This is a genomic window from Streptomyces sp. BV286, from assembly GCF_019090165.1.
In the GTDB taxonomy this organism is placed as follows: domain Bacteria; phylum Actinomycetota; class Actinomycetes; order Streptomycetales; family Streptomycetaceae; genus Streptomyces.
Window position 1 is genome coordinate 170822 of record NZ_JAHRIB010000141.1, and the last position, 114413, is coordinate 285234.

Annotated in this window: 99 protein-coding genes and 1 pseudogene (2 of these 100 running past the window's edge); 45 read left to right on the forward strand and 55 right to left on the reverse strand. The window is 71.5% G+C overall.

Annotation, left to right across the window (positions count from 1 at the left end; genetic code table 11):
- From KUF83_RS20520 to KUF83_RS20550, 7 genes are all read right to left on the reverse strand, one after another.
- On the reverse strand, positions 1 to 642 hold the 5' portion of the coding sequence (locus KUF83_RS20520) for an SDR family NAD(P)-dependent oxidoreductase (protein WP_217456192.1). 360 nt of this gene lie to the left of the window's left edge; the window shows 642 of its 1002 coding nt (coding positions 1-642); its start codon is at positions 640 to 642; its stop codon lies off the left edge, out of view.
- Between the two features lie 86 nt (positions 643 to 728).
- The gene (locus KUF83_RS20525) at positions 729 to 2105 is read right to left on the reverse strand and encodes a hypothetical protein (RefSeq protein ID WP_217456193.1); all 1377 of its coding nucleotides are present in this window, start codon (positions 2103 to 2105) and stop codon (positions 729 to 731) included.
- On the reverse strand, positions 2102 to 3643 hold the full coding sequence (gene pelF / locus KUF83_RS20530) for a GT4 family glycosyltransferase PelF (RefSeq protein WP_217456194.1): 1542 nt from the start codon (positions 3641 to 3643) through the stop codon (positions 2102 to 2104). Before pelF ends, KUF83_RS20525 begins: the two co-directional genes overlap by 4 nt.
- 75 nt (positions 3644 to 3718) lie before the next feature.
- Positions 3719 to 5854: a hypothetical protein gene (locus KUF83_RS20535; protein WP_217456195.1), complete on the reverse strand. Its 2136-nt coding sequence runs from the start codon at positions 5852 to 5854 to the stop codon at positions 3719 to 3721.
- 780 nt (positions 5855 to 6634) lie between these two features.
- On the reverse strand, positions 6635 to 6838 hold the full coding sequence (locus KUF83_RS20540) for a hypothetical protein (RefSeq protein ID WP_374106110.1): 204 nt from the start codon (positions 6836 to 6838) through the stop codon (positions 6635 to 6637).
- Positions 6839 to 6890: 52 nt separating this feature from the next.
- A complete protein-coding gene (locus KUF83_RS20545; RefSeq protein WP_217456196.1) occupies positions 6891 to 7109 on the reverse strand; it encodes a hypothetical protein in 219 nt (72 codons plus the stop codon).
- A 79-nt stretch (positions 7110 to 7188) separates the two neighbouring features.
- Positions 7189 to 8829: a triacylglycerol lipase gene (locus tag KUF83_RS20550; protein ID WP_217456197.1), complete on the reverse strand. Its 1641-nt coding sequence runs from the start codon at positions 8827 to 8829 to the stop codon at positions 7189 to 7191.
- Positions 8830 to 9093: 264 nt separating this feature from the next.
- Between KUF83_RS20550 and KUF83_RS20555 the strand changes: the two genes are divergently transcribed.
- Positions 9094 to 9456 (forward strand): DUF952 domain-containing protein, encoded by a 363-nt coding sequence (locus KUF83_RS20555; protein ID WP_217456198.1) that lies wholly within the window; start codon positions 9094 to 9096, stop codon positions 9454 to 9456.
- Positions 9457 to 9580: 124 nt separating this feature from the next.
- Positions 9581 to 10552, forward strand: coding sequence for a pyridoxal-phosphate dependent enzyme (locus KUF83_RS20560; protein WP_217456199.1), 972 nt, complete (start codon positions 9581 to 9583; stop codon positions 10550 to 10552).
- A gap of 44 nt (positions 10553 to 10596) precedes the next feature.
- Here KUF83_RS20560 and KUF83_RS20565 read toward each other — a convergent pair whose 3' ends face one another.
- Entirely contained in the window at positions 10597 to 11427 is an 831-nt protein-coding gene (locus KUF83_RS20565; RefSeq protein WP_217456200.1) for a CPBP family intramembrane glutamic endopeptidase, read from the reverse strand.
- A gap of 118 nt (positions 11428 to 11545) precedes the next feature.
- Between KUF83_RS20565 and KUF83_RS20570 the strand changes: the two genes are divergently transcribed.
- A complete protein-coding gene (locus tag KUF83_RS20570; protein ID WP_217456201.1) occupies positions 11546 to 13072 on the forward strand; it encodes a CYTH and CHAD domain-containing protein in 1527 nt (508 codons plus the stop codon).
- A gap of 102 nt (positions 13073 to 13174) precedes the next feature.
- Here KUF83_RS20570 and KUF83_RS20575 read toward each other — a convergent pair whose 3' ends face one another.
- The 6 genes from KUF83_RS20575 to KUF83_RS20600 form a co-directional block, all read right to left on the reverse strand.
- Positions 13175 to 14290 (reverse strand): SGNH/GDSL hydrolase family protein, encoded by a 1116-nt coding sequence (locus tag KUF83_RS20575; RefSeq protein ID WP_217456202.1) that lies wholly within the window; start codon positions 14288 to 14290, stop codon positions 13175 to 13177.
- A 239-nt stretch (positions 14291 to 14529) separates the two neighbouring features.
- Positions 14530 to 17001, reverse strand: coding sequence for a CBM35 domain-containing protein (locus KUF83_RS20580; protein WP_217456203.1), 2472 nt, complete (start codon positions 16999 to 17001; stop codon positions 14530 to 14532).
- Between the two features lie 100 nt (positions 17002 to 17101).
- On the reverse strand, positions 17102 to 17926 hold the full coding sequence (locus KUF83_RS20585; protein WP_217456480.1) for a carbohydrate ABC transporter permease: 825 nt from the start codon (positions 17924 to 17926) through the stop codon (positions 17102 to 17104).
- A gap of 44 nt (positions 17927 to 17970) precedes the next feature.
- Positions 17971 to 18900 carry a carbohydrate ABC transporter permease gene (locus tag KUF83_RS20590; protein ID WP_217456204.1) on the reverse strand — a complete coding sequence of 310 codons (930 nt, stop codon included), beginning with the start codon at positions 18898 to 18900 and terminating at the stop codon, positions 17971 to 17973.
- A gap of 31 nt (positions 18901 to 18931) precedes the next feature.
- The gene (locus KUF83_RS20595; protein WP_217456205.1) at positions 18932 to 20269 is read right to left on the reverse strand and encodes an ABC transporter substrate-binding protein; all 1338 of its coding nucleotides are present in this window, start codon (positions 20267 to 20269) and stop codon (positions 18932 to 18934) included.
- A gap of 93 nt (positions 20270 to 20362) precedes the next feature.
- Entirely contained in the window at positions 20363 to 21409 is a 1047-nt protein-coding gene (locus KUF83_RS20600; RefSeq protein WP_217456206.1) for a LacI family DNA-binding transcriptional regulator, read from the reverse strand.
- 106 nt (positions 21410 to 21515) lie between these two features.
- Between KUF83_RS20600 and KUF83_RS20605 the strand changes: the two genes are divergently transcribed.
- The 5 genes from KUF83_RS20605 (at position 21516) to KUF83_RS20625 (ending at position 25421) form a co-directional block, all read left to right on the forward strand.
- Complete coding sequence (locus tag KUF83_RS20605) at positions 21516 to 23663, forward strand: glycoside hydrolase family 36 protein (RefSeq protein ID WP_217456207.1); 2148 nt, start codon at positions 21516 to 21518, stop codon at positions 23661 to 23663.
- Positions 23664 to 24055: 392 nt separating this feature from the next.
- The gene (gene rpmG, locus KUF83_RS20610) at positions 24056 to 24220 is read left to right on the forward strand and encodes a 50S ribosomal protein L33 (RefSeq protein ID WP_217456208.1); all 165 of its coding nucleotides are present in this window, start codon (positions 24056 to 24058) and stop codon (positions 24218 to 24220) included.
- 46 nt (positions 24221 to 24266) lie between these two features.
- Positions 24267 to 24527 (forward strand): type B 50S ribosomal protein L31, encoded by a 261-nt coding sequence (locus KUF83_RS20615; protein ID WP_217456209.1) that lies wholly within the window; start codon positions 24267 to 24269, stop codon positions 24525 to 24527.
- Positions 24528 to 24564: 37 nt separating this feature from the next.
- Complete coding sequence (gene ykgO / locus KUF83_RS20620) at positions 24565 to 24687, forward strand: type B 50S ribosomal protein L36 (RefSeq protein ID WP_217456210.1); 123 nt, start codon at positions 24565 to 24567, stop codon at positions 24685 to 24687.
- A 167-nt stretch (positions 24688 to 24854) separates the two neighbouring features.
- Complete coding sequence (locus KUF83_RS20625) at positions 24855 to 25421, forward strand: snapalysin family zinc-dependent metalloprotease (protein ID WP_217456211.1); 567 nt, start codon at positions 24855 to 24857, stop codon at positions 25419 to 25421.
- A 178-nt stretch (positions 25422 to 25599) separates the two neighbouring features.
- Here the strand turns inward: KUF83_RS20625 and KUF83_RS20630 are convergent, their stop codons facing one another.
- Both KUF83_RS20630 and KUF83_RS20635 read right to left on the reverse strand, forming a co-directional pair.
- Positions 25600 to 25842, reverse strand: coding sequence for a DUF6411 family protein (locus tag KUF83_RS20630; RefSeq protein ID WP_217456212.1), 243 nt, complete (start codon positions 25840 to 25842; stop codon positions 25600 to 25602).
- A gap of 159 nt (positions 25843 to 26001) precedes the next feature.
- On the reverse strand, positions 26002 to 26430 hold the full coding sequence (locus KUF83_RS20635) for an ATP-binding protein (protein WP_254644108.1): 429 nt from the start codon (positions 26428 to 26430) through the stop codon (positions 26002 to 26004).
- Positions 26431 to 26905: 475 nt separating this feature from the next.
- On the opposite strand from KUF83_RS20635, the gene KUF83_RS20640 reads away from it, so the two are divergent.
- Positions 26906 to 28534 carry a serine/threonine-protein kinase gene (locus KUF83_RS20640; RefSeq protein WP_217456214.1) on the forward strand — a complete coding sequence of 543 codons (1629 nt, stop codon included), beginning with the start codon at positions 26906 to 26908 and terminating at the stop codon, positions 28532 to 28534.
- Between the two features lie 109 nt (positions 28535 to 28643).
- On the opposite strand, the gene KUF83_RS20645 is transcribed toward KUF83_RS20640, so the two are convergent.
- The 5 genes and pseudogenes from KUF83_RS20645 to KUF83_RS20665 all read right to left on the reverse strand — a co-directional run bounded on the left by KUF83_RS20645 (position 28644) and on the right by KUF83_RS20665 (position 32206).
- Positions 28644 to 28883 carry a helix-turn-helix transcriptional regulator gene (locus tag KUF83_RS20645; protein ID WP_217456215.1) on the reverse strand — a complete coding sequence of 80 codons (240 nt, stop codon included), beginning with the start codon at positions 28881 to 28883 and terminating at the stop codon, positions 28644 to 28646.
- The gene (locus KUF83_RS20650) at positions 28883 to 29380 is read right to left on the reverse strand and encodes a DUF2975 domain-containing protein (RefSeq protein ID WP_217456216.1); all 498 of its coding nucleotides are present in this window, start codon (positions 29378 to 29380) and stop codon (positions 28883 to 28885) included. Before KUF83_RS20650 ends, KUF83_RS20645 begins: the two co-directional genes overlap by 1 nt.
- Before the next feature lie 95 nt (positions 29381 to 29475).
- Positions 29476 to 30153: a hypothetical protein gene (locus KUF83_RS20655; protein ID WP_217456217.1), complete on the reverse strand. Its 678-nt coding sequence runs from the start codon at positions 30151 to 30153 to the stop codon at positions 29476 to 29478.
- A 54-nt stretch (positions 30154 to 30207) separates the two neighbouring features.
- Positions 30208 to 31544 (reverse strand): annotated as a pseudogene (locus KUF83_RS20660) (MFS transporter).
- Complete coding sequence (locus KUF83_RS20665) at positions 31541 to 32206, reverse strand: transcriptional regulator (protein ID WP_217456218.1); 666 nt, start codon at positions 32204 to 32206, stop codon at positions 31541 to 31543. The pseudogene KUF83_RS20660 and the gene KUF83_RS20665 overlap by 4 nt, the downstream one beginning before the upstream one ends.
- Positions 32207 to 32367: 161 nt before the next feature.
- Between KUF83_RS20665 and KUF83_RS20670 the strand changes: the two genes are divergently transcribed.
- Positions 32368 to 32961, forward strand: a complete 594-nt coding sequence (locus KUF83_RS20670; protein WP_254644109.1) for an NUDIX domain-containing protein — start codon at positions 32368 to 32370, stop codon at positions 32959 to 32961.
- Between the two features lie 26 nt (positions 32962 to 32987).
- Here the strand turns inward: KUF83_RS20670 and KUF83_RS20675 are convergent, their stop codons facing one another.
- A complete protein-coding gene (locus tag KUF83_RS20675) occupies positions 32988 to 33947 on the reverse strand; it encodes a chlorophyllase (RefSeq protein ID WP_217456220.1) in 960 nt (319 codons plus the stop codon).
- A gap of 211 nt (positions 33948 to 34158) precedes the next feature.
- On the opposite strand from KUF83_RS20675, the gene KUF83_RS20680 reads away from it, so the two are divergent.
- Entirely contained in the window at positions 34159 to 34578 is a 420-nt protein-coding gene (locus KUF83_RS20680; RefSeq protein ID WP_217456221.1) for a helix-turn-helix domain-containing protein, read from the forward strand.
- Positions 34579 to 34702: 124 nt separating this feature from the next.
- Positions 34703 to 35119 (forward strand): VOC family protein, encoded by a 417-nt coding sequence (locus KUF83_RS20685; protein ID WP_217456222.1) that lies wholly within the window; start codon positions 34703 to 34705, stop codon positions 35117 to 35119.
- A 128-nt stretch (positions 35120 to 35247) separates the two neighbouring features.
- On the opposite strand, the gene ppk2 is transcribed toward KUF83_RS20685, so the two are convergent.
- On the reverse strand, positions 35248 to 36264 hold the full coding sequence (gene ppk2, locus KUF83_RS20690; RefSeq protein WP_308403073.1) for a polyphosphate kinase 2: 1017 nt from the start codon (positions 36262 to 36264) through the stop codon (positions 35248 to 35250).
- A 369-nt stretch (positions 36265 to 36633) separates the two neighbouring features.
- Here ppk2 and KUF83_RS20695 point away from each other — a divergent pair, with 369 nt between their 5' ends.
- The 4 genes from KUF83_RS20695 (at position 36634) to KUF83_RS20710 (ending at position 41867) form a co-directional block, all read left to right on the forward strand.
- Entirely contained in the window at positions 36634 to 37662 is a 1029-nt protein-coding gene (locus KUF83_RS20695; RefSeq protein WP_217456223.1) for a helix-turn-helix transcriptional regulator, read from the forward strand.
- A gap of 197 nt (positions 37663 to 37859) precedes the next feature.
- Positions 37860 to 39302 (forward strand): FG-GAP and VCBS repeat-containing protein, encoded by a 1443-nt coding sequence (locus tag KUF83_RS20700; protein WP_217456224.1) that lies wholly within the window; start codon positions 37860 to 37862, stop codon positions 39300 to 39302.
- Between the two features lie 142 nt (positions 39303 to 39444).
- Positions 39445 to 40230, forward strand: a complete 786-nt coding sequence (locus KUF83_RS20705; RefSeq protein ID WP_217456225.1) for a cyclase family protein — start codon at positions 39445 to 39447, stop codon at positions 40228 to 40230.
- The gene (locus KUF83_RS20710) at positions 40227 to 41867 is read left to right on the forward strand and encodes a thiamine pyrophosphate-binding protein (RefSeq protein WP_217456226.1); all 1641 of its coding nucleotides are present in this window, start codon (positions 40227 to 40229) and stop codon (positions 41865 to 41867) included. The genes KUF83_RS20705 and KUF83_RS20710 overlap by 4 nt, the downstream gene beginning before the upstream one ends.
- 78 nt (positions 41868 to 41945) lie before the next feature.
- Here KUF83_RS20710 and KUF83_RS20715 read toward each other — a convergent pair whose 3' ends face one another.
- Positions 41946 to 42845, reverse strand: coding sequence for an NAD(P)-dependent oxidoreductase (locus KUF83_RS20715; RefSeq protein ID WP_217456227.1), 900 nt, complete (start codon positions 42843 to 42845; stop codon positions 41946 to 41948).
- 165 nt (positions 42846 to 43010) lie between these two features.
- On the opposite strand from KUF83_RS20715, the gene KUF83_RS20720 reads away from it, so the two are divergent.
- Positions 43011 to 43616: a TetR/AcrR family transcriptional regulator gene (locus KUF83_RS20720; RefSeq protein ID WP_217456228.1), complete on the forward strand. Its 606-nt coding sequence runs from the start codon at positions 43011 to 43013 to the stop codon at positions 43614 to 43616.
- A gap of 114 nt (positions 43617 to 43730) precedes the next feature.
- Here KUF83_RS20720 and KUF83_RS20725 read toward each other — a convergent pair whose 3' ends face one another.
- Together KUF83_RS20725 and KUF83_RS20730 are read right to left on the reverse strand one after the other, a co-directional pair.
- A complete protein-coding gene (locus KUF83_RS20725; RefSeq protein ID WP_217456229.1) occupies positions 43731 to 44270 on the reverse strand; it encodes a hypothetical protein in 540 nt (179 codons plus the stop codon).
- A 23-nt stretch (positions 44271 to 44293) separates the two neighbouring features.
- Positions 44294 to 44557 carry a hypothetical protein gene (locus KUF83_RS20730; RefSeq protein WP_217456230.1) on the reverse strand — a complete coding sequence of 88 codons (264 nt, stop codon included), beginning with the start codon at positions 44555 to 44557 and terminating at the stop codon, positions 44294 to 44296.
- A 259-nt stretch (positions 44558 to 44816) separates the two neighbouring features.
- Here KUF83_RS20730 and KUF83_RS20735 point away from each other — a divergent pair, with 259 nt between their 5' ends.
- Positions 44817 to 45359: an MOSC domain-containing protein gene (locus KUF83_RS20735; RefSeq protein WP_217456231.1), complete on the forward strand. Its 543-nt coding sequence runs from the start codon at positions 44817 to 44819 to the stop codon at positions 45357 to 45359.
- An 85-nt stretch (positions 45360 to 45444) separates the two neighbouring features.
- Here the strand turns inward: KUF83_RS20735 and KUF83_RS20740 are convergent, their stop codons facing one another.
- From KUF83_RS20740 to KUF83_RS42040, 3 genes are all read right to left on the reverse strand, one after another.
- Positions 45445 to 45984, reverse strand: coding sequence for a GNAT family N-acetyltransferase (locus KUF83_RS20740; protein WP_308403075.1), 540 nt, complete (start codon positions 45982 to 45984; stop codon positions 45445 to 45447).
- Between the two features lie 194 nt (positions 45985 to 46178).
- On the reverse strand, positions 46179 to 46559 hold the full coding sequence (locus KUF83_RS20745; protein ID WP_217456233.1) for a VOC family protein: 381 nt from the start codon (positions 46557 to 46559) through the stop codon (positions 46179 to 46181).
- A 179-nt stretch (positions 46560 to 46738) separates the two neighbouring features.
- Positions 46739 to 47281, reverse strand: a complete 543-nt coding sequence (locus tag KUF83_RS42040) for a hypothetical protein (protein WP_254644110.1) — start codon at positions 47279 to 47281, stop codon at positions 46739 to 46741.
- A 200-nt stretch (positions 47282 to 47481) separates the two neighbouring features.
- Between KUF83_RS42040 and KUF83_RS20755 the strand changes: the two genes are divergently transcribed.
- Both KUF83_RS20755 and KUF83_RS20760 read left to right on the forward strand, forming a co-directional pair.
- A complete protein-coding gene (locus KUF83_RS20755; RefSeq protein WP_217456234.1) occupies positions 47482 to 49146 on the forward strand; it encodes an alkaline phosphatase in 1665 nt (554 codons plus the stop codon).
- Between the two features lie 214 nt (positions 49147 to 49360).
- A complete protein-coding gene (locus tag KUF83_RS20760; RefSeq protein WP_217456235.1) occupies positions 49361 to 50725 on the forward strand; it encodes a carbohydrate-binding protein in 1365 nt (454 codons plus the stop codon).
- Between the two features lie 100 nt (positions 50726 to 50825).
- On the opposite strand, the gene KUF83_RS20765 is transcribed toward KUF83_RS20760, so the two are convergent.
- From KUF83_RS20765 to KUF83_RS20790, 6 genes are all read right to left on the reverse strand, one after another.
- Positions 50826 to 51929: a serine hydrolase gene (locus KUF83_RS20765; RefSeq protein WP_217456236.1), complete on the reverse strand. Its 1104-nt coding sequence runs from the start codon at positions 51927 to 51929 to the stop codon at positions 50826 to 50828.
- Complete coding sequence (locus tag KUF83_RS20770) at positions 51926 to 52846, reverse strand: hypothetical protein (protein WP_217456237.1); 921 nt, start codon at positions 52844 to 52846, stop codon at positions 51926 to 51928. The genes KUF83_RS20765 and KUF83_RS20770 overlap by 4 nt, the downstream gene beginning before the upstream one ends.
- On the reverse strand, positions 52843 to 53835 hold the full coding sequence (locus KUF83_RS20775) for a hypothetical protein (protein ID WP_308403076.1): 993 nt from the start codon (positions 53833 to 53835) through the stop codon (positions 52843 to 52845). The genes KUF83_RS20770 and KUF83_RS20775 overlap by 4 nt, the downstream gene beginning before the upstream one ends.
- Entirely contained in the window at positions 53832 to 54542 is a 711-nt protein-coding gene (locus KUF83_RS20780; protein WP_217456238.1) for a hypothetical protein, read from the reverse strand. The genes KUF83_RS20775 and KUF83_RS20780 overlap by 4 nt, the downstream gene beginning before the upstream one ends.
- A gap of 12 nt (positions 54543 to 54554) precedes the next feature.
- A complete protein-coding gene (locus KUF83_RS20785) occupies positions 54555 to 54743 on the reverse strand; it encodes a hypothetical protein (protein ID WP_217456239.1) in 189 nt (62 codons plus the stop codon).
- 204 nt (positions 54744 to 54947) lie between these two features.
- On the reverse strand, positions 54948 to 57095 hold the full coding sequence (locus KUF83_RS20790; RefSeq protein WP_217456240.1) for a serine/threonine-protein kinase: 2148 nt from the start codon (positions 57093 to 57095) through the stop codon (positions 54948 to 54950).
- Between the two features lie 332 nt (positions 57096 to 57427).
- On the opposite strand from KUF83_RS20790, the gene KUF83_RS20795 reads away from it, so the two are divergent.
- Positions 57428 to 59548, forward strand: coding sequence for a SpoIIE family protein phosphatase (locus KUF83_RS20795; RefSeq protein ID WP_217456241.1), 2121 nt, complete (start codon positions 57428 to 57430; stop codon positions 59546 to 59548).
- 220 nt (positions 59549 to 59768) lie between these two features.
- Here KUF83_RS20795 and KUF83_RS20800 read toward each other — a convergent pair whose 3' ends face one another.
- Entirely contained in the window at positions 59769 to 61043 is a 1275-nt protein-coding gene (locus KUF83_RS20800; protein WP_217456242.1) for a cytochrome P450, read from the reverse strand.
- 264 nt (positions 61044 to 61307) lie between these two features.
- On the opposite strand from KUF83_RS20800, the gene KUF83_RS20805 reads away from it, so the two are divergent.
- Positions 61308 to 62342, forward strand: coding sequence for a hypothetical protein (locus KUF83_RS20805; RefSeq protein ID WP_217456243.1), 1035 nt, complete (start codon positions 61308 to 61310; stop codon positions 62340 to 62342).
- An 85-nt stretch (positions 62343 to 62427) separates the two neighbouring features.
- Entirely contained in the window at positions 62428 to 62853 is a 426-nt protein-coding gene (locus tag KUF83_RS20810) for a DUF6003 family protein (RefSeq protein ID WP_217456244.1), read from the forward strand.
- 49 nt (positions 62854 to 62902) lie between these two features.
- Here KUF83_RS20810 and KUF83_RS20815 read toward each other — a convergent pair whose 3' ends face one another.
- On the reverse strand, positions 62903 to 65206 hold the full coding sequence (locus KUF83_RS20815) for a PQQ-binding-like beta-propeller repeat protein (RefSeq protein WP_254644111.1): 2304 nt from the start codon (positions 65204 to 65206) through the stop codon (positions 62903 to 62905).
- Between the two features lie 517 nt (positions 65207 to 65723).
- Here KUF83_RS20815 and KUF83_RS20820 point away from each other — a divergent pair.
- The 6 genes from KUF83_RS20820 to KUF83_RS20845 all read left to right on the forward strand — a co-directional run bounded on the left by KUF83_RS20820 (position 65724) and on the right by KUF83_RS20845 (position 72003).
- On the forward strand, positions 65724 to 66227 hold the full coding sequence (locus tag KUF83_RS20820; protein ID WP_217456483.1) for a (2Fe-2S)-binding protein: 504 nt from the start codon (positions 65724 to 65726) through the stop codon (positions 66225 to 66227).
- A complete protein-coding gene (locus KUF83_RS20825) occupies positions 66224 to 67216 on the forward strand; it encodes a xanthine dehydrogenase family protein subunit M (protein WP_217456246.1) in 993 nt (330 codons plus the stop codon). Before KUF83_RS20820 ends, KUF83_RS20825 begins: the two co-directional genes overlap by 4 nt.
- Positions 67217 to 67239: 23 nt before the next feature.
- Positions 67240 to 69375, forward strand: coding sequence for a xanthine dehydrogenase family protein molybdopterin-binding subunit (locus KUF83_RS20830; protein ID WP_217456247.1), 2136 nt, complete (start codon positions 67240 to 67242; stop codon positions 69373 to 69375).
- 26 nt (positions 69376 to 69401) lie between these two features.
- Positions 69402 to 69863: a hypothetical protein gene (locus KUF83_RS20835; protein ID WP_254644112.1), complete on the forward strand. Its 462-nt coding sequence runs from the start codon at positions 69402 to 69404 to the stop codon at positions 69861 to 69863.
- 93 nt (positions 69864 to 69956) lie between these two features.
- Positions 69957 to 70856: a helix-turn-helix domain-containing protein gene (locus KUF83_RS20840; RefSeq protein WP_217456248.1), complete on the forward strand. Its 900-nt coding sequence runs from the start codon at positions 69957 to 69959 to the stop codon at positions 70854 to 70856.
- A gap of 175 nt (positions 70857 to 71031) precedes the next feature.
- Complete coding sequence (locus KUF83_RS20845; RefSeq protein ID WP_217456249.1) at positions 71032 to 72003, forward strand: hypothetical protein; 972 nt, start codon at positions 71032 to 71034, stop codon at positions 72001 to 72003.
- Here the strand turns inward: KUF83_RS20845 and KUF83_RS20850 are convergent.
- The 4 genes from KUF83_RS20850 to KUF83_RS20865 form a co-directional block, all read right to left on the reverse strand.
- Positions 71987 to 72130, reverse strand: a complete 144-nt coding sequence (locus KUF83_RS20850) for a hypothetical protein (RefSeq protein ID WP_302828539.1) — start codon at positions 72128 to 72130, stop codon at positions 71987 to 71989. The two genes, KUF83_RS20845 and KUF83_RS20850, sit on opposite strands and share 17 nt — an antisense overlap.
- A gap of 144 nt (positions 72131 to 72274) precedes the next feature.
- On the reverse strand, positions 72275 to 73594 hold the full coding sequence (locus KUF83_RS20855; protein ID WP_217456250.1) for an MFS transporter: 1320 nt from the start codon (positions 73592 to 73594) through the stop codon (positions 72275 to 72277).
- The gene (locus KUF83_RS20860; RefSeq protein ID WP_217456251.1) at positions 73591 to 75483 is read right to left on the reverse strand and encodes an ABC transporter permease subunit; all 1893 of its coding nucleotides are present in this window, start codon (positions 75481 to 75483) and stop codon (positions 73591 to 73593) included. Before KUF83_RS20860 ends, KUF83_RS20855 begins: the two co-directional genes overlap by 4 nt.
- Before the next feature lie 5 nt (positions 75484 to 75488).
- Positions 75489 to 76991, reverse strand: a complete 1503-nt coding sequence (locus KUF83_RS20865) for an ABC transporter substrate-binding protein (RefSeq protein WP_217456252.1) — start codon at positions 76989 to 76991, stop codon at positions 75489 to 75491.
- A gap of 317 nt (positions 76992 to 77308) precedes the next feature.
- On the opposite strand from KUF83_RS20865, the gene KUF83_RS20870 reads away from it, so the two are divergent.
- Positions 77309 to 77800, forward strand: coding sequence for a DUF5990 family protein (locus KUF83_RS20870; protein WP_254644113.1), 492 nt, complete (start codon positions 77309 to 77311; stop codon positions 77798 to 77800).
- A 42-nt stretch (positions 77801 to 77842) separates the two neighbouring features.
- On the opposite strand, the gene KUF83_RS20875 is transcribed toward KUF83_RS20870, so the two are convergent.
- Positions 77843 to 79324, reverse strand: a complete 1482-nt coding sequence (locus tag KUF83_RS20875; RefSeq protein WP_217456254.1) for a VCBS repeat-containing protein — start codon at positions 79322 to 79324, stop codon at positions 77843 to 77845.
- A 226-nt stretch (positions 79325 to 79550) separates the two neighbouring features.
- On the reverse strand, positions 79551 to 80393 hold the full coding sequence (locus tag KUF83_RS20880) for a class I SAM-dependent methyltransferase (protein ID WP_217456255.1): 843 nt from the start codon (positions 80391 to 80393) through the stop codon (positions 79551 to 79553).
- A 75-nt stretch (positions 80394 to 80468) separates the two neighbouring features.
- On the opposite strand from KUF83_RS20880, the gene KUF83_RS20885 reads away from it, so the two are divergent.
- The 4 genes from KUF83_RS20885 (at position 80469) to KUF83_RS20900 (ending at position 86138) form a co-directional block, all read left to right on the forward strand.
- Entirely contained in the window at positions 80469 to 80900 is a 432-nt protein-coding gene (locus KUF83_RS20885; protein WP_217456256.1) for a helix-turn-helix domain-containing protein, read from the forward strand.
- Positions 80901 to 81193: 293 nt separating this feature from the next.
- Positions 81194 to 81613, forward strand: a complete 420-nt coding sequence (locus KUF83_RS20890; RefSeq protein ID WP_217456257.1) for an STAS domain-containing protein — start codon at positions 81194 to 81196, stop codon at positions 81611 to 81613.
- A 383-nt stretch (positions 81614 to 81996) separates the two neighbouring features.
- Entirely contained in the window at positions 81997 to 83421 is a 1425-nt protein-coding gene (locus tag KUF83_RS20895) for an SWIM zinc finger family protein (protein ID WP_217456485.1), read from the forward strand.
- Positions 83418 to 86138: a DUF6493 family protein gene (locus KUF83_RS20900; RefSeq protein WP_217456258.1), complete on the forward strand. Its 2721-nt coding sequence runs from the start codon at positions 83418 to 83420 to the stop codon at positions 86136 to 86138. The genes KUF83_RS20895 and KUF83_RS20900 overlap by 4 nt, the downstream gene beginning before the upstream one ends.
- A 242-nt stretch (positions 86139 to 86380) precedes the next feature.
- On the opposite strand, the gene KUF83_RS20905 is transcribed toward KUF83_RS20900, so the two are convergent.
- Positions 86381 to 86854, reverse strand: coding sequence for a hypothetical protein (locus KUF83_RS20905; protein WP_217456259.1), 474 nt, complete (start codon positions 86852 to 86854; stop codon positions 86381 to 86383).
- A 379-nt stretch (positions 86855 to 87233) separates the two neighbouring features.
- On the opposite strand from KUF83_RS20905, the gene KUF83_RS20910 reads away from it, so the two are divergent.
- Both KUF83_RS20910 and KUF83_RS20915 read left to right on the forward strand, forming a co-directional pair.
- Positions 87234 to 88388 carry a hypothetical protein gene (locus tag KUF83_RS20910; RefSeq protein WP_254644114.1) on the forward strand — a complete coding sequence of 385 codons (1155 nt, stop codon included), beginning with the start codon at positions 87234 to 87236 and terminating at the stop codon, positions 88386 to 88388.
- Positions 88389 to 88432: 44 nt separating this feature from the next.
- Positions 88433 to 88807, forward strand: a complete 375-nt coding sequence (locus tag KUF83_RS20915; RefSeq protein ID WP_308403078.1) for a peptidase inhibitor family I36 protein — start codon at positions 88433 to 88435, stop codon at positions 88805 to 88807.
- 99 nt (positions 88808 to 88906) lie between these two features.
- Here KUF83_RS20915 and KUF83_RS20920 read toward each other — a convergent pair whose 3' ends face one another.
- Positions 88907 to 90670 (reverse strand): FAD-dependent oxidoreductase, encoded by a 1764-nt coding sequence (locus KUF83_RS20920; protein WP_217456260.1) that lies wholly within the window; start codon positions 90668 to 90670, stop codon positions 88907 to 88909.
- Between the two features lie 402 nt (positions 90671 to 91072).
- Between KUF83_RS20920 and KUF83_RS20925 the strand changes: the two genes are divergently transcribed.
- Together KUF83_RS20925 and KUF83_RS20930 are read left to right on the forward strand one after the other, a co-directional pair.
- Positions 91073 to 92080, forward strand: coding sequence for a polysaccharide lyase family 1 protein (locus KUF83_RS20925; protein ID WP_217456261.1), 1008 nt, complete (start codon positions 91073 to 91075; stop codon positions 92078 to 92080).
- Between the two features lie 197 nt (positions 92081 to 92277).
- Positions 92278 to 92916: a hypothetical protein gene (locus KUF83_RS20930; protein ID WP_217456262.1), complete on the forward strand. Its 639-nt coding sequence runs from the start codon at positions 92278 to 92280 to the stop codon at positions 92914 to 92916.
- Positions 92917 to 92998: 82 nt separating this feature from the next.
- On the opposite strand, the gene KUF83_RS20935 is transcribed toward KUF83_RS20930, so the two are convergent.
- Entirely contained in the window at positions 92999 to 94015 is a 1017-nt protein-coding gene (locus tag KUF83_RS20935) for a YafY family protein (protein ID WP_217456263.1), read from the reverse strand.
- Between the two features lie 106 nt (positions 94016 to 94121).
- On the opposite strand from KUF83_RS20935, the gene KUF83_RS20940 reads away from it, so the two are divergent.
- Positions 94122 to 94700, forward strand: coding sequence for a DinB family protein (locus KUF83_RS20940; protein ID WP_217456488.1), 579 nt, complete (start codon positions 94122 to 94124; stop codon positions 94698 to 94700).
- A gap of 14 nt (positions 94701 to 94714) precedes the next feature.
- Positions 94715 to 95824 (forward strand): winged helix DNA-binding domain-containing protein, encoded by a 1110-nt coding sequence (locus KUF83_RS20945; RefSeq protein WP_217456264.1) that lies wholly within the window; start codon positions 94715 to 94717, stop codon positions 95822 to 95824.
- 180 nt (positions 95825 to 96004) lie between these two features.
- On the opposite strand, the gene KUF83_RS20950 is transcribed toward KUF83_RS20945, so the two are convergent.
- The 4 genes from KUF83_RS20950 to KUF83_RS20965 all read right to left on the reverse strand — a co-directional run bounded on the left by KUF83_RS20950 (position 96005) and on the right by KUF83_RS20965 (position 99986).
- Positions 96005 to 96985, reverse strand: a complete 981-nt coding sequence (locus tag KUF83_RS20950; protein ID WP_217456265.1) for a threonine/serine dehydratase — start codon at positions 96983 to 96985, stop codon at positions 96005 to 96007.
- Between the two features lie 69 nt (positions 96986 to 97054).
- Complete coding sequence (locus KUF83_RS20955; RefSeq protein WP_217456266.1) at positions 97055 to 97837, reverse strand: alpha/beta fold hydrolase; 783 nt, start codon at positions 97835 to 97837, stop codon at positions 97055 to 97057.
- Positions 97838 to 98055: 218 nt separating this feature from the next.
- Positions 98056 to 99510, reverse strand: coding sequence for an argininosuccinate synthase (gene argG / locus KUF83_RS20960; RefSeq protein WP_217456267.1), 1455 nt, complete (start codon positions 99508 to 99510; stop codon positions 98056 to 98058).
- Positions 99511 to 99578: 68 nt separating this feature from the next.
- Positions 99579 to 99986, reverse strand: a complete 408-nt coding sequence (locus KUF83_RS20965) for a RidA family protein (RefSeq protein WP_217456268.1) — start codon at positions 99984 to 99986, stop codon at positions 99579 to 99581.
- A 143-nt stretch (positions 99987 to 100129) separates the two neighbouring features.
- Between KUF83_RS20965 and KUF83_RS20970 the strand changes: the two genes are divergently transcribed.
- On the forward strand, positions 100130 to 100510 hold the full coding sequence (locus KUF83_RS20970; RefSeq protein ID WP_217456269.1) for a helix-turn-helix domain-containing protein: 381 nt from the start codon (positions 100130 to 100132) through the stop codon (positions 100508 to 100510).
- A gap of 22 nt (positions 100511 to 100532) precedes the next feature.
- Here the strand turns inward: KUF83_RS20970 and KUF83_RS20975 are convergent, their stop codons facing one another.
- On the reverse strand, positions 100533 to 101708 hold the full coding sequence (locus tag KUF83_RS20975; protein ID WP_374106111.1) for a peptidoglycan DD-metalloendopeptidase family protein: 1176 nt from the start codon (positions 101706 to 101708) through the stop codon (positions 100533 to 100535).
- Between the two features lie 294 nt (positions 101709 to 102002).
- Positions 102003 to 102659, reverse strand: coding sequence for a TetR/AcrR family transcriptional regulator (locus KUF83_RS20980; protein ID WP_217456271.1), 657 nt, complete (start codon positions 102657 to 102659; stop codon positions 102003 to 102005).
- A 152-nt stretch (positions 102660 to 102811) separates the two neighbouring features.
- On the opposite strand from KUF83_RS20980, the gene KUF83_RS20985 reads away from it, so the two are divergent.
- From KUF83_RS20985 to KUF83_RS20995, 3 genes are all read left to right on the forward strand, one after another.
- On the forward strand, positions 102812 to 103843 hold the full coding sequence (locus KUF83_RS20985) for a medium chain dehydrogenase/reductase family protein (protein ID WP_217456272.1): 1032 nt from the start codon (positions 102812 to 102814) through the stop codon (positions 103841 to 103843).
- 97 nt (positions 103844 to 103940) lie between these two features.
- Complete coding sequence (locus tag KUF83_RS20990) at positions 103941 to 104582, forward strand: SRPBCC family protein (RefSeq protein WP_217456273.1); 642 nt, start codon at positions 103941 to 103943, stop codon at positions 104580 to 104582.
- Positions 104583 to 104675: 93 nt separating this feature from the next.
- The gene (locus KUF83_RS20995) at positions 104676 to 105650 is read left to right on the forward strand and encodes an STM4015 family protein (RefSeq protein ID WP_217456274.1); all 975 of its coding nucleotides are present in this window, start codon (positions 104676 to 104678) and stop codon (positions 105648 to 105650) included.
- A 98-nt stretch (positions 105651 to 105748) separates the two neighbouring features.
- Here KUF83_RS20995 and KUF83_RS21000 read toward each other — a convergent pair whose 3' ends face one another.
- Complete coding sequence (locus tag KUF83_RS21000; RefSeq protein ID WP_217456275.1) at positions 105749 to 106864, reverse strand: AI-2E family transporter; 1116 nt, start codon at positions 106862 to 106864, stop codon at positions 105749 to 105751.
- Positions 106865 to 107035: 171 nt separating this feature from the next.
- The gene (locus KUF83_RS21005) at positions 107036 to 110245 is read right to left on the reverse strand and encodes an alpha-L-rhamnosidase (protein ID WP_217456276.1); all 3210 of its coding nucleotides are present in this window, start codon (positions 110243 to 110245) and stop codon (positions 107036 to 107038) included.
- Between the two features lie 404 nt (positions 110246 to 110649).
- On the opposite strand from KUF83_RS21005, the gene KUF83_RS21010 reads away from it, so the two are divergent.
- Positions 110650 to 112050: a cytochrome P450 gene (locus tag KUF83_RS21010; protein WP_217456277.1), complete on the forward strand. Its 1401-nt coding sequence runs from the start codon at positions 110650 to 110652 to the stop codon at positions 112048 to 112050.
- Between the two features lie 142 nt (positions 112051 to 112192).
- On the opposite strand, the gene KUF83_RS21015 is transcribed toward KUF83_RS21010, so the two are convergent.
- A protein-coding gene (locus KUF83_RS21015; RefSeq protein ID WP_254644116.1) for a SpoIIE family protein phosphatase crosses the window boundary here: on the reverse strand, positions 112193 to 114413 show its 3' portion. 638 nt of this gene lie beyond the right edge of the window; the window shows 2221 of its 2859 coding nt (coding positions 639-2859); its start codon lies beyond the right edge, outside the window — the gene reads right to left on this strand; the stop codon is at positions 112193 to 112195.

Genomic DNA, 114413 nt, shown 5'->3' on the forward strand with positions numbered 1-114413 from the left:
GGTGGGACGCAGGTCGCCGAGGGTGAGGGTGTGCTCGCCGGCCGCTACCTGGCCGATGACGCTGGGGATGACCGCCCGCATCGACTGGCGCGGGCCGAAGGTGTTGAACGGCCGCAGCGTCACCACGGGGGTGCCGAAACTCGCGTAGTAGCTGTCGGCCAGCCGGTCGCCGCCCGCCTTCGAAGCGGCGTACGGGGACTGGGTGTTGATGGGGTGGTCCTCGGTGATCGGTACGGTCTGCGCGGTGCCGTAGGTCTCGCTCGTGGAGGTGTGGACCAGCCGGGGCGTACCGAGGGCGCGGACCGCTTCCAGCACGTTGAGGGTGCCGGTGACGTTGGTGTCCACGTAACTGTGCGGCGCCTGGTAGGAGTACGGGATCGCGATCAGCGCGGCCAGGTGGTAGACGCACTCGGCGTCCTCGACGAGCGCGCGGACGGAACCCGTGTCGCGGACGTCGCCGAGGACGATCTCGACCTGGTCGAGCACGTCCGGAGCCAGGGTCTCCAGCCAGCCGTAGGAGGAGAAGGAGTTGTACTGCGCCATGGCCCTCACCCGGTGGCCGGCGGCGACCAGCGCCTCGGTGAGGTGGGAGCCGATGAAGCCTTCGGCTCCGGTGACGGCGACAAGAGGTGCGGAGGTCAACTCGTGGTCCTTCCGGTCGGTTGCACGTGTGATGTCCGTGCGGCATGAAGGGCGGCCGCCGGTGCGGGCCGCCGTCGTGCGGGTGGTCAGACGTGGGGTGCGGGTCGTCCCAGCAGCCGCAGCGCGCACGCCACGAGACACAGCGCGGCCGCGCCACAGCTCAGCGACAGCACGGCGGCGCCGGGCGGGGGATGGAGCGTGGCCGCGATCGCCGCCCCGCCGCCGGCCGCCAGACACACCGCGGCCGGCGGCCAGGCCACCCCGAAGGCCTGCAGGAGCAGCGCGGTCCACAGCGTCGCCGCGAGCAGCAGCAGCGGAGCCGGTTCGGCGCCGGTGAGCAGCGCGGCGGGCAGCAGCGGCAGCAGATAGGCGAGCAGACAGAGGGCGAGGATGCCGGCCGACCGCAGCAGATAGGCGGCCGGTGTGGCGGTGGCCCGCAGCGCCGCCACCGACATCCCGCGGTACTTGTGGAGCAGCCACTCGGCCGGCCCCATGCTGACCGTCAGCACGATCACGGCGTACGGATGCTGCCGTCCCTCCAGCAGGACCAGCACACCGGCGGCCAGGCCGAACAGCCCGTACGGCAGCGACCGGACCAGCGCAGGGCGGACGCCGTCCGGGACGGGGGCGGCCGCCGACGTGGCCCGGAGCGCCCAGCCCGCCGCGGCGACCGCGCCCGCCAGTGACAGCAGCGGCAGTCCCACCCGCAGGGCCGTGCCCGGCTCCCACCACACGAGCGCCGCCGCACCGCCGATCACGGGGGTGAGCGCGGCCAGCAACAGCCGCTCCCGGGCCAGTACGAGGAGCACCCCCGCCGCCGCGAGATACAGGGACTGTGCCGCCGCCACGGCGACCGCGGTGCCGCCCGAGGCGAACAGCGACCCGGCGCCGGTCGCCGCGACGGCTCCCAGCGGCGCGCCGTGGAGCAGCGTGCGGCCCGCCTCGCGAAGGCCCGTGGCCATGCGCAGATAGGCCCGGTGCCCGAGGGCCTGCCCCCAGGCCCACGAGGCGAGCCCGGCCACGATCAGCACGTCGGTGTCGTGGCCGGCGTGCCACAGCCGTCCGGTGAGCAGGTAGGCGAGCCCCGGCAGGGCGAACAGCGCCCCGCGCAGCGCGCAGCGCACATGGTCGGGACGCCACGGGTCGGCGGGCGCGTCGGGTTCGGGAAAGGTGCGCGGCACCCGGTGGTACAGCGCGGAGGCGAGCGAGAACAGGTTCGGGTGCCCGTACCGCTCCTGGATGACCTCGCCGGTCAGGCCCTCCGATTCCAGCAGTGCGGCCACCTCGTAGGGGTGCACGGCCGGTCCGACGCGGTCGGCCAGTTCGGCGGCCAGGCGGTCGACCGCGTCCTGGGCCACGCCGTGGTCCGGCAGTCTCAGGGCGAGGGTGCGGTCGTCGGCGAGACGCAGGGCCAGCGTGTCGCGTCCCGTGCCGCCCGGTTCGAGGGCCATCGGTCCGCTCATCCGGCCAGGCTCCTCTGTCTCGGCTCCCAAACGCCGCCCTCCGTGGCCGGACGCATGGCCGGGAGGGCCGCCCACGGATCGCGCGGGGCGATCGGACCGAGCGCCGACAGTTCCAGGTAGATGTCCCGGAAGGTGTCGACGGTCTGCCGCAGCGTGAACTGCTCGACGACCCGCAGCCGGGCGGCCTCGCCCATCGCGCGGCGGCGTCCCGGATCGCCCAGCAGGCCCAGCGCGGCGGCGGCCATGGCGGCCGGATCGCGCGGCGGAACGACGAGTCCCGTGTCGCCGACCGCCTCCCGCACGCCGCCCACGTCAGTGGAGACGGTGGCCCGCCCGCAGGACATCGCCTCGATCAGGGTGAACGGGAACCCCTCGCTGATGCTGGAGAGCATCACGACGTTGCCCGCGGCGTAGGCGTCCCTGATGTCGTCGACCCGGCCCTCGAAGGAGACCGCGTCGCCGTGGCCCAGCTCGGCGGCCAGGGACTCGCACCGTTCCCGGTAGGACTCGCCTCCGCGGGGTGTGCCGCCGAACAACCGCAGCCGCGCGGCCGGGAGTTGACCGCGGACAAGGGCGAAGGCCCGGATGAGGGTCTCCAGGTCCTTGATCGGGTCGACGCGTCCGGCCCAGCTGAGCGTGGGCCGCTCCGGCTCGGAGCCGGCCGGCGGGAACGCGCCGGGATCCACCCCGTTGTAGACGGTCCGGATCGACTCCGGGTCGGCGCCGCCCTGTTCCTCCCACAGCCGGTTGTAGCGGTTGCCGGGGGTGATGAGGGAAGCCCGCCGATACGTTTCCTCAGCGAGCAGCCGGAAGAAGCCCAGGACGACGGCCTTGACCGGCCAGCGGTAGGGAGCGGTGCGGTAGCCGAGGTAGCGCTCGCGCAGATAGACACCGTGCTCGGTCAGCAGCAGGGGCACACCGTGCCGTTCGAGCGCCGCGAGGCCGGGCAGGACGGCCAGTCCGCCGCTCACCGCGTGCGCCACGCCCTGTTCGGGCGGTGGTGTGGCCAGTGGGCGCAGGGCGTGCTCCAGCAGGGCGGTGGCGGTGAGCGCGTCGTGCAGGGTCGGCCGGGCCTCGCGGACCGCCAGACCCGGCCGGTTCCACACGGCGGTGAGGATGCCGATCGCCCGGTCGCCGCGGAGGAAGGGGCTCAGCAGCCCGTCGGCCGCGGCCGACGCCATCGCGTACAGGGCCGTGCCGAACCTGTCCTCGGCACACGGGTCGAGCAGCGCGGTGAGGAACTGCTCGTAGGCGGCGGCCAGTTGGTTGCGGCGGCGGCCGCGCGCCGGGCGGCCCTCGGGTGCGGGCCCCCACATGGGGACCGACACGACACGGGAGACGTGGTCGGGTATCTCCCACACGAGGGGTTCGCGTCCCGTGCCGGTGACGGCGATGACGTCGAAGTCGATGTCGGGCATGCCGTCGACGAGTTGGTCGCACCAGACGCTCACGCCGCCGTGACTGTGCGGATAGGTGCCTTCGGTGAGCAGGGTGACGCGCGCCGCGCTGGGGCGTCGCGCGCCGTGGGGAACGTGCATCGGTGTGCTCCACGGCCGAGGTGGGTGGTTGTACCGGCCCCCGCCGCGGGCGGGGGCCGTCGGTCGGTGCGCCGTTCAGCTGTCCGGGCTGTGGGGCAGCTCCTCGCGCACGCCGGCCGGTACGCGGGTGCGTGGGGCGGTGCGGGTCGCGGACGCCTTCTCCGTGACGTCGACGGTCGCGGACAGCGACGGTGTCGCGGCCGGCGCGGTGAGCGTCAGCGGGGCGCCGGTCGAGGTGGTCCAGCCGGACACCTCACCGGCGTAGGCGTCGCCGAAGCCGGAGCCGTCGTTCGTGGTGCCCGTCGGCATGGTGGCCGGTACCGCGATCCCGGCGGGCGCCCGGACCGTCACCGTGTCGCCGACGCGGTAGGCGGTGACCTGGCCGTCGGCGACGGCGGCCTTCCACGCGGTACGCCGCCGCAGCTCGACCCCGATGTCCTTCATCGGCAGGTTCACCACGGGGGCGTTCGCCGTGAACAGGGCCGCGTACCCGTCGAGGATGCCGTCGAGGACCGGGTAGGCGATGCGGTCCTCGGCCAGGTTCGACTGGTGGATGAAGTGCGGCTTGGGGTCGTTGGCGAGTACGTGGCCGAGGCCGATCCTCGTCTCCAGCGGCACGATGTGGTCGGCGTAGCCCGTGGCGGTGTCGAGCGGAGCCGGCAGACAGGTGGAGGTGGCGGGGTTGTCCTCGCAGATGCCGCTGCCGCCCTGGGCCCGGCCGGTGTAGATCCAGTTGTACTCGTCGACCTGTTCCGCGGCCCGGCCGGCGTTGTAGAAGACGTTCATCGGATAGCGGGAGACCGTCGTGGCGGGGCCGATCCCGCGCTGCTCCGGTTCGCGGGAGTTGTCGGAGCCGAGCCACGCGATGCCGTTGTCGGCGAGGGCGGGCGCCAGGTTGGGGTTGTCGACGGGCTGCTGCGGCAGCACCTGCAGACCGGAGTGCTCACCGGTCACCAACTCCGAGTTGTCCAGGGGGAGTCCGGCCGCCTGGCCCCAGACGCGGTTGTCGGCGATCTCGCGGGAGATCGTCTCGCGGCTGACCCACCTGGTGCTGCCGTCGGTGTCGGTGGCGCACTTCCACGGCACCACGGTGGTGTTCTGCTCGCAGCCGAGGAACGGATGCGAGTAGGTGTGGTTGATCCACCGGAACTGCTCGCGGGCGGCGATGAACCGGTCGGTGAGGGGGTCCGCGCCGTTGTTGTCCTCGCGGTGCTCGACGCTGCCCGCGCCGTTGTAGGCGAGGTCCAGGGTGAAGTTCTGTCTGTCCTGCCAGTCGGTGGCGTGGTCGACGTCCGCGGGGGTCATCCGGATCGGGTTCGGCGTGCCCTCGCCCTGGGCGCAGTCCACGTCGCCGGGCGTGCAGTTGAGCTCCGTGTCCCAGCGGTCGTCACCGGCGAACACGTCGTCGACGTGCACCGCGAAGTAGTTGCGCGAGGCGCCGAGACGTACGCCGCCGGTCATCCACTCCACGATGCCGCGGGCCAGTAGACGGAACTGCTGCTGGTACCGGTTGTAGACGAAGGTGACGACGAGTTCGCGTCGCCCGTCGTGCCGGTACTCGCCCACCAGGGAGCCCCGCGACGACTGTCCGGGGGCGGCGGCGTCGACGTAGGGGACGAAGTCCGCCCCCGCGGCGGGCGTCGACAGATAGGCGTAACTCTCGCCCACGTCGGGCGAGTTGTCCTCGAAGGGGACGGAGCCCTCCAGGTAGCCGAACGGTCCCGCCCGGCCGGCCTCCGTGACCTGCGCCTGCACGCCGTCGAGGCTGCCGGCGTAGCCGCCGTCGACCGGGTACCGGAGCCCGGCCTCCGGACGCGCGTAGGTGTACGCGTCGACCTGCGGAATGGCGTACGTCTGCTCGTAGGCCACCAGGGCGGCCATCTCCGGGGAGCCGGCGGCGAACGGGTTGTCGTTGGGCAGGACGACGGCCTGGAACTTGGCGCGCGGTGCGCCGTCCACCGTGTCCGCGAGGAAGTCCGCGTCGATCACGGGCCGGCCGGAGTCCTGGAGGTCGACCTCGGTGTACGGCGTCCCGGCCGTGGTCAGTTCGGCGGCGATGGCGTCGGTGGCCGGGCCACCGTCGCTGACGACCAGGACCCGGAGGTCGATGCGGGGCGCGGCCGTGTCGGCGTGTGCCGGGACGGCCGGCAGGCCGAGCGCGGCGATGAGCGCGCCCACGGTGAGCGCCGTCGTACGTGTGGTCCGCTTCATGCGGTGAAAGTCCCCTCCCGGGCAGGGGTGAGCACTGCTCCGCGGAGCGGACGCACCCCCTCGCGTGACGCCGTCGCCCCCCTCAGACGTAGGTCGTCAACGCTTCGTCGCGTCACATAGTGAGGTCTGTGTGTAGTTTTCGTGCGCCTGCTGCGGAACATGACGGAAAAGAGCAGGCGTCGAACAGACGAAACCGGGGCCGTGGCGACCGTCCGCGTTCGTGGGGGCGCAGGCGGCGGGCCCGCCGCAACCGGTTGCGTGCCGGGCGCGACTTGAGCCGGAGGTATGCGGAGCGGCAGGGTCCGCCGTGCTGGACCGCCAGTGGTCTGGACCGTTTTCGACATCGGGCGGTTGATCGGTTTTCGGTCACCTGTGCCCGAGCGTTGGGCCCCCGGGACGGGCGGTGCGAGCGGACCCGCGGCCGGTTTCGGCGTACGTCGGGCGCGGAGCGCGCGGGTCCGGTTGTGCGGATCGGACCGCCGCCGATGTCGGCGTCGGCGCCGCACCCGGCCAGGGGGCACGAGTGGAAGCCGTTGTTCCCGTTGTGGCCGGAGTCGGGGCGACCTGCGGAGTGAGGGTCCGGCCCCGGCCGGCCGGAATGATGGAGTCCTGTATTTCAGGTCGGGTCGCCGCATCGTCGGCAGGGCCGGCCCTGCCTGCCGACGTGCACGACGACGAGGCGCCGGGAAGTCCGTGCGCCCGGCGCCCAGCCGTCGTGCGGCCTCGCGGACGACGCGGCGCCGATGGCCAATAAGGCATGTACCATGCCGAGTCGGGCCCTCAGCTCCGGTGGTCCTTCGCGGAGGGCCGCGTGACGCGGATCTTCGACTGGCCGTGCGGCAGTATCTCCCAGTCCTCCATGGGGCGCGCCGTCAGTCCGTGCTTCTGCGCCGGCGCGACGAGCGTCTCGGTGCGGTGGTGGAAGACCTCCCGCCGGATGAACCGCCGGCCTCCCCGCGGAGTGCCGCGCCCGATCTCCGGCATGCGGTGCTCGGGGCGCAGGCCGTGGCCGAGCAGGTGGTCGAGCCGGGTGCTCTCAGCGGCCGGGATGGTCCGGGTCGTCCTCGGCGCTCGGCAGGATGTTGGAGCCCTCCGCCCAGTGGTTCACCCAGCCGCAGTACGAGCAGGCGTACCTGTTGTTGAGCCCGCTCACCTGGGCACCGCACTGGCGGCAGTCCGTCGTGGTGATCTCCGCGCCGGTCGAAGCCACGACGGCGTCGCCGGACCCGCTCTCCAGAGGCCACTCCTGCGTCATGGAGGCAGGGTACCCACGGACCCCCGGTCCGCCGGAAGGGCCGTCGCACGCGCGATGTGCGACCGGTGTCGTCCGGTCCTCATGTGCCGGCAGGGGTGGACGTGATCGTGACGGCCATCGTGGCGGTGAAGCCGGTGCCACCGACGGCGAAGGTGAAGGTGCCGGGAGAGCCGGGGTCCGGCGTGGCCCGCTGGACCTGAGCGCCCTCGGTGGCGGCCGCCGCGGCCAGCCGGTCGCGGGTGACGTCCTGGGCCAGCAGCCGGGCGTCGGTGTGGAGGTACAGCTCGGGCCCGGCGGGGTCGGGGATGGCGTGCACGTAGTACTGCTTGGAGAAGACGACGTTGTCGGAGAAGCCGAGCGGGGACGTGTTGCGTTCGCCGACGTAGACGTCGAGCCGGAAGGCCATGCTGTCGTCCAGGTGGGCCGCCTCGGGCTTGCTGGTGGCGTCCACCCAGCCCTCCCAGACCAGCCGGCGCAGGGCTCCCGAGCCGGTCCGGGTGACCTCGGGCCAGCCGGACGTGTCGTCGCCCGCGGCCGACAGCGGCGCCCGGAGTTCCTCCGTCAGGACCGGCAGGGGGTCCGTGAAGTCGCCGCGGTGGAAGGGCCCGTAGCAGTTCTCCGCCTCACTGCTCTGGTGGAAGAGCTCGAAGTCGACGTACCGGGGCTTGATCTTGACGCCGAAGTAGAACTCGCTTCGGCCGAAGACGTCGTAGCCACGGGTGACCTCGGCTTCGTCCAGCCACAGCTGCACGTGGTGGGTGCCGTGGAAGAAGCGCATGGCGATCTCGTACGCCTCGCGGGACGTCACCAGGGAATCCCGGCCGCCATGGCACTTGTGAATGAACGTCCTGGGTGATCCGGGGAGTTGGGCCGAGGACTGTTTGACCAGCCCGTCACTGTGGTTGTACGCGAGGGTGCCCTCGTCGATGAAGGTGGAGAGGCGGTTGCCGAGGCTGGCGGCCTTGGCACCGTAGGTGCGGTAGTCGGTGCCCACCACGGTCAGGATGCGTTCGGCGGGGAAGGGAATGTCCCTGAAGTCCGTCCGGTCCGGGTCGAAGGCGTTCAGCTCCTGGGCCGCGGGGGACACCACGGGCAGGGCGGACAGCAGCCAGCCGGGCAGGAGTTGGAAGGAGATCCCCCGGTGCGGGGTTCCCAGGGTGACGATGCGGTGGATCAGCGCCTCGGGATCCTCACCCTGCGCGGCGATCCGGCTCAGCGCCGCACGCACGGCCAGACCGCCCATGCTGTGGGCGACGATGTCCACCCCGGGGAAGATCTCGCCCGCCGCCTCCGAGGCGTGCCGCATGATGCGGATCAGCTGGACGAGGCCCCGCCCGTACTCCTCCAGGGTGCGGGGCTGGAGATCGTAGTAGCGGTAGATCCACAGCGTGCCGCGCACGCCCTGGCCGAGCAGGCGCTCGGCCAGGGTGGGATCGACGACGACCGTGCCGGAGGTCAGTTCCTCGCCCCACACGGTGCTCGGGGCCGTGGCCTGAACGGGTTTGGGGTAGTAGCCCACCACGTTGGTCGCGTCCCGATAGGTGTAGCGCGGGGACTTCAGCGCCCGCAGGAGGAAGCCCTCGTAGATGTAGTTCTCGCCCCGGCGCTCGGGATAGACCGTGCCGTTGTTGAAGCCCTGATACGCGTCGCGTTGCTCGTCCTGGACGTCGGGGCCGCCGAAGCCCCGGACGAGGATCAGGGGGCGGGGACGGATTGCCATGATCGCCTCCATGAGGCCAGGCTCGTGCCCGGGCAGGTAGGGCGGACGCGATGACGTACGGTCCCGCCGGCGGTGCAGTCCCAGGTGCCTCACCTCCATTCTGGCCACGGATTCCCGATTCCGCAGAGCAGCGGGCGGCCTGGGCCGATGCTTCCGTTCCCGCAGGTCGCCGCCGGCTTCTTCCTGCCACGGGAACCTCCGCATGCGCATGGGGAGCCGTCCCTCGGGGGCCGCCGCGATCCCGGGCTGCGGTATAACCGGATCATGATCTATCACGTCGTGACGCTCGGTGACTGGAGCGCCCGTCCGGAGGCTCCGTACGAGCCCCCCTCCCTCGCGAAGGACGGTTTCGTGCACTGTGCTCCCGACGAGGCGACCACTCTGGCCGTCGTCAACGCCTTCTACCGGAGCGCGCCCCGTCCGCTGCTCGCCCTGCTCCTCGACGAGGCCCGACTCACCGCCGAGCTGCGGTTCGAGGCGGCGGACCCCGCTCCGCCGCCCGGGGTCGGCGCGGACGTCCTGTTCCCCCATCTGTTCGGTCCTGTCGACCGTGACGCGGTCGAGCGGGTCCTGGAGATCCAGTGGGACGACGACGGCCGGGCGGCAGGACTGAAACCCGTGAGCTGACGGCCGCCGGCCCGCAGCCGCACCAAGGCTTCCACGGCCTCCGCGTCTCGCAGTCCAGCGCGGCTCAAACCCCGGCCCGGCCGCCAGGGGGGCCGCATCCCGTCGACCTCACGGAGTCGCCGACATGTCCGACCTCGTCGTTCCGCTCTCGCTCGGCACGTGGCCCACGCCCGTGGAGCCGATGCCCCGCCTGGCAGCCGCCCTCGGCCTCGGCCCCGACGACCTCCTCGTCAAGAGGGACGACCTCACGGGCCTCGGCGGCGGTGGCAACAAGATCCGCAAACTGGAGTGGACGCTCGCCCAGGCACTCGCGGACGGCGCCGACACACTCGTCACCACGGGCGCGCCACAGAGCAACCACGCCCGGCTCACCGCCGCGGCCGCCGCCCGCCTCGGCCTGCGCGCCGTGCTGGTGTTCCCCGGCGAACGAGGAGCGGCCCGGTCCGGCAACCTCGCTCTGGACGCGCTGCTCGGTGCCGAGATCGTCTTCAGCGGAGTGACGGGACAGCGGGCGCTCGCGGATGCCGCCTCGCAGGCATGCGACCGGCTGCGGTCCGAGGGGGCGCGCCCGGCCCTCATCCCGTTCGGCGGCTCCAGCGCGTTGGCGGCCCGCGGTTACGTGCGCTGCGGCGAGGAGCTGGTGTCGCAGGTACCCGGCCTGCGCACCGCGGTTGTCGCGCTCGGCTCGGGTGCCACCATGGCCGGTCTCGTCGCCTCCCTGGGCGCCGAGCGCACCCTCGGTGTCGATGTGGGGGCCGTGGACGACCCCCACCGCCGTGTCGTCGAGTTCGCCGCGCCGCTCGCGCCGGACGTCAGCGCCGACGGTCTGCGGGTCGACCGCGACCACATCGGCAGCGGCTACGCGAGCCTGCCCAGCAGCGTCGAGGAGGCGCTGACACTCAGCGCCCGACTGGAAGGCATCGTCCTCGATCCCACGTACACCGGGCGGGCGATGGCCGGTCTCGTCGCGGCGGCTCGGCGGGGCGAGATCGTCCCCGGGGACAGGACCGTCTTCGTGCACACGGGCGGGCTCCCCGGCCTGTTCGGGCACGCCACCGCTCTCGAATTCGCCGACAGCATCCAGAAGTCGGACTGAGCGGACGCGGCCCAACGGCCACAACGCGGCCGCCCTCCGGGCCGCTAGGGCTGCGGAGTGTGCCAGTCCAGACGGTCACGGTACAGGTGCACCATCACCGTCCAGCCCACGGCGAAGGGCAGGCCGCCCAGGGCGACCACGCCGAAGACCGCCGCCCCTGAGACCTCGAAGACCGCGCCCTCGCCGTCGAGGAGCTGCGCGACGGTCTGGAAGCCGAGATGGAACCCCACCCCGGCCGCGATGTCGCCGGTCGCCACGCGGAAGACGCCCAGCACGAGCGCGAACGTGAAGAACACGAAGAGCCGGTCCGGGGTGGGGGCCACACCGAGCAGGAACCCGAAGAGGGTGAAGAGCACGGCCTGCCCGGCGACCGCCTGCCAAGGAGGCAGCACGGTCAGGAGGTTGCGCTGGAGGTAGCCGCGGAAGACGAGTTCCTCGGGCAGCGCCTCGTACAGGAACACCAGCAGGACGAACAGGGCGGCGACCCCGGCGGTCTCCGCGACGGATGCCCGCGAAGCCACCTCGGCCCAGCCCAGCCACAGGCAGATCCCGATCCCGGCCGAGGCGGGCAGCATCCAGCAGGCCGCTCCCAGGAGCAGCCGCCGCCCGGCCACCCGCGGCGCGGGCAGACCGAGGTCGGCCCAGGGGCGGCGGTCCATCAACCGCCAGGCGGCCAGGACCGCGGGGACGACGAGCGCGGTGGTCAGCAGGGCCCGGGCCGCGTGCGTGGGACGGTCGTAGGCACGGCTGATCGGAGCCCCGTAGAAGACGAACCACCACAGGCCGACGGCGGCGGTGAACACCGTCAGGACACGCCACGGCATGGGTGGACGCGAGCCGTGCCCCGCCGCCGGAGGCACCCGCTCGTCGGCCATGGAACCCCCTTCGCGGCAGCGGCGCGCGTCGTTCGGGACCGTGGTCCCGCCCCACCCGGAAAGACCGGCAATGTCCGAGGACGTGTTTCGTTCGGCGGATCGTGTCTACCGGTAATACATGGTCCAGTCGATGCGAGAGACAGAACGAAAGTACGAGGTCCCTTCGTCCGCCGACACCTCCTGGCTGCCCGAGTTGGATCGCGTGGACGGTGTCTCGGCGGTCGTCGACCGGAGCCCCGAGGAACTGGACGCGGTCTACTACGACACCGAGGACCTGCGCCTGTCCGGCTCCTCGGCGGTACTGCGTCGCAGAACCGGTGGAGCCGACGCCGGGTGGCACCTCAAACTGCCGTTGCAGGGCGACAGCCGCGAGGAGATCCGGTCGCCGCTGACCGACACCGTCCCGGACGCCCTGCTCGACCTGGCCACGTCCCGCACCCGGGGAGCGGAGCTGACCCCGGTGGTCCGCATCCGGTCGACCCGTGAGGTGCGGCATCTCGTCGACGCGGACGGCGCGATGCGGGCCGAGCTGTGCGTCGACTCGGTCCTCGCCGAGTCCCTGCGCGAGAAGGGCCGGCGCGCCACGTGGAACGAGGTCGAGGTGGAGCTGGCCGAGGACGCCGACCCCGCCCTTCTGGACGCCGTGGAGAAGAAGCTGCGCAAGAAGGGGATCGCTCGTTCGCAGTCCCCGTCCAAGCTGGCCCGGGCCCTCGACGAGACCGCCGCCGCCCCGGCCCCGGCGTCCGCTGACCTGGATCCGGACCAGGCCGGCGCGCACGTCCTCGCGTATGTGCGGGAACAGGTCAGCAGCCTCGTGGCCCTCGACCCCGCCGTGCGACGGGACCGCCCCGACTCGGTGCACAGGATGCGGGTCGCCTGCCGCCGTCTGCGCAGCTGTCTGCAGTCCTACCGGTCCGTCCTCGACCGTGACGTCACCGACGCGATCCGGCGGGAGCTGAAGTGGCTGGCCGGTGAACTGGGCGCCGAACGGGATCAGGAAGTGCTGATGGAGCACCTCGGCAAGAGCATCGGGGCCCTGCCGGAGGAACTGGTCCTCGGTCCCGTCGCCGCGCGGCTGCGGGTGTGGAACGTCGTCCACAGCACGGAATCGCGCCGACGCACCCTCGACGCCCTCGGCACGGGCCGCTATCTCGCTCTGCTCGATTCCCTCGCCCTGCTGCTGGAGCGGCCGCCGCTGCGTACCAAGGCGGGCAAGGCCGCGGACCAGGTCATGGCCAAGGCCGTCCGCAAGGAGTACGCGCGGCTGACCGGGCGCATGACCGACGCCCTGGAGCTGTCGCCGGGCCCCGCGCGTGACGTGGCCCTTCACGAGGCGCGCAAGGAGGCGAAGAAGGTCCGCTACGCCGCGGAGGCGGCCCGCCCGGCCCTCGGCAAACCGGCCAAGCGCCTCGGCAAGCGGGTCAAGGCGGTGCAGAAGGTCCTCGGCGACCACCAGGACAGCGTGGTGGCGCGGGGAGCCCTCAGGGATCTGGCCGTGGCGGCCCAGACGGCGGGCGAGGCCGGCTTCACCTGGGGTCTGCTGTACGGCACGGAACAGGCACGTGCGGACACCAGGGAACGGGAGTTGCCCCCTGTGTGGGAGCGCGCCGCGGCCCCGGAAGTACGCGATTCGCTTCACCGGTGACCTGCGGCTGAGCCGCACCCGGGCCGCACCCGGGGCGGCTCTCCCAGCGGGTCGCACGGCGGGCCGTACGCGATACCGGGGACCCAGCGGCTCCGCCGAGCCCTACCAGCGCAGCGGCAGGGAGGCCAGGTGGTCGCCGAGCCGGCCGGCGATGATCCGGTGGTCGCGGAGCGAGGGATGCCAGTCGCAGCCCAGGTGGTCCAGGCCTGCGTCCGCGTAGTACCAGTGGCGCACCCGGTGGTCGCCCCGCCGGTTGCGCTCCTGGACGATCCGCCGGGTGGCCTGGACGAACACAGCGGTGTTGCCGAGGTCCGTGGCGCTGACCACGAGGAACGTCCGGGGGCCGTACGAGGCGCGCAGCCTGTCGAGGAAGCCGTGGTAGGCGCTCTCGTAGGCGGCGGTCAACTCGTCCTCGGTCGCCCAGCGTTCGCCCGCGTGGAGGGGGGTCGAGAAGTCGTTGATGCCCAGCCCGATCACGACGACCTGCGGCCGCCAGGAGTCCGGCCTGCGCCAGACGTCGCCGTCGACGTTCAGCAGGGCCCGGTCGTAGTACGTGCGGAAGTCGGTGCCCGCGCTGCCGCCGTTGTAGTTGCGGACCATGCCCCGTCCGGAGAACGCGTTGAGCTGGTGGTCGGCGTCGAGCTTCCGGGCGGTGAGGGCGCCGAAGGCGAGGTCGGCGCTGCTGTTCCGGTTGACCCCTCCGTTGCCCGAACAGTCGCGCGTGTCCGAGAGGTTGCCGTACCCGGCGGTGAAGGAATCGCCGATGAACTCGATCTGCCGGCCGCGCGCTCGGGGCGCGGCGAGGACCGCGCCTTCGGGAGCGGGCAGGAATCCGCCGAACCGCCCCACGGCCCAGGGGCTTTCCGTTCGCTTTACGAGCCGGACGGTGTGCACGCCGTCGGGGAGGTTCTCGATCCGGAAGGTGGTCCGGCCCGGGGTCACCAGCGTCGCGGCGCTCGCCCCGTCGATGTGCACGTCGTAGTCGTTGTCGGCGTCGTCGAGCACGATGCCCACACCGGTGCCGCGGAAGCGTCCCTCGAACTGGACGCCGGGCCAGGTGTATGCCACGGACCCGTCGGCGGCCCTGCTGACCCGCCCCACCGTGTGGAACCGGGCCCGGGTGCCGGATGCCCGGACGGGAGAAGCGGAGGCGGTGACGATGCCCGCCGCGGCGGCTGCGACCACGGTCCTTCGGGAGAGGTGCGGAGGTGTCTGCATGAAACCGTCCTTTACACCGTGTGGGAGCGCTCCCACTGAAGTGGGATCGAAGTTGCCCGTCACTCGCGACTCCGTCAACCCCTCGCGGCGACTTCTTCACACCGTGCGACACCGGGGGGGCCGACGCCGGACAGGGTCGCCACCGGCGCCGTCGCTCCCATTCGCACGACCGACGTGCCCCGAAACCGGTGAGGGGTGCTGCCGTCGCCGGCAACACCCCCCGATCGGCCCGTTGTTGCTCAGCCCACGATCCGGCCCAGCTCGATGCGGTCGATGTTCGGGGCCCACGCGTCCGCGTTGCCGAAGGTCACCTTGGTGGAGCCCTTCTTCAGGTCGACGGGGACGCCCAGGGTCCAGTAGTCGTCCCAGCCCCAGGTGTTCTTGAAGGTGGCCTTCCGGGGAGCGGAGTCACCCACGGTGATGTCCGCCGTCCGCGACATGATGTCGGTGTTGTAGGAGTGGCCGTTGTCGCGCCGGTCGTTGTGCGCGTAGTGCACGACCAGCATGTAGCGGCCGGACTTGGGTGCCTTCACCGTGAACTCGGCGGTGCTGGACGCGCTGTTGCCGAGCCAGCCGATGTAGGAGCCGGCGGAGGCGTGGGTGGAGTCCACGAGCTTGGCCCCGCCCGCGAGGGTGGCCGAGGCGCCCTCGTAGGAGAGCGTGCCGGTGGTCGAGCCGGCGCCGGAGACGTCGAGGGAGCGGACGCCGGCGTGCTTGGCGGTCACCTGCACGCGGTTGTTGCCCGCGACGAGATACAGCCGCTGAGGACGACCGGGGGCGGCCGTCACGCTCTCGCCGTGCAGGGTGAGCTTCACCGGGGCCGTGGCCTGCGGGACCACCGTGAAGTAGCCGTCACGCGGGGCGTAGACGTCGAAGACCGCCTTGTCGCCCGAGCGCAGCACGAGGGAGCCCGTGCCGGCGCCGGCCGAGGACGAGTAGTCGTACGACGGCTTCCCGCTGATGTCGGCGAGCGTGGCCTCGTACGAGGCGGCGGGCGCCGCTGAGGTACGCGCGGTCAGGTCGATGCGGTCGAGGGTGACCTCGGTGTCACCCTTGGCCAGCGTCAGCACGTGCTCGCCGGCCGGGAGTTCGACGGTGACGTCCTTCTTGGCGCGGTAGGTCCAGTTCTCGGTGGACGGATAGGACACCGTGACCGGGTCCTTGCCGTCGACCGAGAGCTTCTGCGTGGCGGGGGTCCCGGACTGGTTGCCGTACAGGATCGCCAGGTCGTACGTGCCGGACCTCGGAACCGTCACCTTGAAGTCGACCTTGCTGGTGGCCGCGTTGAGCGAACCGACGTCCTTCGTCCCGGAGGCCGCGTAGCCGTTGGCGTTGCTGACGGTGCCCTGGGTGTAGACCTTGCCGTCGGTGATCGCCGCGTCCTCCGCCTCGTACGAGGCGGACCAGGGGACGGAGGTGGCGGCCGGGGTGCCGGAGCCGCCCGGGGTGAGGACGACCCGGTAGGCGGACATCTTGTGCATGCCGCGCAGCGGGACGGTCACCGAACCGTCGGCCGCGACCTTGACCTTCGTGCGGGTCAGGACGCGCGGCGCCGGGTGCTGGCCCTCGTAGCCGGACCAGGCGGACTCGGCGACGGTCGCGGTGACCGTACGGCCGAAGACCGACCGGGAGACGTTCTCGACGACGACGTCGGAGTCACCCGCGGAACCGCCGAGCAGGACCTGGGCCTGACGCCGCTTCTTGTCGTACGAGGCCAGACCCTGAAGGGTGTCCACCGCGTTGGCCTGCGGCGGCGTCACCTTGACGGTGTTCCCGGTCAGACCCGCGTACCAACGGAAGAACCACCAGCCGCCGTTGGGGATGTTCGAGCGCACCACGTTGCCGTCGAGGTTGCCGGCCGCGTCCCAGTAGGCCTGGTTGGCGTACACCTTGTTCCGCTCGAACATCGCGACCCACTGCGCGAGTTGCCCAGGCACGGACAGGTCGCGGCGGTTGGCGTACTCGTCGATGTTGATCTTCAGCGGTGCGATGCCGAGGTTCTTCTCGATCGAGCGGTAGTTGTCGTAGTTCCCCTGGAAGTTCTTGAGGGAGCTGGAGTCCAGCTCGTGCCAGGTCATGATCTGGGGGAGGACGTTCTCACGCTTGGCGAAGGCGAGGAAGTCGGTCAACAGCCTTGTGTGGTAACCGGATTCGTTCGGGCCGGCGATCCTGGCGTCGGGATCGATCGCGCGGATCCGCTGGTACACCGTCTTCCAGTCCTTGAGGAACCGGTCACGGTTGGCCTCGTACTGCGCCTGGTCGGAGGTGCCGAGGTTGTACCAGATCTGGTCGGGCTCGTTGAAGGGGATGTAGACGAAGTGCTCGCTGTTCGGGTCGGCCGACACCTCCTTGACGATCTTGTCGACCTTGGGGAGGTAGTCCGCGATGCCGAGATCCTCGTACGGCCACTTCGCGTAGATGTCCTGCATCATCACGTTGATCTCGCCGCCGCCGTTGCGGAAGAACGACTTGGAGACCGTGAGCGCGTCGCCGTTGGGGTGCTGGGCGCCGCCCTCCGGCTTCTGCGAGATGCTGGTGATCTTCAGGGGTTCCAGCATGGCGTCACTGGGCACGCCGTCGTCGCTGAGCCCGTACAGCGTGCCGTTGGCGCCGCGCATCACCGGGCCTTCGGACGCGGTGAGGTCGACGCTGAGGCGCTGCGGGTCGGCGGCGGCGGTCGCGGTCCCCGCCACGGGGAGGGTGCCTGCCATGGCGGTGACTCCAAGTACGGCTGCGACAAGGGCGGTTCTCGTGCGGGACATGGGGCGCGATCCCGAACGGGTGGGGGTGCTCACGCTGTTGGACCTCCAGTCATTTGACGGCTCCACTGGTGATGCCGGACACGATCTTTCGCTGGGCCACCAGGAAGAGGGCGACCATGGGCAGGCTCATCACCACGACGTACGCGAAGACGAGATGCCAGTTGTTGAGGTAGAGCTGTGCGCTGGCGACCTTGTAGAGGTTGAGTGGCAGGGTCGCCCTCTCTCCGCCGCCGAGGACGAAGAAGGCATAGAAGATGTCGCTCCAGGCGTAGAGCATCACCATGATCGTCGCGGTGGCGATGACCGGTCTGAGGAGCGGCAGCACGATCCGCAGGAAGATCCGCAGCGGCTTCGCGCCGTCCATCCGCGCGGCTTCCTCCAGTTCCAGGGGGATGGCACGGATGAAGCCGGTCATGAAGAAGATCGACGTGGAGAGGTACATCCCGGTGTAGACGGCGATCATTCCGGGCCGCGTGCCCGCGAGGCCCAGTTGCCGCAGCTCCATCACGACGGTGATGACGGCCGGCGGCAGCAGCAGCCCGCTGATGCACAGTGCGTACGCCGCCGAGACCAGCTTCGACTTGCGGCGCGCGAAGACCCAGGCCGCGCCGGCCCCCAGGATCAGCACCAGGGCGACCGAAGGCACCACGACGAGCAGGGAGTTGAGGAAGCCGCGCAGCATCTCGCCCTGGCTGACGGCCTCTTCGTAGTTGCTGCCCGGCTGCCAGTGCCGCGGCAGGTCGAGGTTGGGGGTGATCGCTTCGGCCTGCGGCTTGGCGGAGGTGACGGCGACCAGCCACAGGGGGACGCCGACGGCGAGTCCGGCGAGCAGGACGACGAGGGCGGGACGGCCGTACCGCCAGGCGGGATGCACGGCGGACGCGCCACGCACGGCGGACGCGGAATGCACGGTGGCGCTCACAGCAGTTGCTCCCTTCGGCGCAGCCCGACGACCAGCGGTACGGCGACGGCGACCACGACCAGGAAGAGGACGAGGCTCATCGCGGAGGCCTGCGCGTACAGGCCCTGGCCGAAGATCCGGAACATGTAGATGTTGAAGACCTCGGTGGAGGCGGCCGGTCCGCCGCCCGTGGTGGCCTGCACGATGTCGAAGGTGTTCATCGAACCGATCAGTGCCGTGGTGACGTTGAAGGTGACAGCGGGCGCCAGCATCGGCCAGCGCACCGACCGGAAGGTCCGCCACGGCCCCGCGCCGTCGCACTTGGCGGCCTCCAGCATCTCGCCGGGGATTCCCTTGAGGCCCGCCAGATAGATCAGCATCGACAGCCCCATCCACTTCCAGCCGTGGATGACGGAGACCAGAACGAGCGTCCACGTCGTCGAGCCGAGCCAGGGAATGTCGGTGCCGAGAAGGCCGTTGACCGCGCCGTCCTGGTCCAGCAGGGCCTGGAAGACGTACCCGGTCGCGAGCGCCGAGATGAGCACCGGCAGGAAGAAGACGGCTCGGAAGAACCGGTTGAAGCGGCTGTCCGCCTCCAGCAGCAGGGCCAGCGCCAGCCCGAAGCCGTTCTGGAACACCGCTGCCAGCAGGGCGTACACCAGGGTCGTACGGATCGCCCGGAGCAGGGAACCGTCGTCCGCGATGGTCTTGAAGTTGTCGAGGCCCGTGAAGGCGATGTCCGGGTGGTACGAGGACCAGTTGGTGAACGGGTAGTAGAAGTTGAGCAGGTTCGGCACCAGGAAGAAGGCCGCGAAGACGGCGACCGCGGGGAGTGCGAACCACCAGGGGTGGTGGACGGCGGCGCGGGGCAGCCGTCCCACCTTCCTCGCCCGGCCCTTGGCGGGCGCCGGCTTCTGCGTGCGCGTGCGTATGGCAGTGTCCGCCATCGGAAATCCTTGCCCGTCGGGTCGGTCGGGTCTAGAAGCCGGGCGCGCCCTGGGCCTTGGCCACCTGCGCGAACTGGCTCTGGATCGCCTGCGCGACCTGCTGCGGGTTCTTCTTTCCGTAGATCATGTCGGCGAGGTACAGGTGGGTGTCGGGGGCGACGATCGCCTTGGCCTGGAAGACGCCGATGGCCGTGGGCAGCGCCTTGACCTGGGACATCGACGCCTGGGGGAGGCCGTCGGGGGTCGGCACGGACGGCTGGACGGACGGAATCTTCATCGCCTTGATGTAGTCGGCGTAGTCCGGCCCGAGCCAGAAGGCCAGGAACTGGCGGGCGGCGTTCTGCCGCTTCTCGTCTCCGGTCTTGAACGCGACCACGCCGTTGGTCTGGTCGGGGGAGTACATCCCGGTGGCGGAGGAGTTGGCGATCGGGAACCAGCCGATCTTCTTGTCGATCTGAGCCGTGGAGTACTTGGCCTGCAACTGGCTCTGGAACGAGGTGACATTCAGGACCATGCCGGACTCGCCCTTCCAGAGGGAGTCGGCCTGACCGGTGAAGGTGCCGGTCTTGTAGTTCTTCTGCGCGAGCCCCGCGTCGAGCAGCTTCTCCTTGTACTTCTTGATGGCGCCGACGACGACCGGGTCGGTCCACTTCTTCTTGTTCTGGTTGAGGTCCGCCCACCACTGCTTGTCGAGGTCGGTGAGCTGGACCTGCATCTGCCATTGCATGGGCCACTTGTCGCCGCCGGCCTCGTAGAAGGCGGCGGCGTCGGTCTTGTCGGTGACCGTGTGACCGAGCTTCAGCAGCTCGTCGTACGACTTCGGGAAGTCCTTCTCCGTGATCCCGGCCTTCTTGAAGACGTCCTTGTTGTAGTAGACGCCGAGCATGGCGGGGCTGGTGACGATCGCCGCGTACCGCTTGCCGTCGATGACACCGAGGGACTTCTCCGTGTCACCCAGCTTCGACACCCACTCCTCCCCGTCGAGGGTGAGCAGGTTCTGCTTCGGCTGGATGAACGGCAGCGTGGAGATGGACGGCTGCCAGAACATCAGGTCCGGCTTGTCGCCGGAGGCGAGCTTCGTCGGCACGTTCTGCTCGTACAGGTCCGGGATCGCCTGGGTCTCGACCTCGGCGCCCGTGGCCTTCTCGAAGGCGTCGACCACCTGCTTGGGGGCGTTGAGCGTGTTCTGCGCGGTCCACATGGTCAGCTTCACGCCGTCCAGGCGGGCGGCGGGGTCGACCTTGGCCTGCTTGGCACCCGAGCCGGAGTCCCCGGAACCGGAGTCGCCGACACTGGGGTCGCTGCATGCGGTGGCGGACAGGGCAGCGGCGCATATGAACGCCAGCGCGGGCAGGGCTCTTGTCTTCATGACGTGCCTTTCACGAACGGGCTCGGGCAGGGGCATCTGGAACGGTCCTGCTGAAGAAGTGCGGGCGGGCGCCTCGCGCGGAGGGCGCCGGACTCATGCGTGCTCGGGAGGTGGCCCCGAGCTCTCCCGCACCACCAGTTCCGGTACGGAGACGGGGTGCGGGGCGATCTGCGCGGACTCCTCCAGCACGCCGTGCAGCAGCCCGAACGCGGACCGCCCGAGGCCGGTGAAGTCCAGACGCACGGTCGTCAGCGACGGGGTCAGGAAGGCGGAGTGCGGTGCGTCGTCGAATCCCGCCACGCTCACGTCTCCGGGCACGGCCCGGCCCTTCTCGTGGAGGGCGCGGATCACCCCGAGCGCGAGATCGTCGTTGCCGCACAGGATCGCGGTGACGCCGGGATCGCCGGCGAGCCTGCGGCCCGCCGCGTGGCCGCCCGCCGGACCCCAGCTCCCCTGCACCGGGCGGGGCTGCGCAGCTCCGGCCTCCTTGAGCGCCTGCCGCCAGCCGGTGGTACGGGCACTGGTGCGCCGGGTGCTGGACGGGATGGCGACGTAGTGCACGGTCCGGTGGCCGAGGGAGAGGAGATGGCGGGTCGCTTCGTAGGCGGCCTCGCGGTCGTCCGTCCACACCCAGGGGCGGTCGCCGCCGGGCGGGCTCGCGGGTGTCTCCACCACGCCGACGACCGGCAGACCGGCGGGCACCGCGCCCAGGGCCCGTACGCCGGCCGGATCGTACGCGATCACGATCAGACCGCCGCCGGCGTCCGCCGACCGCTGCACCTGGGCGGTCACGTCCGCCTCGTCGGCTTCGTCGGCTGATTCGAGTACGCCGATCCCCACGGTGTACGAGGCGGCGCGAGCGGCCTCCTCGATGCCCTGGAGGACGGAGGCGTAGCCGTAGTGCGTGGTGTTGGAGGTCAGCACGGTCACGGCTCGGGTGCGTCCGCTGGCCAGGGCGAGCGCGGTGGAGTTGCGCCGGAACCCCAGTTCGTCGATGGCCGCGAGCACCCGCTCCCGGGTGGACGGCTTGACGCTGGGGTGGCCGTTGATCACCCGGGAGACGGTCTGGTACGAGACCCCGGCGGCGGTGGCGACATCTCGGATACTCACCGAGCGCCTTGTGTGACCGGTCACATTCATGCCAGGATTGTGACCGGTCACATGAGGCGCGTCAAGAGACCGTAATCATGAATTCACGCGGCAGACTCAGACCGCCGTCAGCGGCGGTCACCGGGAGGGGAAGACGTTGACCGTTACGTCGGACGCGGCGGGCACGGCCCCCAACGACTCGCACCAGAAGGTCACTTGGGGCCACCGGGCACTGGAGGCGGAGCTCGCCACCGGCCCCGACGGAACCCTGCGGCTGGTCCGGCTGGCCCACCCCGGCGACCCGGTGTCCCAGTCCGCCGAACCCGACGCGCCACTCCACCTCGTGGAGCTCACCGCCCTCGGCCACGGGAGCGGCTGGTCCGGGCCGCGCTTCACCGGCACGGCCCTCGGCGCCCGCCTGCGGTACCGCACCCACACCATCGAGGAGCGCGACGGCTGGACCCGTCTGACCGCCGAACTCCACGACGACAGGACCGGGTTGACGGCCTTCGTCGAGCTGTCCTCGCCCGTCGGCCTGCCCGTGCTGCGCTCCCGCGTGCGACTGCGCAACGACGGACACGAGGCGCTCGTGGTGCAGTCCGTCAGCAGCCTGCTGCTCGGCGCCCTGCCGGCGCCCGACCGGCTGGACGTCCACCGTGCCCGCAACGACTGGCTGGCGGAGTGCCGTTGGTACGCCGAGCCGCTGAGTGCCTCCGTCGCCGACATCAGTGTCGACGTCCACCAGCACGACAGCCGGGCCGCGCTCTCCCTGACCGGGCGCGGCAGTTGGTCCAGCGGCGGACATTTGCCGATGGGGGCCCTCACCGAACGCGACGGCGGCCGGACCTGGTTGTGGCAGGTGGAGTCCCCGGCGGGCTGGCGCTGGGACCTGGGCGAGCGTCACCACGGTACGTATCTCGCACTGAACGGACCCACGGACGCGGAGCACCAGTGGCGGGTCGAGTTGGAGCCCGGCGCCGAGTTCACCACCGTTTGGGGGGTCCTCGCCCTCGGCTCGGGACTCGACGACGCGTTCGGCGCCCTGACCTCGTACCGCCGTGCCGTGCGCCGCCCGCACCCCGACCACACCGCGCTGCCCGTCGTCTTCAACGACTACATGAACACGCTGATGGGCGACCCGACGACGGAGAAGCTGCTCCCGCTGATCGACGCCGCCGCCGAGGCCGGCTCGGAGTACTTCTGCATCGACTCCGGCTGGTACGACGACAGCACCGAGGGCTGGTGGGACAGCGTCGGCGAGTGGCTGCCGTCGTCACGCCGTTTCCCCGGAGGCGGCATCCACGCGGTCCTGGACCGGATCCGCGAGCGCGGCATGGTGCCCGGGCTGTGGCTGGAGCCCGAGGTCGTGGGAGTGCGCAGCCCGGTCGCGTCCGAGCTTCCGCCGGAGGCCTTCTTCCAGCGGGACGGTGTGCGGCTGAGCGAACAGGGCCGGCACCAGCTGGACCTGCGGCACCCGGCCGCCCGGGCGCACCTCGACAGGACGGTGGACCGGATCGTCGGCGACTGGGGGGTGGGCTACCTCAAGCTAGACTACAACATCCTCGTCGACCCCGGCACCTGCGGGCCCGGTGACATCGCCCCCGGGGCGGGCCTGCTGGGCCATGCCCAGGCGTATCTGGACTGGCTCTCGGAGGTGCTGGACCGGCATCCGGGCCTGGTGATCGAGAACTGTGCCTCCGGTGGGATGCGGATGGACGGGGCCACGCTGGCCGTCACCCAGCTCCAGTCCACCAGCGACCAGCAGGACCCCCTGCGCTGCCCGCCGATCGCCGCCGCCGCACCGACGGCGGTCCCGCCCGAGCAGGGTGCCGTCTGGGCCTACCCCCAGCCGGATTTCGACGACGACCTCATCGCGTTCACCCTCGGCGGGGCGATGCTCGGCCGGATTCACCTGTCGGGCCACCTGGACCGGATGCCGGAACACCGGCTCGCGCTCGTACGGGATGCCGTGGCCGTCTACAAGACGGTTCGCGGGGATCTGGCCGAGGCCCTGCCGTTCTGGCCGCTCGGCCTGCCGGGATGGGAGGACCAGTGGTCGGCGCTGGGCATGCGGGTGCCCGACGGCCGCACGTCGTACCTCTCGGTCTGGCGCCGCGGCGGGGAGAGCGGGGTCCGCCTTCCCGTCGGGCACCTGGCCGGACGCGAGGTGCACGCGGAGATCCTGCACCCGTCCCTGCCCGCGTCCCGCTCCGCGGCCTCGGCGCTCTGGGACGGGAGCGGCGTCCGGGTGTCGCTGCCCGGCACGCCCGGGGTGCTGTTGATCCGTCTGACGTCGACCGCGTAGCGGCGACGGCGGGGGAGCGGACGGGCCGTGGTGACGCCCGCCCGGCCCTCCTGCGCCGGGCCCTGGAGGGTCCGGCACAGGTGTGCGTCGACGCTGTCCGCCCGGTCCGCGACGAGATCCGGCGCCGCGTCGAGTCCCCGACCGCCGGGAGCGACGCCACGCGGGAGAGCCGACCGGCCGTCCGCTGCCGGACGAGCGAGCCGAACCGTCTTTCGTGGCTCCTGCATCCGCCCGTCCGGCACGTCTCCGGAGCCGTCTCCGGAGCCGGGTGCGTGCCGTGGCGGGAATACAGCCGCGGCAGGCCCTGTTGTACCGCACGTGAATGACATGACCCCTTCAAAAAATGGCCCATCGGCCGGATGGGTCCCAAGGGGGAGCGAGAGGAGAACCTCGTGGCTACCAGTGGTGCGCGTCCGGTGGTGACGTTGAGGTCCACGGCGGGGACCGGTGCGACTTACGTGACGCGCAAGAACCGTCTCAACGACCCGGACCCGCTGGTCCTGCGCAAGTACGACCAGGTGGCGGGTAAGCACGTCCCGTTCCGCGAGGAGCGATGAACGAAGTCGTCGCCCTCCGGTGGACGACCGCAAGGAAGGAAACCCCATGAAACTCGGCATTCATCCCGTCTCCCGCCCGGTCGTCTTCCGTGACCGTGCCGCGGACGCCACGTTCCTCATCCGCTCGACCGCCCGCTCGGCAGCGACGATCGAGTGGCGGGACGGCAACACCTATCCGCTGATCGACGTGGAGGTCTCGTCGGCCGGTCACCCCGTCTACACGGGGACCGCGCGGGTCGTCGACAGCGCGGGCCGCGTGGAGCGGTTCGAGCGGCGATACGGCCGCACCGCATCGGCTGCCCGGTGACGTTCGGCCGGTGCCCGAGCAGGAGGGGAGTGCAGGCATGAAGGTGCGCAAGTCGTTGCGCTCGCTGAAGTCCAGGCCCGGGGCGCAGGTGGTGCGCCGACGGGGCTCGGTCTTCGTGATCAACAAGAAGGACCCGCGTCACAAGGCCCGCCAGGGCTGACGCGTCTTGGGCGCAGTGCCGGGCCCGGCCACTTGAGAAGTGGCCGGGCCCGGTTCGCGTTCCACGTGCGGCCGGATTGACGGATTGACAACCGTGCCCGCTGGGCAGGGAGCCAGGGAATGTCATGTCATGTGCACGACTACCTTCCCCCCACAAGGAGGTCGACCATGCACGTCCGCAAGCTGACAAGTGGACTCACCGCCGCCCTGGCGGTGACCTTTTCCCTGATGGGCAGCCAGGCCGTGGCCGCTCCGGCGCCGGTCGCGGAACGCACGGCCGCCGCCCGGATCCTCACCTACGACGCCAGCGGTTCCGCGGAGTTCAGAACCGCGGTCGACCGGGGCGCGGCGATCTGGAACAACAGCGTCGACGCCGTCGAACTGCGCCCGGTCACGACCGGACAGCGCGCCAACATACGGGTCCTGGCGGACAACGGCTGGCCCCGCGCCCAGACCACCTCACTGGGCAACGGCACCGTCTACATGGGACGCCAGGCGGTGAATCAGGGGTACGACACGATCCGTATCTCGGCCCACGAGCTCGGGCACATCCTCGGTCTGCCGGACCGCAAGCCCGGTCCCTGCTCAAGTCTGATGTCCGGCTCCAGCGCGGGAACCGCGTGCACGAACCCCAACCCGAACGCGGCGGAGAAGGCCGAGGTCGAGGACAACTTCGGTGGCCTCCTCACGCGGACGGCCGGAGCGGCGCCGCTCGGCGTCGTGATCGTGGACTGACACGCGGAACTCCGGAACTCCGGAACTCCGGAACTCCGGAACTCCGGAACTCCGGAACACGGAAGCCGAAAGCCGGTGGAGCAGTCGTACGCCCCGGAACCCGTGTCGGGTTCCGGGGCGTACGGGCGGAAATCCAGGCCCTTCCGGGCGGCAGCCAGACGGCATGGCCTCGCCGTGGTCAGAAGGGCAGACGGCCACGGGTGCGACGGCCGGCCGAGCCGCTGCGGCCCACCGCACGGGAACTGGTGTGGAACGGCTTGCTGAGCCATCGGCCGAGAGGGCCGGGAGCCTTGCTGCCGGCTCGCGCACCGGCGCCGAGCGAGCGCTGAGTGCCGCGTTCGGGGTGACGTGAGATACGGGGGACGAGAAAGGCCAGTACGGCCAGCACGACACATACGGCAACGATGGCGACAACTATCACGGGCGGACTCCCTGTCGATCGGTCAGGTGAGTCACGAGTGCCCCGGCACGGCGCGTCCATGTGGACTTTGATGCCGACAGGCCGAGTCGACCGAGCCGTACGGGGACTCGTTGCCGTCAGCCGTCAGCCGTCCGGCTGTCGGCGCCGGGGTGTGGGTCGTCAGACGGTGTCCGGGTCGCCGAGGAGGGCGAGCCGCGCGGTGATGTGCTTGCCGACCGGCTCCCTCTGGACCTCGAAGCCCTCACAGATGGCCATGACGATCTCCAGGCCGTGCTGACCCACTCGTCCGGGGTCCGCGGCCCGGGCCACCGGCAGTACCGGATCGCTGTCCCAGACGACCACCTCGAGCGTGCCGCCGACGATCCGCAGATCCAGCAGGACAGGCCCCGGCGCGTACTTCAGCGCGTTGGTGACCAGCTCGCTCACCACCAGCTGGGTCAGGTCCACCGCGCGAGCCGTGACCGGCAGGCCGTGTACGGACTGGGCCCGCGCGAGGAAGTCGGCCGCGAGATGGCGGGCCTCCGCGATGCAGAACGAATCGCCTTCCAAAGCAACAGTGGTCTGTATGCGGCCACGCTGCGGCGCCATTCGGCCTCCGCCCCTGATCAATGATTCCATGCAGTCCACCCTCACCCTGTGCTTGGCCGCATCTACCCCCTCTTTCCACATGTACGCATCCGTCTTTCGCGGAAAGGACCGGACCAGGGCTTCAGGCCGCGGGCCTGGGAAAACGTGTCGGTGAGCCGCAACGGCCCGGGGCGGAGACGGAAGATCCTCCGTCTGGGCCGAGTTCTGGCATAGCCCCGGAAGTTGCGGGTAGTGGCCCCCTGTCGGCGGGAAAGCGGACGTGGAACCTGGGGAGGTCAAACGTCCGCTTTCCCGCCTCTTTGCGCTCCGGCCGTGTGGTGATCCGTGCCACGACCGCGGTGGTGACCCGTTCCATGGCAGGGGGAGCCGGTTCGACGGCCACCTCGTCGCCGGCGATTGCGGATCCGTTGAACGCAGGACATGACCCACTGCGTACTCCTGAGGACTGGGAGCCAGGGTTCGACGAGGGATGGGCATGGGCAACGCGGGCGCCGCTGCGAATGAGTTGGTTGCCGGAAGGTATCGGCTTCAGGAGGTCGTCCACCGTGAAGCGAACTGCGTCTGCTGGTACGGGGAGGACACCGAGTCCGCGCGTCCGCGGCTGCTGACGCAGACGCAGCTGCCGCCCGATCCGTCGGAGGAGTCGGCCGGGGCGGCCATCACACGGATCATGCGCGCCTCCGAGATCATGGCACTGCGCTGGCCGGGCAAGGCCGCGAACGTCATCGACGTGGTCGAGGAGTCCGGCAGCCTGTGGACGGTCGTCGAGTGGATCGACGGCATGCCCCTGGGCGAGTTCCTCGATCAGTACGGCGCACTCGAATGCGCGCGGGCCGCCCGCATCGGGCTCGACCTGCTCGACGTGCTGGAGGCCGCGCACAGCGAGGGCCTCGTACACGGCGAGCTGAGCCTCGGTCAGGTGTTCGTACGCGACCACGGCGGTGTGGTCGTCTCCGGCTACGGTCTGGCGGGCGTGGCTCCGCCGGCACGGATCTGCGCCCCGGCGTACGCTTCCCCGGAACAGGCCCGTGGCGAGTCCTACGGTTTTCCGGCAGACCTGTGGGCCCTGGGCGCGCTGCTCTACACGATGACCGAAGGGCGCCCGCCCTTCCGTGACCGCGGCAGGCCCGAGACGACCCTCAAGGCGATCGTGCGGTTGCCGCTGCGCAGCCCGCGGCGCGCCGGCCCGCTGGCCGACATCATTCAGGCACTGCTCCGCAAGGACGCCCGTGAACGGCCGACCGGCCCCGCGGTGCGAGAAGTCCTCAGAGACATCATCAGTGAGAACCCCGGAGCGGCTCGGGCGGCGAATCCGCAGTCGCGGCCGTCGGCGCGCGGACTCCTGGGCAGAGCCGGGGGCAGACAGAACCTCGGCCGTGCGGCGCTCGTCGGGGCCGCGGTCGTCGCTGCCGTCGCGGTGACGGTCACCGCCCTTGCCGTGACCGGCGACAGCTCCGACGACGACTCCTCCGTACCCGACGCGGCGCCCTCCCGCACGGGGCCCGTGATCCCCACCGGGGCGGCGAGCGAGGTGAGCACGCCGCCGCCCGGAAGGGAGACTGCCTCCGCGTCGCCCTCGCCCTCCCGCTCGTCCGCTCCCTCTCCCTCCCCTTCGCCCTCCGCCACGTCGACGCTCCCGCCCGGGTTCCGTGTCTCGAAGGCACCCGAGGGTTTCGCCGTGGCTCTCCCCAAGGGCTGGAAGCGGCTGAGCGCCGACCGTGCCGAGGACCGCTCCTACCGGGTGGTCCTCGGCGCCGCCGGCGACCCGCGGAATTTGACGGTCACCTACAGCACGCGCGTGGGCTCCGACCCGGTCGCCGTGTGGCGGGACACCGTCGAGCCCGCGCTGCTGCGGCAGGGGTCCGGGTACGACAGGCTGGGCGCCATCCGTGCGACGACCTACCAGGGCCGCAAGGCCGCCGACATGCAGTGGATCGAAGAGCCCGAGGGCACGCGGGTGCGCACGTTCGGACGCGGGTTCCTCATCGGGGGCGGCCAGGGCTTCTCGCTGCGCTGGACGACTCCGGAGGCCGACTATGACTCCCCGGCCAATCAGCAGGCGTTGAAGACCTTCCTTGCGACCTTCCGCGGCTCGGCGGGCTGATCGGGTCCGGGACGGGGAAGGGGCGGAACGGGCGGAGTCACGGACGCCGCCGTCGTAGCCGGGTGGCCTGGGGCGCGTCGGCCCCGCCCCTTGTCGTGGACGGCTGACGTCACTCGCCGCCGGGGTTCTCCGAGTCCTCTGCGTACGGGGCCTCCCAGCGCAGCAGGTCCCCCGGCTGGCACTCGAGCACCTCGCAGAGCGCGGCGAGCGTCGCGAAACGTACCGCCTTCGCGCGGCCGTTCTTGAGTACGGCCAGGTTGGCCGGCGTGATCCCCACGCGGTCCGCGAGCTCGCCCACGGACATCTTCCGCTTGGCCAGCATCACGTCGATGTCGACGGTGATCGGCATCAGATCACCTCTTCCAGCTCGGCCTGCAGCTGCGCCGCCTCGACGTCACGGGCGACGGCCTGGGCGAGCAGCATCCGCAGGACGAGCACGACGAGCGCGACCCCGAGGACCGCCACGACGGCCCCGCAGATCAGCAGGACCACGCCGGGGGCGACGGCCTCGCCCGGCGCGAGGAGGACCGCGAGCCCGAACAGCAGGAAGGCGGCCGCCACGACCGCGCCGATCACGATGTGCACGTACCGGAAGGCGGCGGGGGAGAAGACCGTCCCTCGCCGCACCATCGTCACCAGCCGCCACACGCAGACGAGGACGACCTGGGCCGTGACGACGCCCAGGACCGTGATGACGAGGAACGGGGTGCGCAGATACGCGTAGTCGCTGTTGAGCTCCCTCATGTCCGAGGCCAGCAGCGGCACCATCACCGTCTGGACGAACAGCGAACCAGCGATCAGCGCCACGAGTACGACGCGCAGCGCAAGCACTGTCAGCTTCCCCATCACCACTCCCTCGATCGACCAGCGATAGAAATCTATCGAGAATCGATAGGTGAGGCAAGGGGGTGGATCGCAAGGGTGGATCGCAAGGGGGTGGATCAACGGTGCGCGATGCGTTCCACCTCGCCGAGTCGTGCCGCGCCGAGGCGGCCGGCTTCCAGGGAGAGCAGCCACGGGAGCAGTTCCGGTGAGGCGGGCAGTTCGGTGTAGAAGCCGAGGCGCAGATCGGCGAGTTGCTCCTCGAAGAGCCAGCCGTCGACCGCGTCGCGGAGGTGACGGTCCGCCGACTCGGTACGGGTGTCGGCCCATACGGTCAGCCACGGCCCGAGGGTGCCGCCGCTGACCGCGACGGTCTCCAGCACGTCGGTGACGGGACCGGGGTACTCGTGCAGCGTCGCTCGCCACCAGCCGCGCCACACCTCCTCCAGGGCCTCCCGCTCGGGCCCCGGCCAGTCGCGCCACCGGGCGGCGACGAGCCGCGAGGCGACCAGGCCGTGATCGACGTGCAGCCGCCCGGTGACGAGGAGCCGCACGATCCTCGGTGTCAGCCGCCGGTACAGGGTGGGAAAGTCGTCCCAGTGGCCGGCGGACCGGGCCGCGACGGACGCCACCAGATCCTCCGGCACGAGATGCGGGGGCCCGGCCAGGACCGCGAGGTCGTCCTCGGGGTAGCAGTGGCCGCAACCACCCGCAGCGAACGGCTGATCGACGAGTGGTGCGAAAGCGGTGTCCAGCGCGTCGAGTGCGTACCGGAGTCGCTGGTGGGGATCGGTCATCGATACCTGCTGCTGAGGACCTCGTCCGGCCGGCCGGAGAAGAGCGCGACGCTATCAGGACCGTGGTGCTGCCCGGTCATCGGGATGCGCGTCAGCCTTCGCTCCGCCGCCGGAGGGCGCCCGCCCGCGGCTGCGGTCCATCTCCCGCCATTCCGGCCGCAAGCCGGTCAGGTTCGTGGTGAGGAAGTACGCGACCCCGCCGACCAGCAGCACCGGCACCGGTCCGGCCATGGCCACCGCCGCTCCGGCGATCAGCCCGCCCAGGGGGATGCCGGACCATGCCATGGCGTCACCGAGGGCGTTGACCCGGCCGAGCAGAGGGCGTGGCACCCTCTCGAAGAGGACGGCTCCGATGATCGGGTTGAGGAAGCCGGCGCCGAAACCGCTGACGGCGAAGACGGTCAGCACGGCACCCATCGGCGCGTCGGCGGCGAGGACCAGGAACCGTGGCGCCCCGGCGACCAGGAACCCGATGAAGAACACCGCCCGGCGCGCAGCCGGTGTGCGACCGCCGTCGCCAGCAGGCTCCCGCCGATCGCCGCGGCTCCCGCGACCGCGCTCATGAGACCGATCGCGGTCGGTCCGTTCCCGGATTCCCGGGCCCAGACGGGAACGAGCACCGCGGCGAACGCCGCGTCCAGCAGATTGGTGACGCCGACCATCATGATGAGGGCGAAAAGCAGTGGGTCGCCGCGCAGGAAGGCCCAACCCTCGCGGAACCGCTGCCAGTAACCCGGTCCCTCTCCGTCGCGCGACGAGGCGTCCTCGGCGGAACGGCCCACACCTCGGGGCAGCATCAGTGCGATGACCGCCGAACCGGCGGCGAAGCAGGCCGCGTTGACCAGCAGGCCCGTCAGAGGGCCGACCAGCGCGACCAGGGAGCCGCCTACCGCGGGGCCCGCGGTGGAGGCGAGCCTCTCGATCACGCCGGACAGGCCCGTTGCCCGTTCCAGCGGTACCCGGCTGTGGTCGGCCGCCTCCGGCACCATGACCTCCTTGGCGAGGTCACCGGGGCCCCGGGCCGCTCCGATCAGCGCCACCAGGACCAGCAGCAGGGGGAAGGAGAGCAGATCCAGACCGTGCAGAAGCGGAACGGCAGCGGCGGCGGACGCGCTGGCCAGGTCGGTGGTCCAAGAGATGACGCGCGGGCCCACCCGGTCCACCAGTGGCCCGGTGAGGGCCTTGACGACCACATAGGGAGTCATCTCGAAGAAGGCGACGAGCCCGGTCTGAGTGGCGCTGCCGGTCGTGACGAGCACGAACCAGGGCAGCGCGATGCCCGAGATCCGAGTGCCGGTCAGCGAGACCGTCATCGCCGTGAGTACGCCGACCAGCGGCCGTAACGACCGTCGGCCAGGTATGGCGTCCGTACTCGAGGCGGTCCCGCTCACGGTTTTTCCGGTGCCGCCGCCTCGTCGGTCTCCGCAGGGTCTGCCGACGGCGAGGGTGCATCGGGCTCGGGCAGCAGATGAGTGATCACAGAGAACCGCTCGGCGCCCTTGGGGGCCGACACCGCGGCCTCCGGCGTGTCCTGGCGGTACCGGCTGACGACTCCCCGCAACTCCTCGTAGAGGTCGGCAGCCTCCTCGGGGGTCAGTCGCAGGCCCCAGTCGCTGATGTCGAAGGTGTCCCGCCACACGCGGGGCATGGTCTGGAGCTCGTTGAGGGCCCGCTCCGTGCGCGCGGTGTAGGTGGCGGCTACGGACCTCAGATAGACCAGCGTCGTCTCCGGCTCGCGCTCGGCCAGGTCGCGGTCGTTGAACCATGTCTTGCGATGCACCGAACGCCACCAGCGCTCACGCGCGTTGCCGCGTTCCGTGTCCTCCTCGACGAGACCCGCGCCCGCCAGTTGGCGCAGGTGGTAGCTGGCGGTGCCGGAATTGATCTCCAGGCGCTCCGCGAGCCGGGTGGCCGTCGACGGGCCGTGCTTCCGCAGCAGTCCCACCAGCCGCACCCGCAGTGGATGCGCCAGAGCGCGCAGACCCTTCGCGTCCAGAACGACCGTGTCCTGCTGGGTATTTGGGCGCTGCGGCGCCGCGTCGGCTTCAGTCATACCGAGCACCCTAGACCGCAAAGAGTTCTTCGCAAAGAGTTGTTCGCGAAGAATTCTTTGCGGTTCTGTGGCTCGTCCTGTCGTGCTCCCGGCCCGTGGAAGCCGGGATGTCGCACCCTCCTGGCAGCATGAACACCGTGACGGGGACCGGGGGTTCAGAGTTGACCGACCAGCTTCTGCGGGGGCGCCTGGCGCGCCTGCTCGACGGTGTCCGCCCCTGGGACGAGCAGGAGCGGGCGCATCTCGCCACGGCCGCGGAATGGATCGCGGGCGGGGCTCCGCTGTACCGGACACGGAAACCCGACGTGCCCGCGGTCCACCTCGTGAGCTACTTCGTGGTCCTCGACGAGATCAGAGAAGAGCTCCTTCTGGTCGCGCACCGCAAAGCCGGTCTGTGGCTGCCCAGCGGCGGTCATGTCGAGCCGGCGGAGGATCCGTGGGACACGGTGGTGCGCGAGTGCCGGGAGGAGCTGCACATCGAGGCTGTTCCGTCCCGGGTCGCTGGGGCGGTGCCCTTCTTCCTGACCGTCACGCGGACGCGGGGGCAGGGCCGGCACACGGATGTGTCGTTGTGGTACGTCCTGCACGCGGACGTCGGCAGCGTCACGTCGTTCGACGAGGGCGAGTTCGAGACGGTCAAGTGGCTGTCCCTGCCGCAGGTCCTCGCCGAGCCCGGGGACACCCTCGATCCCCACATGCACCGGTTCACCCGCAAGCTCATGGCGGCCGGCGCATCCGGCGGCGCCCACACCTGAGCGGGTGCGTACGGCGTCTCCTCGGCCTACTTGGAGTCGACGCGTCCGAGCGGGTCGGGGCCGGTCGTCAACGCGTCACGCGCCGTCTGCCACGCGGCATCCCCGGGCCGGAGTGCCGAGCGGAGGTAGGCCCAGGCGAGCCGTGCGACCGCGGCCACCCGCTCGGGGTTCTCGTCCGTGGTCTCGGCGACGTCGTATCCAGCGACCCCGCCGAGCCCGTGCTCCGCGTCGAACAGGGTGAGCAGGGACTTGGGGCCCGTGGAGAGGGTGTACGGATCGGCATACCAGTCCGCGCCCGCGACCGTGAGGTGGGTGGCGGTGTCCTTGTCGCCGGCGACCACGAGCGCGGGCGTCGTCATCCTGGAGAAGTCCGTGGTCAGGAGGAAGGGGAGGCTCTCGGCCGCGGACCCGGTGAGGGCGTCGCCGCCTCGGCCGGGCGCGGCGAGCAGCACTCCGGCCTTGATCCTGGGCTCGGCCAGGTTCACCTCCGTGCCGTCGTCCGGATCGGTGAGCCGGGCGCCGAGCAGCAGGCTCGCGGTGTGCCCGCCCATGGAGTGCCCGGCGACGGCGACGCTGCCGTGGTCCAGGCGTCCGGAAAGCTGCGGAACCAGGGACTCGATCACGTCGAGCCGGTCGAGGATGCGCCTCATGTCCTCGGCTCGCGACCGCCAGAAAAGGGGTGCTCCGGGGGTGGCGGGATCCAGGCTCAGCGTCCTCGAACTCAGATGGGTGGGCTGGATCACGACAAAGCCGCGCGCCGCCCAGAAGTTGGCGAGGGGGGCGTAGCCGTGCAGCGAGGAGAGGTGGTTCGAGTAACCCTGTCCGTGCGAGAGGAGGACGACCGGCAGGTCGCTCCCGGTCACGGGCGCGGAGACCCGTATCTCCAGGTCCACGGCCCGGTCGGGAGCCGACAGCACCACCGGGCTGACGGAGAGAACGGGAGTGGGCGGGGTGAAAAGGTCGGCTGTACGGGTCGGTTCGCTCATGATGCGGTGTCCAATCGATGGCCTTCGCCGCACGCCGGATGTCTCGTCGGCCGGCGGCGGGTGAGGCGGGCGGGAGCGCCCGGTTTCGGTCGCGCCGAAAGCGGAGCGTTGTTCCGTTTACGTTACGGAACACGGTTCCGGTTTGTCAATCGCGCCGAACCCGTACGCCGGACCCGTCACCGGCGGTGGGCAGCCGTGGTGTGATGGCGCCGTGAGCCGCGCCGCAGAGGAGACCAACCGCCGCATGCTGCGGGCACGCGACGCGATGGACCGTGCCTACGCGCAGCCGCTCGACGTCCCCGCTCTCGCCCGGATCGCCCATGTGTCCCCGGCGCACTTCACGCGCACCTTCCGTGCCACCTTCGGCGAGACGCCGCACCGCTACCTGCAGCGCCGCCGCGTCGAGCGGGCGATGTTCCTGCTGCGGGAAACCGGCCGCAGTGTGACGGACATCTGCTTCGAAGTCGGCTTCGGCAGTCCGGGAACCTTCAGCCGGACGTTCAGCGACATCGTCGGCCGCTCGCCGCGGGCCTACCGGCAGGAAGCCGGTCGCTCGGCGGACCCGACCGGGCCGGCGTCCCGGGGCGTGCCGACGTGCTTCACGATGGCGTGGACGCGGCCGCGTGCCTGACCGTCCGCTCCTGGCGGCCGGTGCACTCACCGCCCCGGCGGCCCCGGCGGTCCCGGCCTTCGCGTTCGCCGACTGAGCAGTTTTGGATAAGTTTTCGTCCGGTCCCCTCGGTAGCGTGACGCACATGTTCACCGCAATCACGCACTCGCAGATCTACGTCCTCGACCAGGACGAGGCCCTCGACTTCTACGTCGGCAAGCTCGGCCTGGAGGTCAACGCCGACGTCGACCTCGGCTTCATGCGCTGGCTGACCGTCAGCGTCCCCGGCCACCCGGAGCGTCAGATCCTGCTGGAGAAGCCGGGACCCCCGGCGATGTCGGAGGAGACGGCACAGCAGGTTCGCGAACTGGTGACCAAGGGCGTCATGGGCGGCCACCTCATCCTCAGCACGGAGGACTGCCGCAAGACCTACGAGGCGCTGCTGAGCCGGGGCGTCGAGTTCACCGAGGAGCCCACCGAGCGCCCGTACGGCATCGACTGCGGCCTCCGCGACCCCTTCGGCAACAGCATCCGCCTCACCCAGCCGAAGGCTGAGGCCTGAGGCCGGACGACTGAGGCCTCTTCGGCGGCCTGCCGCCGAGCGCCCATCGGCCTGCACCCATCGGACCGCGGACTGCGGACCGAGTGGGACGGCGGCCGGGCCTCCGCGTACCGACGGCTTTGTGACGCTCAGGCCTTCTCTCCGGGGCCCGGCGCCTCCTCGGGGTGGCGGCCCGGACCGTCGCCGAGGGGCGACAGGGGCGTGGGGGAGAGGTCCGTCGGTTCCTCGCCGCTCTCCAGCAAGGTGTCGGCGGCACCGATGATCTGCGGATCGGCCGTCCCCACGGCCTCCTCGTCCTTCGCCGCGTAGTCGCAGCGCAGGAGCAGATGGCGCATGGCCTCGAGGCGGCCGCGACGCTTGTCGTTGCTCTTCACCACGGTCCACGGCGCATAGGGCGTGTCGGTCGTGCGGAACATGTCGACCTTCGCCTCGGTGTAGGCGTCCCACAGGTCGAGGGAGGCCAGGTCGGTGGGGGACAGTTTCCACTGCCGGACGGGGTCGACCTGGCGGATGGCGAACCGGGTGCGCTGCTCGGCGCGCGACACCGAGAACCAGAACTTGACCAGCACGATCCCGTCATCGGTGAGCATCTTCTCGAAGACGGGCGCCTGCTCGTGGAAGTGCCGGTACTGGGCCGGGGTGCAGAAGCCCATGACCCGCTCCACACCCGCCCGGTTGTACCAGGACCGGTCGAAGAAGACGATCTCACCTGCCCCCGGCAGATGGGGGACGTAGCGCTGGAAGTACCACTGCCCCGACTCCTTCTCGGTGGGCTTGTCCAGCGCCACCACGTGGGCTCCACGCGGGTTCAGGCGTTCGGTGAAACGCTTGATGGTGCCGCCCTTGCCCGCCGCGTCGCGTCCCTCGCACACCACGACGATCCGCTGGCCGGTCTCCCGCACCCACTTCTGCAGCTTCAGGAGTTCGATCTGCAGGATCCGCTTCTGCCGCTCGTACGCCTGCCGGCGAAGCTTCTTCTCGTACGGATAGTTCTCGCGCCAGGTGTCCAGCGGCTTGCCCTCGCCGTCCAAAAGGACAGGCTGCTCGGGCCGCTCCTCGTCCACCAGCAGTCCGGCGAGCAGACTCGCCTCGACGGCGGGGTCGGCACCGTTCGCGGCGGCCGACGCCTTCTGAGGATCAACCACAGGTGGTCCCTTCGTAGCCCGGCAGCCGCTCGCGCCGGTGGATCGGCGCACGGGTCCCGCCCCCGTCAGAATGGCATGCGAGCGCGCGCCCGGCGTCCTGGCCCGGTCACGGTCGTCCATCCTGTGGCTGCTCACCCGCCGGTTACCCCGATGCCATGAACAATCACGGCGGTCCGCCGACCTTCGGTGGCGCACGGCTCCGCCGGGGTGGCCGCCCTCGCCAGGGCAGTCGCGGCGCGTCCCCCTATGAGCCGAGCGGAATCGGCCATTACGTGCCCGGCTTCCGGACCTTGTGCAACTCCTGTCACGCCGAGCGGCTCTAATTCAGTAAGGGACGACCACCAGCTCGGGAACGTACATGGGGGAACCATGCTCAAGTTCCACTTCACGGACGCCGACATGGCCCGCATCCGGATGGCGGCAGGTCCGGACCCCCTGTGGGAGCTGCTGCTCAGCCTGCACCTGCTGAGGGGAACCGAGGGGTCGGTCGTGTTCGGCGCGTGGAGACGGCACGTCCGCAGCCGTCTGCCCGGCACCACCCGGCTGCTGTTCGACCTGGCACCGCCCCGTGGGTATTCAGCCGATTTCCTCACGCCGCTGCCCGACCGGGGCGAGTTGGAACCGGGGATCGACGCCGTCCTGTCGACCCCTCGCCGTCGGCTCAGACACGACGTCGCCCGGCTCGCCGCGGTCCGGCCCCTGGGGTCGCGAACCCTGTCGCTGGCCGAGGCGGGCTCCGACGCGATGCTCTGCCTCGGCGCGGCCCTGCGCGGCTACTTCGACGTGGCGTTGCGGCCGTACTGGGCGCAGGTGGGTTCCTCGATCGAGGCGGACCGTGCCGTCCGGGTCCGGTCGATCCTGGACGGGGGCACCGAGGGCATGCTGGCCGCGCTGCACCCTTCCCTGCGCTGGCAGCCCGGTGTCCTGACCGTGGCCAGCCCCCATGACCGCGACATTTACCTCGACGGGCGCGGCCTGCTGTTGCTGCCCTCCTTCTTCTGCTGGCGGGCCCCGATCACGCTGCGCGATCCGGAGCTTCCTCCGGTGATCGTCTATCCGGTGAGCCACGACCTCGGGTGGTCGCAGGCCGATGCCGGTCGGGTCCGCGACGCGCGGGAGGCGCTGAGCACCCTCCTGGGGAGGACCCGTGCCGACCTGCTGGCGGCCGTCGCCGACGGCGGCGGATCCACCAGTGAGCTGGCCCGGCGGCTGGCCGTCTCCCCGGCGTCGGTCTCCCAGCACGCCGCGGCGCTGCGCGACTCGTGCCTCATCGTCACGCACCGCCGCGGACAGAGTGTCCACCACAGTGCCACCGCGCTCGGGAGCGCGCTGCTGGACGGCCACCGGAGCATCCCGCAGCCGTCCCGCCCGTCACCGGCGCTCACGCGCCCGACGTGAAGACCCCCGCGCCCGTCCCGGGGATGCCCGCCCCCGCTTGATACGGGCCGCGGGACGACCATTCGACAATGCCACGCCCGCACCGGTTCTCCTGTGGATCACCTACGCAACCGCGTACAACCCTCGGCACGTGTGCGCGGTCGTAGGGTCAGGAGATGAGCCCTCCGGCCCATCCGCAGGCCTAGAGAAGGACTTTCGTGCGCCCCACCAGATTCGCACTGACCGCGGCTGTCGCGGCGGCCCTGGCAGGCAGTTCGCTGCTGGCCGCCCCCGTCGCCACCGCCGCTCCGGCCGGACTGGCCGACGACTTCAACGGCGACGGACACCGTGACCTCGTCCTCACCGGCGGCAGCCACGGCGACGACGGCCGGGTCACCGTGGTCTACGGCACGGCGGGCGGACCCGGCACGCGCACGCAGATCCTCCATCAGGACTCGCCGGGCATCCCGGGCGTGGTCGAGAGCGGCGACGCCTGGGGCTCCGCCGCGGCGACGGCCGACCTGGACCAGGACGGTTACGGGGATCTGATCGTGGCCTCGCCCGGCGAGAAGGTCGGCGAGGTGGACAAGCGCGGCGGACTCACCGTCGTCTGGGGCGGCAGCAGCGGCCTCGGCTCCGGCACCGTCTTCCACTCCCCGTACACCAACAGCGGTACGTACGGGGACTGGTTCGGACAGGCCCTGGCCACGGGGGACTTCGACGGGGACGGCGACCAGGACATCGCCTCCGCCAGCCAGAGCGACGCCGGCGCGGTGGTCCTGAACGGTCCCTTCACCCGCGGCGGAGAGCACAGCGGCCACGTGGCCCTCGGCGACGCGTACGGCTACCTGAGCGTCGAGCAACTGGCCGCGGGCGACGTCGACGGCACCGGTGCCACGGACCTCTACCTCATCGGCGACGACCTCGGAGACGACGACTCCAGCCATGTCTTCGGGTTCCTGCACCGCGGCGGAGCGTCGTTCACGCAGCGGGCCGGATCGGTGCGGGTCCCCGACGACGGCGGCGGTTCTGTCGACGGCACGGAGCGCACCGTCGTCGCGGACTTCGACAAGGACGGCTACGGCGACCTCGCCTTCGGCCGCGGCTACGAGAACACCGACCGAGGCCGCGGGTCGGTCGTCGTGCACTACGGAAGCGCGGGCGGCGCGGTACAGCGCGTCGAGACGCTCACCCAGGCCACGCCCGGCGTCCCGGGAACGGTCGAGGACGACGACGGGTTCGGCGCCGTGGTCAGCGCCGGTGACGTCAACGGCGACGGGTACGCGGATCTCGCCGTCGGGTCTCCCGGTGAGGCCCTCGGCACGGTCGACCAGGCGGGGGCGGTCACCGTGCTGCGCGGTGGCTCCGGCGGCCTGACCGGCACCGGAGCGGTCGCCTTCGACCAGGACTCCGCGGACGTGGCCGGAGCACCGGAGAGGGAGGACCGTTTCGGTTCTGCCGTCAAGCTCGCCGACTACACACAGGACGGCCGCGCGGAGCTGGCGGTCGACACCAACGAACAGCTCGACAACACCCGGTGGGGCATGGTGCACCTGCTCAAGGGCTCGGCGTCCGGCACCACCACGACCGGCGCCAAGCACTACACCGTCGTCACCCTCGGCCTGTCGTACCCCGACCTGGGCGGGCCCTTCGCGAAGTAGGAGGTCCGCGCGTACGCCGACGGCGGCCGCGGCGGTCCTCACCCGTGACGCGCCACCCGACACCGGCATCGGCGCATTCATCTGAGCGGCCGTCATGTCGGGCTGGCATGCTGTCAGTTCTTCCACCGTCCCAGGAGGCGCCATGCCCGAGCCGTCCGTCCTCGCCGCGCTGGTGTCCGGGCTGCGAGGAGGGTTCATCGAGGTCGTCGACCTCACGGCGCCGCTGTCGTCGTCGACCCCGGTCATCCAACTGCCGCCCGAGTTCGGCCAGACGGCGGTCTTCGAACTGGAGGAGATCAGCAGGTACGACGACCGCGGGCCGGCCTGGTACTGGAACAACTTCCGCAGCGGCGAGCACACCGGCACCCACTTCGACGCCCCGAACCACTGGGTGAGCGGCAAGGACCTCGACGATGTGGCTTCCGTGCCGGCGGGCCGCCTGATCGCGCCGGCCGCCGTACTGGACTTCACCGCGCAGGCGGCGCAGGACCCCGACTTCCTGGTGGAGGTCGAGCACGTGCGGGCCTGGGAGGCCGAGCACGGGCCGCTGCCCGACGGCGGCTGGCTGATGCTGCGTACCGGCTGGGACGCCCGCTCGCACTCGCAGGAGGAGTTCCTGAACGCGGACGGCGACGGCCCGCACACCCCCGGCCTGTCGGCGGAGTGTGCCCGCTGGGTCGCCGAGGAGTCCCCGGTGCTCGGCCTCGGCGTCGAGACGGTGGGCACCGACGCCGGACGCGGCCACTCCTTCGATCCGGCCTTTCCGTGCCACTCCTACCTGATGGGCAGCGACAAGTACGGGCTGACCCAGCTGCGGAACCTCGCGGTGCTGCCCCCGACCGGCAGTGTCGTCGTCGCCGGACCGCTTCCCATCGTCTCCGGCTCGGGGTCTCCCGCCCGGGTGCTCGCGCTGGTCGAACGCTCGTGAAGGTCGCGGAGGCCGTCGGCCGGGCGCTGTGCTCTGCCGGGGTCGGTCACGTCTTCGGCGTCGTCGGATCGGGCAACTTCCATCTGACCAACGCCATGGTCGCGGCGGGCGCGCGCTTCGTCGCCGCGCGCCATGAAGGCGGTGCGGCCACGATGGCCGACGCCTACGCGCGCACGAGCGGCACCCTGGCCGCCCTGAGCGTCCATCAGGGCCCGGGCCTGACGAACGCCATGACGGGTGTCGCCGAAGCGGCCAAGAGCCGCACTCCGCTGCTGGTGCTCGCCGCCGAGGTGACCGAGCCCCGGTCCAACTTCCACATCGACCAGGAGGCGCTGGCGCGAGCGGTGGGCGCGGTCCCGCTGCGGATCACCTCGGCCGAACTCGCGGTGGGGCAGGCCCGCGCCGCGGTGGAACGAGCCCTGCACGAGCGGCGCACCGTACTGCTCAACCTTCCCCTGGGCGTACAGGCCCTGGACCTGCCCGAAGGCTTCCCGGCGCAGGCCGGGCCGCCGTCGGAACGGCCGGCGGTCGAGCCGTCGGCGGACGACGTGGCGGCGCTGGTGCGGGTGCTCGAACGGGCGCGGCGGCCGGTGTTCGTCGCCGGCCGTGGATCACGTTCGCCGGGTGGACGGGCCGCTCTCGAAGCTCTCGCCGAACGCCACGGGGCGCTGCTGGCGACTTCGGCCGTGGCGCGTGGTCTGTTCCACGGCAGTCCGTGGTCGCTCGACGTGTCCGGAGGGTTCTCGTCGCCGCTGGCGGCCGAACTGATCGGGGCCGCGGACGTGATCGTCGGCTGGGGCTGCGCCCTGAACATGTGGACGACGCGGCACGGCCGCCTGATCGGTGCGGGCACGACCGTGGTGCAGGTCGACGACGACGCGTCGGCGCTCGGTGCGCATCGCGAGGCAGGGGTCGAGGTCACCGGTGACGTGGAACGCACCGCGCGGCGTGCGCTGGAGGCGGGCGGTGAGCCGCGGCAGGGCTACCGGACCGCCGGCACGGCTGAGGCCATCGCCGCGCGTGTGCGCTGGCGGGACGTCCCGTACGACGACATGAGCACCCGCGAGAGGATCGACCCGCGAACGCTGAGCATCGCGCTCGACGAGCTCCTTCCCGCGGAGCGTGTCATCGGCGTGGACTCGGGCAACTTCATGGGCTATCCGAGCATGTTCCTGTCGGTGCCGGACGAGAACGGCCTGTGCTTCACCCAGGCGTTCCAGTCGATCGGCCTGGGACTGGCGACCGCGATCGGCGCGGCCCTGGCGCGGCCGGACCGGCTCGCCGTGGCGGCGCTCGGGGACGGCGGAGCCATGATGGGCGCCGCGGAACTGGACACGGTGCGCAGGCTCGGACTGCCGATGGTCGTGATCGTCTACAACGACGACGCCTACGGCGCTGAGGTGCACCACTTCGGTCCGGACGGATATCCGCTCGCGACGGTCGAGTTCCCGCCGACGGACATCGCCGCGGTGGCCCGGGGCCACGGCTTCGAAGCGGTGACCGTGCGGACCCGGGCCGATCTGCGGGCCGTCGAGGACTGGCTCGCCGGGCCGCGGTCCGCGCCCCTGCTCATCGACGCGAAGGTCGTCGCGGACCGGGGAGCCTGGTGGCTGGAGGAGGCGTTCCGCGGGCATTGAGCAGGAGCACACGGCCGCACCCCCGCACCGGTTGTGCGGGGGTGCGGGGTGCGGCCGTGCAGGAACTTCGCGAGCCGTTCAGCTGTCGGGTGTGCCGGTCGGACGTGCGCCGCCGGTCCGGGCTTCCAGCGCGCGCAGTACGGCCACCATGTCCTCGCCACCGTGGCCCTGCTCGACGGTCTCGGCGAAGAGGGTGTGGCAGATGTCGAGGAGCGGGGAGGCGAGGCCCGCCTTGCGGGCGGCTTCGGCGATGAGCCGGTTGGTCTTCAGGACGTCCGCGGCGGCGGCCTGGACGGTGAAGTCGCGGGCGAGCAGTTTCGGCGCCTTCGTCCGGGACACGGCGCTGGCCATGGGGCTCGCCTCCAGCACCTCCCCGAGCAGACGCCGGTCGAGGCCGTGCCGGTCGGCGAAGTGGAACGCCTCGGCCAGCCCTGTCACCAGCGTGATCAGGAACAGGTTCACGGAGAGTTTCATCAGCAGCGCGTCCGGCACCGGCCCGCAGGTGAACGTCTGCCGGCACATGGGGGCGAGCAGGGGCCGTACGGCTTCCACGGCGGCGGAGTCACCCGACAGCATCCCCACCAGCTCGCCCTGTTCGGCCGGTACCCGCGAGCCGGAGACCGGGGCCTCCACGTACCGGCCGCCCATGGCTCTGATGTCGTCCTGAAGACCGGCGGAGTACTCGGGCGAGGTCGTGCCCATGTGGACGACGGTGTGATCCGCGACGTGTGCGGCGAAGTCGGGGGTGCCGCGTCGGAGGACCGTGTCGATCGCCCTCTCGTCAGCCAGCATGAGGATCACCGTGCCGGCTCTGTCGAAGACCTCGGCGGGGTTCGCCGCGACCTCGGCTCCGGCGGCACGCAGGGGCTCGCACCGGCCGGGGGTGCGGTTCCACACGACGAGGGGCGTCCCGGCGCGGCCGAGGTTGAGCGCCATGGGCTGTCCCATGACTCCGAGACCGACGAATCCCACGTACACGCTGTACCACCTTGCCCGGACTCGGACTCGGACCCGGACCAGGACTGGGCCGCGGTTGAGGTCGGTCGGGTGACCGACTATGACAGCGGTCATAGTAGCTGCCCCTATGACGGCGGTCATAGGGTGGTGTGGCGGGAAGTTCCCGGACGGCGGTGGAGGTCGAGGATGGCAGCGGCAGAGACGTCCGGGCACGGGCCGCGCGAACGGATGGTCTTCAGCGCGGCCCAGCTCATCCGGCGTGACGGGGTGACGTCCACGGGGATGCGCGAGGTCGCCACGTACGCGAAGGCGCCGCGGGGGTCCCTGCAGCATTACTTCCCCGGCGGCAAGGAACAGCTCGTCAACGAGGCCGTGGGCTGGGCGGGACGGTACGCGGGCAAACGCGTCGCCCGTTTTCTGGCCGCGCTGCCCGATCCGGCGCCGAGCGAACTGTTCGCGGCGATGGTGCGTCAGTGGACCGAGGAGTTCGAGACCGACGGGTTCGACCGTGGCTGTCCCGTGGTCGCTGCCACGGTCGACTGCGCGGAGTCCGTCGAGTCCACGCGGGAGGCCGTAGCTGCCGCGTTCGCCGCCTGGACCGGTCCGGTGGCCGGTGCGCTGACGGACATGGGCGTGCCCGAAGAGCGGGCCGCCGCGCTCGCCACGCTCATGATCAGTGCCCTGGAGGGGGCGATCCTCATCGCCCGGGCCGAGCGGGACGTGCGCGCGCTGACAACCGTTGCCGCAGAACTCGGTCCCGTCCTCGACGCGGCGGTGAGAACGAACGGCTGACCTTTGGGGAGGCGCCGCGGCCGACAAGGTGACCGACCATCGTGCCGTCCGCGAGGTTGCACAGGGGGAGCCGCGGATCCTCGCGAGTGCCGCCCCCGCCCCCCCCCGCGACCGCTACCGCTGCGGTAGCGGGCGCCGGGCCCGGTCGGCGGTCGTCAGGGCCGCGTCCATGGCGCGCAGCCGACGGTTCTGGCTGGTGCTGTTCGCGATGCTCCAGCCGAGGAAGACCACGGTGAACAGCGCGAAGCCGATGGTCTGGCGGGTTCCCGAGGTCAGGGCCGTCAGCACCGTCACGGAACAGAAGAGGGCAGCGAGGAAGACCAGCGCCGCCACACGGTGACGCGTACGGTGCAGGCGCTGGTCGACCAGGCCGCGCATGGCCTCGCGCTGTGCCGGGTCGACGGGAACGTCACCCTTGCGCAGTTTCCGGTCCAGCACGACGAGACTGTCCGTGCTGCCGGCGGCACGCTTCTCCTTGCGTCGTGCGACGAGGACGACGGCGATGCCTCCGGTCGACATGAGGGCCGTACGCGCCACGACCGAGGCCGCCGACGAGCCCGGGAACAGGAGCATGACCAAGGCGCTGGCGCACAGGATCGACAGCGCGAACTGCAGCCACAGGTGTTTGCCGAGAAAGGCGTTGACGCGTTCCATGCTCTGTCACTCCTGCCCTTCGGTCAGAGTCGGGTCCGCCGGCGGACCGCCGTGAGGCGCAAGGTCAGGGCGACGGCGAGGAGGACCCAGGCCACTGCGCTGTAGACCCAGTTGCCGGTTCCGCTCACGGCGCCGTAGGCGCTCCACACGGCCCACAGGGCCAGGACGGTGAACAGCGCGGTCCATGCGATGTCCAGGAGCCGGACGCGCAGTTGCCCGCGCTGCTTGGTGCCGCGTTCGAGGGTGCCCAGCTCGGACGGCTGCGGTGTGCTGTCTCGCGGTGTCACGACTCGTCTCCCTTTCCACCCGTGCCCGCACTTCCATGCGTGCTCGTACGGTGATTCCGCGCGTGCTTGTACGGTGATTCCGCGTACCCCGCGTTGTGTGCAGCAACCGGTCAAAGTGTCGACGGCAAACGGAAGTTCGGGCTCCGGGCCGCTCGGTGAGCCGTCCGACGCGGTACCACCGGGACGCGGGTCTCCCGGCACCGGCTTCCTGAGCCCGACAGGTTCGAGGAAGTACGGGGCAAGAGGAGTGGACATCGCGATGGCGCAGGTCACGGCTGTGAGCCGGAACAGGACGTATTCCTTCGGCAAGCCGAACCGTACGAGCATCACACTGATCGCCGGCCTCGGAGTCGAGGACGACGTCCATGCGGGGGAGACCATCAAGCACCAGTTCCGCATGACGTACGAACCGGATCTGCCCAACCTGCGCCAGGTGCACCTCATGCACGAGGAACTCTTCGACGAGCTGGCCGCCAAGGGTTTCACCGTCACCGCCGGTCAGCTCGGCGAGAACGTCTCCACGCGGGGGATCGACCTGCTCGGCCTGCCCACCGGCGCGCTGCTGCACCTCGGCGAGGAGGCTGTCGTCGAGGTGACGGGCCTGCGCAACCCGTGCTCGAAGATCGACATGTTCCAGCGGGGCCTGCTGAAGGAGGTCTTCGAACTCGACGCCACGACAGGTGACTTCGCGTTCAAGTCCGGGATCATGAGCGTGGTCCGGACAGGGGGAACCGTCCGGCCCGGTGACACTGTCGGCGTCGAACTTCCCACCGGGCCGCACCGCCCGCTGGAGCGTGTCTAGCACTCCTGCCGTGGACGGCGAAGGGGCCGGTGGCCCGCCGGGCGACGAACCCGGCGGGCCACCGGCCCCTCGTGGGCGCAGGGACCTACCGCTGCGTCAGATCCGCCTCGGTCGCCCGGAACCGGTGCAGGCCCTCCTCGGAAGCGACCCGTTGGAAACCGGCCTTCTCCAGCACGCGGACCGAGGACGGGTTGGACGGCTCCACGGAGGCGTGCACGGTGTGCACCTCTGCCGCGGTGAGCGCGAACTCCGTCAGGGCGCGGGTGGCCTCGGAGGCGTAACCGCGGCCGCGCCGGGTGGCCACGATCCCGTAGCCGATCTCGATCTCGCCGTCGGCGGGCGGCCAGAACAGGCCGATCGAGCCGACCACCAGCCCGCTCTCGCGCTCGACGACCTGCCGGTGACCGAACGCGCCGAGCCACTCCTGGTGCTCCGCGAAGAGACCGACGATCACCCGGTCGCCTTCCGCGGGGAAGTCCTCGGCCCAGTGGGGCAGTCGGCCGCTCCGCAGGACGGCATCGGCCTCGGCGGTGGACCACGACCTCAGGACGAGGCGGTCGGTGACGAGCTGATCCGCGTCGGTCGACGAGAAGGAGGATGAGGAGGAAGAGAGAGAAGAAGACACGTGACACTCCTGGTCGTTCGTGCGACCCGGCCCACGCTCAACGGCGCACGGACCGGACAAGGGCATGCGGAACACGGCCGACGGCAGCCATATTCATCAACCTCCCCTGTCACACGGTGATCACGAGACCTTCGCGCAGCCGACGCTAGTCATGACTCCACGGGCCCGGCAACCTCATTTCGCGCCCCCTCGGCTCAGGTGCGCACGAACAGACAGAAGGGGTGGCCCGCGGGGTCGAACAGGACCCGGACGTCGTCCTGGGGCTGTACGTCGGCCAGGGTCGCGCCCAGGGCGGTGGCGCGCGTGACCGCCGCCGGCAGGTCGTCCACCTGGATGTCCACATGAAGCATCATCTGCTGCTCCTCCGCAGTGGACGGCCACCGCGGACGGACGAATCGCGGCTCGGTCTGGAAGGACAGGCCCGCTCCGCCGCCCGGCGGGACGAGCCTCACCCAGTCGGGCTCGTCCTCCTCCGCGGGCCAGCCGAACAGGCCCTGGTAGAACGTCGCCAACTCCCGGGCATCCGGTGCGTCGAGCACCGTCGAGGACAGTGTGAAGTTCGGGGGCGTTTTCATGTCGTCACGACTACCCGCCCTGCCTCGGGTGACAACGGACGCGAACCGTCGACATCGCGAACGCCGGCCGCGAGCCGTCCGACCCACGACGCGCACTTCGCGCGGGCGTCACCCGGCGCACCGGACATCAGCACACAACGGCGCCGACACGCCGGGCTGTCACGGCCCGGGAAGCAGCATCACGCCCGCAGGGCGAGTCCCTGCTGCTCCAGCGTCTCCGACAGGATGCGGACGGCCTTCGGGCCGACGCCGTGGAGCGCCAGAAGTTCGGATTTCGTGTGCTGCGCCACCAGTTCGAGCGTGGTCAGACCCGCGCCGAGGAGCGCCTGCGTGGCCGGCCTGCCGATTCCGGCGGGCAGGTCGCCGTCGGGATCGCCGGCCGAGGACTCCGCGGCGGCGAGTGCCGCCGCGAGCCGCTTGGGGGCGCGGCTGGACCACGACGCGCGGACCAGGGCGTTGAGGTCCTTGCCGTCGATGTCGGCCAGCGGAACGCGGAAGCCGATCCGGGTGCCTGCCAGGACCAGGAGTTCGCCGGTCGGGTGCGCGGCCGCGGCGGCGGCGGCGGCCGCGTCGTGCGGCAGACGCAGCCGCACATGGCCGTCGTCGTCCATGGAGACGAAGCCTCTGCCCCGGACCGAGAAGGCGACCCTGCCGTAGCGGGCTCCCTCTTCGACCTCCGGGAGGGCGAGCGCGGACTTGCGCAGGTGGGCCAGGACAGTCATGGGCCGAGTCTTGCACGCGCTCACCGGCGCCCGCCCGGCGTTGAAGTGAGTCGCGCTGAGAGGCATGGACGCCTCCGGGCCCCCGCGCCTGCCGGAATTGTGCACTTTATCTGTTTAACATGCGGTGATCCACTTCCTGTGGCCCTGCCGCACGTAGCTCGTGGGTCCCCTTGTGCCATCAACCGCGAGAGGAGGCCGCCATGACCCCGGCAGGCCGTCGCAGAGCGCTGACGTCGGACACCTCTTCACGACACGACCCCGAATCGCGGGCCGCAGCACGGCATTTCGGGCGCCGACGCTTCCTCACGGTCACCGCAGCGGCCGCCGCCCTCGCCTTCAGTACCAACCTGCCGGCACGGGGGGCCTCGGGCGTGGCCGAACTCGACGCGGCGAGGATCCCCAGCGATCCGTTCACGCTCGGCATCGCCTCCGGAGACCCACTGCCGGGCTCCGTACTGCTGTGGACCCGGCTCGCGCCCGTCCCGTACGAGCCGGGCGGCGGCCTGCCCGAGCAGTACGTCGTCGTCGAGTGGGAGGTGGCCTCCGACGAGCGCTTCAGCCTGCCCGTCCGCAGCGGCACCACCATCGCCCATCCCGAGTACAACCACAGCCTGCACATCGAGGTCGACGGCCTCGAACCCGACCGTGTCTACTACTACCGCTTCAGGACCGGCGCCTGGATCAGCGAGACCGGCCGTACGCGCACGGCACCCGCCACCGCCTCCGCCGCCGCGAAGCTCACCTATGCGGCCGTGGCCTGCCAGGCCTACCACGACGGGTACTTCACGGTGCACCGCCATCTCGCCCAGGACGACGTGGACGTGGTCCTCCACCTCGGCGACTACCTCTACGAATACGCCGTGAACTCCGCGGGTGGCGCGCGCGACTACACGGACCGCAAGCTGCCCGACTTCTTCAACCGCGAGGTCATGACCCTCGATGACTACCGCCTGCGCTACGCCCTCTACAAGAGCGATCCGGACCTGCGGGCGGCCCACGCGAGACACCCCTTCGTCGTCACCTGGGACGACCACGAGACTGAGAACAACTACGCGGGCGACATCAGCGAGAACAACGACCCGCCGCAGGAGTTCCTGCTGCGGCGCGCCGCCGCCTACCGGGCGCACTGGGAGAACCAGCCCCTGCGCAGCGCGCAGATGCCCAGCGGCGCGGACATGCGGCTCTACCGACGGCTCCAGTGGGGCTCACTCGCGCAGTTCGACGTCCTGGACACCCGCCAGTACCGCTCGGACCAGGCGTACCGGGACACCAAACACGCACCCGGGCCCGAGTCGGACGACCCGGCGCGCACACTCACCGGGGCGGCGCAGGAAAGCTGGCTGATCGACGGCTGGGGTGCCTCGCAGGCCCTGTGGAACGTCATGGCGCAGCAGGTGTGCTTCTCGCAGCGCAAACTCGAACTCGGCGCCGAGGCGAAGATGTCCATGGACGCCTGGGACGGCTACCGGGCCTCGCGTCGCCGGGTCCTCGACGGAGCGAAGGCGGCCGGGGTCGAGAACCTGGTGGTCATGACGGGGGACGTGCACGTCGGCTACGCCTTCGACATCAAGGAGGACTTCGACGATCCGGCGTCAGCGACGCTGGGCACGGAGTTCGTGGCCACCTCGGTGGCCAGCGGCCGGGACGGTGTGGCCAGGCCCTCCAACTGGGACACGTACCTCAAGGCCAACCCGCACCTGAAGTTCTACGACGGGCGGCGCGGCTACGTGAGGGTCGCGCTGGACCGCCGGACGGCCCGGGCCGACTTCAGAACCGTCTCCGCCGTGACGACGCCGGGCGCACCGATCACGACGGCCGCGTCCTTCGTCACCGAGGCGGGCAACCCGGGCATCGAGCCCGTCTGACGAGGGCCGGCCTCCTCACCGGCCCCGTGCTTCCGGCCCGTCGAAGGACATCGGTACCCGGTGTTCCGGTGCGTCGGCATCCGGTACTGCGCCGGGCGGGCCCCTCAGGTCCTCCGAAGCGCGGAACCGGTAGGAAGTGGACATTTTCTGCACCCATGTCGGCAAGGTCTAGGTTCTCGACGCCTTCTGCCACCAACACCGAGGAGTCCCCCCGATGGCCCACAGACACCTGGGCAGAGCTGCCTGTGCCGCTCTCACCGCGCTCGGCACACTCGTCCTCACGGGGCTGCCGGGGGCCGCGGCCGTCGAGCCCCCGGCGCCCGCGCCGGCGCCCTCCTCGGCCGAGACCCTCGGTGCCGACAGACCGTCAGCGACGGTCCTGCGCGCGTTGCAGCGTGACCTGCGGCTGACGGGTGCACAGGCCAAGGCGCGACTGGTGAACGAGGCGGAGGCCGGCACACGGGCGGGTCGGCTCCAGAACGTCCTGGGCAAGCGCTTCGCGGGTGCCTGGGTGCACGGCACGACCTCGGCCGACCTGACCGTCGCGACCACCGATGCCGCGGACGTCTCCGCCATCACGGCAGGCGGAGCGAAGGCGGCGGTCGTCAAGAACGCGATGGGGGACCTGGAGGCCGCCAAGACGAAACTGGACGCCACCGCCGGCAGGGCCCTCGACACACCGGTTCGCTACGTCGACGTACGGACCAACCGGGTGACGGTGCAGGCGACGAGCAGCGCGGCCGCCGACACCCTCGTCGCGACCGCGGGGATCGACCGGGGGCTGGTCGACGTCAAGGTGTCGGAAGACCGCCCGCGCCCCCTGTACGACGTCCGCGGCGGTGACGCCTACTACATCGACGAACAGGCCCGCTGCTCCGTGGGCTTCTCCGTGACCAAGGGCGACCAGCAGGGCTTCGCCAGCGCCGGGCACTGCGGAAAGGCCGGGGCCAGGACCACCGGCTTCAACAAGATCGCCCAGGGCACCTTCCAGGCCTCGGTCTTCCCCGGCCAGGACATGTCGTGGGTGGGCGTCAACAGCGAGTGGACCGCCACCTCCGCGGTCAAGGGCGAGGGCGACCTGAACGTACAGGTCGCCGGTTCGGTGCAGGCCCTGGTGGGCGCGGCGGTCTGCCGGTCCGGGTCCACCACGGGCTGGCACTGCGGAACGATCGAGCAGCACAACACCAGCGTGAGCTACGCCGAAGGCGTCATCGACGGAGTGACGCGTACGACCGTGTGCGCGGAGCCGGGTGACTCCGGCGGCTCCTACATCTCGGGCACCCAGGCCCAGGGCGTCACGTCCGGGGGCTCGGGCGACTGCAAGAGCGGCGGAGTCACCTTCTACCAGCCCGTCAACCCGCTGCTCAGCGCCTTCGGTCTGACACTCAGGACCGCCCCGGCGCAGAGCGGCATGCCCGCCCCGGAGGACACCCGGACGAGTGGCTGGGCCGCCGGTCAGGTCTACGCGGTCGGAGCGCGCGTGACCTACGACGGTGTCACCTACCAGTGTGTGCAGGCGCATCAGGCGCAGGGAGTGTGGCAGCCCCGCCTCACGCCGGCCCTGTGGCAGCGGCTCTGACGGTCACGAGGTCGGTGCGGCGCGGGCACCTGCCCTCGGCCAGGACTCGCGCCGCTCCGTGGCAGCGGCCACCGTGCCCTTCACCGACCGGGCCGGCCCTTCACGCCTCGGCCAGCAGTGCGTACGCGGTCGTCACGAAGGTGTCGCGGGCACGGAAGCGGCGGGTGCACAGGGCGGCCAGTGCCGTTCCGGTGTCGGGCCGGAAGCCGAGGAAGGCCTGCTGACCGAGTGTCGCCCCGCAGTGGAAGTACAGGGGGCCGTGTCCGGAGGGGTGCTGGAACCAGGCCATCGTGTGCACGTGCCGGTGTCCCGGGCCGCGCCTCAGCACGGGCCGGCGTACCGCGCGCAGCGCCTCGGACAGCGGCCGGTCCGAGGGCTCCAGGTGGGCTTCGAGGAACGTGAGCAGGTCGTGCGGGGTGGCGCGGACGGCACCGGCCGACTGGAACCCGCCGACGGACAGCGGGGGTGTGGGCGTCGTGCCGTCCCTGCGATGTCCGACGGCGTCGGTGTCCGGCCCCCCGGGCCGAAGGGCGGTGCCGCTCAGGCGCAGGGGACCGAGTACACGGCCGGTGAGCAGGTCGTCCCAGGGGGTCGCGGTGGCCGCGGCCAGGGCGTGACCGAGCACGGCGACACCGAAGTTGGAGTAGTGCCAGCGGGTGCCGGGCCGGCGGCGCTGCCGTCGGCGCAGGAAGGCGTCGACCACTCGCTGCTCCGGGTAACCGGCATAGGGGTTGGTGCGCCAGGTCGGCAGGGCCCGCAGGAAGAAGTCGGCGGGCAGGGCCGGCAGCCTGGCCGTGTGGGTGACCAGGTGAGCGAGGGTGACGGGATCCAGGCCGGCCCTACGGGTCGGGTCCAGGCAGCCGGCGGCCGGCTCGCCCGCGGACAGGACACCGGTCTGTGTCAGGTGTGCCAGGAGCAGGCCGGTGAAGGTCTTGGAGGCCGAGCCGATCTCGTAGCGCAGCCGGTCGCGGGGAACGGGCGGGAGTGGTCCGGTGCCCCCGCAGCGCACGGTGCGGTGACCGCCACGGGAGAGGGCGAACACGACGTCCGGTGCGTCCACGGTACTGACGGCGTCGACGAGCCGGCGCCGCGTCGTCTCGTCGTCCGGTGGCGTCTTCGCCACCGGACGCCGGGGCGCGAGGCCGTCGTCGACTCCGCCGACGCCGAGCGGGTCACCCGGCCAGGGTTCGGGGCGCGCGGTCATGCCGGTGCGTGCGCCAGCCGCGCCAGGGCGCGGGACGTGGCCAGTACGGAGGCGAAGGCGGCGACCAGCGTCGGATGGTAGACCAGGTCGAACAGCTCGTCGGGGTCGCCCTGGGGCATCGTCCGCACAGCGGGCATCGCCCCGTCGGCCTGCTGGGCGGCGGCGAAGCCCTCCCAGGCCCGCTCGTCGAGGGTGGGGCTCGGCAGACAGGCGTCGACGACGAGCAGTTCGCCGAGCAGGTCCCAGCGCTCCAGGTCGAGCCAGTCGTCCAGCCAGGCCGGCAGCCAGGTGGCGAGATAGCCGGCGAGCCGGGGCGGCAGGCCGTCGGGATCCTCACCCCAGTCGGTGAGGTGGAAGACGGTGTGGGTGACGTCGTACGCGATGTGTCCCTCGACGGTCCAGGGTTCCGGGGTGCGGCCGAGCCATGTCCTGCCGACGACTTCGGCTTCCGGTGGCCGGGGCGGCAGCCCGAAACGCCGCTGGAACGCGGAGAGTCCGAGGCGGCGTACCGGCGGCATCTCGTACGCGGCGAAACCTTCCAGCCGCTGGTTGAGCAGGAGGGCCTGCTCGATCCCGGGGTGGCTGTAGCCCAGTTCCTTGAAGGGGAGATACACCTCGAACGGAATGGGGGAGAGGGGTTCCACCCGCTGGCCGTGGACCAGCATCCGGCCGCCGTCCAGCGTGTGACGCCAGGCGTGGTCGAGCAACTGCCGGGCCAGCTGGGCCTGTCGTGAGCCGGCCACTCCTTCGCGGAACAACACCTTGCAGACGAGGGCCAGTTCGCCCACCGGTTTGAAGCGTTCCAGGAATCCCACTTCCGGATCGACGTCCAACTCCAGCCGGAACCCGTCGCGGTGGGCGTGCAGCCACTCCAGGGCTCCGGTCCCGACGGTGTGGATGAGGCGGGTACTGGTCATCTCGACACTCCTTGCCGACCCTGTCCCGGGGGCGTCGCGTACGGGATCGCGCGCACCGTCTGCGTGGGCGCGCCGTCGCGGGTCTCGCGCATACGGCCTGTTGTCAGCACCGCGGCGAAGGCCGTCATCAGGGTCGAGTGGTAGCAGCCGACGAAGTCGTGCGTGGACGGCCGGCCGGCCGTTCCGGGGCCGACCTCCGGGACGGCGCCGGACGCGTCCTGTGCTCGTGCGAGTTCGGCCCAGGCCTCCCGCAGCGTCGCGACTGGCGGTGGGCCCGGCAGGCTGCTCGCCACGGCGAGCAGTTCGCAGCTCAGATCCCACTGCTCGTCCTCCAGGCAGGTGTCGAGCCAGGGTGGAAGCCAGTGCCGCAGGTAGTCCGCGATCCGCGGGGGAACGCCCTGTGGGGTCAGGCCCCAGTCGGTGAGGTGGAAGATCACATGGGTGAGCGTGTAGCCGGCGGACCGCTCGAACGTCCACGGCTCCGGCATCCCGCCCAACCAGGTGCGACCCAGTGCCTTCTCCATGTCGTCGTGTTCCGGGATGCCGCTGCGCCGCTCGGAGTTGAGGACGCTGAGCCGCCGGTTGGGTTCCTGCTCCGTCACCTGCCAGCCCCGGGTCCGGGCGATTGTCGCGGTGGCCTTCTCGTATCCGGTGTGGCGCAGCCCGGCCGACGCGAACGCCGCGTAGATCTCCAAGGGGTATGTCGCGAAGGGTTCGAGGCGGTGCAACTCCAGGAAGAGAGCGCCGTGTCCGGTCTGCTGCCATGCGAACGCCAACAGGTCGGAAGCGGTCTCGTGGAGCGGTTCGGCCGGGTCGGTGTGTCGGCGGACGCAGACGCACACCTGCGCCAGTTCGCCGAGCGGCTTCCAGGTGAGGTTCACGTTGCCCTGCTCGGCCAGGGCGTCGTCGCCGAGGGCGAAGTCCGCGCGGTGGGCGGACACCCAGGCCAACGCGGCCCCGCCGATCGTCCGGACGTCGGGCGCGCTCACACCCGCGCTCCGGTGCGCATCAGCTGCGCCGCCCGGACCTGCAGCGCCACGCGTGGATCGTCGCCGCCCATCTGCGCCACGAACTCGAGTCCGGTCTCCAGCCCCAGTGTTTCCGGCACCTCGTCGAGCAGGACCAGCCAGCGGCCCGCTCCGGCCGCCTGGAGCCAGTCGCGGCGGCGGACGGCCCGGACGAATCCCCGGGCGATGTCGACGGGGCGGCTGCGTGCCACCCGGGTCACCGCGCAGTCCCCGGCGGGGACCGCGAGCGGGGCCAGCACGGCGAGTTGATGGGTCAGCGTCTGCCAGGGGACGTCGTCGAGCCAGACCGTCCGTGGCTCCGCTTCGTGGCCCGGCGCGCCGTCGAGCGACGCGTCCAGCCGCAGAAGGGTCCGTCTCATGGCCCAGTGGCTCCATGCCGAGGTGGGGGAGGCGTCCGCGGGAGGCGGGTAGGCCTGCACGGCCCGGCTGAACACGGCGAGGTCGTCGGGTGCGGGAGGGGTGCGGCGCAGCACGCTCGGCAGGGCGGCATCGGCTCCCACCACGCGCACGGCGGCGAGGGCCAGACCGTCGGCCGCCTCGGCGCCGTCACCTCCCATGACGCTGCCGGCCAGCCGGAACGGGCCTCCGCTCCGGAGAGCGGAGACCAGTTCCGAGGTGAGGCCGTGCACCGCGCCCGCCAGGCGGGTCGAAGTGCCTGACTGCTCCATGTGACGCTCCCGTCAGCCCTTCTTCGGTCGGGGTGTCGGAGGCGACAGCAGGAGGTTGGTCGTCCCGGACGTCAGGGCGAGGGCCGCGCACTCGCGGCTGTCGCGGTAGGTGCCGTCGGCCTCGATCGGGTCGAGGGCCGCTTCGACATCCACGCCCTGCATGTCGGTGAGCTCGTCGGTCAGAAACTCGGTGGCAGACATACCACTATCCCCTTTACGAGAGAGGTGTTCTGTTCACCAGTACATGTGACCTGTTTGGGGCGACTTATTCATAAAGGTTGGATATGTCTGATTCGATACGGCCTTCAATCTTCTCCACGCGAGTAGTTGAACTCCCGAAGATTGAGGAGGCAACCGCGGTGCGGGCAGCGGCGGCAGCCCCGAAACGGCCGTTCTGACGGCAGGTCAGCGGACGTCGCGCACCGAGAAGATGCCCGGCCCGCTGACCCCGTACAGCACGTCGCCCACCAGCAGCGGCGGTGTCGAACTCGGCGTCAGCTCCTCGAAGGAACGGCCCTGGGTGTCGAACGACGGATCGGTCCGCCCGATCTCCTTGCCGGTGCGCGGATCGAGGGCGAGGATGCTGGTGTCCGGCATGTTGACGTACAACCGGCCGTCGTGGATGGCGGGTTCGCTGAAGACACGCAGGTCGCGCGAGCTGGTCCACAGCGGCTTCCCGCGCTTCAGGTCGAGCGCGAGCAAGGTCTCGTTGCCGTAGTCGAAGACGTACAGGACGTCGCCGTGCACCAGCGGCGGAGCCTCCGGTTCGACGCTCCACGGGAAGTCGACGCGACGGGTCTTGCCGCTGTCGAGGTCCTGGACGAAGAAGGCCGCGGAGCCGCCGGTGTCGCCCTCCCACTGCGCGTAGTACGCCGTGCTGTCGTGGATGGTGGCCAGCCACAGGTCGCCCTTGGGTGCTTTGACCGTGCTCAGCGTCCTGCCCGTGCGGGCGTCGACGCGGGCGATGCCGCCGGAGCCCCCGCGCAGATCGGCGTAGAGCGTTCCGTCGGGCCCCTCGTCGAACGGGCTCGACGAGGTGGAACTGAACTCGCGTCGCCACAACTCCTCACCCGTGCGCGGTTCGTACGCGGCGTAGCGTGCGTTGTGGGAGGGGCCGGGCTCGTCGAGTCGTACGAGGACGACGCCGCTCCGGTGGGCGAACGCGCCCACCGGACCGTCCAGATGCCACAGCCTCTTGCCGGTTGTGCCGTCGAAGGCGTCCAGGCCCTCGGTGCGGTCGGCGCTGTTCACGAAGACCACTCCGTCGTGGACGTCGGGCGGGCGCACCGAGAAACTGCTGACCTTCTTCTTGCTCATGGGCTTCGTCCAGTCCAGACGGCCCGTCACGGGACTCAACCGCATCAGCGCGACCTTTTCGGACGAGCAGAAGACGCCGAGCGCGTCCGGTGTGCACGCCGGGCCGATGGCGAACGGATCGTCCTTGCCGGCCTTCAGCTCGTTGTGCCACGGCTTCCAGCCGGACGGCACCGAACCGCCGGACGCGGCCCGCGGATCGGCCGCGCCGACCGAGCTCGCCGGAGTGTCACCCACCAGGGCCGCCGAGACCGTACCCGCGACGCCGAGGAGCATGACGACGGCGAGGGCGATCCACGTCTTCTTGCGGTGCCACCTGCGCCCGGTCCGCCCCACCGGCTCGACGGCCGCGGTCTGCGTCGGCGGCCGCACGGTCACCGGCGTCAGGGACGGGGCCGCACCGGACACTCCGTCAGGCAGCTCCCGCGGCAGCACGGCGAGCGCGTCGAGGACCTCGGCGGACGTCGGCCGCCCGCCGGGCTCCTTCTCCAGGCAGGCCGACACCAAGGGGCGCAAGGGCTCGGGCAGTTCACCCAGCTCGGGCTCGCTGTGCACGGTGTTGTACGCGGCGAGATAGGCGTTCTCCGCCTCGAAGGGGCTGCGCCCCGTGGCCGCGTACACGAGCACCGCACCGAGCGAGAACACGTCGACGGCGGAACCGACCTCGCGCGGGCTGCTGAACTGCTCCGGCGCCATGAACGGCGGCGAGCCCATCACCATGCCGGTCTGGGTACGGACATCGCTGCTGGCCGCGCGCGAGATGCCGAAGTCGATGACGCGCACCACCCCGTCGTCGCCCTCGCCCTCCAACAGCACGTTGCTGGGCTTGAGGTCCCGGTGGACGACCTCCGCGCGATGGATCTCCCGCAGTGCCTCGGCGAGTTCGGTGCCCAGGCGGCGCAGCGCGGGCCAGTCCAGCGGACCGGATTGGGCGACCTGCTCGGCGAGCGTGCGGCCCGCGACGAACGTGGTGGCCATCCAGGGCCGTTCCGCGTCCGGGTCGGCATCCACGACCGGAGCCGTGAACGCACCGCTGACCCGGCGGGCGGCCGCGATCTCCTGCCGGAACCTGGCCCGGAACTCGGCGTTGTCCGCGTACCTCGTGTGGACGACCTTGACGGCCACGGCCCGGCCCGAGACCGACCGGCCGAGGTAGACGACACCCATGCCGCCGCTGCCGATCCGCGACTCGATCCGGTAGCCGCCGACAGACCGCGGATCGTCCTCGCGCAGGGTCACCGCTTCTCCTTCACCGGTTCCGGCCTGGACGGCACAGGCCCGGACCGTTCTGGCATGGACCGCTCACTCTAGTGGCCGACCCGCCCCTCCATGGCCCGTGCCCCGGATCCGGTCGGCCCCGCGAGCGGTGTGCCCGGACGGCCGGGTGCCCCGTCCCGCGGAGAGTCTGCGGGCACCTTGCCCGCGCCGAGGGGTGGGCCGACCGCTCGGTATGGGCGTAACGTCCCGTATGGGTGCGGTCGTGTCCGACCGGCGGGGTCGCACCGTGCTCCGGGGGACCTGACGTCCGCCCGGGGCATCAGGGATCCGGCCCGCGTTGCGGGAGGTGCCTCGTGACCAGCACGGGTGATCCGGCCACCGACGCCGGCGAACTGGACGCCGCGTTCGCGGAGACCGTGCGCCGCACCGGCGCGTCCATCGGGGCCCTCTACCTGCTCGCACCGGACGAGCCGGTGCTGTGCCTGGACGTCCTGTGCGGTGCTCCGGCGGAGTTCGCCGCCCCGTGGGCTCGGGTGCCGCTGGCGGCACCGGCCCCGGTGGCCGACGCCGTCCGGCACGGCCGGATGGTGTGGCTGGGCAGCCAGGACGAGATCGTCCGCTCCTATCCGCGCACCGCGATGGCCCTTCCGTATCCGCTGGCGCTGGTTGCCGCACCGGTCATCGGCGTCCGGCTGTGGGGCGCCCTGCTGCTGATGTGGCCGGCGACCCGGCCGCCGTACATGACCGGGCGGGAGCGGGGCCACATCGAGTCCAGCTGCCGGCGCCTGGCCCGGCTGCTGGAGGAGGACGCCGGACGCGGCGGGGCTCCGGACCGTGGCGGCGGGCCGCGGGTCGTGCAGGCCGGGACCGGCCGTACGTCCGTGAGCCCGGCGTCGGCCGCCGCCGACTTCGTCGAGCGCCTGCCAGGCGGCAGCTGCGCCCTGGACCTGGAGGGACACTTCACCTACGTCGACTCCGGTGCCTGCCGCCTGCTGGGCCAGGACGCCGGACGGCTGCTGGGAACACTGCCGTGGCAGTCGCTGCGCTGGCTCGACGACCCGACCTACGAGGACCGGTACCGGGCCGCGGTGATCAGCCGCGAGCCCGTCTCCTTCACCGCGTGCCGGCCCCCGGACCAGTGGCTCGAGTTCCACCTCTACCCGGACGCCAGTGGCATCAGCGTCCGTATCGTTCCCAGCGGGGCGCAGCCGCCTCCCTCACCGGCGTCCCGCCGGTCCGCGAGCACCGTCATACCGGCCCGCGCGGGGCAGCTCTACCAGCTCACCCACCTGGCGGCCGCACTGACCGAGGTCGTCGGAGTCCAGGACGTCATCGATCTGGTCGCCGACCAGATCATGCCCGCCTTCGGTGCCCAGGGCCTGGTCCTGTCCACGGCCGACGCCGGACGGCTCAGGATCAACGGCCACCGGGGCTACGCCCCCCACACCATCGAGCGGCTCGACGGCCTGCCCCTCGACACCGACTTCACACCGGCCGGGCGGGCTCTCAGCAGCGGTATCCCCGCGTTCTTCTCCGACCCGGACGAGATGCGGCGCATCTATCCCGAGGCTCCGCAGATCAGCGGCAAACAGGCCTGGGCCTTCCTGCCGCTGATCATCTCCGGGCGGCCGGTCGGCTGCTGCGTGCTGTCGTACGACGACCCCCGCGAGTTCCCGGCCGAGGAACGCGCCGTCATGACGTCACTCGCCGGGCTCGTCGCCCAGGCCCTCGACCGCGCCCGCCTGTACGACGTCAAGCACGATCTGGCCCACGGTCTCCAGCAGGCACTGCTTCCCCGCACCCTCCCCGCGGTCACCGGTCTGCGGGTCGCCGCCCGCTATCTGCCCGCCACCCGCGGCATGGACATCGGCGGAGACTTCTACGACCTGATCCGGCTCGGTGACACCGCCGCCGCGGCGGTCATCGGGGACGTCCAGGGCCACGACGTGGCCGCCGCCGCCCTGATGGGCCAGGTCCGTACCGGCGTCCATGCCCACGCGACCCGCGGCGCGACCCCCGGCCAGATCCTCTCCGGAACCAACCGGCTCCTCACCTACCTCGGCCCCGACCTGTTCACCAGCTGCCTCTACGCGCACCTCGACTTCGCGCGGCGGCGAGTGACGCTGGCCAGCGCGGGTCATCCGCCGGCTCTCCTGCGCCTGCCCGACGGCGCCACGCGGCCGCTCGACGTCCCGCCCGGACCACTCCTGGGGGTCGACCCCGACGCCGAGTTCCCCGTGACCGAGATCCCGCTCACCGCCGGGCTGATGCTCCTCTTCTACACCGACGGCCTCGTCGAGACCCCGGGGACCGACATCGAGGACTCCATCGCCCGCCTCGCCCGGCATCTCTCCCAGGCGGACGACCGGGACCTCGACCGACTCATCGACGATCTGCTGGCACGGTCCGCCGCCGGCGAGCGGCGGACCGACGACATCGCGCTCCTCGTCCTGCACGACGACACGGGCCGCTGACCGCAGACGTGACGCGGCGATTCGGGGGCCGCCGTGACCGCCGGGCGCCGGATGAACCGAGGCCTGGTGAGGACCTGACCGGGACGGCCCCGCACCGGACCTGACCGGTTCCTGCCGTGGGAGAACGCGAACGGGCGACTGCCGCACACCTGTGTGGCAGCCGCCCGTCGACGGTCGCAGGCTCAGCCGTCCCGAAGGCGTCGCGAGCCCGGCCGCGTGTTCACGGAGCCGCCCGCTGCGGGTCCCGGGCGGACGTGGGCACCCGCACGGCGCCCATGACGAACCCACTGCGCACGCGGGCGGGCATGCGGGTCAGCGGGATGCGCAGATCCTGTACGGGCACGTCGTAGTCCAGCCGGGCCAGCCGTGGCGCGAGGGCCGCCAGCAGCGCGACCGTCACGTCCTCACCGGGGCACCGGTGACCGGCGGCGCGGTCCCCGCCGCCCTGCGGAACGAGTTCGTCGCGAAGCGGCGGCCGCCCCAGGAAGCGAGGCGGGTCGAAGGCGTACGGCTCCTCCCAGAGACCGGGATCGTGGTTCTGTCCGTACAGGTCGAGCAGCACCAGGGTGCCGGCCGGGATCGGTTCCTCCCGCCACCGCAGATCGGTGACGGCCCGGCCGCCGAGGAAGGGCGCGAAGGGGTAGAAGCGCCGCAGTTCGTGAGCGAAAGCGACGTCGTACGCAGGATCGCCCTCGCGCAGCCGTTCCCGGACCTCCGGACGGTGATGCAGCGCATGACCCGCGAAGGCGATGAACCAGCACACCGCGACCGTCGGACGGATGACGTTGAGGAGTTCGACCGCGGCGGTACGCGCGTCGAGGACCTGTCCGCCCGGGTCCCGGTGCCGGACGATCGCATCCAGTGCCGAGCCGGCCGGTGCGACGGCGGTGCCCTCCCGGATGTCCTCGACCAGCCGCTCCAGCCAGGCCTCGCTGTGCGCCCGCGCACGGCGCGCCCGCCAGTGCCGCGGCCCGGGCGAGGCGAATCCGTCGACCATGGCGACCATGTCGCGGGCCACCGCGGCGGTGTCGTCGAGGGGGACCCCGGCCCACCGGCAGACACCGCTGGTGAGGATCCGGCTCGCTTCGTCGAAGAGGACGACCCCGGGGCGGCCGGGCCAGGACCCGACGGTCTCGTCCCACACCGCGGCGACGGAATCGACGAGGCCGGCGACCGCTTCCGGGCCGGTGAGCTGGGAGAGGAACATGTCCTTTCGTACGCGGTGGGCCTGTCCGTCGAGCGTGTGCACGGCTCCGTGGCCGAACAGGGTGCTCAGCACCGGGCCCGGAAGCGCCGTCCGCCGCTCCACGTGACGTTCGTCGTAGAAGAACCGCACCGCTTGCGGGCCGCGCAGGGCGACGGCGTGGTGTCCCATCAGCCGGGCGCGCACGACGGGACCGTCGGTGCGCTGCCACCGGCCTGGCAGCCAGCCGTACCCCTGGGCCAGGAGGGCGGGTGAGCTGTCGATGATCGGTGCGCGGGGGCTCGGATTCATGCGCCCCGAGTGCCCTCGGGCTCGGGCCTCGAACGGGAAACTCGGCACGGACCGTCATGACCGGGCGGCCGGTGGAGGCGGGACCTGTCAACGGGGGGACAGCCGCACTCCGTTGTGCGGTCCGGACGACGACTGCCGGGTTCCGGCAACGAACCGCGCGTCGCAGGGCGCACTTCGCGCATTACGGTTCCCTGGCCACCACAGAAGAATGTGCGGGTGACTTCCGCGAAGACAGAGGTACCGCGTCCGAGGAACCGTGGACCAGTGATCGGCGCCGGAGCCGTCGCCGCGGTGTGCGCGCTGGTGGCGGCGTGGCTGCTGCTGATCACCACCCCCGCCGCGATCAACGAGGGGACAGCATTCGAGGCCGCGGTCAGGTGCGAGCCGGTCGGCGAGGCGTCCGACGAGGCGTCCGGCGACTGCCTGCGGACCGTCGGCGCGCGCGTCGACCGCACCGAACAGGTGGAGGGCCGCAAGACCCCCTCGTACCGGTTGTACGTCGACGAGCCGGACGGCACCACCGGCCGCACCACGCTCGGAGGCAGCCCGGCAAAGTCCCCGGCCGCCACCCCGGGAGCGAGGGTCGAGGTCACGTACTGGCGGGGGCAGATCCGGTACGTCGACTTCGAGGCGGGGCGCAAGTACACGCACGCGGATCCGCGGGACGACTACAAGCTCTTCGCCGCCTGGGGTCTCGCGGTCGGCCTGTACGGCACGGGATTCCTGTGGTGCTGGTACTGGCTGACGCGGCGCGCCCGCCTCGCGCGGAGGGCGCAGCCGTGGCAGCTCGTCCTGTTCTTCCTGGCTGCCACCTGCCTGGCCGTCGTCGGCGGATTCGCCCCGTGGGCCACCGACGACATGGGGGCGGCGCTCCTTCTGGTCGGGCAGGCGACCGCGGTCACCGTGGCCGTCTGCTCCGTGGCAGCCGTGTTTCTGTGGCGCCGTCAGGGCGGCGACGAGACCATCGACGTGCCACCTTCCGTGCCCGCGGAGGAGAAGCACTTCGCGGGGCAGATCCTGGGCGAGGTGCCCTATGCGGACCGCGGCACCCACCTGGTGGCCGGCGCCGGATACCTGGCGAGCACACCCGGACACGCGGGCATGGCCCACCGCCGGTCCGTGCCGGGCTCCCTGACCCCGATCCGCGTCCGCCACCCCTACTGGACGGACCCGTCCTCCCCCGCGTACGAGGGCCGGGCCTGGGTCCTGGAGTGCGAGGACGACGGCGTACCGGTCCTGATCGTCACCCATCGCAAGCACATGCCGTGGGTGGTGGGCGCCCTGGCCCCGCGGCCGTGACCGTGGCTCGTCAGGACGGCGGCGGTAAACCGGGTGCGGTGGGGTAAAGGGAGATCGATCAGTCCCCGTTGAGAAGGAGCCGAGGATGACCGACGACGCCTACCTGTTCCTGCTTGACGACCCGGCCGTCTCGCTCGGGGTGCCTCCGGCCGCCGTCGGTGAGCTCGCCTGTATGGAGACTCCGGCGGTACGGGCGTGGCTGGACGCGCAGGGGAGCACACCCACCGCGCCGGAACTGCGGTTGCTGCCGCCGGAGGAGACGGGCGCCGTCCCCGAGGGCGCGGAGCGGCTGCCGGTGCCGTTGAGCGACGAGGAGCTGAGCCGTGTGCGTCGGCGGCTCGTCCCGGAGTCGCCCGCCGGACTGGAAGAGGAGCTGCTGGCCTTTCGTGACTGCGCGGACGGCCGGGACGGCCTGATCGGACGGGCGCTGGCGGCGGGCGTGCCGCCGCACCGCATCGTGGAGCTGACCGGGGTGGACCCGGCCACGGTGACCGCGGCGGCCGGCGGCTGACGACGGGGAGCGCAGGCGCGGTACGGAGGGGCGCCGTGGAGGTCCCGCTTCAGGACTGCGGCATCGGGAGGGCGTACACCTTGTCGAAGTGCTGGGCGATCAGCGGCGCGGTTCCGGCTCCGCCGGGTTCCGTGCCCTCGGCGCAGGAGAGCTGCCAGTCGTTGATGCCGGTGTCCCGGCCGTCGGTGAAGTTCCAGAGCAGGTCGCCTGTCCGGCCGTCGATCGCGTAGAAGCCGTCCTTGTTGTGCGCCGCGGTGACGAACACCGTGCCGCCGCCCGTCACCAGGGAGTTGTCCAGGTCCAGCGGAGGGGTCTCGCGGAACCAGCGGCCGGAGCCGTCGGCGGCGTCGAACGCGGCGACGCCGTGCGGGCTCCTCGTCGTGCAGTACACGGTGCCGGCCGCGGCGGCGACGGAGGCGAATCCGCCCCACTTCTCCCTGGCCCGCCAGCGCGGCGAACCGGACTCCAGGTCCACGGCGAGGAGTTCGCTGTCAACGGCCAGGACGGTCCGGTCGAGCACCACCGGGGCGGTACGGGTGTCCGAGTCGGAGTTCATCTGCTGCCGCCACAGGACTTCCCCGCCGCCGCTGCCGGTGCCACGGGCCGTGAGGCGGTGGAGCCCGTCGAGGTAGATGAACCGGCGGGATTCGAGTACCGGTCTCAGTTGGAGGCCGATGTCTTCCTCGCTGATGGGGATGACGTCGGCCCGGCGCGCGCGGAGGTCCGTGCTGAGGACGACGTTCGTGGAGGTGGCCGGCCCCCGCGAGCCGTCCGGGCGTGCCTCGCGGTTGAAACGCAGCCCGGAGATGGAGACCCGGCGTTCGTCGAACCGGCCGAGGAGGGTGTCGAAGCGGAAGTCCGTTCCGAAGTCCAGCGAGAAGCGCTCGGTGCCCGTGTCCGGATCGACGCCGAGCACGGTCGCGCCGGTGCCGAGCGCGACGACCTCGTCCGAGACGAGGAGAGCGGGCGTGGGGGACTGGCTGATGCCCTGGTAGGTCCACCGTGGGCGGGTGCCGTCGTCGAGGCCGAGGCAGATCAGTGCGCCCGACTGCGTCTTCAGCACGGCCGTGCCGTTGTGGAAGAGCGCGGGTGCCTCGACGAGCGGAGCGCTCTGGTAGGTCCACAGCGGTTCCGGCGCCGGGCCGGCGGGCCGGGCGACCGCTGACGCGCGGTCGTCGGGCCCGCCGAGCAGGGCGGCGATACCGGTACCCAGGGCGGCTGTGCCGAGGACGCCTGCCGTGAGGACGGTCCGGCGGGAAGGGCGCGACGCGCGCGGCCGTCGTGCGTGGTGGGTCACCGGCGCGGGCGGCTGCTTGCGCCTCGGGACGGTCGTCGGCTCCTCGGGGAAGACCACGCGGTGGGGGCTCTGACGCTCCGTGAGGAACCGGTCGACGGCGAGAGGCGGGACGGTGCGGCCGTCACCGGAGGACCCGGCGACCGGGCCGGGTCCGGGAGCGGGTCCGGCTCCGGGGCCTGAGCCGGCCGTGGCGGCGTGGGCCGGTTCCCGTTCCATCACGTCCGCGGCTGGCGCGAGTCCGAGGTCCAGGTCCATGAGGGCGGCTGCCCGGCGGCCGACCGAGGAGGCCACCGCCTCCGGGAGCCAGCCGTCCCAGTCCAGCGTGTCTTCGCCGCCGGGTGCGCACGCCGCCGACACCCGGTCCGGGGTGGGCCGGGCCGCCGGGGACTTGTCCAGGCAGAGCCCGATGATCCGGTCCAGCGGGTCCGGTACGCCGGTCAGGTCCGGGATGCCGTGCACCACCTGGTACAGGAGGGTGGCCGCCGAGGAACCGTCGAAGGGCGCGTTCCCGGTGGCGGCGAACGCCAGGACCGATCCGAGGCAGAACACGTCCCCCTCCGGGCCCATCGGGTCACCCGTGGCGTGCTCGGGGCACATGTACCGGGGGGAGCCCAGCAGGACGCCGGACAGGGTGAGTTCGTAGCCGTCGGTGGCGCGGACGATGCCGAAGTCGATGACCCGCGGGCCCTCGGCGGAGAGCAGCACGTTGGACGGTTTGAGATCGCGGTGGACGAGTCCCGCGGAGTGCACGGCGATGAGGGCCTCGGCGAGCCCGGCGCCGAGAGCGAGTACGGACTTCGGTGGCAGCGGCCCGTACTCCTCGACCGCGTCGGCCAGTGTCGGTCCGAGGATGTGCGTGGTGGCCAGCCAGGGCACGGGGCCGTCCGGATCGGCGTCGAGAACGGTCGCCGTGTATCTGCCGCTCACCGCGGCCGCCGCCTCCACCTCGCGCCGGAAGCGGATCCGGAAGACCTTGCTCGCGGCCAGTTCCGGGCGGATGGCCTTGACGGCCACGGCCTGTCCCTGGTCGTCCCGGGCGAGGAAGACCTCGCCCATCCCTCCGGAACCGAGTCGTGCGACAGGACGGTACGGCCCCAACTCTTCAGGATCCGTGGGACGAAGTGGCTCCATTGCCCTCAGCTCGCGTGTTCCTCGTCGGATGCACCTGGGGTGAGACTAGGTGCTGGCGGGACAGTTGGGGTGTGCAACCGAGCAACCTATGGCCATTACTTGACGTTTCAGATAGAAACCGTACGGCCGGTCTTCAAAACCCCCGGACGAATCGGAACTTTCGCTCCCGACCGCGCGTACGCCCACCCCGGAACGCATGGTTCCGGCGTGCGGGAAGGTGTGCCGGGCCGCAGCCTGGATACGCGAGCCGAGAGGTTCCGAGTGCCGTGGGAAGGTCACGAAGAGCATGGGCAGCCGACATCACAGCGCGGACGAGGACGACGGGGCCACTCGCCCCGGGAACGAGAGCGCCGCCACCCCCGGGGCGCCACCCGAACCGGCCGGGCGCCCGCAGCCGGAGAGCGGCGCCTCCGCATCACCCGATCGCCACCACTCCGAGGTGATGCTGAGGGTGAACGGCAAGCCGCACACCCTCACCGTCGACCACCGCTCCGTCCTGCTGGACGTACTGCGGGAACACCTCGGCCTGACCGGCGCCAAGAAGGGGTGCGACCACGGCCAGTGCGGTGCCTGCACGGTCCTGGTGGACGGCCGCCGCGTCAACGGCTGCCTGCTGCCCGCGGTGGCCATGGACGGCTACGACATCACGACGGTGGAGGGACTCGCGGACGGTGCCGGCGAAGCCCTCCACCCGCTCCAGCAGGCCTTCCTGGACCGCGACGCCTTCCAGTGCGGCTACTGCACACCGGGGCAGCTCTGCAGCGCCCTCGGCGCCATCGCCGAGGCCGAGGCCGGTCACCCCTCCCACGTGACGGACCCCGGGACACCGTCCGGGCAGCCGGTTCCCCTCGGACCGGACGAGATCCGGGAGCGGCTCAGCGGCAACCTCTGCCGCTGCGGCGCCTACCCGAACATCGTGCGCGCCGTCGAGGACGTGATCCGGTGAAGCCCTTCGCCTACGCACGCGCCGCCACCGTCGAGGAGGCGGCCGAGCTGTACGCCGCACATCCCGGCGCCCGCTACCTCGGCGGCGGCACCAACCTGATGGACCTGATGAAGCTCGGCGTGGAGGAGCCGGCCACCCTCGTCGACGTCAGCCGGCTGCCCCTCGACACGGTGGACGAACTGCCCGACGGATCGGTACGGATCGGCGCCACGGTCCGCAACAGCGACCTCGCCGCCCACCCCACGGTGCGTGACCGCTACCCCGTGCTCTCCCAGGCGCTCCTGTCCGGCGCCTCCGGACAACTGCGCAACGCGGCCACCACCGGCGGCAACCTCCTCCAGCGCACCCGCTGCCCGTACTTCCAGGACACCGGGAAACCCTGCAACAAGCGTGCGCCCGGCTCCGGTTGCGGCGCCCGGGACGGCGTCCACCGCGACCACGCGGTGCTCGGGCACTCCCCGGCATGCATCGCCACCAACCCGTCGGACATGGCCGTGGCCCTGGCCGCCCTGGACGCGGGTGTCGAGCTGCTCGGGGCCGACGGCCCACGGACCGTTCCCGCCGCGGAGTTCCACCGGCTGCCAGGGGACCGGCCCGAACAGGACACCGAGATCCGCCCCGGTGAACTCGTCACCGGCGTGGTCCTGCCGAGCGCGCCGGCCGGGCTGCCCTCGCTGTACCGCAAGGCCCGCGACCGGGCCTCGTACGCCTTCGCGCTCGCCTCCGTCGCCGCGGTGCTGAGCGTGGAGGACGGCGTCGTCCGGCACGCCGGCGTCGCCTTCGGGGGCCTGGCCCACCGTCCCTGGCGGGCCCGGCACGCGGAACAGGCACTGCTGGGCGCCGCCCCCACCACGGCGGCGTTCGAGCGGGCCGTGGACCTCGAACTCGCCGCCGCCGAGCCGCTGCGCGACAACGCCTACAAGGTGCGGCTGGCCCGCGGTCTCGCCGTCGACGTCCTGGAGCGGCTCGCGCCGCCCGGCAGCAGCTGAACCGGAACCTCAGGAGGAGCAGCATGGCCGACACCGGCACCACGCCGGGCGCGCCCGCGGAGCGCCGGGAGGGCAGGGAAAAGGTCACCGGCAGCGCCCGGTACGCCGCCGAACAGAGCGTCCCCGGCCGCGTCCACGCCTGGCCGGTGGCCGCCGGGATCGCCCGGGGCACGGTCCGTACCGTCCACACCGAAGCCGCCCTGGCCCTGCCCGGCGTCCTCACGGTGCTCAGCCACGACAACGCGCCCCGGCTGGCACCCGCGGACGACCCCACACTCACCGTCCTGCAGAACCCGCGCGTGCCGCACCACGGCTGGTTCGTCGCCCTGGTCGTCGCCGAAACCCTGGAGGCGGCCCGGGCCGGCGCCGCCGCGATCCGCGTCGACTACGACGTCGAGGAACACGACGCGATCCTGACCGACGGCCATCCCGCCGGCTACGCGCCCGACGAGGCCAACGGCGGTCATCCCGCGCACCGCGAACAGGGCGCCCCCGAGGCGGCGTTCGCGGCCGCGGAGGTGCGCGTCGACACCCACTACCGGGTTCCGCCGCTGCACAACCACCCCATGGAGCCGCACGCGGCGACCGCCCGCTGGGATGACGGCCGGCTCGTCGTGCACGACTCCAGCCAGGGCGCCACGACCGTACGCGCCACGCTGGCGGCGCTGTTCCGGCTCTCCGAGGACGACATCACCGTCATCAGCGAGCACGTCGGCGGCGGCTTCGGGTCCAAGGGCACCCCACGCCCCCACGTGGTGCTCGCCGTGATGGCGGCACGGGCGACGGGCCGCCCCGTCACCCTCGCCCTGCCCCGGCGGCTCATGGCCGCGGTCGTCGGCCACCGGGCGCCCACCCTGCACCGGCTGCGTCTGGGCGCCACCGCGAACGGCGTCCTGACCTCGTCCCTCCACGAGGTCACCACCCACACGTCCCGCATCAAGGAGTTCGTGGAGCAGGCCGCCGTACCCAGCCGGGTCATGTACGCGGCACCCCACCGGCGCACCTCCCACCGCGTGGTGCCGCTGGACGTGCCCAGCCCGTCCTGGATGCGCGCACCGGGCGAGGCACCCGGCATGTACGCCCTGGAGTCGGCGATGGACGAACTCGCCGTCGCGGCCGGCCTGGACCCGGTGGAACTGCGCATCACCAACGAGCCGGACACCGAACCCGACAGCGGCAAACCGTTCAGCAGCCGCCACCTGGTCGAATGCCTGCGGGAAGGCGCCCGGCGCTTCGACTGGGCCCGGCGGGACCCCCGCCCCCGGGCCCGCACCGAGGGCCCGCTCCTCGTGGGCTCGGGCGTGGCCGCCGCCACCTATCCGGTGATGGTCAGCCCCGCCCGGGCGACGGCGCACGCGCTGCCCGACGGCCGGTTCGTCGTCCGGACCAACGCCACGGACATCGGTACGGGCGCCCGCACCGTCCTCGCACAGATCGCCGCCGACGCCCTAGGCGTCCCCCTCGACCGGGTAGGCGCCGAGGTCGGAAACAGCGACCTTCCGTCGGCCCCGCTGGCCGGCGGTTCGTCGGGTACGGCGTCCTGGGGCTGGGCCGTCCACGAGGCGTGTACGCGGCTCGCGGCCGCCCTGGCCGGGCACACCGGGCCGCTGCCGGACGAGGGGCTCCGGGCGCACGCCGACACGGCGGGCAAGGCCGACGCCGGCAGCGACTACGCACGGCACGCCTTCGGGGCCCACTTCGCCGAGGTCACGGTCGACACGGTGAGCGGTGAGGTCCGGGTACGGCGCCTCCTGGGTGTGTACGCCGCCGGACGCATCCTCAACTCCCGCACCGCGCGCTCCCAGTTCATCGGCGGCATGACCATGGGCCTGGGCATGGCGCTGACCGAGGGCAGCACCGTGGACGCGGCGTCCGGTGACTTCGTGGAGTCCGACCTGGCCGCCTATCACGTCCCGGCGCACGCCGACGTCCCCGACATCGAGGCGCACTGGATCGACGAGGACGACCCCCATCTCAACCCGATGGGCAGCAAGGGCATCGGCGAGATCGGCATCGTCGGTACGGCGGCCGCCATCGGCAACGCCGTCCACCACGCCACCGGCGTCCGCCACCGCGAACTGCCCCTGACCCCGGACCGGATTCTGGCGGGCTCGGCGGACCCCGCCCCCGGCCAGGGGACGGCGGGGCGGCCCGGGTAGGCGCAGAGCCGGCCCCGACTGGTTACATGAGCACCACAGTCGGGTGGGACGAAGGGGGTGGGCGCATGCGCCGGAGCGAGGACGAGGTCCTGGCCGAGGAGCTCGGCGCTCTGGCCGCGAGCACGGGAGCCGCCGGTGGCCTGACCCGACTCGTGGCCAAGTGGATGAAGAAGAACGTCCACGAGATCGATCTGATCGTCCCCCTGCCGTTCGAGGACGCCGTCCGACGGGTCGTCGAGGTACTCGCACGGGAAGGGCGAGCCGCGGACGTCCCGATCGCCGACGCCGTCAGGGACCGACAGCCGATCCGGGTAGTCGTCGGCGCCGGATACGGCGGCATGAACCCTGTCGTCGTCACGGCGCTGGTGACACCGGGGGACGAGGGCGGCTCCGGGGTCAGCATTCGTGCGGTGGCCAAGGAGGGCCTGGTCAAACAGCGGGCGGGCGAGAAGACCGCCAAGCGCCTCGCGGCGTTGCTGAGCACATAGCGGGCAGAGCGGAGCATTGGCCGGGCAGACCCTGCCGATCCTTACCCCGGCAGGGTGAGGCACCGATCGTCGGCGGTCCGCATACTCGGCTGCATGAACAGGCACGGGCATCTCGCCGACTTCCTCCAGGCACGCAGGAGCCGACTGCGCCCCGAAGACGTGGGGTTGCGGACCTACGGCGAGCGACGCCGCGTGCCGGGGCTGCGGCGGGAGGAGCTCGCGATGCTCGCCGGCATCAGCGCCCCCTACTACACCCGGCTGGAACAGGGCCGGTCACGCAACGCCTCCCGCGAGGTGCTCGACGCCGTGGCGAGCGCTCTGCGACTGGACGAGTCCGAGCGTGCCCATCTGCACGCCCTGGCCCGGGCACCACGGCGGGGCGGGCCCGGCGGCCGGCCGCGTACCGAACACGTCACGCCGGCGACGAGAGCCCTGCTGGCGGCCGTCCAGAACACGCCCGCGCTCGTCATGGGCCGTCGTAGCGACGTCCTGGCCTGGAACCGGCCGGGCCACGGGCTGTTCGCCGGACACCTCGACCCGGACAGCCCCGACGACCCGGGCCGGCGGCCGAACATGGCCAGGCTGGTGTTCCTCGACGCGCACACCCGTGACCTCTACGCCGACTGGCCCGCCAAGGCCAGAGCCGTGGTGGGCAATCTGCGCCTGACGGCAGGCCGCCACCCGGACGATCCGCTGCTGGCGGCACTGATCGGTGAACTGGCTGTACGCAGCAGGGAGTTCGCCACGATGTGGGCCGATCACCGGGTCCTGGCCTGCGACGTCGCCGACTACGAGATGCGCCACCCCCTGGTCGGGACACTGACCGTCACTCAGCAGACACTCCAGAGCCCGCAAGGACGCGGGCCGTCCCTGGTGGTGGCCACCACCGACGGAGGTTCCCCCTCCGCGGCGGCCCTGGCCCTGCTCGCCCACACCACCGCGCCGCGGGAAGCGGACCGGCCGCGCCACGGCGCCGAAACCCGAACCGGCTGACCCGAACTTCTCCGCCGACCGGTGGCCGCCGCGGTGTTCTGCCCGTCGGCCCGGCCCGCGGTCGGCCGCCGCCACGCACACCGGCCGGCAGTACTCCGGCGGCCTCCCTCAAGGCGCCTCCTCGACCACGGCACCGCGCCGCGGCTGCCGTACGCCCGAAACCAGTGAAGGAACCATGTCCCAGCGACGCATCAGAAAAATCGTGACGGCTCTCGCGGTGGCCGCTGCCACCCTCGCGTCGGCCGCACCGGCCGACGCCACGTCCGCCCGGGGAACGCTGACCGATGTGCGGATCGCGACGCACTTCGACCTGTCCTCAGGACAACTGCCGGAGAACATCGCCCTGTTGCCCGACGGCACCGCAGCCGTCACCTTCGCCGCCAGTCGCCAGGTGGCCCAGGTGACTCCCCGGGGCGCGACGCGCGTTCTGGCGACGCTGCCCGCACCCGCCGACGGCGGAGTCCGTACACCGGTCCTGGGCTTCCCCCTGGCCACCGGCATCGCCCGTACCTCCGACGGCACCGTGTACGTGCTGTACGCGACCGGCACCGCCGACCTGACGGGGCTGTGGCGGCTGCGCACCGGGAAGGCCCCGCAGCGCATCGCCCCTCTGCCCGCGGACGGCCTGCCCAATGGCCTGGCGCTGGACGAGCGCGGCAAACGCTTCTACATCACCGACTCGGTGCTGGGCACCGTGTGGACCGTCCCCGTCACCGGCGGCACACCCACGGCATGGTCCACCGCTCCCGAACTCGCCTCGACCGGCTTCCTCGGGGTCAACGGCGCGAAGCTGCGCGGTGGCGCGCTGTGGGTGACCAACCTCGACCGGGGCACTCTCCTGCGCATACCGGTCCGCCCGGGAAACCGCGCGGGCAGCCCGCAGGTCAGGGCCTCGGGCATGGCCGGTATCGACGACTTCGCCTTCACGGGCCGCGGCGACGACGTCCTCGCCGCCCTCAACGGCCCCAACACGGTCGAGCACATCCGGTCCGACGGCACCAGGACCACCGTCCTGGACGGCGCCGACGGACTGCAGAACCCCACCTCCGTCGCCCTGCGCGGCAAGGACGTGTACGTGCTCAGTGCCGCCTACACCACGGCCACCGACCCCAACCTGCTGCGCGCACGCCTCAGCCGCCGCGAGTAGGACGTTTCCCGCTGTCCCGCAGGACGCCGAGCGCGATGACCAGGGCCGCCGCTGAGGCGTCGGCGGGTTCGTCCACGTAGCGGCGCACGTCGGCCGGGTCCTGCGGCAGCGGCATTCCGGTGGTCATGCGAGTTCGCCGATGACGGGCGCCGCGGAGAGCACAGCGGTCACGCCGGACCAGGACCGGCTGACACAACGTCCGCATCCCGCATACCGCTTCCCGGCCGCACGGATCACGTGTGTCACGGCGGACACCGGCCCTGCGGCCTTGCTACCGACCCGGGTCCGGGGCCAGGTCCGCCGGCCCCTCGGCCGCTCGCGGACGTCGCGGCACCAGTGCCACCGCCAGGGCGGGGACGGCGGCGAGGGCGAGCCATGGGACGGCGGCCGGCAGGCCCAGGTCGATCAGGGACCCCGTGGCCGCGCTGCCGACGAGGACGATCAGGCCCGAGACGGAGGAGAGCGCACCGACGTAGAGACCCAGCCGGCCCTCCTCGGCGAGGTCGGGCACCCAGGCACGGGCGGCGGGGACGACCAGCATCTGCCCGAGGGTCAGCAGGACGACGAAACCCGCGGCGGGCAGGAGCCCCGCGATGCCGGTCCAGCCGGCCGGGCGGGCAGCGGCCACGACGGCGAATCCGGCGGCGATGAGCAGCAACCCCGCGCGCAGGGAACGCCGCAGGTCCAGCCGGTCGCCCGCCCACCGGGTGACGGGCAGTTGGGTGAAGACGACCAGGAGGGAGGAGAGAGCGAACAGCCACGACAGCGGAGCCTGGGAGCCCGCCGCGCGCTGCACCTCGTCCGGCAGGGCCAGATAGAGCTGGTTGTAGGCGAGCAGATAGCTGCCGTAGGCGCAGCACAGGGCGAGGAAGCGGCGGTTGCGCAGCAGCGCGCCCACCCCGCCCTTGCCCCGTACGGGAGTGCGGCCGGGGATGTGCTGCGGCATCAGGCGCGCGTGGCCCGCCAGGACCAGGACGAACACGGCGGCACCGGCGAGGCAGGCGGTGCGGAAGTCCACGGCGAGCAGCAGCGCGCCGAGCAGCGGGCCGACGAACGACCCGGCCTGACCCGCCACCGTGAACAGGGCCAGGACCCGGGTGCGCGGGCCGTGTCCCTCCTCCTCCCGGACCACAGCCTGCCGGGCCACCTCGGACTCCACGGCCGGGGAGAACAGCGCGGCCGCGAAGCCGATCACCAGCACCGAGCCGATCACGGCCCAGGTCGCTTCCGCGTATCCCAGCCAGGCGAACCCGGCGACCCGCAGCGCACAGCCGGCCAGGACGACCGGGCGCACCCCGTACCGGTCGACGAGCCAGCCGCCGACCACGAACAGGCCCTGCTGGCTGAAGGTCCTCAGGCCGAGGACGAAGCCGACCAGCCAGCCCGCCATGCCGATCGCTGTGCCGAGGTGCTCGGCGAGGAAGGGCAGCACGGCGAAGAAGCCGATGTTGAAGGCGAGTTGCGTCAGGATCAGCAGCCGCAGCAGCGGTGACAGGGTCTTCCACGTTCCCCAGGTGCTTTCGCGGGGGGACTTCGAGGGCCGGGCGCGGGCGGTACGGCGGTTGCGAGCGCGGGATATCAGATCTGTCATGGGGTGTCCGTGGGGGAGACGAGTACGGGGGTCCGGTCCGGGGCGGACATGGACGACGGTTCCTGTGGGTCGGGATGGCCGGAGCGTCCGGCGGAGGGCGCCCCGGAACGCCGGAGCCGTTTCGGGAGCCGGGGACGGCGTACGCCTCCTGCCGCGGTCACCGCCAGGGCTCCCAGCACGGCGAGGACGGCGGCCGGAGCGAGGACCGCCCAGGGGGCGCGTTCCACGTAGGGCTGGTTCTCGGCGAGGAGAAGGCCCCACTCGGGGGACGGAGGCTGGGCGCCCAGGCCGAGGAAGCCGAGCGAGGCCAGGGCGAGGGCGATGCCGGGCAACCGGAGCAGGGCGTGGCGGGTGACGGGCGGCAGGACGGCCGGAAGCAGCTCGTGCGTGAGCAGGTACCGGCGTCCGGCACCGAGGGCGCGGGTGGCGGTCAAGTGGGTGGTGGCCCGCTCCTGTTGGAGCAGCGCGGAGGCGTGGGCGGCCAGCGGTGACCAGGCGACGACGGCCACGGCGAGCGCCGGTGTCCAGGGGCCGCTGCCCGCGGCCCCGGTGACGAGGAGCGCCGCCAGGACGGGAGGTACGGCGTTGACGGAGTCGACCAGGGGTCCGGACAGCCTGGGCAGCATTCCCAGCAGTACGCCGAGCACCAGGGCGACGGCGGTCACCGCGAGGGCGATGGTGAGGGTGCTCAGCGCACCGTGCGCGATACGGGCCAGGACGTCGCGGCCGAGCGCGTCGGTGCCGAACGGATGCGCGGCGGACGGCGCCCGGAGCCGGACGGCGGTGTCCAGGGCGAGCGGGTCGCGCGGCAGCCCCAGACCGATGACCGCGAGGAGGAGCGCCGCGTACAGCAGAGGAGTCGTCCGGGGCGCAGGGGGCCCGGGCCGGTGCTGGGAGTGCAGGGCGCCGTCGCGCAGCGCGGGTCCGATCAGCCACCGGGCCGCGAGCCGGGCAAGCACCCCGGCGGTGGCCGCGAGCAGAACGAGAGCGAGCGTGCCGGTCTGCAGCACGGGCAGGTCCTGGGCGAGGGCGGCGCGCAGGGTGAGCCGACCGAGTCCGGGGATGTCGAAGATCTGTTCCACGGCGACCGACCCACCGGTCAGTCCGACGACGAACAGGCCCAGGTTGGGCAGTAGTCCGGGGACGCAGCGGCGCAGCGCCTGCCGGGCCAGCGACTTGGGCGGAACCCCGCGCGCGGCGGCGGCCAGTGCCCACGGCTCGGTGAAGGCACCGGGCAGCAGATCGTCCAGCATCCGCCCCAGCACCGCCCCGGCGGGCAGTCCGAGGGCGAGGGCGGGGAGCACCATCCACTGCGGGCCGTACCAGCCCAGGGCGGGCAGCCAGCCCAGCTGTACTCCGACCACCGAGGCGAGGACGGCGGCGAGGAGGAACTCCGGAAGTGCGGCCAGCACGGCCGACGCCGAGCCGCCCGAGGTGCGTTCGCCGAGCCGGCGCCGCGAGCCCAGCCACAGGGTGCGGGCGCACACCGCCGAGGCCGTGCCCGCGGCGATCACCAGGGCCCCTGCCATGAGCAGCAGGGAGACGCCGAGGGCTGATGTGACGGACGGGAGCACGTCGGCGCCGGAGATCCACGACCGCCCGGCGTCGCCGCGCGACAGCCCGCTCAGCCAGCCACCGAGGAGCCTGAGCGGGCCCTCGTCCAGCCCGAGTTCGTCGCGTACGGCCTGCAGTGCCCCGGGCGTCGGGTCGCGTTCCGACGACCGGGCCTTGAGCACGGTCAGGGCCGGGTCCGTGCGGGACAGCCACGGCAGCAGGCCGATCCCGCACACCAGAGCGGCCGCGAGCACGGCCCGCCACAGCAGCGTGAGCCCGCCGCCCCGCGCGAGGCGGCGCAGGGCGGCGGTGCCTTTGACCAGGAAGCCGGGCATGTCGTTCAGCGCCGGGTCCCGGTGCCCACGAAGGAGCGCTCGTACGGGTCGAGCAGGATGCCTCGCACCGAGGAGCCGATGCCGGTGACGACCTTCAGGTGCACCAGTGGGACGACCGCGTCGGTGCCGAGAAGGGTGGCTTCCGCCGTCATGACGGCGTCCTGTCGCTCGGCGGTTTCGGAGACGCTCTGGGCGGCGTCGACGGCCGCGTCGACCTTCTTGTCGCACAGCAGGGACAGGTTGTAGGCGCCGTCGCAGGTGTAGTCCGAGGCCAGGGCGGAGACCGGGTCCCCGGTGTCGAGAAGTACGTTGCGTGAGGCGAGGAAGGCGTCGAACTCACCCGCCAGGGCGTCGCTCTCCAGGCGGGAGTAGTCACGCACCCGCAACTTCACCTTGAAACCGGCCTTCTCCAACTGCTGTTGCAGCACCTGGGCGACTTCGGGCAGCTCGGCCCGGTTGGTGTAGGTGGCCAGGGTGATCGACCTGCCGTCGGCCGAGGCGGCCTTCGCCCGTCCGACGGGCTCGATCCGCTTGCCGGCGGCCCAGGTCAGTGCCGGGCCGTAAATGCCCTGGGCGGGCTCGGCATGACCTTCGTAGACGTCCTTGGCGATGACGGAGGTGTCGATCGCCTCGCGCGCCGCCGCCCGCAGTCCAGGATCGGCGAACGGGCCGGACCTGGTGTTGAGATGGAGGCTGGTGTTGCGGGCGGTGTTCGTCTCGTGGACGGTGTCCTCGTCGAGGGAGGCGACCTGCGCCACGGGCAGGGCTTCGGCGGTGTCCGCCTCGCCGGTGCGCAGGGCGTTGGCGCGGGCGGTGCCGTCGGCGATGAACTTCGCGTCGACGCCCGACACTTGGGCGCGACCGCCCCAGTAGTCGTCGAAGCGGTCGAGGGTGGCCGCGGTGTCGCCGGATATCTTGGTGAGTTCGAAGGGGCCGGTGGCGGTGCCGACCGGGTTCACGGTGCCCTTCTTCCCGTAGGCCTTCGGGGAGAACACCGCCAGGTTCGGGTTGGACAGCCGCAGCGGCAGGACAGGGTCGACCGCTCCGGTGCTGACGCGGACCTGGTCCCTGCCCACGGCCTCGGCGCTCAGCTTCACCCCGGACAGCACGGCGGGGGCGGGGTCGGCCTCGGTCACGTGCGTGAGAGCGGAGGCGACTGCCTGCGCGGTGACCTCGCCACCGCCCTGGAACCTGGCGTCCCGCAGCGTGAACAGCCAGCTGCGGTCGTTCTTGTCACGGCTCCACGACTCGGCGAGGGCGGGAACCGCGGTGCCGTTGGCGTCCAGCCGTGTCAGCCCCTCGGCGACGCCCAGCCGGGACAGGTGGAAGGCGTCCTGGCCGTACGGGGAGAAGTTCTCCGTCGGCGTGAAGGCCATCGCCATACGCAGACGTCCGCCACCGGAGCCGGACGAGTCCGAGGACGGCGCGTCGTCGCCGGAGGCGAAGCAGCCGGAGAGCAGCGGGGCGAGCAGCAGGCCGGCTGCCAGTCGACGGCGGGGAGATCTCATGGTCCTCGTTCTTGTCTTCTTGTCCTGCCAGGGCGGATACCTGGCGACAAGCTACACGAACATGATTGTCATTTAAATCGTAAGGGTGCCAGGTCACAGCCTCCGCGCCTCGCCGAGATCGACCCGATGCTCTCTCCTGTGCAGGTGGCATGCATCTGCACATCCTATGCAGTAAGGCCTTTCGGTCCCGCGTCCGCCTCCAGCAAGCCCGGCGACGGCCGGTCCGGAGAGGGAGGAGGGGCACGAGGACGGCGTCGCATTGCTTCGCGTCGCTTCGCTTCGCACAGGATTCGGACGGCGGCGGCATGATGGCCGGTATGCGCATCCGTATCGACGCCGTCGACCTGCCCGGCCTCACCCGCCCCGCTCCCGCCGACGGGAACGTCCCGGCGTACGACAACCTCCACGTCGCCGTCCAACGCCGCGACCGTCCCGGTGAACTCCTCGAACCCCAGCCCGGGGACGCCGAGTCGGCGACCTGGACCCTGGAATGCACCGCGACGGCGTCACCGACAGGCACCGACGTGAAAGGCCCCTACGTGCAGGACCGGCTGGGCCGGCGGTTCATCTACCTGTCGTGGGGCACGGTCGACCGGGCGGGCCTCTTCACGATGTTCCGGCGCGCCAAGCTCATGCTCGACGTCGTCCCCGCCGACGTGCTCGCCGCTGCCGCCCACGAGGGCCTCCTGGTGGCGCGCCTCGGGTTGACCGACGCACAGGGCGGACCCCTGTGCGCACGGATCGTTCCCCCGCACGTCACATGGACCGCCGAACGCGCAGACGCGGAGAACTCCGCCCACGGAGGGTGAACGCACCGAGGGCCGTCGGCTCGCCTTCGGTGCCGGGCCCTCCTAGCGGGATCCGCCCGCTCCGAAGTTCGTCGTCGCGAAGGACGTCTGGTCACGGGACGTGGTGCCGTCGGTGATCCACCAGTGTGTGGGGTGCTGGCCGTAGAGGCCGAACATCGCGTCGGACGCCCAGTTGAGGATCAGTTCGTCCTTGCCGTCGTCGTCGAAGTCGGCGGCGCCCGCAGGCCGGGCGTGCCGCCACTTCGCGGGCGTCTTCCGGTTTTCCGTCCTCGCGGCTCCCTGGCGCAGTACGGGAGTACGCCGCTCGCCGTCGATGAACGTGGCCCCCACGTACGTGGCGACCAGGATGCCGTCACGGCCGTCGCCGTCCGGATCGGCGGCCACGATGCCTCCGGGCCCGTAGTAGTTGGACCGGCCCTTCGGCACGTCGGGCAGTCGGTACGTGTCCGGCGCGGCTCCGCTGCCGGGGTGCACCGTGAGGGTTCCGTCCACCTCGGGCGCCTCGGTCTCGTAACCCGGTTCGTTGTTACGGCTGCGGTCGTCCCCGATGGCCACGTCGCGTTGCCCGTCGCCGTCGAAGTCGCCGAACGCGTGGGCGTTGCCGAGGCGCAACTCCTTTCCCTTTCCGGCGAGGGCGGCGCCACGGCGGGCCGGATAGTAGGTGTTGCGGGACTGCTCGCCGTCGCTCGCGTGATGGAGCAGCAGGGAGGTGGCGCGTGGCTCGCCGGACGGGTCGATGTCGTCCGCGACGAGGTTGCCCCACTGCCAGGGCAGACCGGTGTCGGTGCGGGCCGGCGCACCGGCTCGGGTGAAGGGGCCGTACAGCAGCACCATGGACGAGTGGTTCTGCGCGAGTGCCGCGAGGTCATGGTGCCCGTCCCCGTCGAAGTCGCCGCGGACGACGGACTCCACACCCACTGCGGACGCACTCTGCGGCAAGCGCACCGGGGTCGCTCCGGATCCCGCCTCGGGTCCGCCGGGACTGCCCCAGGTGACGTACGGGGCGGTGCGCCGAGTGGACACCTGTGCGTCGGACACCACCTCGCCGGCGAAGGACGTGACGAAGTCCGGGAAGCCGTCGCCGTCCAGGTCGGCGGTGACCACCGAGTCCGCGGCGACATGGTCGCGGCTCGTGGTGGCGGCCGGGTTCTCGGGAGGCTCGGGCAGGCCCAGGTCGGGGCGCCCGTACACGGTGCGTGTCGAGGGATCGAGCCCTTCGGCCGATCCGTAGACCACCGCGACCCGGTCGTCGCCGCCGGCATTGTTCGGGTCCTTGCTGAGGGACACGGACACCACGAGGTCGCGGAACCCGTCTCCGTTGATGTCGTCGGGGTCCTTCGCCCCCTCCCCGGCCACCGGCGGCCTGCTCTCCGCCGGAGGGCTGGGCACCGCGGCGGACGAGGTCGCGCCACCGGAAGGTGACGGTTCCCGGCCCGCGTCGTCACTGCCGCATCCGCTGAGCGGGGCGAGGACGACACAGACGGCGCAGACAGCGAGGGCCGGCAAGGCGGTGCGAGACTTCATGCGCTCAGCCTCACACTCCGGCCCTGCCGACTCCAGTGTGCGGAGCGACTGTTGCCCAGTCGTCGATCACGGGGCGGGCGCCGTGCCGACCGCCTCGGACCGTCCTGCCGTCCCATGCGCCGCCCTTGCCTGCTCGGGCCGGTGCAGTCATCCGCGACCGCAGGAGCGGCGCCTCGCCGCCGGCGAAGCTGCGGGCTTTGGCCGAGGCGCCCGGCGGGGACTGCGCCTATGCCTGAGCGCCGACAGTCCAGCATGCCGCGGTGAAGCGGACCTCCGCACCGTGCACGTACGGGTCGAACGCGGCGCGGACCGTTGCGACGACACGTTCACGGGTGGACTCGTCCGCCTCGCGCAGGACCAGGCCGAGCGGGCCGAGACGTGTGAAGTACCGCACCAGTTCGCTCTCGGGCAGAACGCACGGTACGTCGACCGGTTGCAGGTCGACCCCGGTCCAGCCGCTCTCCTCCAGGATGCCGCGGACCCGGTCCGGATCGGCGAACGCGAACTGGCCCGGCTCGTCCGGGCGGCGGGCGGGAAGACTCGGCATGAAGGGCGCCGCGGCGCGTTCTGCCGTCGTCATGAACGGGTTCTCCGCAGGGGCACGCCACGTGATGAACCTGAGTTTGCCCCCGTCCCGGGCCGCCCGCCGCAGGTTGGCGAAGGCCCGGACGGAGTCCTTGAAGAACATGACGCCGAAGCGCGAGATCACCATGTCGAAGCTCGCGGGCTCGAACGCGTGGTCCTCGGCGTCGGCGAGTACGAAGGAGGCCTGTGCGCCCTGGCGCTCGGCACGTGCCCGGGCTGCGGTGACCATCGGCTCGGACACGTCGACGCCGACACAGCACCCTCGCGCGCCTGTCCGCTTCGCGACGGCGAGCGTGGTGCTGCCGGTGCCGCAGCCGACGTCGAGCACCTGACTCCCGTGCTCGGCGACGACAGCTTCGACCAGCAGGTCCTCGAAGGGCCTGAACAGGCCGTCCAGTACGGCCTGCGCATCGACCCAGGCATGGCCGGCGGGACCGTTCCAGCGGGCCGCCTGCTCGTCGTCGTTCCTGCGTGTGATGTCCATGATTCGTCCCCTGTGGTTGCCGTGACCGGGCGGAGGTGACACCGTCCTACTTGAAGCCGACTTGAGGTCAAGAGGATGACAGAGCTGGACATCGCCGAGGTGGCACACCGCGCCGGGGTTCCCGCCTCGACGCTCCGGTACTACGAGGAGAAGGGCTTGATCAGCCCGGTCGGCAGACGTGGCCTGCGCCGTCAGTACGACCCCGGTGTGCTGGAACGCCTGGCGCTGATCGCGTTGGGGCGCACAGCCGGGTTCTCGCTCGACGAGATCGCCGGCATGTTCGCGCCGGACGGACAGCCGCGCATCGACCGGCAGTTGCTGGCCGCCAGGGCGGACGAGCTGGACCGGACGATCCGCGAACTCGGCGTCCTGCGTGACTCCCTGAGGCACGCCGCGGCCTGCTCCGCGCCGAGCCACGCAGAATGCCCCACCTTCCGCCGTCTCCTCAGGGCCGCCGCGGCCGGCACCGTCGGACCGCCACGCAAGAGAGCCCCGCAGCCGCCGTGAAGGCCCCCGCGGCGGCCACGGCCTCCCCTACGCGCGGGGCACGGCCTTCGTGGACGTACCGCGGACGGCGTGTCCGGGATTCCCGGGGAGTTTCGTCCTGCCCCATTGCCCGCTCGAATGCGGGGCACACGCACCCTTACGGGTGTCGCGGCACGGGACGCCCGGAGCACTGGAACCGGGCGGCGCACGAGGCATCCGAGAGGGATCGCCGGCAGCGCCGGCCTGGTCCGGATGGGCGCGACGTGCGGGGTTGACGGGGATGAACCTCCGCGCGATGACCGGATGGAGGTGTGATGTCCACGCAGACCCACCGCCTGACCATCAGCGAGATCACGGACTGCGAGCACTGTGCTGTGCTGCGGGTCAGCGGCGAACTCGACCAGAGTTGCGAGGACTACTTCCTGGGCACCCTCGCCGCCAGTGTCGATGCCGGACATCAGCACCTGGTGCTCGATGTGACCGCCCTCGTCTTCTGCGACTCCCGCGGGCTGAACTGCCTGCTCGCGATCCGGTGGCTGCTGAAACGCCGGGACGGCATGCTCATCCTGGCCGGGGCGGGACGCCGGCTCAAGGAGCTGCTGGTGCAGACGGGCAGCACGGACCTGTTGCCCGTCCGGCGGACGGTCGGCATGGCACTGCTGGACCTGCCCCCGGCCCACCGCCCCACCTGGCCTCCCACTCCCGACCACGACGAGAACGCGAGCAAGGAGTGACCGGCTCGGGGCTCTCGGCCGGGCACAAAGAGGCCGGGCTCACCACTACGGGGGGAAGTGGCGGGCCCGGCTGGGGTACAACCTGCCACACACGGGCGCGCGGGACGCGGTTCTTTGCCTGGCAGGCAAACAAACGCCCTCTGCGGCCAGGAGAAGAACTTCTCATCCGGCCGGCTACCAGGGGGAGTCGCTGAAAGGGCTGCCGCACTGGCCCTACGCACGCCCCGTCGACCAGGCGCTCACCGGTCGGGGCATGCCACCGGCCACCGTCCGCGTGGAACGCGTCGGCCGGACATGAGCAAGCATGGGCGGGCTGTCGCGCGTGGGCGCCCCTGCGGCCACGCCTCAGTCCTCCGTCGTAGCGTGTGTGCGTGTCCCAACTCATGCAAACCTATGCGTACTTACGCCCTTCGGCCCTGCACGATTCCACAGCCGGACGCACCCTCGCACTGGAGACCTCCGGCGGTGCCACCCCGGCCGGAGAGGCAGCGAACCCCCGGTTCTTCAGCGGGTTCCTCACCGCGCCGGCCGCCGCGGCGACGGCGCTGCTCACGGTCGCTGACGTGGCCGCCGCCCGCTACTACCGGCCGAGCGCGAATGCCTCGCTCGACCCGGTGGTGACGGCAGACGGCGACCGGCTGCGGTTCGAGTCCTTCTCCGGCTGCTGTGGTGTCTACGCCCGGCTCGACGTCCTCGCACCCGGCCTCGACGGTGACGGCGTCGGGCACGGCACCACGAACGTGGACGTCAACCTGCCGCTGCGGCGGGCGCTGGCCGGGCTCGGCGGGCTCGAACCCCTCCATCTGGCCGTCGGACCGGAGGAGTTGACGGTCAAGACCTTCGGCGGCGAGTTCGTGGAGAAGAAGGTCCCGCTGCCGGAACGCTGGCTGCGCGGCTTCGCCGAGGCCCACGTGCTCGCAGCAGGCTTCGCTCTGCGGGCCGAGGTCCCCGCCGTGGAGGCGGCCGCCGTACTGCAGGCGCTGCCCCGGCCCACCCAGCGGTCCGAGGCCCGTACGAGCCGCTGGGTGGTGCCCGCAGGCCGCACCCTGCGTCCCACGACCAGGCCGGCGCCGGGGGCCGTGTGCCTGCCCGGGCCCGAGCGCCTGCTGACCCTCCAGAGGGTCCTGCGGCACGCGACGGCCGTACGGATGTACGCGCCGGCCGTCCCAGCCGCCGTGGACGGGGCCGCCGCCGTCGCCTGGGAGGTCGAACTGCCCGGCATGCGACTGACGTTGATGCTCTCCCAGAGTGCTTCGCGCGGCTTCTCCGGCGAGGGCGGAGTGCTGAACGACCTCGCCTCCGGGCCCGCGGCAGAGGACGCGGAGCGGGTCGCCGAGCTGCTGGCCTGGGAGCCGAGGATCGATGTCACCGAGCTTTCGACGCAGGCCGGTCTGCCGGTCGGCCGGGTGCGCGCCGCGCTGACCACGCTGGGGACATCCGGCCAGATCGGCTACGACCTCGCCGAGGAGGCGTACTTCCACCGCCGGCTGCCCTACCGTGCGGGCGCCGCCGAGAAGCACAACCCTCGGCTGCGGGGCGCGCGGGCACTTGTCGCGGACGGGGCGGTGCGGCTGGAGGGGCCGCTGGCCCGGGTCGGGAAGGGCGACGACGTCCACGTGGTCCGCGCCGATGACGCCTCCGATCGGCTGAGCTGCACCTGTTTCTGGTGGGCGAAGTACCGGGGTGGGCGCGGCCCCTGCAAGCACGTGCTCGCGGTGGGCATGGTGCGCGGCGCGGCGGCGGACGCGCGGACGGACGTCACAGGGACAGCGGCGACGACCGCGGCACGATCGGAGACGGCACGATGACACTGGTCCAACTCGCGGAAGCCGGCGACGTCGGCGGAGTACTCCGGGAGCTCGGCAGCCTGACGCCGGACGAGCGCGCGGCACAGGCCGAGGCTCTGGAGGCCCGGCGTGCGCCGATGCGAGCCGGCTGGTACCACGTCGTCGAGGAGCAGAGAACCGCCCAACTCGCCGCCGAACTCGGTTGCCGAACCGACCCCGTGACCGCAGCCGACTGGATCGTGCGGCCCGAGAACGGCGCCGAATCGCTCTTCCTGCCCCTCGGCGGCGCCTGGATGCTCGACGTCGTGAACCTCCACCCCGTCGCCTGGCGGGCCGAGTTGGCCGCACGACTCGCCGACCGGTCGACGCCCGGGAAGACCGTCAGGTCCGACCTCATCGAACACCTCGTCCACGACACCGGCTGTCCTGTCCCGACCTCCGCCGGGTTCATCCAGAGCTGGCTGCGCTGGCGCGACAACACCTGGAAGCACCCCACGCACCTGCGCGGCGGCCCCCGGCCGGGCACCACCTTCCTGGAACGGCTGCGTACGGACGACCTGTCACCGACGCTCCTCCCGCTGGCGCTGGAGCGACCGGATGTGTACCTCGGCGTGGAATCGTTCCACCACCTGCTCACCACCAGAGGCCGCTCGTACATCAGGGAAGACACCACGCTCGGGGTCTTCATCAGCCTCGCCGAGGAGGGCCTGGTCGACCGCGCCGCGCTGATCCGGCGCGTCTTCACCGACCTGGCCGCCGGCGAATCATGGGGGTCGAACGCCGCGGTCGCGCTGACGGAACTCGCCCTCACACCCGCGGAACACGCCTCCAGGACGCGCGAACGCGTAGCGCTGGCCGACACGTTGCTCACCCGGCTGCTCCAGGACGGCACACGCGTGGAGACCGCGCCGCCGCTCGCGTACCTGCGCGCCCTCGCCCTCACCCCGGCCGAGAACGCGCTCGCCCTCCGGGACCATGTGGCACTGCTCGACCTGTCGTCGCCCGTGGCCTCCTACGCCCAGGAGGTCCTGATCGGCCTGGACGAGGCCGGGCTGCTGGAGCCCGACGTGTTCACCGAGGCATGCGAGCGCGTCCTGCTCCGGCCGGAGAAGAAGCTGGTCCGGGCCCAGCTCGCCCGGCTCGACCGCGCGGCCCGCACGGACCCCGGGCGCGCCGCCCGCACCGTTCTTGACGCGGCGACGGCCCTCGGTCACCGGGACGTCGACGTACAGGAGCGCGCCCTCGACGTGATCGCCCGGCACCTCAAGGACGCCGGCGACTTGGTACTGCCCGACCTGCGCACGGCCGCCGCACGGATCAACCCCGCTCTCGCGGCCCGGGCCGCCGATCTCTTCGGCACCGCGGCGGACCGCCGCACCGGCCAGTACGCCGACGTGCTGCCCGCCGTGCCCGAGCCGCGCCCGGTGCCGGGGCCCATCGGGACAGCCGTCGAGGTCGCCGAAGAGCTCGCGGCGGTCGTCGCGAACGACAAGGACGTGGTGACGTTCGAGCGGGTCCTGGACGGACTGGTCCGCCATGCCCACCTCGACCGGGCCGCGCTGGCCCAGGCGTTGAAGCCGGTCATGCGCAGGGAACCCCGTGAGACCCTCGACTTCACCCAGTCCGACGTGTACGACGTGGCCAGGGCGCTGCGGGGCGACGAGCCGAGGAAGTACGACTTCACCGCCCGCCAGGGGCGCAACTCCTCCTCCCCGGCGGGGGAGTTGCTGCGGGCGCGCCTGGCCGAGGCGATTGGCATCATCGAGGGCGACGCGCAGCCGTTCCTGCTGTCCGTGCCGACCGATGCCACGGGTGCACTGGACGCCGCCGTACTCGTGCGGCGGCTCGAGGTGCTCGACGGGCTCGGCATCACGCCCGCACCCATCGACCTGGCCCAAGCGCTGTTGCGCGTCACCCCGACCGCCGACGAGACAGCGCTGGGCGCGGCCGGGCAGCTGGGGTCCGACGCCGGGCAGCGGTTGGCGCGGTGGCTGCGCGAGGGCGGTCTGCCGCACTGGGATTGCGGTCGTACGGGCTGGCCGGACGCCCATGCGGGCAAGTACCCGACGGAATGGGCGAGCCACCTGCCCGCCGAGCCGGCCCCCGGCGTCCCGCTGCTCCCGGCCGCCGCGACCCTGATCGGGCCGCACCGCGACGGCGTCCTCCACAACCCGATGGTCCCCTTCTGGCTGGCCCAGTTGCCGCACCACCGAGAACTCGTGCTGGCCCGCGACTACTTCAGGTACCGCGCGTCCATGCGGGGCTGGGCCCACGCCCTGCCCTTCGCCGCGGAGTCCGGCGGCCCGGCGGGATTCGCGCTGCACCTGGCACTGGCAATCACCCTCACGTACGACCAGCAGGGCGAGCGCGACGCGGCGGTGGACGCGCTGCTCGTGCTCGCCGCGCGGGGAGAGTTGGACGCCGGCCTGCTGGGACAGCAGCTGGCCGAGATGCTGCGCGGCAAGTGGATCGAGGCGAACCGTGTGACCGCCTCCCTGCGGACGGCGGCCGACACGGGCGCGTACGCCACTGTCTGGTCCGTGCTCGAAACCGCCCTGCCCCACCTGCTGCGCGACCCCGTGGTCCGGGGCACCGGAGCCCTGCTCGCCCTCGGCGTCGACTGCGTCTCCCGCTGCGCGGCGAAGGGCGGGATACCCGAGGTCACAGCGGCCGCGGGGCGCAGCGGATCGAGTCAGGTGGTGAAGAACGCACGGCTGCTGCGCGAGGTACTGGGCTGACCGGCCCTCCCTCGCGCTGTCCGTGGTCCGGGAAGCTGGTGCGGGCCTGTTCGCCTACCTCCGTGAGGCGGTCTTGCAGCGGATCAAGAACGGACCAACACCACGACGGTGATGTTCTATCCACTGCTGATCGGTGTGGGCCCGGCACCTCTGCGGGCCCACACCGGCAGGCCGGTGAGCAGCGGGCACCCAAAGGAGGCGAGGCCCGTTGTTTCTCCTGGTCCTGGCCCGACTCGGGAGAGCTAGGTCGCGTCGGGTATTCCCAGGGTGACCAGGAGGGCTGAGGCGAGCTCCTCCGCGAACAGAGCCGATCCGGTGAGCGTCTGTCGGATTGCCTGCTCGTCGGGCGTCAGGCCTGCTGCGGCCGACCACGCGAGGGCACCGGTGACGGCGGGTTCGACGGGGAAGTGCTCCAGAGGGATCTCGTAGCTCTCCGCCATCTCGCGGTTGAGCAGGCCCTCCCAGCTGCTGCCATCGGGCGTGACAGCCTCGACGAACCCCACATCGCTGTCCACGAAGGACACCATGACCGCAGGCGTCTTCGTGCTCTGGACGAGATTCACCAGGCTGCGCCTTCCGGCGTCGGCGAAGTCCGTCACCTGCCAGCCCTCCGCCAACGTCTCCGTGTCCTCGATGCCCGTGAACCCGGCCGCCCGGATCAGCTGGTGCAGCTCCCCCGTGGACCGGGTCGTCAATGATCCGCCTGAGTTCCCCATGGTCAGGAAGCTAGCGGATGCCTCTGACAATCCGGCTCGTGGCACAGAGACACCGACAGGGCAGGCCGCTGCGGCGGACCCTGGTGAGTAGAGGGGGGCGGGGGTGTTCGACCGGGTCGAGGTCCCATCGCACGCGCATCGGGTGGACCGGTCGTCCACCGGGCCTTTCGGGCAGGACCGAAAAGGCTGTTGCCGCGGATGAGTATCGGGAAGCATCGCGATCGCGGGCAAGGGCGCTGCGGGACAGCTGCCTCTGCCCGACGTCCGGCGAGGGAGCGGCCCTGCTGCGGGTCACGTCGTCGACGCCGCAAGTGCCGCCGTCGTCGCACGTCCAGGGAAGCCGTGCGGTTCGCCGCCACTCTCGACCAGGAGACTCTTGATGCACACGACGACACGAGGCAAGGTCGTGTTAGCCCTGGGATGGTTCGTCCTCGCGGTGGTTCTGCTCGCGACCGCCACCCCACCGGCGCGTGCCGCGAGCCCAGCAGAGGCGGCCGCACCGGAGATTCCGGCAGGCGTGAGCGCGGGCGTCGCCGTCTACGACCGCGAGACCGGGACCTTCACCGAAGAGCACAACGCGCACATGCAGTTCCGCGCCGCGTCGGTGGTCAAACTACTCATCGCGCTCGACCACCTGTGGGACCGGGGTCCGTCCTACAGCCTGCCGGCGGACGACCGGTCCCGGCTCGACTCGATGCTGCGTGCCAGCGACGACGACGCCGCCAACCACTACTGGTCCAACAACGGCGGCTCGGCGATCATCGACCGCATGTCCGCCCATCTGGAACTGGAGGACACGGAGGGCCCGCCCGCCGGCTACTCCGGGTACTGGGGTTACACGGCACTGTCCGCGGCCGACACCGTGCGGATCTACCGCTGGATCCTGGACCGCGCGCCGGCCGCCCTGCGCGACATCGTCATGAGCAACCTGCGTGCCTCGACCCGGTGCGGCAAGGACGGCTTCGACCAGCGGTTCGGCGTCCCGGCGTCGTTCCAGGCTCCCTGGGCGGTCAAACAGGGCTGGTCCGGCTTCGGCGACACGAGCGACTGCAGCAACACGACCGCGACCGCGACCACGGCCGCCCGGCGATCGATCCCCGCAGAGGCGTCCGATGTCAACCTCTCGCGGCCGGCACTGCACAGCACCGGCACCACGGGACCCGGCGACCGCTCGATCGTCGCCGTGTTCACCCTGCACCCGCAGGGTGCTTCTTTCGGCGCCGCCTACACGGACACCACCCGGCTCGTACGTTCCCTGAACGTGCCCGGCGCGGTGAAGCGGACCGGCACATGGTTCGGCACCTGGGGATCGAAGGTGCAGGTCCGCGCCGACGCGACGACCGCCTCGAAGGCGCTCACGACCCTTCCCGCCGGGGTGGAGGTACAGGTCGGCTGCCAGAAGCGGGGACAGCAGGTCAGCGTGCCGCCCTACACGAACGACTGGTGGGCGTACCTGCCCCTTTACGGTGGTTATGTCACCAACATCTACATGAGCTCGCCGGACAACGAACTGCCCGGTGTGCCCCTCTGCTGAACCACCGCACGCGACCGCCCGACGACCGACGAGAGGAAACCACTGTGCGCAAGCGCGTCCTGAGTGCGCTGGCCGGCGCCGCCGCCCTCGCAGGAGTGATGAGCATCGCCCCGACGGCCACCGCCGAGGCCAACCCGCCCGGCTGCCCGAAGGGATACTTCTGCGCCTACTCCGAACCGGACCAGCGCGGCACCCTGCTGATGAAGACCGCCGGCGACTGGTCGGGCGAGATCCACAGCGTCGGCTCCGTGTTCAACAACGGTTATGTGTATCCCGGCGGAGACCACGTCGACCTGGTGTACGGCTACACCACGTCGGTCCGTCGCGTCTGCCTGCACTACAACCCGGGTCCCGGCGAGTACAAGGCGAACATCATCTACGCGACGATCGGCAGTGTGAAGTGGCGGGGTGAGTGCTGAGGCGACGTCACTGACAGGGCGGCGGCGGTCCGGCGTACGCGGTCGGTACGCCTCAGCCGCCGGCCCTGGCCCCGCCCGCCCCGTGTGCCTCCTGCGGTCTCATCCGACGTCGAAGAGGTTCGGCAGCCGGAGGCGGTGGCGGGTGCGGTCGTGGCGTTTGAGGGCCTCGAACTCGGGGGCCCGGTACAGCGGGGTGACGGTGCACCGCTCGGCATCCGAACCGACCTGGTCCAGCAGGGCGTTGACGGCCTGCCGGGCCGAGGTGTTGGCGCCCTCCATGGTGGCCAGATCGATGGGCACGGCCACGTAGTCGCCGGCCAGGAAGAGGTTCGGGATCTTCGTGGCCGACCGGGGGCGGTGGTGGAAGGTCCCCGTCGGGTGGATGAGCAACTGTTCGTCGTTGACCGGGTTCGGGGTGCCCAGGCCGTCCACGGCCGGGTCGAGGAACCAGGAGTGCAGCACGGAGTCCTTGAGTACCGTACGGCCGCTGTCGTTCAGCGCTGCCTTGAGCTGCGCCCAGACCTCGCGGGCGACTTCGGTACGCGTGCACTGCTTGGCCGTTCTGCCGTAGAGGATGCCCGGCCGGTCCCACTCGGAGACGTCCACCGACAGGCAGTCCGCGACCGTGCCGTCGCCGAAGTCGGCGGGGAAGTCGTGGCTCGGCCAGTGCTGGGCCTGGGCGATGGCGGTCAGGGACCAGGGGGAGTCGATGAGGTCCAGATGGCCGTGCAGGATCGGCGTGCGTTCCGTCAGGTAGAACTGGATGCCGGTCATCCAGTCCGTCTCCAGCAGGTCGCACTCGGCGAGTTGGGGGTCGGCGGCCCGTACGGCGGCGTTCCAGGTGCGGCGGGCGTGCTCGACCGGCATGGCGGAGACGTAGTGGTCGGCGGTGACGGTTCGGCGGACCCCGCCGGGGCCCTCCATCACGGCCCCGGCGATGCGGCCCGCGTCCATGGGCAGGTTCTGTACGGTCCAGCCGACCTGGAACTCGACCCCGAGCGACCTGAGATGCGTCACCCAGGGATCGATCCAGGCCTCGTTGGTGGGCGCGTTGAGGATCCGGTCCAGCGGGCCGTCCGCGCCCCGTCCGAGCATGTTGAACGCGAAGGCCTCCAGCAGGGTGGCCACCGTGCGGGTGCTGGCCTCCTCCGCCTTGGTGGCCACGATGTTGCGGGTGATGCCGACGGCGAGGATGCGCTGGTAGTCGTAGGACATCCGGCCGGCCCGTACGAACTCCCACCACGGCATCCGCTCCCAGACCTCGTCGCGGCGTTCGTCGCAACTGGTGAGGAAGACGAGGAAGCGGTTGGCGAAGTAGAGGGCCTCGTGGAGGGGCAGGTTGAAGGCGGTGTCCAGGACCGAGGTCAGGGCGCGGCGGATCTCGTCCGGGGTCAGTTCGGCCGGTGTGCTGCCGGGCCAGGGCAGCGGGATGCGGATGTCCTCGCGGCCGCCGGAGCGGGCGAACAGCATCTCCTTGGGGGCGACGAGGTTGTCGTGGACGCCGCCAGGGTTGCCGGGGAAGGGGATGCGTCGCATGGTGTCGGGCAGGTTGTGGTAGATGCCCGGGATGAAGCGGAAGCCGTGCTCCCCGGGCAGGGGGTCGCGGCCGCCCGTGGCGCTGTCCGGTACGTCCATGCTGCGGGCCTTGCCGCCCAGTGCCTTGCGTTCGTAGACGGTGACGCGGAAGCCGCGTTCGGCGAGTTCGTGTGCGGCCGTGAGCCCGGCGACACCCCCGCCCAGTACGGCCACGGTCTGCGGGGCGGCGGCGTCCTGCGCCGCCGCGGCCTGCTGGGGGCTGCCGAGGGCGACCCCGCCGGCGGCCGCGGCCGTGCCCAGGAAACCTCTGCGTGTGGTGCCGCTCATCGCTGCCCCTTACCGCCGGTAATCATTGGCGCACGAGGATATGAGCGACGCATCGATCCCGGAAGTCGGCCGACTGAACTCGGATCACTTTGGCTTGATGCAGCATCAAGCGGCGTCGCGGTGTGCCGCGGCGGGCGGTGGCAGGTCGTCGGGTCCCGACGTGCGGCCTCCTTCGGAGTCGTCGACCTGTGGCGGTACTCGTCCTGGCTGTGTGTCAGGCCGGGGTCCGTCGCGACGGACGGGGCGTCGAAGCAGAGCTCGCGATCTCGTTGACATGCCCAGGACACGTGCTTAGCATTCGGAAATCAGAAAGCGCTTTCTCCCTTCAGTTTCCCGCTCCTGTACGAGTTCACGTTCCTGCACGCCCAGGAAGGTCCGCCCGCTCGCCCGGAGAGGAACCACATGAGGTCGTCCTTGCACGTCCCGCGCGGTGTTCCCGCACTCCTGCTCGCCCTGCTGCTCGGCGCAACGGCGGTCCCGGCCGGCAGCGGCAGTGCCGCCGCCGGGACGTCGGCACCACTCGCGGAGGCGAACCCCACCGGCTTCGCCTCGGTCGACGCACTCGGCCAGAACGGCACCACCGGCGGAGCCGCGGGGCCGACCGTGACCGCCACCACCACCCAGCAGTTCCTCGAGTACATCGACACCACGGGCCCACTGGTCATCCGGGTCCAGGGCACGATCGACATCACCAGCAAGCAGGGTGTGCGCCCGAACAAGACCATCGTCGGAGTCGGTTCCTCGGCCGTCATCAACGGCGGTGGCCTGGACTTCTACCGCTCCCACAACGTCATCGTGCGGAACATCAGGTTCACGGCCGCCGAGGACGATGCCGTGAACGTGGGCCAGGAGTCGCACCACATCTGGATCGACCACAACGAGTTCGTCGCGCCCCTCGACGGGGCGATCGACGTCGTCCGCGGTTCCCAGTACGTCACCGTGTCGTGGAACTGGTTCAACAAGACCGACAAGAGCATGCTCCTCGGGCACTCGGACGGCAACGGCAGTCAGGACGCCGGGAAGTTGAAGGTCTCCATCCACCACAACTTCTTCGACGGCTCCCGGCAGCGGCATCCACGGGTGCGGTTCGGTGAACCGGTGCACGTCTACAACAACTACTTCAAGGGGAACGCCCTGTACGGCGTCGCGTCCACCATGAACGCGGGCGTCCTGGTCGAGGGCAACCACTTCGAAAGCGCTCCCCACCCCTGCTACTCCGCCAGTGGGTACGACGCGTCCGGACCCGGTCGGCTGGTGCAGCGCAACAACGTCTTCACCGGCTCCGGTCCGTGCGAGACCAACGGCACGGTCGTCGAACCGCGCACCTACTACCCGTACACGCTGGACCCGGCGGCCGACGTCCCCTCGCTCGTACGGGCCGGGGCGGGCGTCGGAAAGCTCGGCACCTGAACCACCCCCGACGCGGGCAACCGTACGAGACCCCACCTGACGCAGCCCCCGGGGCCCCGGCTTTCGGGGCCGCACCCCGCCCGCGAGGCGATGCGAACGCAACCCTCCGCCTCCCACAGCCCGCCCCCCGGCGGACAGACCGCACGCCGTCGTCCCCACACTCCCGACGGCCCGTCCCCCCACAGGAGAGTTCCTCCATGAGTCCACGGCAGACCCCGGAAAGCACCGAGCGAACGACCGTCTCCTGGCGCCACAAGGTGCTCGTGGCCGCACTGGCGGCCGCGGTGCTGGCCGGACCCGGCATCGCGCAGGCCGCCCCGCAGAACGTGTCGGCGCCACGCGAACAGGTGTCGGCGGCCACCATCACCTGGAACCTGGAAAGGGCGAGCAACCCCACCCAGGAACAGCGGACGGCCTACGACCTCATCACGGCGGCGATGAACGCCGCGGTGGCCCGGTACAACAACCTCAGCGACCTGGGCAAGAACATCACCGTCCGCTACGACCCCGGTGTGCCCACCGCCGACGGCAACCTCAACGGAACCATCCGCTTCGGCAACCGCGGCTACATGACGGAGAGGACCGCGCTCCACGAGATCGCCCACACCATCGGAGTGGGCACCAGCTCGGGCTGGTCGTCCCTGTCGAGCGGCGGTACCTGGCGCGGCGCGCAGGCCACGGCACTCGTCAGGAGCTTCGACGGCTCCAGCGCCAAACTCTCCGCCGGAGGAGGCCACTTCTGGCCCTACGGCCTGAACTACGGCAACGAGTTCTCGAACACGGCGGCCGACCGGCACGTCCAGATCGTCGCCGCCATGGTGCGCGACGGCCTCTGATCCGGTCGACCGCCCGACGCCTGGGGGCGCCGACCCGTCCCCGGGCACGGCGGGCCTCCCCGCCACAGCCGGCGCACGAGGCTCATCGAACCGGTGACGGGGCGGCCGGCGGGTCGGCCGCGGCGTCGGCGTAACGGCGCGCCAGGTGCGCGAACGCGTCTCTGAGCTCGGACGGGCCCACGACCTCGATGTCGGCGTCGAACCGGCCGACGGTGGCGGCCAGAGCGGCCCATGACCACGAACCCAGGACGAGGCGGCAGCTGTTCGGGCCGAGAGCCTCGACCACTCCGTCGCTCATGTGGCGGGAGACTGCCGTGGCGGGCAGGCCGAGGATCACCTCGCCGCGGCAGGGCCAGTCGCCGTCGGAGCCCTCGGAGCCCCGGAACCTGCCGGTGACGAAGGCGGCCACATCCTCCGCGGGCAGTTCTCGTGGGGAGAAGCGCGGTCCTGTGGGGATGCGCGGGGTGATCCGGTCGGCGCGGAAGGTCCGCCAGTCCTCGCGGTCCAGATCCCAGGCGACGAGATACCAGCGCCCGCTCCTCGCGACGAGATGGTGGGGCTGAACCCTGCGCGGCGGGGCCGGGGCGGCGCTCTCGCCGTCGGCATCCGGAGGGGAGGCCGGGGCGTAGTCGAAGCGCAGCACCTCGCAGGCATGAACGGCGGCGCTGAGCGTCATGAGCACACTGCTGTCGACCTGTGGAACCGGTCGCGCCGCGGGCCGCTCCACAGCGGTGATCCGCAGGGTGTCGATCCGGTGCCGCAGCCGCGCCGGCATGACCTGCCGCACGGTGGCCAACGCCCGTGTCGCGGCCTCCCCGATGCCCGCACCCGTGGCGATCTGGAGCGCGACGGCGAGGGCGACGGCCTGCTCGTCGTCGAACAGCAACGGCGGCAGCGCCGTACCGGCGTCGAGCCGGTACCCACCGTCGGGTCCCTTGAAGGCCATGACGGGATAGCCCAGCTCGCGCAGACGGTCGACGTCACGGCGCACGGTGCGCGCACTGATGCCCAGACGCTCGGCCAGCAGCGCCCCGGGCCAGTCCCGGCGCGCCTGGAGCAGGGAGAGCAGTGACAGCAGTCGCGCTGACGTCTTCGGCATGGCCTCATGTTGTCCCCAGTAGCGGACACATCCTGACCGCTTCCCCTGCGACTGTCGTCCCGTGCCTGGCAACGACACCGTCCACGACCAGAAGGATCCGATCACAGTGACCGTCACGACCACATCTCCCCCCGCTGTCGACGCCGAGCGGGCCGACCTGCTCGCCGCGCTCACGACCGCACGAACTGCCCTGACCAGCACGACTCAGGGACTCAGTGACGAGCAGGCCGCGGGCAGTCCCACTGTCAGCGGGCTGTGCCTGGGCGGACTGATCAAGCACGTCGCGTCCATCGAGGAGGGTTGGATGCGTTTCGTGGCCGAGGGGCCCTCGGCGATGCGCTACGACCTGCCCGAAGGCGTCACCTGGGCCGATCTCGCGGCTGGGACCGCGCGGGAGGTTCCGCAGTGGGCGATCGACCACCAGGACGGCTTCCGGATGCTGCCCGGCGAGACGCTGGCCGCAGTCCTCACCCGCTACGAGCAGGTCGCCGCCCGGAGCGAGCAGATCATCGCCGGCGTCCCGGACCTGTCGGCGACGCATCCGTTGCCGGAGGCGCCCTGGCACGAGCCGGGAGCGGTGCGCAGCGCACGCCGGGTGCTGACGCACGTCATCGCCGAGACCGCCCAGCACGCCGGGCACGCCGACATCCTGCGCGAGGCCCTCGACGGCCGGAAGTCGACCTGAGAGGCATGAGTTCCATGACCGTTCTCGGCCCCCGGGCCCTCAACCGAGCGACACTGGCCAGGCAGCTGCTGCTCGACCGCGCCGACGTACCGGCCCTCGACGCCGTCGCGCACCTCTGCGGCCTGCAGGCCCAGGAGCCGCAGGAGCCGTTCGTCGGACTCTGGTCCAGGCTGCGCACGTTCGACCCGTCGGTGCTCTCGGATCTGCTGACCGGGCGGAGCGTGGTGCGGACCCACCTCATGCGTCGCACCGTCCATCTTGTGACCGCCGACGACGCCCTGGCATGGCGGGGCCGCCACGCCGCCATGCTGCGTCAGCGGGTGCTCGGCACCTACCGTCGCGAACTCGCCGGGGTGGACCTCGACGAACTCGCGGCGGCGGGCCGGGCGGTGATGGCGGACGGCGAGCCCCGCTCCATGACCGAACTCGCGCGGGCGGTCGCCGATCGCTGGCCCACAGCGGGTCCGCGTCCCCTGGGCGAGATGCTGGTCGCCGCACTCCTGCCGATGGTGCAACTCCCTCCGCGCGGCCTCTGGCGCACCAGGGCCGGAGTGCGCAACGCCCTGCTCTCCTCCTGGCTGGGGCGCGAGATCGACCCGGCCCCGGACGAGAGCAGCGATCCGGTCGGCCAGGCACTCGTACGGCGATACCTGGCCGCGTTCGGCCCCGCCGCCTCGGCCGACCTGCGCGCCTGGTGCGGCCTCGCCGGACTGCCGGCCGCGGTCACCGCCCTGCGCGAGGAACTCGTCTCCTTCCGCGACGAGCGGGGCCGGGAACTGCTGGACCTGCCCGGCGCGCCGCGCCCCGATCCCGACACGCCCGCCCCGGTACGGTTCCTGCCGGCGTTCGACAACGCGATCCTCGGCTACCAGGACCGGAGCCGGATCATCGACGACGCCCACCGGGGCCTGTCGGTCGCGGGTGAGCGCGTCGTCCTGGTCGACGGCCGGGTCGCGGCGACCTGGACCGTGGCGGAGGGCGTGGTGAGGGTCGTCCCGCTGCGTGGCTTCTCCCGGGCCGACCGTACTGCCGTGGCCGAGGAGGGCCGGGCGCTGGCGTCCTTCCTCTGCGACGGCGCGAGCGACCACGAAGCGGCAGCTCACGCGACCGTCAGCATCCTGTGAGCAGACACGGGTTCGAGCCGAGGAGAGAGCTTGGGCAGGTGACATCCGGATCGGCCCCGGCCCCGGCGTCGGCGTCGGCGTCGGCCATAGGGTCCGTACCCGTCCAGGACCGCTCGGCGCGGTGGAAGCGGCCTGGCGCTGATGCCCTGTCCATGCCCTGTCCTCCCACACGAGCAGTCGTCAGGACTCGTGGAGGGGAGTCGCGCCGACCCAGCGGTGGTAGGCGTCCACGTCGACGTTGCTGCCGCACACGATGGTGACGACGTGTCGGCCGGCGAAGCGGTCACGGTCTTCGAGGATCGCTGCGATGCCGAGCGCGGCCGAAGGCTCGACGACGAGGCCGGCGTGGTCGAGGAGCATCCGCATACCGGCGGTGATCGACGCCTCCTGGACGAGGACGGCGTCGTCGGCGACCAGGAGGAGGTCGTCCAGGACAGCCGGGATGGGACGCCGGCCGGCGACGCCGTCAGCGATGGTGTCGGTCGAGTCGGTGGTGACGACACGTCGACGGTGCCACGAGTGTGTGAGGGCCGGTGCGCCCAGCGGCTGGACGCAGATCACCTCGACCGCGGGAGCCAAGGTCTTCACCACATGACCCACGCCGGTGGCCAGCGCCCCACCGCCGAGAGCGATCAGAACGGCGTCGAACGACGGTGCGGTGTCCAGCAGTTCCAGGCCGATGGTCGCGGCGCCCTCGCAGGTCTCGATGTCCAGGCTGTCCTCGACCAGCCGGATGCCTTCGTACCGTGCGATGGCCGCCGCCCGCTCGCGAGCCAGCTCGTGGTCGCCGTCCACCAGCTCCAGCCCGGCGTCCAGCGCGCGGATGCGGTCAAGCTTGGCCCGCGTCGCGAAGCGGGATGCCACGACGGTGACGTCGAGTCCCCGGCCGCGACCGGACCACGCGAGGGCCTGGCCGAGGTTGCCCGCGCTCGCGCACACCACCGCCCGCGAGGCGTTGTCGGCCAGCCGGCTCGCGACCAGCTCGGTGCCCCGCGCCTTGAAGCTGCGGACCGGGTTCGCCGTTTCGAGCTTGATGCTCACCGTGCACCCGAGGCCGGACCCCAGCGCCTCGCAGCGGTACAGCGGGGTGTCGAGAAAGACCGGGTCGATCACCCGGCGAGCCGCCCGGATCCGAGCGGTGTCAAGACGCGTCTCCTGCACGACACGGCAGCGTAGCGCCACCTGCGCCAATCCGGTGAGCAACTACCAGGAAGCGCGGGTTGGTTGGGGTCAGCTCTGTTCCCCGCCCGCGAGCGCCGATGCCGTGGCTCGCACGAAGGCCTCCGGGTTGTCCAGCATGATGTTGTGTCCGCAGTCGGGTACCGCGACCACCGACACCCCCGCTTCGGTGAGCTCCGACGTGCCCGGGAACGTCGCCAGGTCCGCCTCCGGCAGCAGGAACGTACGGGGGATCGCAAGGCCGAGCAGCAACTGTCGCATGGTCGGATCCGTCCCCCGGATGAGCTGGTGTGCACTCCGGTGCAGGGCTTCGCGGCCGGCCAGACGCATCGTCGATGCCCAGTGCGGCCCCACCCGGTCGAGTACCTCCTGCCAGCCACCGGCCAGGAACTCCTCCTCCGTGTACGCCGCGATGCCGCTGGAGCCGCCGGCCCCGGGGACCCGGGGCAGCGGATCGAGGTTGGCGTCCACCAGGACCAGGCGTGCGACCAGCTCCGGATGGCGTGCGGCGAGCACGATGGCCACCGAACCGCCCATGCTGTGCGCGATCAGCTCGGCACCCGTGACGCCCGCGCCGGTCAGGACCGCGGCGAGCGCATCGGCATGTGATTCCAGCGCGTAGTCGAAGTCCGTCGGCCGGTCGCTGATGCCGTGACCCAAGAGGTCGACCAACAGGGAACGGCGACCGGCCAGCAGAGGATGAACGGCGACCTCCGTGAAGTAGGCGGGCGACGTGGCGCCCAACCCGTGCACGTAGACGCGCGACGGCTCCTGCCCCGGCAGCTCGACCCAGCGGATGTGATCGCCCTCGGGCGTTACGGCGACGCTGCGCACAGTCTGCTCCCTGCTGGCCAAGATCGGTGGAGGGACGAGAGTAGCCACGGGTGCGTACCGGCCGCATCAGAAGCGGGTCCTGGGCCTTCACGCCCGGATCGCGGCGTCCCTGTAACGCAGTGGACCGGCTCGACGCCGTCGGCGTCGAGCCGGTCCACTGCCACCGGGTCCCCGGCGCGTCCCGCCGGGTGGCCGAGCCGTCCGCTCGGCCAGGCGGATCAGTCCGTACCGAACTCCATCGCGGCGCGGTCCAGCAGCACCTCGTCCTCGGAGACCTCGCCGCGGGAGGCGATGGCCTCGGCGCCGCCCTGCGGCATCTCCGGCATGCTGCCGATCAGACCTGTCGCGGCCGCCTGGGCGGCGCCGATGGCGGGGCTGCCGGTGCCGATCAGGCCGAGCCCGGCGTACTGCTCCAGCTTGGCGCGCGAGTCGGCGATGTCGAGGTTGCGCATGGTGAGCTGGCCGATCCGGTCGACCGGGCCGAAGGCCGAGTCCTCGGTGCGCTCCATGGACAGCTTGTCCGGGTGGTAGCTGAACGCCGGGCCGCGGGTGTCGAGGATCGAGTAGTCCTCGCCGCGACGCAGCCGCAGCGTCACCTCGCCGGTGACGGCGGCGCCGACCCAGCGCTGCAGCGACTCGCGCACCATCAGCGCCTGCGGGTCCAGCCAGCGGCCCTCGTACATCAGGCGGCCGAGGCGCCGTCCCTCGTTGTAGTACTGGGCGAGGGTGTCCTCGTTGTGGATCGCGTTGACCAGGCGCTCGTACGCGGCGTGCAGCAGGGCCATGCCGGGCGCCTCGTAGATGCCGCGGCTCTTGGCCTCGATGATGCGGTTCTCGATCTGGTCCGACATGCCCATGCCGTGGCGGCCGCCGACGGCGTTGGCCTCCATCACCAGGTCGACGGGGGAGTCGAACTCCTTGCCGTTGATCGTCACGGGGCGGCCCTGGTCGAAACCGATCGTCACGTCCTCGATGGCGATCTCGACCTCGGGGTCCCAGAACCGCACGCCCATGATGGGCTCGACGGTCTCCACGCCCGTGTCCAGGTGCTCCAGGGTCTTGGCCTCGTGGGTGGCGCCCCAGATGTTGGCGTCGGTGGAGTAGGCCTTCTCCGTCGAGTCCCGGTAGGGCAGCTGGTGGGCGACCAGCCACTCGGACATCTCCTTGCGGCCGCCGAGCTCGGTGACGAAGTCGGCGTCCAGCCAGGGCTTGTAGATCCGCAGGTGCGGGTTGGCGAGCAGGCCGTACCGGTAGAACCGCTCGATGTCGTTGCCCTTGAAGGTCGAGCCGTCGCCCCAGATCTGGACGTTGTCCTCGAGCATCGCCCGGACGAGGAGGGTGCCGGTGACGGCGCGGCCCAGCGGTGTGGTGTTGAAGTAGGCACGCCCGCCCGAGCGGATGTGGAACGCCCCGCAGGTGAGCGCGGCCAGGCCCTCCTCGACCAGCGCCGCCCGGCAGTCGACCAGGCGCGCGATCTCGGCACCGTACGTCTTCGCACGGCCGGGCACCGAGGCGATGTCGGGCTCGTCGTACTGGCCGATGTCGGCGGTGTAGGTGCACGGAACGGCGCCCTTGTCGCGCATCCACGCGACCGCGACCGAGGTGTCGAGGCCGCCGGAGAAGGCGATACCGACGCGCTCGCCGGCGGGAAGGGAGGTGAGGACCTTAGACATAGGAAGAGTATGCACGACATCGCATGATCATGCAAAGGGGTCCTCGGGCGGGGGTGGAGGGTGGCGGCTCAGTCGAGTGCCGCGGTGGCTTCGACCTCGACCAGATGGTCGGGAACGTCCAGGGCCGCCACTCCGATCAGGGTGGCCGGCGCCACGGGGGTGAACCCCAGCTTCCCGGCGGCCCGCTCGATGCCCTCCAGGAGCATCGGCATCTTGTCCGGGGTCCAGTCGACGACGTAGACGGTCAGCTTCGCCACGTCGGCGAACGATCCGCCGGCCTCGGCGAGGGCGGTGCCGACATTGAGGTAGCACTGCTCGACCTGGGCCGCGAGATCACCCTCACCGACCGTGACGCCGTCGGCGTCCCAGGAGACCTGCCCCGCGACGAACACGAGTTTCGCCCCGGTCGCGATCGCCACTTGCCGGTACACCGGAATCGTCGGCAGTCCGCTCGGGTTCGCCAAGGTGATGGCCATGCCGTGTGCCTCCTTCTCGTGAGCTGTCCCGGGCCCGGTTCCGTGGAACCGGGCACCAAGTCGCTCTCTTGTGGTTACTGGAGAACCGTAGGAGAGTGACCGCTGACATGGAAGAACGCACTTTTCAGTGACTGGGGAACCCGATGGTGACCAAGCAGTTCAAGGGCTCGCCCGCCGAAGCGGACCTCACGCGCGCGGACTCACTGGCGCGGGAGCTCTTCTCGGACATCGCCAACAAGTGGGCGCTGCTGATCATCGAGGTCCTCGGTGAACGCACCCTGCGCTTCAGCGAGTTGCGCAACGAGATCGAGGGCATCAGCCACAAGATGCTCACCCAGAACCTGCGCATGCTGGAGCGCAACGGCCTGGTCGAGCGGGAGGTGCACCCGACCGTCCCGCCGAGGGTCGACTACACCCTGACCGAGCCGGGGCACGCCCTGCGGAAGACGGTCGACGGGATGTGCGACTGGACCCACCGGTACCTCGGTCACATCGAGGAGTCCCGCCGCCGTTTCGACGTCTGACGGCCCGGCACCGGCCGTTCTGTCACGCGCTGGGGGAGAGCCAGGGCAGCGGATCGGCGTAGTGCCCGTCGAGGATCACCTCGAAGTGCAGATGAGGGCCGGTGGACAGGCCGGTCGAGCCGACCAGGCCGAGGGGCGTTCCGGCTTCCACCGCCTGACCGACGGAGACCTGAAGGGACAGCAGGTGGCTGTACGTCGTCTCCAGCCGCTTGCCGCCGATGCTGCCGTGGTCCACCACGATCCGGTTGCCGTACGCCTTGGTCATCGCGGCGAACACGACCCGGCCCTGCGCCGCCGAGGAGACCTGCGCACCCTGGGGCGCCGCGAAGTCGACCCCCGTGTGGACCTTGGTCACCCCGGTCAGCGGATGCTGGCGCGCACCGAACGGCGAGGTGACGGTGAGGGTGCTCACGGGCGCGGCCAGCACGGCGCCCGCCGCCCGGTTCGCGGCGCCGCCGGAACCGTCCGGGTCGAACGCCCGGTAGCGCGACGACAGGGACTTGGTCTCGGTGACGTAGGCCTCCGCCTCGCCGGGTACGCGCCCCGCCTTCCGTACGGCGTCCGTGCCCGACGCGTACGCGGCGAGGGTGAGATCCACCAGATCGCCGGAGACGGTCCCCTCGGTTCTGAGATCGGTCACCTTCCGGGCGAGGGAGCAGTCCTGTCGGGCGAGGGCCGCCATGGCGTCCGCCGGATCGCGGGGGGAGGAGCGCCCGTCGCCGTCGCCGTCCTTGCCCCAGGTCCGCCAACCGGCGTCCGTGAACGCGGCGATGCCCTTCTCGCCCGACAGCGCTCCCGCGTCGTTGTTCCAGCCGGAGAGGCGGTCGATCTGGGCGGCGAGGAGAGACGGCGTGACGACCGTGCAGGCAGACGCCGCCTTGCGGAGCCAGGGAACGTACGAGGCGTCGACGCGGGCCGTGGCGGACGGAACGTGATTCTCCCCCTCGTCCCAGGGGGAGGACAGACCGCCCGTCAGTGCCAGAAAGCCGGCCACCCCCATCAGGGCGAGCAGCCCCGGCAGCACCAGCAGGGTGAAAGGGCCCGGGCCACGCCGGGGGCGCTTCACGCGCTGCCCCGGCTGTTGCGCGTCCGTACTCCCGTCGGCCTGCGCCGGTCCGGTCGAGAACTCCTGGCGCCGGCCCTCTCCTTCGCCGCCCGGCCCGGTCGCCTCCGTCTCGTCCAGCCGGTCGTCGATCACCGGCGAACTCCCCACGCGCTCGCGGCGGATCCGAGGAAACAGAACGCCGACGGCGGTGTCACGAAGGTCATGGAGCTCACGGCACGACGCTAATGGGCGGCCCTCCGGCCGGCACGAGGCGCAGAGGCACATGGGCCTGCCCGAACGGGCAGAGTTTCACGTCCGCCGGCCACCTGGCCCGTGCGTACGGCGACGACCTGGGCAAGTACCCGCTGCGCCGGGCGCGTTGAGAGGCTCGCCCGAAGAGCACACCCGCACCCGAGCGAGGGGGTTCCGGTTCCGGGGGCCGGGTGGTCAGTGAGTCGACGGGCCGGTCAGGGCGTCCAGTTCCGCCGCGTAGAGCAGTGCGGGGTCGAAGCCCATCCCGGTGAAGTGGCCCGCGAGTTCCAGGGACAGGGTGCCGTGCAGCCGCGTCCAGAAGGTCAGGGCGCGGTGGAGGACGGCGGGCGGGGCGGGGTGGCCGTCCGCCCACTCCCGGTGTTCTTCCAGGTGCGAGTCGAACGTCGTCGCCGGGGCGTCCGAGGGCAGCGCGGCGCAGGCGTCGAGCAGGGTCGCCATGATGTCGCGCGCGATCGTGGTGACGTCGTCCGGGGCCTGGTAGCCGGGGACGGGGGTGCCGTAGACGAGGAGGTAGCGGTGGGGGTCCCGCAGGGCCCATGCGCGTAGGGCGTGCGCCAGGGCGGGCGCGTCGGGTTCTGGGGCGGCGGCCGCGCGGAAGGTGTCGGCGAGGCTCTGGTAGGCGTCCCGGACGAGCTCGGTGATGAGTTCGTCGCGACTGGCGAAGTACCGGTAGAGCGCGGGTCCGCTCATCCCCATCCGCTTGGCGATCGCGTTGAGGGAGAGCGCGGAGGCACCCGCCGTGGCCAGCTGCTCCCACGCGTGCTCTTTGATCTCGGCCCGCACCTGGGCGCGGTAGCGCTCGCGCGGGGTCTGCGTGCCCGTGTCCGCCATGGCCTGCCGCCTGTCCGGAGTCGTGTTTCTACAGCTTCAAGAAGTAGTTAGAAGCTATCACGCAAGCTATTGACGATGACTCTCGCGATGCGTTACAACTTCTAACGAACGCAAGAACGCCTAAGTCGAAGCGCCGCCCAATGGAGGTCGTCATGAACGCCGAAGGACTCATCGAGGTCGTACTGCCGGGCAAGGTGGAGCCGGAAGGTCTTGAGATCCGGCACGGAGCCGTCCCCGCCGCGGGACCGGGTCAGGTCGTGATCCGGATGGAGGCGACCGGGGTCTCCTTCGCCGAGCAGCAGATGCGCCGAGGCCGCTACTACGACCAGCCGGTGTTCCCCTTCGTGCCGGGCTACGACGTGGTCGGCACGGTGCTGGCGACCGGCGAGGGCGTGGATGCGGACATGGTCGGCACCCGGGTGGCCGCCCTGCTCAAGGTCGGCGGCTGGGCCAGCCACGTACGTGTCGACGCGGCGGACGTGGTGGAGGTGCCCGACGGGGTCGGGGCGGCGCAGGCCGAGACCCTGGTGGTCAACGGCATCACCGCCTGGCAGATGCTGCACCGCAAGGCACGCGTCCGTGCGGGGCAGACCGTCCTCGTGCACGGAGCAAACGGCGGCGTCGGCTCGGTACTGGTCCAGTTCGCCCGGGCCGCGGGGGCGAAGGTGATCGGCACGGCGTCCGCGCGCCATCACGACGCTCTGCGGGAAAGGGGCGTCGCCCCCGTCGACTACCGCGACGAAGACATCGCCGCGCGGGTCCGCGAACTCGCCCCCGGCGGGGTGGACGCCGTCTTCGACCATGTCGGCGGCCGGGGCCTCGTCGACTCCTGGCGCCTCCTCGCACCCGGCGGAACGCTCGTCTCCTACGGCAGCGCATCCACCCGCGACGACGAGGGATCCAAGCAGTGGCCCGTCCTCAAACTCCTCGGCCGGGTGTGGCTGTGGAACGCCCTGCCCAACCGGCGCCGCGCCTACTTCTTCAACGTCTGGGCCGGCCGCGCCCTGGCCAGGAACCGGTTCCGGGCGCGGCTGCGCGCCGACCTCACCCAGGTCTTCACAGCCCTCCAGCGCGGCGACGTCACCGCCCAGATCGCCGCCCAACTGCCGCTCGGCCGCGCCGCCGAGGCACTACGGCTGGCTGAGTCCGGCACCGTCGTCGGCAAGGTCGTACTGAACCCGTAGCGCCACCGCGGCCACCTCGACGCGCACGCGGTCCGCCACCGGGCCGCCGCGACGCTCCCTCTGATCAGCCACCGTCACCCACCACGAGAGGCACCCCATGCCCATCATGCGTACCGCCCTGCTCACCGTCTTGCTCGCCGTCGCAGGCGTCCTCGGCGCGACGGCGCTCGCGGCCCCCGCACAGGCCGCCGTGCATCGCGGCAACTCCTCCGAATGCCGCGGGGAAGGCGTCGACCCCACCGCCCGGATCCGCTACGCGTCCGACGTCGTCATCGACGCGCCGCTGCGCACCGTCTGGAACCTGCAGACCGACGTGGAGCGCTGGCCGTCCTGGCAGTCCCCGGTCACCGCCGGTGAACGCCTCGACTCCGGCCCCCTCCGCAAGGGTTCACGATTCCGGTGGGCGACCCCGGCGCCGGCCACCCCCACCACCCCCGCGACCATGCTGGAGATCACCTCCACGGTCAGGCAGCTCCAGCGTCACGACTGCGTCGTGTGGAGCGGCCCCGCGATCGGTGAGGGACTGCGGATCGACGAGGGTGTCCACCTGTGGACGTTCGAGAAGGTCAAGGGCGGCGTCCGCGTGCACACGGAGGAGACCTGGACGGGCGCCCAGGTCGAGGCGGACGTGACCGCCGCTACCGCGGCCCTCGGCTGGGGCCTCGAAACGTGGCTGCGCGACCTGAAGACCGCCGCCGAGGCGGACACCTGTGACGCACCGCGGGACACCCGCCGCTGACCCGGAACGCCGGCCCCGAGGTGGTGCGCGGGTCGACGGTGGCGCTCAAGTAGGCCCGCGGGAGGGGGCGTTCAGGTGTGGCAGGCTCTCCCCGTGACTATCGATCAGCTCGGAACCCTGCACGGTCTGCCCGTCTTCGACTTCCCCGCTCCCGGTGAGGAGCGCGGCCCGTTGCCCCCGGCGGGCGAGGTGGCCTGGAGGCTGGCCCGCGACGAAATGGTCACGGGCGTGGAACCCTTCGAGACCTGTTGGTACCGCTTCCTCGACGCGGTGGATCCCGCACAGGTCCGGGCTCTGGTGCTCGGAGCGGGTGCCTACGGCTCCGAGCTGAGCGGGGGCGATCCCGAGGAGACCGTCGGCCGGCTCGTGGCCGCCGCCGACCGTCTCAGCGGACTCGAAGCCCTCTACCTCGCCGACCTCACCCACGAGGAGTCCGAGCTCTCCTGGATAGTCCAGGGTGATGTGACACCGGTCCTGGCCGCCTACCCTCGCCTGCTGGAACTCGGCGTGCGCGGCTCGGGCGGCGGTTTCAGCGGTGCGCCCGGACTGGAGCTGACGCCGGTGCGTCACGAACACCTCCGTGTCCTGCGCCTGGAGAACGGAGGGCTGCCCGGCGAGGTGGCCCGGGGCCTGGCCGCCAGCGACCTGCCCGGCCTGCGGCGCCTGGACCTGTGGCTGGGCGAGGAGGCCTACGGCTGCAGCACCACCCTCGCCGACCTGGCTCCCTTGCTGGACGGCGACCGCCTGCCCGCCCTGCGGCACCTCGGTCTCCAGAACAGCGAGATGCAGGACGAGATAGCCGCCGCCGTCGCCGGCGCTCCCGTCGTCGCCCGGCTCGCGTCCCTGCACCTCGGCCTGGGGACCCTGACCGACACAGGCGCCGCGGCCCTCCTCAGCGGTCAGCCCCTCACTCACCTGGAGGAGCTGGACCTCAACCACCACTACCTCTCGGATCCGCTCATGCGGCGCCTGCGTGAGGCCCTGGAACCGTTCGGGGTGAAGGTCAATCTGGACGGACAGGAGCAGCCCGGCGAGGACGGGGACCGGTACATAGCGGCCGGGGAGTGAACACCGAACCGGCGGGGCGAGAAGCCGTCGGGGATGACGTCCGTGGCCCGCTTCGCGCACGGCGCCCGCACGGTGGCGTACGAGGCTCGGGCGCCCTGTCAGGAGGCGACGGCGGCACCGGACTGCGGTTCACCGGTGTCGGGTTCCTGCGGCGGCTCGCTGAGCTGCTCGCGCAGGTAGTTCCAGACCACCGCGATCAGCGCGGCGACCGGGACGGCGAGCAGGCTGCCCACGATGCCGGCCAGGCTGCCGCCGAGGGTCACCGCCAGCAGGATCACAGCCGCGTGCAGACCGAGCCCGCGGCTCTGGATCATCGGCTGGAACACGTTCCCTTCGAGCTGCTGCACGACGATGATGATCGCCAGCACGATCAGCGCGTCCGTCAGACCGTTCGACACCAGGGCGATGAGCACCGCCACGAAGCCGGCGAACAGGGCGCCCACGATCGGCACGAACGCGGAGACGAAGGTCAGCACCGCGAGCGGGAGCACCAGAGGTACGTCCACCACCCACAGACCGAGACCGATGAGGACGGCGTCGATCAGACCGACGGCCGCCTGCGAACGCACGAACGCACCCAGGGTGTCCCAGCTGCGCGCCGCCACGATCGGGACGTCGGTGGCGAGTCGGCCGGGCAGCTGACGGGCGAGCCACGGCAGGAACCGCGGCCCGTCCTTGAGGAAGAAGAACATAAGGAAGACCGCAAGGACGGCGGTGACCACACCGTTGACCACGGTGCTCACGCCGGTGACGACCGTGGTGACCATGCTGCCTGCGCTCTTCTGGATACGGGCGACGGCGTCGTCCAGGGCGCCCGCGATCTGGTCCTCGCCGATGTTCAGCGGCGGGCCGGCAGCCCAGTCGCGCAGTTCGCGGATGCCGGCCACCACCCCGTCGGTCAGCTCGCCGGACTGGGAGGCCACCGGGACCGCGATCAGGGCCGCGACGGCCGAGGCCACGAGGAGGAACAGCACGGTCACGGCGGAGGCCGCCAGCGCGGGACGCCATCCGTGCCGTCGCAGGAAGCGAGCCAGGGGCCAGGTCAGGGTGGTCATGAGCAGTCCCACTATGAGTGGCCAGACCACGGACCACATCCGGCCCAGGAGCCAGAGGGTCACGGCGGTCATCACCAGGACCAGCAGCAGATCGACGGAAACTCGCGCCGATGCGCGCAACGCGGCGCGGGATCTGGCGGAACTCAACGAGGCAGACATGCGATCACCCTATGGGGACCTCACCGCGCTTCTCCGCGCCCCTGCCAACCTTGCGGCACCGGGAATGTGTTGGCCGCGGTCACGCGGCGGTGAAGCGGGTGGTGGACGGGTGCCCGGCCGGACCGTTCGCCGCGGCCGGGCACCCGCACAGGACCCACCGGACTCAGCGGGTCACGTGGTGAAGCGGTGGGTGCCCGAGCCGACCCGGTAGACCGCGCAGCCGTCCTCACTGCGCAGGAACGTCGCGGGGGTGTGGGTGACCGCCTTCGGCTCGGCCGCGGGGATCCACACCTCGGCTGTCGTGTTGGCGGGCACTGAGCACGTCAGGTCGAACCCGCCGGAGCGCTGTCGCCACCGGGTGGAGACGGGGCCGCGGACCGAGGCGAACGTGGCGCGTGCGGAGGTGACACCCCCGCCCGGACGAGGTCGCACGACGATGTGCCGGTAGCCGGGGCGGCCCGCCGCGATTCCGGCGATGTTGGTGTACATCCACTCGCCCACCGACCCGTAGGCGTAGTGGTTGAAGGAGTTCATGTCCGGGGTCTGGAAGCCGCCGTCGGGCCGGACGGAGTCCCAGCGCTCCCACATCGTGGTGGCGCCCTTGTCGATCTGGTAGCCCCAGCCGGGGTAGGACCGCTGCTGGAGCAGACGGTGTGCGACATCGGTGTGCCCCGTGTCGGTGAGGACGGGCAGCAGCCTGGGCGTGCCGAGGAAGCCCGTCGACAGGTGCCAGTCCTTGGCCTCGATCAGCGCGACGAGCCGGTCGGCGGCCGCCGTCCGCAGTTCTGTGGGCAGGAGGTCCATCGACAGGGCCAGTACATAGGCCGTCTGCGTGTCGCCCTTCACTCGGCCGTCGCTGGTGACGTACGCCTTCTGGAACGCCGTGCGTATGCGTTCGAAGAGGCCGGTGAAGGGGGCGGCGTCCTTGCCGAGTTCCTCGGCGATACGGGCCGCGAGGTCGGCGCTGTGGGCGAAGTACGCGGTGCCGATGACGTCCTTGGGTGTCTCGTCGGAGACGTTCAGCCAGTCGCCGTAGCCACTGGCGGGACGCAGCAGGTTGCTGCTGTTCCGCTCCAGGTACTTCAGCCAGGCCTGCACGGACGGCCAGGCGTCGTCGAGGACCTGCAGGTCGCCGTACGCCTGGTACAGGGACCAGGGGACCGTGACGCCCGCGTCGCCCCATCCCGCGACGCCGTCGCCGAGCGCGCCGACCGTGGGGGCCACGTCGGTGAAGGAACCCTCCGCGGTCTGCGCGTCCCGCAGGTCCACCAGCCACTTGGTGAGGAAGCGGGCCGACTCCATCGTGTACGCGGCGGTCGGAGCGAAGACGTTGATGTCGCCCGTCCAGCCCAGGCGTTCGTCGCGTGCGGGGGTGTCCGTCGGGACGGAGAGGAAGTTGCCGCGCTGGCCCCAAGTGATGTTGCTGTGCAGCTTGTTGAGCATCGGGACGTCGGTCTCGAAGTCGAGGGTGAACGGCGCCGACGTATGCATGACGCGACCGGTGACGGCTCCCGCGGACGGAGTACCGGGGAATCCCGTCACCTCCACGTAGCGGAAGCCGTGGAAGGTGAAGCGCGGCTCGTACGTCTCCTCGCCGCTGCCCTTGAGGACGTAGGTGTCGGTGGCCGCGGCGGTGCGCAGGTTCGCGGTGTAGAGGGTGCCGTCCGGGTTGAGGACCTCCGCATGTCTGAGGCGAACGGTGGTCCCGGCGTCTCCGGACACACGCAGCCGTACCGATCCGACCATGTTCTGGCCCAGGTCGAAGACGAAGACACCCGGCTCGGGCTCGGTCACCCGCTTGACCGGGAGCTCCTCGGCCACGCGGACCGGACCGTCCGGCTGGGCCACGATCAGAGGGGGAGCGGCGTCACCCGCGGCGCGCACACCGGGCCAGGCCCGGTCGTCGAAGCCCGGCGATGTCCAGCCGGAGGTCTCCTTGCGTGCGTCGTACGTCTCGCCGCTGAGCAGGTCGGCGGAGACGATCGGTCCGGGGGCGGCCCGCCAGTGGGTGCCCGAGGTGACGCGTTCGCTCGTTCCGTCGGCGTAGTCCACCTCCAACTGCGCCAGCAGAGCCGGGTGTTCGCCGTACTGGTGGGGACCGAACATGCCGACGTTGCCGGCGTACCAGCCCGGCGCCACGTACGCGCCGATGGCGTTGGCGCCCGGCCGCAGGAGCGTGGTCACGTCGTAGGTCTGGTACTGGACGCGTTCGCGGTAGTCGGTCCAGCCGGGGGCGAACTGGTCGCGGCCCACGCGGCGGCCGTTGAGGTGGGCTTCGTACAGGCCGAGGGCTGTCGCGTACAGGCGGGCGCGCGCCACCTTCTTGCGTGGGAGCCTGAACTCGTGCCGCAGTTGATGGGCGGCGAACGAGGCGGGGACGACCTTCCCCCACGGCCCGGCTCCCCAGTCGGCTGCCTCCTTCGCCGCCGGCCAGCCGCTGTCGTCGAAGTCGGCCCCTCGCCAGTCCGCGGCGGGTTCCTCGTCCGTCGACCTCCAGGAGTCGTCGGTGATGATCCGCTGTTCGCCGGTTGCCGTGCGCAGGCTGAGGACGGCGATCAGGCCGGCGGGCCCCACGGTCGCGTTGGTGGCCTCGACCGCCAGGACGTTTCTGCCCGGACGCAGCGGGGCGAGCACCTCGACGACGGCGGGGCGGCGCCACCCCTGGTTGTCCGTGGCGAGGTCGGTGCGGGCCACCTCGGTGCCGTTCACGGAGACGGCGTACACGTTGTCGGCGGTGATGGCCAGGGTCGCCGCCGTTACCGCCACCGGGAGTTCGACGACGCGGCGGAACCAACGGGTGGCCGCCGGTGCGCTGGTGGCCGGCTCGCCTTCCGGGAACCAGATCCAGGCGCTGCCCTCGAAGGACGGGGCGTCCGTGAGGGCCGCGGGAGCGGAGACCCAGTGTGCGGACCACTGCGCGGCGTCCACGAGACCGGTCTCCCACCACGACGGCTCGCTCCAGGCCGAGGCGTTGCCGTCGCCGTCCCACACACGGACGGACCAGAAGTAGCGTGTGCGGGGCTTGAGCCGAGGTCCCGCGTAGGGCACCAGGACGGACTCGGCGGACGCGATCCTTCCGCTGTCCCAGACGTCCGGGTGGGTGAGGCGCGTGGCGCTGGAGGCCACGCGGACCCGATAGCCGCTCTGCCGCGCGCCGGGCTCGTCCGATGTCATCGGCCAGCTCAGCCGGGGGCGTTGTACGTCGATGCCCAGGGGATGCCGCACGTACTCGACGGTCGGCGCGGTGACGCGCAGGGAGCCGCGGTGCGTGCCTGCCCGGGCCGGTGGGGAAGCCGGTGCGGCCACCGCGGAACCGGCGTCGGTGGCCGCGGCGGCCACGGTTGCCGCCGTACCCGCCAGGATGTTCCTCCTGCTGATCACGGGGACTCCTCAGATAGGAGATATGAATCGATTCACGCCGGTGAACGTAGAGGCGTACGGGGTGAGGGTCAATGAGTGTGGGGCATCTTCTTGACGATCCGTCGGACAATGGCCGGAGCCCTTATGGGGTCCGAGGTGTCAGAGCCGTCGTGGATTGAACGGTTTCAATGAGGCGAGCCGACGCAGCGGGGGGTGCGTCCATCGCTCGTCCGGCGGTGCGGCCGGCAGGTGAAGCAGAGGACCGGAGCACCGGATCGCGACCGCGCGCCTGCCTGATCCGTCACCGGGCCGGCCGGCGCGCCCCGTCGTTCCTTCGCTGATGTGGCCTGGGGTAGGGTCCCCAAGGTTTCCGGCTACCGGCTGAAAGGGCGTCGGTACAGGGAGTGTTGGAGGGCGGCGAGACGATGGAATCCCGGTCGGGCGAGGGCGGATCCGTGGATCTGGACGACACGCGGTTGGAGGCGATGACGCCTGAACCGCTGCTGACCCGGGACTACGAGACGCGGCCCTCCCTCGTGTACGAGCGGCTGAGGCAGCGGCACGGCCCGGTGGCTCCCGTCGACCTTCTCGGGGTGCCCGCCTGGCTGGTCCTCGGTTACCGGGAGGCGTTCGACGTGCTCCAGGACGACGACGCGTGGCCGAAGGGGCTGGAGAGGTGGCGGGCCCGTTCGGAGGGCCGGGTGCCGGCCGACTGGCCTCTCGGACCGTCGCTCGAGGTCAACCACGTGCTCATCCAGGGCGGTCCGGGGTACCAGCCGCTGCGGACGGCGTGGGACCTGGCCCTCAAGCCGTTCCAGGACCCGCGCCACCCTCAGGCGAAGAGGCTCAAGGCCGCTGTCACCGCCTACGCGGACGAACTGATCACCCTGGTCGGACAGGCCGGCGGGACCGGACTGGCGGACTTGTCCGCCCAGTTCGCGAGGCCGCTGCCGCTGATGGTGGCGAGTCATCTGCTCGGATTTCCCGGTTCGCAGGGCGACGACGCGCTGATGGACATGTGGCGGGTGCTGGACGCGGGACCGGACGCGGAGCCCGCCCTGGAACGGCTGCTCGCGACGCTGGCGGAGCTGGCGGCGGCGAAGCGGGAGAAGCCCGGGGACGACTTCCCCTCCTACCTGCTGGCGGCACACCCCGACCTCTCGCTCGACGAGCTGGCCAGGGAACTGTTCATGCTGCTGGGCATGACGTCCGACCACGTCGGCATCCTCGTCTCCAACACGGTGGTCGAGGTCATCTCGGGTGAGGGCGGCGTACGGGCCAGCCTGTCCGCCGGGCTGGTCAGGGAGTCCATGAACCGGGTGGTCATGCGGAAGCCGCCGCTGGTGAACTTCGTCCCGCGGTTCGCCGCCAAGGACACCCCGCTCGGCAACTACACGATCCGGGAGGGCGATCCGGTATGGGTCTCCTCCGCCGCGGCGCACGCCGACCCGCTCTTCTCCGACAACGTGTGCCCGAGCACGACGGTCAGCACCCGGGCACATCTGTCATGGGGCGCGGGCCGTCGCCAGTGTCCCGCGCGCGAGCTGGCGTCGACGGTCGCGGCGGTCGGTGTGGGCCGCCTGTTCGAGCGGTTCTCCCATCTGGACCTCGCCCTGCCGGTCGACCAACTGCCCTGGCGCTCCTCGCCCTTCATGCGGGGCCTGCGTTCGCTGCCCGTACGGTACGAGCTCGCTCCGGTGTCCGAGCGCCGGCGGGCACCCGACGCCGCACCCGAGACCGCCGAGACGGTGATCCCGGACCCGTCCGCCCGGCAGCGCTCGTCACTGTGGCGCTATCTGACAGACCTGATCCGCGTCGGCCGCTGACCCCCACGGCGGATGCCCCCGGTTGCGATGACGGCCTGTCCACCCGGGGCATCTGCCTGTGAGTAGGGCCCTGCGCGGTTCGAGGGGTGCGAGGACCCTCCTGACGGGTAGGGCGAGGGCCCGTCGGCACGGTGACGGGCGATCAGGCCGCTCGGTCGAAGAAGGGCAGGAGGGCATCGGGTGACTCCGGGCCGGTCAGAGCCTGTTCCGTCCAGATGCACTTGCCGGTCGCGGTGTGGCGCGTCCCCCACCGCTGGGACAGCGCGGCAACCAGTTGCAGGCCCCGGCCCCCCTCGTCGGTCTCGGACGCCCGGCGGATCCGAGGCGTGGTGAGGCTGCCGTCGGAGACCTCGCAGATCAGGGTGCGACTGCGCACCAGGCGGAGCTGAACCGGCCCCTTGGCATGGCGCACGACATTGCCCACCAACTCGCTGGCCAGCAGCTCCGTCGTCATGGTCAGCTCGTCGAGGCCCCAGTGGGACAGCTGTTCCCGGACGTGCCTGCGCGCCTCGCCCGCTGCCTGTGGTTCCGGGGAGAGCGGCCAGGCGACGACCGAATCGGCGGGCAGCCGGCGTACGCGGACGACGAGCAGGGCCGCGTCGTCGGCGGACTGCTGCTGAGCGGGGAGCAGGCCGGCGGTGAGCTTCTCGCACAGGAGGTCCAGGTCGTCCTTGGAGTCCTCGCCGAGCAGGCGGGCCAGCTGGGCCATACCGGTGTCGATGTCACGGCTGACGGACTCGACCAGCCCGTCGGTGTAGAGGACGAGGAGCGCGCCCTCGGGCAGCGGGAGTTCGACGCTTTCGAAAGGCGGGGAACCGGCTCCCAGCGGCGGGTTCAGCGCCACCTCGGGGAAGTCGACCGTTCCGTCGGGGCGGACCACGGCAGGCGGCGGGTGCCCGGCGCAGGCGAACGCCCAGACGCCGGTCGTCGGGTCGTAGACCCCGTAGAGACAGGTGGCGTACGAGTCGTCACCGAGCTCGGCGACGATGTCGTTGAGGTGGGCGAGGATCTCGTCGGGCGGCAGCTCCAGATCGGTGAGGGTGTGCACGGCCGTGCGCAGACGTCCCATGGTGGCGGCCTCCGGCGTGCCGTGGCCCATCACGTCGCCGATCACGAGGGCGACCCGGTCCCCGGAGAGCGGGATGATGTCGTACCAGTCGCCGCCCACGTCCATGCCCTGCTGGGCGGGCAGGTAGCGCGCCGCGGAGGTGCAGGCGGGCACCGAGGGCAGCGCCCGGGGGAGCAGGCCGCGCTGCAGTTCCTGGGCGCGGACGTGTTCGGCGTCGAAGAGCCGGGCCCGTTCCACGGCCTGGGCGACGAGACCGCTGAGCGCGACCAGGAGGGTGCGTTCCTCGCCGGTGAAGGCGCGCGGCCGGTCGAAGCTGATCACGCACACGCCGACGGGGTGGTCCGAGGCGATCAGGGGAAGGAAGGCCCACGCCTGTTTGTGGCCCGCCGCGGGCTGGCCGGCCTGCTTCGGGTAGCGCGACGCGTACTCCTCGGGCGAGGAGAAGAACTGCGGGGTGCGGGTGAGCAGTGCGTCCGTGACCGCGGTCCGGCCCGAGACGGGCAGGTGGTCCACCCGGTCGACGAACTCCCGGGAGTAGCCGACGCTGCCGACGACCCGGGTGTGCTCGTCCTCGATGACCTGGATCATGAGCCCGGCGGCGCCGAACGGTGGCAGGACGTGCCGGGCCACCGCGTCCACCACTCCCTGCGAGCCGATGGCCCTGGCGAGCGCGGCCGTCAGTTCTCCGACGCGGGCGGCCCGTTCGGCCTGGGCGTGGGCGGCGGCCTCCAGCTCGGCGTCCCGCATCCGCTTCTCGTGGATGTCGGTGAAGAAGACGGCCAGTCCCTCGGGAAGCGGTACCAGCCGAAGGTGGGACCAGCGCCGGGTCCTGGGTGCCAGGATGTCCAGCCCGGTGGGGGTGGACCCGGCGGCCGTCTCCTCGCAGAGGGACCGCAGACCGGGTACCCGCAGCGCGGCAAGATCCCATACGAGGTGCCCGATCAGCTCCTGGCCGCGGCCGAGGACGCGTTCCGCCTCCTTGTTGAGGAAGGTGATCCGCCACTGGTGGTCGAGGGTGAGGAATCCGTCGCTCATGTGACGCAGGGCCCGGCTGATGGCGTCACGGGCGCTGCGGGACCCGGTGGTGTCCCAGAGGGTGCCGACCATGCCGACGGGCCGGTCGCCGTCCGCGAGCTTGACCTGTCCGCGTACCTGGACCCATCCGACGGTGCCGTCCGCGCGGTTCATCCGGTACTCGGTGCCGTACGGGCTGTGGTCACGGATCGCCTTGTCGACCTCGGCGGTCACCAGGGGCCGGTCGTCGGGATGGACGCGGTCCAGCCAGGTCTCCGCC

Excerpts from the sequence above, each read along its gene's own strand:
- KUF83_RS20525 (WP_217456193.1), bottom strand. The coding sequence starts at position 2,105 with ATGAGCGGACCGATGGCCCTCGAACCGGGCGGCACGGGACGCGACACG.
- pelF (WP_217456194.1), bottom strand. The coding sequence starts at position 3,643 with ATGCACGTTCCCCACGGCGCGCGACGCCCCAGCGCGGCGCGCGTCACC.
- KUF83_RS20535 (WP_217456195.1), bottom strand. The coding sequence starts at position 5,854 with ATGAAGCGGACCACACGTACGACGGCGCTCACCGTGGGCGCGCTCATC.
- KUF83_RS20540 (WP_374106110.1), bottom strand. The coding sequence starts at position 6,838 with ATGCCGGAGATCGGGCGCGGCACTCCGCGGGGAGGCCGGCGGTTCATC.
- KUF83_RS20545 (WP_217456196.1), bottom strand. The coding sequence starts at position 7,109 with ATGACGCAGGAGTGGCCTCTGGAGAGCGGGTCCGGCGACGCCGTCGTG.
- KUF83_RS20550 (WP_217456197.1), bottom strand. The coding sequence starts at position 8,829 with ATGGCAATCCGTCCCCGCCCCCTGATCCTCGTCCGGGGCTTCGGCGGC.
- KUF83_RS20555 (WP_217456198.1), top strand. The coding sequence starts at position 9,094 with ATGATCTATCACGTCGTGACGCTCGGTGACTGGAGCGCCCGTCCGGAG.
- KUF83_RS20560 (WP_217456199.1), top strand. The coding sequence starts at position 9,581 with ATGTCCGACCTCGTCGTTCCGCTCTCGCTCGGCACGTGGCCCACGCCC.
- KUF83_RS20565 (WP_217456200.1), bottom strand. The coding sequence starts at position 11,427 with ATGGCCGACGAGCGGGTGCCTCCGGCGGCGGGGCACGGCTCGCGTCCA.
- KUF83_RS20570 (WP_217456201.1), top strand. The coding sequence starts at position 11,546 with ATGGTCCAGTCGATGCGAGAGACAGAACGAAAGTACGAGGTCCCTTCG.
- KUF83_RS20575 (WP_217456202.1), bottom strand. The coding sequence starts at position 14,290 with ATGCAGACACCTCCGCACCTCTCCCGAAGGACCGTGGTCGCAGCCGCC.
- KUF83_RS20580 (WP_217456203.1), bottom strand. The coding sequence starts at position 17,001 with ATGGCAGGCACCCTCCCCGTGGCGGGGACCGCGACCGCCGCCGCCGAC.
- KUF83_RS20590 (WP_217456204.1), bottom strand. The coding sequence starts at position 18,900 with ATGGCGGACACTGCCATACGCACGCGCACGCAGAAGCCGGCGCCCGCC.
- KUF83_RS20595 (WP_217456205.1), bottom strand. The coding sequence starts at position 20,269 with ATGAAGACAAGAGCCCTGCCCGCGCTGGCGTTCATATGCGCCGCTGCC.
- KUF83_RS20600 (WP_217456206.1), bottom strand. The coding sequence starts at position 21,409 with ATGAATGTGACCGGTCACACAAGGCGCTCGGTGAGTATCCGAGATGTC.
- KUF83_RS20615 (WP_217456209.1), top strand. The coding sequence starts at position 24,267 with ATGAAACTCGGCATTCATCCCGTCTCCCGCCCGGTCGTCTTCCGTGAC.
- ykgO (WP_217456210.1), top strand. The coding sequence starts at position 24,565 with ATGAAGGTGCGCAAGTCGTTGCGCTCGCTGAAGTCCAGGCCCGGGGCG.
- KUF83_RS20625 (WP_217456211.1), top strand. The coding sequence starts at position 24,855 with ATGCACGTCCGCAAGCTGACAAGTGGACTCACCGCCGCCCTGGCGGTG.
- KUF83_RS20635 (WP_254644108.1), bottom strand. The coding sequence starts at position 26,430 with ATGGCGCCGCAGCGTGGCCGCATACAGACCACTGTTGCTTTGGAAGGC.
- KUF83_RS20640 (WP_217456214.1), top strand. The coding sequence starts at position 26,906 with ATGGGCAACGCGGGCGCCGCTGCGAATGAGTTGGTTGCCGGAAGGTAT.
- KUF83_RS20645 (WP_217456215.1), bottom strand. The coding sequence starts at position 28,883 with ATGCCGATCACCGTCGACATCGACGTGATGCTGGCCAAGCGGAAGATG.
- KUF83_RS20650 (WP_217456216.1), bottom strand. The coding sequence starts at position 29,380 with ATGGGGAAGCTGACAGTGCTTGCGCTGCGCGTCGTACTCGTGGCGCTG.
- KUF83_RS20655 (WP_217456217.1), bottom strand. The coding sequence starts at position 30,153 with ATGACCGATCCCCACCAGCGACTCCGGTACGCACTCGACGCGCTGGAC.
- KUF83_RS20665 (WP_217456218.1), bottom strand. The coding sequence starts at position 32,206 with ATGACTGAAGCCGACGCGGCGCCGCAGCGCCCAAATACCCAGCAGGAC.
- KUF83_RS20675 (WP_217456220.1), bottom strand. The coding sequence starts at position 33,947 with ATGAGCGAACCGACCCGTACAGCCGACCTTTTCACCCCGCCCACTCCC.
- KUF83_RS20685 (WP_217456222.1), top strand. The coding sequence starts at position 34,703 with ATGTTCACCGCAATCACGCACTCGCAGATCTACGTCCTCGACCAGGAC.
- KUF83_RS20695 (WP_217456223.1), top strand. The coding sequence starts at position 36,634 with ATGCTCAAGTTCCACTTCACGGACGCCGACATGGCCCGCATCCGGATG.
- KUF83_RS20705 (WP_217456225.1), top strand. The coding sequence starts at position 39,445 with ATGCCCGAGCCGTCCGTCCTCGCCGCGCTGGTGTCCGGGCTGCGAGGA.
- KUF83_RS20720 (WP_217456228.1), top strand. The coding sequence starts at position 43,011 with ATGGCAGCGGCAGAGACGTCCGGGCACGGGCCGCGCGAACGGATGGTC.
- KUF83_RS20725 (WP_217456229.1), bottom strand. The coding sequence starts at position 44,270 with ATGGAACGCGTCAACGCCTTTCTCGGCAAACACCTGTGGCTGCAGTTC.
- KUF83_RS20735 (WP_217456231.1), top strand. The coding sequence starts at position 44,817 with ATGGCGCAGGTCACGGCTGTGAGCCGGAACAGGACGTATTCCTTCGGC.
- KUF83_RS20745 (WP_217456233.1), bottom strand. The coding sequence starts at position 46,559 with ATGAAAACGCCCCCGAACTTCACACTGTCCTCGACGGTGCTCGACGCA.
- KUF83_RS42040 (WP_254644110.1), bottom strand. The coding sequence starts at position 47,281 with ATGACTGTCCTGGCCCACCTGCGCAAGTCCGCGCTCGCCCTCCCGGAG.
- KUF83_RS20755 (WP_217456234.1), top strand. The coding sequence starts at position 47,482 with ATGACCCCGGCAGGCCGTCGCAGAGCGCTGACGTCGGACACCTCTTCA.
- KUF83_RS20760 (WP_217456235.1), top strand. The coding sequence starts at position 49,361 with ATGGCCCACAGACACCTGGGCAGAGCTGCCTGTGCCGCTCTCACCGCG.
- KUF83_RS20765 (WP_217456236.1), bottom strand. The coding sequence starts at position 51,929 with ATGACCGCGCGCCCCGAACCCTGGCCGGGTGACCCGCTCGGCGTCGGC.
- KUF83_RS20770 (WP_217456237.1), bottom strand. The coding sequence starts at position 52,846 with ATGACCAGTACCCGCCTCATCCACACCGTCGGGACCGGAGCCCTGGAG.
- KUF83_RS20780 (WP_217456238.1), bottom strand. The coding sequence starts at position 54,542 with ATGGAGCAGTCAGGCACTTCGACCCGCCTGGCGGGCGCGGTGCACGGC.
- KUF83_RS20785 (WP_217456239.1), bottom strand. The coding sequence starts at position 54,743 with ATGTCTGCCACCGAGTTTCTGACCGACGAGCTCACCGACATGCAGGGC.
- KUF83_RS20800 (WP_217456242.1), bottom strand. The coding sequence starts at position 61,043 with ATGAATCCGAGCCCCCGCGCACCGATCATCGACAGCTCACCCGCCCTC.
- KUF83_RS20810 (WP_217456244.1), top strand. The coding sequence starts at position 62,428 with ATGACCGACGACGCCTACCTGTTCCTGCTTGACGACCCGGCCGTCTCG.
- KUF83_RS20815 (WP_254644111.1), bottom strand. The coding sequence starts at position 65,206 with ATGGGCGAGGTCTTCCTCGCCCGGGACGACCAGGGACAGGCCGTGGCC.
- KUF83_RS20820 (WP_217456483.1), top strand. The coding sequence starts at position 65,724 with ATGCTGAGGGTGAACGGCAAGCCGCACACCCTCACCGTCGACCACCGC.
- KUF83_RS20830 (WP_217456247.1), top strand. The coding sequence starts at position 67,240 with ATGGCCGACACCGGCACCACGCCGGGCGCGCCCGCGGAGCGCCGGGAG.
- KUF83_RS20835 (WP_254644112.1), top strand. The coding sequence starts at position 69,402 with ATGAGCACCACAGTCGGGTGGGACGAAGGGGGTGGGCGCATGCGCCGG.
- KUF83_RS20840 (WP_217456248.1), top strand. The coding sequence starts at position 69,957 with ATGAACAGGCACGGGCATCTCGCCGACTTCCTCCAGGCACGCAGGAGC.
- KUF83_RS20845 (WP_217456249.1), top strand. The coding sequence starts at position 71,032 with ATGTCCCAGCGACGCATCAGAAAAATCGTGACGGCTCTCGCGGTGGCC.
- KUF83_RS20850 (WP_302828539.1), bottom strand. The coding sequence starts at position 72,130 with ATGACCACCGGAATGCCGCTGCCGCAGGACCCGGCCGACGTGCGCCGC.
- KUF83_RS20855 (WP_217456250.1), bottom strand. The coding sequence starts at position 73,594 with ATGACAGATCTGATATCCCGCGCTCGCAACCGCCGTACCGCCCGCGCC.
- KUF83_RS20860 (WP_217456251.1), bottom strand. The coding sequence starts at position 75,483 with ATGCCCGGCTTCCTGGTCAAAGGCACCGCCGCCCTGCGCCGCCTCGCG.
- KUF83_RS20865 (WP_217456252.1), bottom strand. The coding sequence starts at position 76,991 with ATGAGATCTCCCCGCCGTCGACTGGCAGCCGGCCTGCTGCTCGCCCCG.
- KUF83_RS20870 (WP_254644113.1), top strand. The coding sequence starts at position 77,309 with ATGCGCATCCGTATCGACGCCGTCGACCTGCCCGGCCTCACCCGCCCC.
- KUF83_RS20875 (WP_217456254.1), bottom strand. The coding sequence starts at position 79,324 with ATGAAGTCTCGCACCGCCTTGCCGGCCCTCGCTGTCTGCGCCGTCTGT.
- KUF83_RS20880 (WP_217456255.1), bottom strand. The coding sequence starts at position 80,393 with ATGGACATCACACGCAGGAACGACGACGAGCAGGCGGCCCGCTGGAAC.
- KUF83_RS20885 (WP_217456256.1), top strand. The coding sequence starts at position 80,469 with ATGACAGAGCTGGACATCGCCGAGGTGGCACACCGCGCCGGGGTTCCC.
- KUF83_RS20890 (WP_217456257.1), top strand. The coding sequence starts at position 81,194 with ATGTCCACGCAGACCCACCGCCTGACCATCAGCGAGATCACGGACTGC.
- KUF83_RS20895 (WP_217456485.1), top strand. The coding sequence starts at position 81,997 with ATGCAAACCTATGCGTACTTACGCCCTTCGGCCCTGCACGATTCCACA.
- KUF83_RS20900 (WP_217456258.1), top strand. The coding sequence starts at position 83,418 with ATGACACTGGTCCAACTCGCGGAAGCCGGCGACGTCGGCGGAGTACTC.
- KUF83_RS20905 (WP_217456259.1), bottom strand. The coding sequence starts at position 86,854 with ATGGGGAACTCAGGCGGATCATTGACGACCCGGTCCACGGGGGAGCTG.
- KUF83_RS20910 (WP_254644114.1), top strand. The coding sequence starts at position 87,234 with ATGCACACGACGACACGAGGCAAGGTCGTGTTAGCCCTGGGATGGTTC.
- KUF83_RS20920 (WP_217456260.1), bottom strand. The coding sequence starts at position 90,670 with ATGAGCGGCACCACACGCAGAGGTTTCCTGGGCACGGCCGCGGCCGCC.
- KUF83_RS20925 (WP_217456261.1), top strand. The coding sequence starts at position 91,073 with ATGAGGTCGTCCTTGCACGTCCCGCGCGGTGTTCCCGCACTCCTGCTC.
- KUF83_RS20930 (WP_217456262.1), top strand. The coding sequence starts at position 92,278 with ATGAGTCCACGGCAGACCCCGGAAAGCACCGAGCGAACGACCGTCTCC.
- KUF83_RS20935 (WP_217456263.1), bottom strand. The coding sequence starts at position 94,015 with ATGCCGAAGACGTCAGCGCGACTGCTGTCACTGCTCTCCCTGCTCCAG.
- KUF83_RS20945 (WP_217456264.1), top strand. The coding sequence starts at position 94,715 with ATGACCGTTCTCGGCCCCCGGGCCCTCAACCGAGCGACACTGGCCAGG.
- argG (WP_217456267.1), bottom strand. The coding sequence starts at position 99,510 with ATGTCTAAGGTCCTCACCTCCCTTCCCGCCGGCGAGCGCGTCGGTATC.
- KUF83_RS20965 (WP_217456268.1), bottom strand. The coding sequence starts at position 99,986 with ATGGCCATCACCTTGGCGAACCCGAGCGGACTGCCGACGATTCCGGTG.
- KUF83_RS20970 (WP_217456269.1), top strand. The coding sequence starts at position 100,130 with ATGGTGACCAAGCAGTTCAAGGGCTCGCCCGCCGAAGCGGACCTCACG.
- KUF83_RS20980 (WP_217456271.1), bottom strand. The coding sequence starts at position 102,659 with ATGGCGGACACGGGCACGCAGACCCCGCGCGAGCGCTACCGCGCCCAG.
- KUF83_RS20985 (WP_217456272.1), top strand. The coding sequence starts at position 102,812 with ATGAACGCCGAAGGACTCATCGAGGTCGTACTGCCGGGCAAGGTGGAG.
- KUF83_RS20990 (WP_217456273.1), top strand. The coding sequence starts at position 103,941 with ATGCCCATCATGCGTACCGCCCTGCTCACCGTCTTGCTCGCCGTCGCA.
- KUF83_RS21000 (WP_217456275.1), bottom strand. The coding sequence starts at position 106,864 with ATGTCTGCCTCGTTGAGTTCCGCCAGATCCCGCGCCGCGTTGCGCGCA.
- KUF83_RS21010 (WP_217456277.1), top strand. The coding sequence starts at position 110,650 with ATGGAATCCCGGTCGGGCGAGGGCGGATCCGTGGATCTGGACGACACG.